Annotated in this window: 95 protein-coding genes and 1 pseudogene (2 of these 96 only partly in view); 54 read left to right on the top strand and 42 right to left on the bottom strand. The window is 60.7% G+C overall.

The window, feature by feature from the left end:
- The 5 genes in view from HWX91_RS14175 to HWX91_RS14155 are tightly spaced (at most 39 nt apart) and all read left to right on the top strand, a layout consistent with a single transcriptional unit that may run on beyond the window.
- On the top strand, positions 1-2,324 hold the 3' portion of the coding sequence (locus HWX91_RS14175; protein WP_028194325.1) for an efflux RND transporter permease subunit. Its footprint begins 37 nt before the window's first position; the window shows 2,324 of its 2,361 coding nt (coding positions 38-2,361); its start codon lies off the left edge, out of view; it ends in the stop codon at positions 2,322-2,324.
- 30 nt (positions 2,325-2,354) lie between these two features.
- Positions 2,355-3,320: a WD40/YVTN/BNR-like repeat-containing protein gene (locus HWX91_RS14170; RefSeq protein WP_028194324.1), complete on the top strand. Its 966-nt coding sequence runs from the start codon at positions 2,355-2,357 to the stop codon at positions 3,318-3,320.
- A 39-nt stretch (positions 3,321-3,359) separates the two neighbouring features.
- Positions 3,360-4,805 carry an NAD(P)/FAD-dependent oxidoreductase gene (locus HWX91_RS14165; RefSeq protein WP_375792406.1) on the top strand — a complete coding sequence of 482 codons (1,446 nt, stop codon included), beginning with the start codon at positions 3,360-3,362 and terminating at the stop codon, positions 4,803-4,805.
- 11 nt (positions 4,806-4,816) lie between these two features.
- The gene (locus HWX91_RS14160) at positions 4,817-5,581 is read left to right on the top strand and encodes an SDR family oxidoreductase (RefSeq protein ID WP_028194322.1); all 765 of its coding nucleotides are present in this window, start codon (positions 4,817-4,819) and stop codon (positions 5,579-5,581) included.
- Between the two features lie 27 nt (positions 5,582-5,608).
- Positions 5,609-6,538 carry an MBL fold metallo-hydrolase gene (locus tag HWX91_RS14155; protein ID WP_042273748.1) on the top strand — a complete coding sequence of 310 codons (930 nt, stop codon included), beginning with the start codon at positions 5,609-5,611 and terminating at the stop codon, positions 6,536-6,538.
- A 99-nt stretch (positions 6,539-6,637) separates the two neighbouring features.
- Here the strand turns inward: HWX91_RS14155 and HWX91_RS14150 are convergent, their stop codons facing one another.
- Positions 6,638-7,534 carry a phytanoyl-CoA dioxygenase family protein gene (locus tag HWX91_RS14150; RefSeq protein ID WP_042273746.1) on the bottom strand — a complete coding sequence of 299 codons (897 nt, stop codon included), beginning with the start codon at positions 7,532-7,534 and terminating at the stop codon, positions 6,638-6,640.
- Between the two features lie 66 nt (positions 7,535-7,600).
- Entirely contained in the window at positions 7,601-9,403 is a 1,803-nt protein-coding gene (locus HWX91_RS14145; RefSeq protein WP_028194320.1) for an acyl-CoA dehydrogenase, read from the bottom strand.
- 323 nt (positions 9,404-9,726) lie between these two features.
- Between HWX91_RS14145 and HWX91_RS14140 the strand changes: the two genes are divergently transcribed.
- From HWX91_RS14140 to HWX91_RS40500, 7 genes are all read left to right on the top strand, one after another.
- The gene (locus tag HWX91_RS14140; protein WP_042273743.1) at positions 9,727-11,823 is read left to right on the top strand and encodes a 3-hydroxyacyl-CoA dehydrogenase NAD-binding domain-containing protein; all 2,097 of its coding nucleotides are present in this window, start codon (positions 9,727-9,729) and stop codon (positions 11,821-11,823) included.
- A gap of 10 nt (positions 11,824-11,833) precedes the next feature.
- Positions 11,834-13,012, top strand: a complete 1,179-nt coding sequence (locus HWX91_RS14135; RefSeq protein ID WP_028194318.1) for an acetyl-CoA C-acyltransferase — start codon at positions 11,834-11,836, stop codon at positions 13,010-13,012.
- A 12-nt stretch (positions 13,013-13,024) separates the two neighbouring features.
- A complete protein-coding gene (locus tag HWX91_RS14130) occupies positions 13,025-13,801 on the top strand; it encodes an SDR family oxidoreductase (protein ID WP_208459037.1) in 777 nt (258 codons plus the stop codon).
- Complete coding sequence (locus HWX91_RS14125) at positions 13,798-14,886, top strand: phosphotransferase (protein WP_028194316.1); 1,089 nt, start codon at positions 13,798-13,800, stop codon at positions 14,884-14,886. Before HWX91_RS14130 ends, HWX91_RS14125 begins: the two co-directional genes overlap by 4 nt.
- A 71-nt stretch (positions 14,887-14,957) precedes the next feature.
- Positions 14,958-16,175, top strand: a complete 1,218-nt coding sequence (locus tag HWX91_RS14120; protein ID WP_028194315.1) for an acyl-CoA dehydrogenase family protein — start codon at positions 14,958-14,960, stop codon at positions 16,173-16,175.
- A 33-nt stretch (positions 16,176-16,208) separates the two neighbouring features.
- A complete protein-coding gene (locus tag HWX91_RS14115) occupies positions 16,209-17,900 on the top strand; it encodes a long-chain fatty acid--CoA ligase (RefSeq protein ID WP_028194314.1) in 1,692 nt (563 codons plus the stop codon).
- Positions 17,897-18,886, top strand: a complete 990-nt coding sequence (locus HWX91_RS40500; protein ID WP_208459036.1) for a DUF3732 domain-containing protein — start codon at positions 17,897-17,899, stop codon at positions 18,884-18,886. Before HWX91_RS14115 ends, HWX91_RS40500 begins: the two co-directional genes overlap by 4 nt.
- A gap of 361 nt (positions 18,887-19,247) precedes the next feature.
- On the opposite strand, the gene HWX91_RS14105 is transcribed toward HWX91_RS40500, so the two are convergent.
- On the bottom strand, positions 19,248-20,210 hold the full coding sequence (locus HWX91_RS14105) for a phospholipase D-like domain-containing protein (RefSeq protein ID WP_052660615.1): 963 nt from the start codon (positions 20,208-20,210) through the stop codon (positions 19,248-19,250).
- 394 nt (positions 20,211-20,604) lie between these two features.
- Here HWX91_RS14105 and HWX91_RS14100 point away from each other — a divergent pair, with 394 nt between their 5' ends.
- Positions 20,605-21,624, top strand: coding sequence for a PH domain-containing protein (locus HWX91_RS14100; protein ID WP_052660614.1), 1,020 nt, complete (start codon positions 20,605-20,607; stop codon positions 21,622-21,624).
- A gap of 1,062 nt (positions 21,625-22,686) precedes the next feature.
- Positions 22,687-23,037: pseudogene (locus HWX91_RS14090) on the top strand (sensor histidine kinase); the annotation flags it as partial.
- 247 nt (positions 23,038-23,284) lie between these two features.
- Here HWX91_RS14090 and HWX91_RS14085 read toward each other — a convergent pair.
- The 5 genes from HWX91_RS14085 to HWX91_RS14065 form a co-directional block, all read right to left on the bottom strand.
- Positions 23,285-24,085 carry a FadR/GntR family transcriptional regulator gene (locus tag HWX91_RS14085; RefSeq protein ID WP_028194312.1) on the bottom strand — a complete coding sequence of 267 codons (801 nt, stop codon included), beginning with the start codon at positions 24,083-24,085 and terminating at the stop codon, positions 23,285-23,287.
- A gap of 33 nt (positions 24,086-24,118) precedes the next feature.
- The gene (locus HWX91_RS14080; RefSeq protein ID WP_025496333.1) at positions 24,119-25,051 is read right to left on the bottom strand and encodes a LysR family transcriptional regulator; all 933 of its coding nucleotides are present in this window, start codon (positions 25,049-25,051) and stop codon (positions 24,119-24,121) included.
- A gap of 2,081 nt (positions 25,052-27,132) precedes the next feature.
- Positions 27,133-29,442 (bottom strand): outer membrane protein assembly factor BamA, encoded by a 2,310-nt coding sequence (gene bamA, locus HWX91_RS14075; RefSeq protein ID WP_028194310.1) that lies wholly within the window; start codon positions 29,440-29,442, stop codon positions 27,133-27,135.
- 86 nt (positions 29,443-29,528) lie between these two features.
- Positions 29,529-29,927 (bottom strand): hypothetical protein, encoded by a 399-nt coding sequence (locus HWX91_RS14070; RefSeq protein WP_028194309.1) that lies wholly within the window; start codon positions 29,925-29,927, stop codon positions 29,529-29,531.
- Positions 29,928-30,100: 173 nt separating this feature from the next.
- Positions 30,101-30,475: a hypothetical protein gene (locus HWX91_RS14065; RefSeq protein WP_042273735.1), complete on the bottom strand. Its 375-nt coding sequence runs from the start codon at positions 30,473-30,475 to the stop codon at positions 30,101-30,103.
- Between the two features lie 671 nt (positions 30,476-31,146).
- Here HWX91_RS14065 and HWX91_RS14060 point away from each other — a divergent pair.
- Both HWX91_RS14060 and HWX91_RS14055 read left to right on the top strand, forming a co-directional pair.
- The gene (locus HWX91_RS14060) at positions 31,147-32,301 is read left to right on the top strand and encodes a porin (protein WP_025496540.1); all 1,155 of its coding nucleotides are present in this window, start codon (positions 31,147-31,149) and stop codon (positions 32,299-32,301) included.
- Between the two features lie 242 nt (positions 32,302-32,543).
- The gene (locus HWX91_RS14055) at positions 32,544-32,930 is read left to right on the top strand and encodes a hypothetical protein (RefSeq protein WP_127837974.1); all 387 of its coding nucleotides are present in this window, start codon (positions 32,544-32,546) and stop codon (positions 32,928-32,930) included.
- On the opposite strand, the gene HWX91_RS14050 is transcribed toward HWX91_RS14055, so the two are convergent.
- The gene (locus HWX91_RS14050; protein WP_042273732.1) at positions 32,931-34,262 is read right to left on the bottom strand and encodes an ATP-binding protein; all 1,332 of its coding nucleotides are present in this window, start codon (positions 34,260-34,262) and stop codon (positions 32,931-32,933) included.
- 912 nt (positions 34,263-35,174) lie between these two features.
- Here HWX91_RS14050 and HWX91_RS14045 point away from each other — a divergent pair.
- A complete protein-coding gene (locus tag HWX91_RS14045) occupies positions 35,175-35,543 on the top strand; it encodes a hypothetical protein (RefSeq protein WP_025647917.1) in 369 nt (122 codons plus the stop codon).
- 65 nt (positions 35,544-35,608) lie between these two features.
- Here HWX91_RS14045 and HWX91_RS14040 read toward each other — a convergent pair whose 3' ends face one another.
- Positions 35,609-35,773, bottom strand: coding sequence for a hypothetical protein (locus HWX91_RS14040; RefSeq protein ID WP_156034497.1), 165 nt, complete (start codon positions 35,771-35,773; stop codon positions 35,609-35,611).
- A 47-nt stretch (positions 35,774-35,820) separates the two neighbouring features.
- On the opposite strand from HWX91_RS14040, the gene HWX91_RS14035 reads away from it, so the two are divergent.
- From HWX91_RS14035 to HWX91_RS14020, 4 genes are all read left to right on the top strand, one after another.
- Positions 35,821-36,171 carry a hypothetical protein gene (locus tag HWX91_RS14035; protein WP_127837973.1) on the top strand — a complete coding sequence of 117 codons (351 nt, stop codon included), beginning with the start codon at positions 35,821-35,823 and terminating at the stop codon, positions 36,169-36,171.
- Positions 36,171-36,422 (top strand): hypothetical protein, encoded by a 252-nt coding sequence (locus HWX91_RS14030; RefSeq protein ID WP_025647919.1) that lies wholly within the window; start codon positions 36,171-36,173, stop codon positions 36,420-36,422. The genes HWX91_RS14035 and HWX91_RS14030 overlap by 1 nt, the downstream gene beginning before the upstream one ends.
- A gap of 161 nt (positions 36,423-36,583) precedes the next feature.
- Positions 36,584-38,836 (top strand): LPS-assembly protein LptD, encoded by a 2,253-nt coding sequence (locus HWX91_RS14025; RefSeq protein WP_042273728.1) that lies wholly within the window; start codon positions 36,584-36,586, stop codon positions 38,834-38,836.
- Between the two features lie 422 nt (positions 38,837-39,258).
- Positions 39,259-40,401, top strand: coding sequence for a porin (locus HWX91_RS14020; RefSeq protein ID WP_025647921.1), 1,143 nt, complete (start codon positions 39,259-39,261; stop codon positions 40,399-40,401).
- A 639-nt stretch (positions 40,402-41,040) separates the two neighbouring features.
- Here the strand turns inward: HWX91_RS14020 and HWX91_RS14015 are convergent.
- From HWX91_RS14015 to HWX91_RS13965, 11 genes are all read right to left on the bottom strand, one after another.
- Complete coding sequence (locus HWX91_RS14015) at positions 41,041-42,330, bottom strand: hypothetical protein (protein WP_052660613.1); 1,290 nt, start codon at positions 42,328-42,330, stop codon at positions 41,041-41,043.
- Positions 42,331-42,502: 172 nt separating this feature from the next.
- Complete coding sequence (locus tag HWX91_RS14010; protein ID WP_244144069.1) at positions 42,503-43,393, bottom strand: glycosyltransferase family 9 protein; 891 nt, start codon at positions 43,391-43,393, stop codon at positions 42,503-42,505.
- Between the two features lie 56 nt (positions 43,394-43,449).
- The gene (locus HWX91_RS14005) at positions 43,450-44,406 is read right to left on the bottom strand and encodes a glycosyltransferase family 9 protein (RefSeq protein ID WP_244144068.1); all 957 of its coding nucleotides are present in this window, start codon (positions 44,404-44,406) and stop codon (positions 43,450-43,452) included.
- A 691-nt stretch (positions 44,407-45,097) separates the two neighbouring features.
- Positions 45,098-45,469, bottom strand: coding sequence for a BON domain-containing protein (locus HWX91_RS14000; protein ID WP_028194303.1), 372 nt, complete (start codon positions 45,467-45,469; stop codon positions 45,098-45,100).
- Between the two features lie 281 nt (positions 45,470-45,750).
- A complete protein-coding gene (locus HWX91_RS13995) occupies positions 45,751-47,049 on the bottom strand; it encodes an MFS transporter (protein ID WP_042273724.1) in 1,299 nt (432 codons plus the stop codon).
- An 11-nt stretch (positions 47,050-47,060) separates the two neighbouring features.
- Positions 47,061-47,465 carry a nuclear transport factor 2 family protein gene (locus HWX91_RS13990; RefSeq protein ID WP_030099285.1) on the bottom strand — a complete coding sequence of 135 codons (405 nt, stop codon included), beginning with the start codon at positions 47,463-47,465 and terminating at the stop codon, positions 47,061-47,063.
- Positions 47,466-47,535: 70 nt separating this feature from the next.
- Positions 47,536-48,612 carry a porin gene (locus tag HWX91_RS13985; RefSeq protein WP_028194302.1) on the bottom strand — a complete coding sequence of 359 codons (1,077 nt, stop codon included), beginning with the start codon at positions 48,610-48,612 and terminating at the stop codon, positions 47,536-47,538.
- A gap of 113 nt (positions 48,613-48,725) precedes the next feature.
- Positions 48,726-49,157, bottom strand: coding sequence for a GlcG/HbpS family heme-binding protein (locus HWX91_RS13980; protein ID WP_028194301.1), 432 nt, complete (start codon positions 49,155-49,157; stop codon positions 48,726-48,728).
- A 58-nt stretch (positions 49,158-49,215) separates the two neighbouring features.
- Positions 49,216-50,121 (bottom strand): hypothetical protein, encoded by a 906-nt coding sequence (locus HWX91_RS13975; RefSeq protein WP_102857529.1) that lies wholly within the window; start codon positions 50,119-50,121, stop codon positions 49,216-49,218.
- Positions 50,122-50,158: 37 nt separating this feature from the next.
- Positions 50,159-51,523, bottom strand: coding sequence for an MFS transporter (locus HWX91_RS13970; protein WP_052660611.1), 1,365 nt, complete (start codon positions 51,521-51,523; stop codon positions 50,159-50,161).
- 831 nt (positions 51,524-52,354) lie between these two features.
- The gene (locus tag HWX91_RS13965) at positions 52,355-53,263 is read right to left on the bottom strand and encodes a LysR family transcriptional regulator (protein ID WP_028194300.1); all 909 of its coding nucleotides are present in this window, start codon (positions 53,261-53,263) and stop codon (positions 52,355-52,357) included.
- Between the two features lie 102 nt (positions 53,264-53,365).
- Here HWX91_RS13965 and mdlC point away from each other — a divergent pair, with 102 nt between their 5' ends.
- The 3 genes from mdlC to HWX91_RS13950 all read left to right on the top strand — a co-directional run bounded on the left by mdlC (position 53,366) and on the right by HWX91_RS13950 (position 58,127).
- Positions 53,366-54,985 carry a benzoylformate decarboxylase gene (gene mdlC, locus HWX91_RS13960; protein WP_028194299.1) on the top strand — a complete coding sequence of 540 codons (1,620 nt, stop codon included), beginning with the start codon at positions 53,366-53,368 and terminating at the stop codon, positions 54,983-54,985.
- Between the two features lie 54 nt (positions 54,986-55,039).
- Positions 55,040-56,491, top strand: a complete 1,452-nt coding sequence (locus tag HWX91_RS13955; RefSeq protein WP_028194298.1) for an aldehyde dehydrogenase — start codon at positions 55,040-55,042, stop codon at positions 56,489-56,491.
- A 364-nt stretch (positions 56,492-56,855) separates the two neighbouring features.
- Positions 56,856-58,127, top strand: a complete 1,272-nt coding sequence (locus HWX91_RS13950) for an MFS transporter (RefSeq protein ID WP_244144075.1) — start codon at positions 56,856-56,858, stop codon at positions 58,125-58,127.
- Between the two features lie 385 nt (positions 58,128-58,512).
- Here HWX91_RS13950 and HWX91_RS13945 read toward each other — a convergent pair whose 3' ends face one another.
- Positions 58,513-59,268, bottom strand: a complete 756-nt coding sequence (locus HWX91_RS13945; protein WP_028194296.1) for an SDR family NAD(P)-dependent oxidoreductase — start codon at positions 59,266-59,268, stop codon at positions 58,513-58,515.
- A gap of 143 nt (positions 59,269-59,411) precedes the next feature.
- On the opposite strand from HWX91_RS13945, the gene HWX91_RS13940 reads away from it, so the two are divergent.
- The 12 genes from HWX91_RS13940 (at position 59,412) to HWX91_RS13885 (ending at position 70,068) form a co-directional block, all read left to right on the top strand.
- Positions 59,412-60,365 (top strand): LysR family transcriptional regulator, encoded by a 954-nt coding sequence (locus HWX91_RS13940; protein WP_042273722.1) that lies wholly within the window; start codon positions 59,412-59,414, stop codon positions 60,363-60,365.
- A gap of 555 nt (positions 60,366-60,920) precedes the next feature.
- Positions 60,921-61,799, top strand: coding sequence for a substrate-binding periplasmic protein (locus HWX91_RS13935; protein WP_235430105.1), 879 nt, complete (start codon positions 60,921-60,923; stop codon positions 61,797-61,799).
- A gap of 33 nt (positions 61,800-61,832) precedes the next feature.
- Positions 61,833-62,696 (top strand): amino acid ABC transporter ATP-binding protein, encoded by an 864-nt coding sequence (locus tag HWX91_RS13930; RefSeq protein WP_244144067.1) that lies wholly within the window; start codon positions 61,833-61,835, stop codon positions 62,694-62,696.
- Positions 62,697-62,706: 10 nt separating this feature from the next.
- The gene (locus tag HWX91_RS13925; protein ID WP_028194293.1) at positions 62,707-63,378 is read left to right on the top strand and encodes an amino acid ABC transporter permease; all 672 of its coding nucleotides are present in this window, start codon (positions 62,707-62,709) and stop codon (positions 63,376-63,378) included.
- Positions 63,379-63,382: 4 nt separating this feature from the next.
- Complete coding sequence (locus HWX91_RS13920; RefSeq protein ID WP_028194292.1) at positions 63,383-64,042, top strand: amino acid ABC transporter permease; 660 nt, start codon at positions 63,383-63,385, stop codon at positions 64,040-64,042.
- A 91-nt stretch (positions 64,043-64,133) separates the two neighbouring features.
- Positions 64,134-65,162: a proline racemase family protein gene (locus HWX91_RS13915; protein WP_028194291.1), complete on the top strand. Its 1,029-nt coding sequence runs from the start codon at positions 64,134-64,136 to the stop codon at positions 65,160-65,162.
- 158 nt (positions 65,163-65,320) lie between these two features.
- Positions 65,321-65,869, top strand: coding sequence for a cupin domain-containing protein (locus tag HWX91_RS13910; RefSeq protein WP_081832914.1), 549 nt, complete (start codon positions 65,321-65,323; stop codon positions 65,867-65,869).
- Positions 65,870-65,872: 3 nt separating this feature from the next.
- On the top strand, positions 65,873-66,652 hold the full coding sequence (locus tag HWX91_RS13905) for an alpha/beta fold hydrolase (protein ID WP_042273719.1): 780 nt from the start codon (positions 65,873-65,875) through the stop codon (positions 66,650-66,652).
- A complete protein-coding gene (locus tag HWX91_RS13900) occupies positions 66,649-67,503 on the top strand; it encodes an aspartate dehydrogenase (RefSeq protein WP_042273717.1) in 855 nt (284 codons plus the stop codon). The genes HWX91_RS13905 and HWX91_RS13900 overlap by 4 nt, the downstream gene beginning before the upstream one ends.
- A gap of 8 nt (positions 67,504-67,511) precedes the next feature.
- Positions 67,512-68,264 carry an SDR family oxidoreductase gene (locus HWX91_RS13895; protein ID WP_028194288.1) on the top strand — a complete coding sequence of 251 codons (753 nt, stop codon included), beginning with the start codon at positions 67,512-67,514 and terminating at the stop codon, positions 68,262-68,264.
- A gap of 20 nt (positions 68,265-68,284) precedes the next feature.
- Positions 68,285-68,857, top strand: coding sequence for an NIPSNAP family protein (locus HWX91_RS13890; protein ID WP_052660610.1), 573 nt, complete (start codon positions 68,285-68,287; stop codon positions 68,855-68,857).
- 155 nt (positions 68,858-69,012) lie between these two features.
- Positions 69,013-70,068 (top strand): LacI family DNA-binding transcriptional regulator, encoded by a 1,056-nt coding sequence (locus HWX91_RS13885; protein ID WP_025496651.1) that lies wholly within the window; start codon positions 69,013-69,015, stop codon positions 70,066-70,068.
- Positions 70,069-70,270: 202 nt separating this feature from the next.
- Here HWX91_RS13885 and HWX91_RS41310 read toward each other — a convergent pair whose 3' ends face one another.
- The 4 genes from HWX91_RS41310 to HWX91_RS13865 form a co-directional block, all read right to left on the bottom strand.
- Positions 70,271-70,507 carry a ferredoxin gene (locus HWX91_RS41310; RefSeq protein ID WP_035519185.1) on the bottom strand — a complete coding sequence of 79 codons (237 nt, stop codon included), beginning with the start codon at positions 70,505-70,507 and terminating at the stop codon, positions 70,271-70,273.
- A gap of 81 nt (positions 70,508-70,588) precedes the next feature.
- Positions 70,589-72,004, bottom strand: coding sequence for an aldehyde dehydrogenase family protein (locus HWX91_RS13875; RefSeq protein WP_028194287.1), 1,416 nt, complete (start codon positions 72,002-72,004; stop codon positions 70,589-70,591).
- A gap of 38 nt (positions 72,005-72,042) precedes the next feature.
- Positions 72,043-73,146: a Zn-dependent alcohol dehydrogenase gene (locus HWX91_RS13870; RefSeq protein WP_028194286.1), complete on the bottom strand. Its 1,104-nt coding sequence runs from the start codon at positions 73,144-73,146 to the stop codon at positions 72,043-72,045.
- Between the two features lie 55 nt (positions 73,147-73,201).
- Complete coding sequence (locus tag HWX91_RS13865) at positions 73,202-74,404, bottom strand: cytochrome P450 (protein WP_028194285.1); 1,203 nt, start codon at positions 74,402-74,404, stop codon at positions 73,202-73,204.
- A gap of 349 nt (positions 74,405-74,753) precedes the next feature.
- On the opposite strand from HWX91_RS13865, the gene HWX91_RS13860 reads away from it, so the two are divergent.
- Entirely contained in the window at positions 74,754-76,433 is a 1,680-nt protein-coding gene (locus HWX91_RS13860; protein ID WP_028194284.1) for an AMP-binding protein, read from the top strand.
- Between the two features lie 85 nt (positions 76,434-76,518).
- On the top strand, positions 76,519-77,331 hold the full coding sequence (locus HWX91_RS13855; RefSeq protein WP_052660609.1) for a PaaX family transcriptional regulator: 813 nt from the start codon (positions 76,519-76,521) through the stop codon (positions 77,329-77,331).
- 24 nt (positions 77,332-77,355) lie between these two features.
- Here HWX91_RS13855 and HWX91_RS13850 read toward each other — a convergent pair whose 3' ends face one another.
- Together HWX91_RS13850 and HWX91_RS13845 are read right to left on the bottom strand one after the other, a co-directional pair.
- Entirely contained in the window at positions 77,356-78,663 is a 1,308-nt protein-coding gene (locus tag HWX91_RS13850; protein WP_042273712.1) for an MFS transporter, read from the bottom strand.
- A gap of 63 nt (positions 78,664-78,726) precedes the next feature.
- Positions 78,727-79,827: a porin gene (locus tag HWX91_RS13845; RefSeq protein WP_028194282.1), complete on the bottom strand. Its 1,101-nt coding sequence runs from the start codon at positions 79,825-79,827 to the stop codon at positions 78,727-78,729.
- Positions 79,828-80,079: 252 nt separating this feature from the next.
- On the opposite strand from HWX91_RS13845, the gene HWX91_RS13840 reads away from it, so the two are divergent.
- A complete protein-coding gene (locus HWX91_RS13840; protein ID WP_028194281.1) occupies positions 80,080-80,466 on the top strand; it encodes a PaaI family thioesterase in 387 nt (128 codons plus the stop codon).
- A gap of 123 nt (positions 80,467-80,589) precedes the next feature.
- Entirely contained in the window at positions 80,590-81,459 is an 870-nt protein-coding gene (locus tag HWX91_RS13835) for a PaaX family transcriptional regulator (protein WP_028194280.1), read from the top strand.
- Positions 81,460-81,464: 5 nt separating this feature from the next.
- On the opposite strand, the gene HWX91_RS13830 is transcribed toward HWX91_RS13835, so the two are convergent.
- Together HWX91_RS13830 and HWX91_RS13825 are read right to left on the bottom strand one after the other, a co-directional pair.
- Positions 81,465-83,123, bottom strand: a complete 1,659-nt coding sequence (locus HWX91_RS13830; RefSeq protein ID WP_052660608.1) for a class I adenylate-forming enzyme family protein — start codon at positions 83,121-83,123, stop codon at positions 81,465-81,467.
- Between the two features lie 70 nt (positions 83,124-83,193).
- On the bottom strand, positions 83,194-84,411 hold the full coding sequence (locus HWX91_RS13825; protein ID WP_042273710.1) for a CaiB/BaiF CoA transferase family protein: 1,218 nt from the start codon (positions 84,409-84,411) through the stop codon (positions 83,194-83,196).
- A gap of 219 nt (positions 84,412-84,630) precedes the next feature.
- Here HWX91_RS13825 and HWX91_RS13820 point away from each other — a divergent pair, with 219 nt between their 5' ends.
- From HWX91_RS13820 to HWX91_RS13800, 5 genes are all read left to right on the top strand, one after another.
- Positions 84,631-85,482 carry an enoyl-CoA hydratase/isomerase family protein gene (locus HWX91_RS13820; protein ID WP_028194278.1) on the top strand — a complete coding sequence of 284 codons (852 nt, stop codon included), beginning with the start codon at positions 84,631-84,633 and terminating at the stop codon, positions 85,480-85,482.
- A 73-nt stretch (positions 85,483-85,555) separates the two neighbouring features.
- Positions 85,556-86,395: an enoyl-CoA hydratase-related protein gene (locus HWX91_RS13815; protein ID WP_028194277.1), complete on the top strand. Its 840-nt coding sequence runs from the start codon at positions 85,556-85,558 to the stop codon at positions 86,393-86,395.
- 87 nt (positions 86,396-86,482) lie between these two features.
- A complete protein-coding gene (locus tag HWX91_RS13810; RefSeq protein WP_174459529.1) occupies positions 86,483-88,156 on the top strand; it encodes an AMP-binding protein in 1,674 nt (557 codons plus the stop codon).
- A 72-nt stretch (positions 88,157-88,228) separates the two neighbouring features.
- On the top strand, positions 88,229-89,719 hold the full coding sequence (locus HWX91_RS13805) for an aldehyde dehydrogenase family protein (RefSeq protein ID WP_162181278.1): 1,491 nt from the start codon (positions 88,229-88,231) through the stop codon (positions 89,717-89,719).
- 107 nt (positions 89,720-89,826) lie between these two features.
- On the top strand, positions 89,827-91,581 hold the full coding sequence (locus HWX91_RS13800) for a GMC family oxidoreductase (RefSeq protein WP_028194274.1): 1,755 nt from the start codon (positions 89,827-89,829) through the stop codon (positions 91,579-91,581).
- Positions 91,582-91,789: 208 nt separating this feature from the next.
- On the opposite strand, the gene HWX91_RS13795 is transcribed toward HWX91_RS13800, so the two are convergent.
- From HWX91_RS13795 to HWX91_RS13785, 3 genes are all read right to left on the bottom strand, one after another.
- Positions 91,790-92,833, bottom strand: a complete 1,044-nt coding sequence (locus tag HWX91_RS13795; RefSeq protein WP_028194273.1) for an SDR family oxidoreductase — start codon at positions 92,831-92,833, stop codon at positions 91,790-91,792.
- A 130-nt stretch (positions 92,834-92,963) separates the two neighbouring features.
- Positions 92,964-93,932, bottom strand: coding sequence for an LLM class oxidoreductase (locus HWX91_RS13790; RefSeq protein WP_028194272.1), 969 nt, complete (start codon positions 93,930-93,932; stop codon positions 92,964-92,966).
- A gap of 17 nt (positions 93,933-93,949) precedes the next feature.
- Positions 93,950-94,177, bottom strand: a complete 228-nt coding sequence (locus HWX91_RS13785) for a hypothetical protein (RefSeq protein WP_028194271.1) — start codon at positions 94,175-94,177, stop codon at positions 93,950-93,952.
- A gap of 1,238 nt (positions 94,178-95,415) precedes the next feature.
- Between HWX91_RS13785 and HWX91_RS41305 the strand changes: the two genes are divergently transcribed.
- The 3 genes from HWX91_RS41305 to HWX91_RS13770 all read left to right on the top strand — a co-directional run bounded on the left by HWX91_RS41305 (position 95,416) and on the right by HWX91_RS13770 (position 96,890).
- Complete coding sequence (locus HWX91_RS41305) at positions 95,416-95,946, top strand: DUF3331 domain-containing protein (protein WP_081832911.1); 531 nt, start codon at positions 95,416-95,418, stop codon at positions 95,944-95,946.
- A gap of 51 nt (positions 95,947-95,997) precedes the next feature.
- The gene (locus tag HWX91_RS40685) at positions 95,998-96,507 is read left to right on the top strand and encodes a hypothetical protein (protein WP_244144066.1); all 510 of its coding nucleotides are present in this window, start codon (positions 95,998-96,000) and stop codon (positions 96,505-96,507) included.
- Between the two features lie 95 nt (positions 96,508-96,602).
- Entirely contained in the window at positions 96,603-96,890 is a 288-nt protein-coding gene (locus tag HWX91_RS13770; protein WP_028194269.1) for a DUF1330 domain-containing protein, read from the top strand.
- Positions 96,891-97,071: 181 nt separating this feature from the next.
- On the opposite strand, the gene HWX91_RS13765 is transcribed toward HWX91_RS13770, so the two are convergent.
- On the bottom strand, positions 97,072-98,247 hold the full coding sequence (locus HWX91_RS13765) for a porin (protein ID WP_028194268.1): 1,176 nt from the start codon (positions 98,245-98,247) through the stop codon (positions 97,072-97,074).
- Between the two features lie 333 nt (positions 98,248-98,580).
- On the opposite strand from HWX91_RS13765, the gene HWX91_RS13760 reads away from it, so the two are divergent.
- On the top strand, positions 98,581-98,892 hold the full coding sequence (locus tag HWX91_RS13760; RefSeq protein WP_028194267.1) for a DUF4148 domain-containing protein: 312 nt from the start codon (positions 98,581-98,583) through the stop codon (positions 98,890-98,892).
- A gap of 493 nt (positions 98,893-99,385) precedes the next feature.
- On the opposite strand, the gene HWX91_RS13755 is transcribed toward HWX91_RS13760, so the two are convergent.
- The gene (locus HWX91_RS13755) at positions 99,386-100,315 is read right to left on the bottom strand and encodes a LysR family transcriptional regulator (protein WP_042273707.1); all 930 of its coding nucleotides are present in this window, start codon (positions 100,313-100,315) and stop codon (positions 99,386-99,388) included.
- Between the two features lie 310 nt (positions 100,316-100,625).
- Here HWX91_RS13755 and HWX91_RS13750 point away from each other — a divergent pair, with 310 nt between their 5' ends.
- The gene (locus HWX91_RS13750; protein ID WP_221306720.1) at positions 100,626-103,571 is read left to right on the top strand and encodes an ATP-binding protein; all 2,946 of its coding nucleotides are present in this window, start codon (positions 100,626-100,628) and stop codon (positions 103,569-103,571) included.
- A 53-nt stretch (positions 103,572-103,624) separates the two neighbouring features.
- Here the strand turns inward: HWX91_RS13750 and HWX91_RS13745 are convergent, their stop codons facing one another.
- From HWX91_RS13745 to HWX91_RS13730, 4 genes are all read right to left on the bottom strand, one after another.
- Positions 103,625-104,029 (bottom strand): winged helix-turn-helix domain-containing protein, encoded by a 405-nt coding sequence (locus HWX91_RS13745; protein ID WP_052660607.1) that lies wholly within the window; start codon positions 104,027-104,029, stop codon positions 103,625-103,627.
- 37 nt (positions 104,030-104,066) lie between these two features.
- Complete coding sequence (locus HWX91_RS13740; RefSeq protein WP_081832910.1) at positions 104,067-105,095, bottom strand: winged helix-turn-helix domain-containing protein; 1,029 nt, start codon at positions 105,093-105,095, stop codon at positions 104,067-104,069.
- 93 nt (positions 105,096-105,188) lie between these two features.
- A complete protein-coding gene (locus tag HWX91_RS13735) occupies positions 105,189-106,229 on the bottom strand; it encodes an alpha/beta hydrolase (protein WP_028194266.1) in 1,041 nt (346 codons plus the stop codon).
- A 225-nt stretch (positions 106,230-106,454) separates the two neighbouring features.
- Positions 106,455-108,998, bottom strand: a complete 2,544-nt coding sequence (locus HWX91_RS13730) for an ATP-binding protein (protein ID WP_042273705.1) — start codon at positions 108,996-108,998, stop codon at positions 106,455-106,457.
- A gap of 278 nt (positions 108,999-109,276) precedes the next feature.
- On the opposite strand from HWX91_RS13730, the gene HWX91_RS13725 reads away from it, so the two are divergent.
- The 4 genes from HWX91_RS13725 (at position 109,277) to HWX91_RS13710 (ending at position 111,819) form a co-directional block, all read left to right on the top strand.
- On the top strand, positions 109,277-110,266 hold the full coding sequence (locus HWX91_RS13725) for a LysR family transcriptional regulator (RefSeq protein WP_052660605.1): 990 nt from the start codon (positions 109,277-109,279) through the stop codon (positions 110,264-110,266).
- A 28-nt stretch (positions 110,267-110,294) separates the two neighbouring features.
- Positions 110,295-110,510, top strand: a complete 216-nt coding sequence (locus tag HWX91_RS13720; protein WP_028194265.1) for a hypothetical protein — start codon at positions 110,295-110,297, stop codon at positions 110,508-110,510.
- Between the two features lie 272 nt (positions 110,511-110,782).
- Positions 110,783-111,295 carry a redoxin domain-containing protein gene (locus HWX91_RS13715; RefSeq protein ID WP_028194264.1) on the top strand — a complete coding sequence of 171 codons (513 nt, stop codon included), beginning with the start codon at positions 110,783-110,785 and terminating at the stop codon, positions 111,293-111,295.
- Positions 111,292-111,819, top strand: a complete 528-nt coding sequence (locus HWX91_RS13710; protein ID WP_028194263.1) for a DsbA family protein — start codon at positions 111,292-111,294, stop codon at positions 111,817-111,819. The genes HWX91_RS13715 and HWX91_RS13710 overlap by 4 nt, the downstream gene beginning before the upstream one ends.
- 9 nt (positions 111,820-111,828) lie before the next feature.
- Here the strand turns inward: HWX91_RS13710 and HWX91_RS13705 are convergent, their stop codons facing one another.
- The 3 genes from HWX91_RS13705 to HWX91_RS13695 form a co-directional block, all read right to left on the bottom strand.
- Positions 111,829-112,623, bottom strand: a complete 795-nt coding sequence (locus HWX91_RS13705) for an SDR family NAD(P)-dependent oxidoreductase (RefSeq protein ID WP_028194262.1) — start codon at positions 112,621-112,623, stop codon at positions 111,829-111,831.
- A 111-nt stretch (positions 112,624-112,734) separates the two neighbouring features.
- Positions 112,735-114,999, bottom strand: coding sequence for a xanthine dehydrogenase family protein molybdopterin-binding subunit (locus HWX91_RS13700; protein ID WP_028194261.1), 2,265 nt, complete (start codon positions 114,997-114,999; stop codon positions 112,735-112,737).
- On the bottom strand, positions 114,996-115,343 hold the 3' portion of the coding sequence (locus tag HWX91_RS13695) for a (2Fe-2S)-binding protein (protein ID WP_028194260.1). The gene runs 165 nt beyond the window's last position; only the last 348 of its 513 coding nucleotides appear in the window; its start codon lies beyond the right edge, outside the window; the stop codon is at positions 114,996-114,998. Before HWX91_RS13695 ends, HWX91_RS13700 begins: the two co-directional genes overlap by 4 nt.

Raw genomic sequence — 115,343 nt, 5'->3', positions numbered from 1 at the left:
TCTTCGGCCATCGCGCGATGGTGCTTGGTGCGATTGGCTTGTTTACTGTCGTGATGGCTGTGTTTGCGGTGCAGTTGCGTATGGACGCCGGTTTCGAGAAGCAGATGCCGATCGGCCACGAATACATCCAGACGTTCCAGAAGTATCGGAACGACCTGCTCGGTGCTAACCGTATCACGGTCGTTGTGAAGGCGCGACGAGGGGCGATCTGGACGAAAGAGGGCCTGACGCGGCTGTATAACGTGACTCAGGCGGTCACGTATCTTCCGAACGTGGACCGGGGCGGCGTCCGGTCGCTGTGGACGCCGAACGCGTTCGTCAACGAAATTACTGACGAAGGGTTTCGCGCGGAGCCGATCATCGCCGGCAATGTCACGCCCGATCAGCTGACACCCGAAATCGTCAAAGGGATTCGCCGCGCGACGACCCTCGGTGGTTATGTCGGCACGCTCGTCTCGCACAACGAAGACAGCGCGATGATCACGGCCGAATTGAATGAGCGTGATCGCAGCGGGCAGGTGCTCGATTACGTGACGTTCAATCGTCTGCTCGAAGCGAAGATTCGCAAGCCGTTCGAGGATGCCGGCTACGAAGTGCAGATCATCGGCTTCGCCAAGCAGATCGGCGACATTGCCGACGGTGCGACCGCGGTGCTCGGCTTCTGCGGCATCGCGCTTCTGCTCACCGCAGTCGCGGTCTACTGGTACAGTCATTCGATCCGCTTCACAGTGCTGCTGATTGCGTGCTCGCTGACATCGCTAGTCTGGCAGTTCGGCACGTTGAAACTGTTGGGCTTCGGTCTCGATCCGCTTGCGGTGCTTGTGCCGTTCCTGGTGTTCGCGATCGGTGTGTCGCATGGCGTGCAGCAGGTCAACTTCATCGTACGCGAGATTGCGCATGGACATAGTTCGTTTGTCGCGGCTCGTCATAGCTTTAGCGGTTTGCTGGTGCCCGGTGTGCTGGCGCTCGTAACGGCACTCGTATCGTTCATCACACTGTTGCTGATCCCAATTCCAATGGTGCGCGAGCTGGCGATCACGGCGTCGCTGGGTGTTGCCTTCAAGATCGTGACGAACCTGATCCTTTTGCCGGTTGCTGCGTCGTGCTTCCATTTCTCGAAGGCGTACGCGGACAACTCGTTGAAGCGCGCCCAGCGGCGGGCCAAGCCGCTGCGCGTGCTGGCGCGGGTGGCCGAACCGAAGTATGCCGGTCTCACGCTTGTCTTGACCGTTCTGATTTTCGGGCTCGCCGCCTGGCAAAGCCGCGACCGGGTAATCGGCACGTTGCAGCCGGGCGCGCCGGAACTGCGCGCCGATGCGCGCTTCAACCGCGACGCGACGTCGATCGCGCACAACTACGACATGGGCCTCGACTGGCTCACGGTTGCGATCGAGTCGAGCGGCAAGGCGTGCGACAACCCGGCAGTCGGGTTGTACGAAGACGACTTTTCGGCCGCAATGCGAACCGAACCCGGCGTCGCGTCGGTGCAGTCGTATTCGTCGATGCTGCGCGCGTATAACCAAGGCTACAACGAAGACTATCCGAAGATGAATGTCATCCCCATCGATCCGGAAAACTATGGGGCGGTTTCGGTCGACGTGGGGCGCGTGAAGGGATTCATGAAAGACGACTGCAGCATGACCGCGGTGCACCTGTTTCTGACCGATCACAAGGCGACAACGATCAACCGGATTCTCGACGACGTGAAGCAATACCGCGCGTCGCACGCGTTCCCTGGCATCGCGGTGTGCCTCGCGGCAGGTAATGCGGGCGTACTCGCCGCGACCAACGACGAAGTGGCAAAAAGCGAATTGCCGATGATGCTGTATGTGTACGCCGCAATCATGATCCTCGTGTTCCTCGCTTACCGCGACTGGCGCGCGATGCTGGCGTGCTGCGTGCCGCTTTCGGTAGCGACGTTCATTGGCTACTGGTTCATGAAGGAATTGCAGATTGGGCTGACGGTCGCGACCCTGCCGGTGATGGTGCTTGCTGTGGGGATCGGCGTCGACTACGCGTTTTATATCTACAACCGCCTGCAGGTGCATCTCGCTAGTGGCCAGCACATCGTGAAAGCGGTGCAACACGCGATGCTCGAAGTCGGCGTGGCGACGATCTTCACCGCGATCACGCTGGCGATCGGCGTCGCGACGTGGAGTTTCTCGGCGCTGAAGTTCCAGGCTGACATGGGCAAGCTGCTGGCGTTCATGTTCCTCGTCAATCTGCTGATGGCGATGACGGCACTGCCTGCATTGGCGTCAGCGCTTGAACGCTGGTTCCCGCGCAGCAAGCCGGCGCGCGCGCCGGGTCTGTTCAGTCACTGAAATCCGCGAGCACTTTTCGGAGACTCCGCCATGATCAAGACACTTGTTGCCTGCGCCGCGCTTTGTGCCGCTGCGGCTGCTTTTGCAGAAGCCCCTGGGACCGTCGGCGAATGGAGCGCAATGCCGGCGCACGCCTGGGCTGACCCCACGCACAAGATGCTGATGGACGCCACGCGCGCAGGTAACCGTATTGTCGCCGTGGGTGAGCACGGCGTCATTCTTCTGTCGGACGACGACGGGCATACATATCGCCAGGCCCGGCATGTGCCGGTATCGGCGACGCTGTCGGCCGTCACATTCACAGACGCTCAGCACGGCTGGGCAGTCGGCCAATGGGGCGTGATTCTCGCAACGAGCGATGGCGGGGAAACCTGGAGCAGGCAGCGGATGGATGCCGTGGTCGATCAACCGCTCTTCTCGGTGATCTTTACAAGTCCGCGGAATGGCATAGCCGTGGGTTTGTGGTCGCTGATGCTGTCGACGCACGACGGTGGCAAGACGTGGACCAAGGTGGCGCTGCCAAAGCCACCGGGAGGCGGCAAGGCGGACCGCAACCTTTACCACATCTTTTCCGATCGCCAGGGCGCGCTTTATATCGTCTCCGAGCAGGGAGCGGTACTGAAGTCGACCGACGGCGGCTCGAACTGGGCCTATACGGCGACCGGGGGCAAGGGCTCATTGTGGTCGGGCGTTGTGTTGCCGGACGGCCGCATTGTTGTGGCCGGCTTACTCGGCTGCATGTTCGAAAGCCGCAATGGAGGGGTGACGTGGTCTTCGGTGAATTCGGGAACGAAAAGCTCGATAACTGACCTCGCCTCAGACGGTGATCGACTGATAGGCGTTGGACTGGACGGATTGATGCTCAGGCAGAGCGCGACTGGAGGATCGCCTGAAGTCTCTCAGCGCACCGATCGGGCGACGTTGACCGCAGTCCTGACCAACACTTCCGGGCAGCCGATCTTGTTCTCGCAAGACGGTGTCCTGCTGGCGCGATGAGACGGTTTCAACTTCAGACTTAACATGAGTGCGTAAACCATGGTTAAAGAACCGAACGTTGGCCATGTCGCAATGGCCAACCCCAACTTCGTCAACAGCCCGCGTGCTGAATCCACTTCGAGAACCCAGATCGATTCGGCTCTCGAAAAATATCGCACGCTCGGCGGCTGGGTGGAAAGGCCATCGGACATGCAACAGGAACTCGATGGCGGCGTGCGTGCGGATGTGATCGTCGTCGGCGCGGGTTTTGCCGGCCTGAATACGGCACTGGAGCTTGCAAAACATGGCGCGAACGTTGTCGTTATTGAACGCGAGTTCGCGGGTTTTGGTGCAAGTGGGCGCAACGCGGGCTACCTCGCTGGTGGATCGGGAGCCAAGTTTGATCTCTTTCTCAGGCGCATTGGTCATGAACAGACGCAGAAGATAGTCGACTATCTGGAGTCGGGCGTTGACCACGTCGAACGAATGCTGGGCGAACATGACATCGACTGCGACTACGTCCAGTCAGGGATAATCCGCGCGGGCATTCATCCATCTCATGAAGCGAATATTCGAGAGAACATTCGGATTGCAGAGAAATTCGGGATCGAGTCGGAATTTCTGGATCAGTCCGGGATGCGCGCACGGGGAGTTCCGCCCGCGTTTCTATTCGGTAGCTACATCAACCGTGGCGGTACGCTGGATCCGGGCAAGTACGTCATGGGGTTGCGGAGTGCGGCGCTCCAGGCCGGCGTAAGGCTATACGAAAACACGGAAGTGCTGTCCTGGACCACGGGCCGCCTCGTTGAGGTACAGACCGCGCGTGGCAAGGCGACCGCGCCGATCATGGTGCTTGCCACCAACGCCTATACCCCGCGACTCGGCCTGCTTGCAGACAAGGTGATACCGATGCGCGTTTCCGCAATCGAGACCGAGCCGCTTTCGGCGAAACAACTGGTGGCTCTGGGCTGGCCCAACCGGGAAGGCATTGTCACTGCACACCGCAAGATGGAAAGCCATCGTTTGACAGCGCGTAACACGCTGGTTACCACGACCAAGCGCGTTCGCTATGCATTTGGCTCACGCACGCCAAACGTGCCGGACAACGCGGCATATCGTGCGCTACTGACGGCATTGCACGAACGTTTCCCCACGCTGAGGGATCTTGCCATCCGCGCGTGCTGGAGTGGCTACATAAGCGTCGCTGGCGACGCGTTGCCGGTCGTCGGCGCAACCGGTGAAAGGCAGAACGTTTTCTACACGGCTGGATGTTCGGGGCATGGCGTGGGTGCGCAGTCTTTCATTGGCCGTTTGCTTGCTGAGCGGATTCGCGGTACCGAGCATCCATTGCTGGTCGGACTGCGCCACGAACCCCCATCCACGCTGCCGGAACCGCTGCGGTGGTGTGCGGTCAACGGCGTGATGTCCATGCTGGGACGGATGGACGAGAAAGTTAACCGCGCGGCACGTGCTGCCGCCGCCCCGGAAAGACTAACCGACAAATAGAGGCATGGTAGATGAAATCTGATTTGTTCGACCTGACTGGCAGGATTGCATTGGTGACCGGCGCGAGCCGTGGGATCGGGGAAGAAATTGCCCGCTTGCTCGCGGCGCAGGGCGCGCACGTCATAGTGTCGAGTCGCAAGATCGAAGATTGCAAGACAGTCGCCGACGAAATCGCCAGGTCGGGAGGCAGCGCCGAGGCGTTTGCCTGTCACGTCGGAAAGATGGACGATATTGCATCAGCGTTCGAACATATCCAGGGAAAATTCGGGCGTTTGGATATTCTGGTCAACAATGCGGCCGCTAACCCCTATTTCGGGCATATTCTCGATACGGACCTCGGTGCGTTCAACAAGACCGTCGAAGTCAATATACGCGGATACTTCTTCATGTCGATCGAGGCCGGGAAGATGATGAAAGCGCAGGGCGGTGGCACGATCGTCAATACCGCGTCGGTCAATGCCCTACAACCGGGTGACAGGCAGGGAATCTACTCGATAACCAAGGCAGCGGTCGTAAACATGACGAAGGCCTTCGCGAAGGAGTGCGGCCCGTTCGGCATTCGCGTGAATGCATTGCTGCCCGGCTTCACCAGGACGAAATTCGCCGGGGCGCTGTTCGAAGACCCGGAGCGCGTCGAGCGCCTGGTAAGCGGAATCCCGTTGCGCCGACATGCCGAGCCGAAGGAGATGGCGGGTGCTGTTTTGTATCTGGTATCGGACGCGTCCAGCTACACGAACGGCGAGTGCATCGTGGTCGACGGCGGCCTGACCGTCTAGAGATACCGAGTAAAGGAACCGATCGACATGAGCAACATTTCGGACCAGCCGGCTGCCAATCTACCCATCGCGCGCGTCGACTTTGGCTGCGTGTCGGTTCTGTTCGGCGAGAAGAGCGGGAAATACCCTGACGGAAATCAGGTACTTATCCGCGGATCGGACATTCGCGCGGCCTTCGATACGCCCATTGTTTCAAACTACATCGGCCCTGAATTCGACACGACTGAACTGGTGGTCATGGGACACGTGCACGAAGACCATATGGCCGGCCTGCATCGCATTCCTTGCGCGTCTGTCCACGTGCACGAGGCCGATCTGGCGACGATCCGCAGTTGGGACGGCATGGTTACCGCGTATGGCAATCCGACGAGGGATATGTCGGCAATGCTGACCATGCTTGAGCGTAACTTCTTCTATGCGCCGCGGCCGGACGCGGTGGGCTATGTGGATGGCGCAACGTGGGAATTGGGCAAGGCGAAGATTCGCACGTTCCACATGCCCGGTCACACTGCGGGCCACTGTGTTCTGCTAGTTGAACCGGAAGGCGTGGCGTTTATCGGTGACATCGATTTGACCGGTTTTGGTCCGTACTATGGCGATGCCTGTTCAAGCTTGCACGATTTTCGCCGCAGCCTCGCGCGGTTGCCGGATATTCCAGCGAAGATATGGGTGACGTCGCATCACCGCGGCGTCTATATGGATCGAGCGCACTTCTTGAGCGATCTTGCGGCCTTTACGGCGAAACTCGATAAGCGCGAGCAGCGCCTGCTGGCGTACCTGAGCGAGTCGCCCAAAACTTTGGATCAGTTGGTCGAGCTCCGGGTGTTGTACCCGCGAGGCTACGAGAGCCCTTGGGCAGTGTCTGCCGAAACGCGTACGATTCTGCAGCACCTTGCTGAGATGGTGGCGGACGGGCGGGTCAAGGTTGATGAGCGTGGTGTCTACAGCCCCGGATGACGTATCGCGACAGGCGGCGACCCAGAAGGCGCCGCGATCCGATGAAGGCGACTTCACGATGCGGGCATCGTGAAGTCGAGCAAGCCATCGCGCCGCCCTTCAATGACGGTTGGCGCCAACACCCTTGATCGCCGCACGATCCAGATTTCCCAACAACTGGATCGGATCGATCATCTGCCCGTCGACCTCGACCCATCCCATGTGGTTATCTCCCGCGGACCAGCCGAGGAGCCGTTGGATCTGCTCAGGGTAGCTCGCGACCTCTTCGGGGGTTAGCGAGAGGTACATGTTTTCTTCCTGACGGACATTGGCGGCGTCGAGCGCCATGCCCACCGCAGTCCGATATTCCGACTGCGTGCGATTTGCACCGCCTGCGTGATAGGTCGATCCAAGGAAGATCAGCGCCGAGCCAGCCTTCATGACTGTCGGACAAGCCTCGGACAGGTCCGGTTTGCGATCGTCGTCCCAGACATGGCTGCCCGGAATGACGAGGGTGCCGCCATTCTCGGCGCTGAAGTCGGTGGCCGCGCACATGATCTGCACACGACCTTCCCGGCCTCCTGTTGGATGGCGCCACATGAAAGCAGTGTCGTCGCGGTGTAGCGGTTGGGCGGCCTGACCGGGCCCGATCTGGATGGCTTGCGTTACGCCGATACGAACTCCGGCCGTAAGCGAGAGGCGATTATCGCCAACCCAGACGTCGCGCGGCCTGCAAAGGAAGTGCTCAGCCACGGGCAGGTACAGCGGATGGGTAGCCATTTTCGCCAGACGACGTGTGTGGGCGAAGAGGCGCGACAGTCGTCGCGTGTGGCTGCCGGAAAAGTTGTCCCTGCCAGCCGCTTGCTGTTCGATGAGCGGAAACAGGTCTGCTTTGATGCCGGCGAGGTCCTCGCTCGAGAGGAAGTCCTCGATGATGACACCGCCGTCGCGCTCCAGGACGGCGATGACGTCTTCCTGGGTGGCCGTGAGGCCAGAAAGTCTCGATAGCTCTACCATTGGATTACCTATTTAAGAATACTTACGATTAATTCGAAGTTCGAGCGAAACTAAAATTCGGGGCAGCTAGAACCACTCGGACTCCATGTTCAGCGTCGTGTCGTCGAGGCGTCGCAGCAACGCATGATGCGGCTGCATCTTCGGCAACTCGTAACGGAAGAAATACCGGCACGCTTTCAGCTTGCCGCGATAGAACTTGACGTCGTCGTTTGTCGCGTCTTCAAGCGCGCTTGCTGCCGCAAGACCCTGGCGCAGCCACAGCCAGGCAACGACGGTGTGTCCGAATACCTCGAGGAACGCGTTCGCTTGAGCGAGTACCAGGGTCGCTCGTTCGGCAAGCGCCGGTCGCAATACTGCCAACGTGTCGCGCATTTCCCACCAGGCGTGAGCAAGCGCGTCCGCGTCCTCCGAGAGATGGGGGGTCTCGTCAGCCTGCAGAACGGTCAAGTTGATTTCCCGTTCGAGTAGCGCGATCGCGCGGCCGTCGTGCATAGTAATCTTGCGGCCCAGGAGGTCGAGCGCCTGGACGCCGTGCGTACCTTCGTGGATCAGGTTCAGGCGGTTGTCGCGATAGAGCTGCTCGACCGGATACTCACGCGTATAGCCGTAGCCGCCATGAATCTGAATCGCGAGGCTGTTCGCCTCGAGACACCATTGGGACGGCCACGATTTCACGATCGGCGTCAGTAGATCAAGCAGTAACCCGGCTTCTGCGCGTGCCGTCTCCTTGTCGGCCGTGTGCTGTTCGTCGACGAGCCGCGCCGCGTAAAGGCACAAGGAGTAGCCGCCCTCGACGTACGCCTTCTGGGCAAGCAGCATCCGGCGCACGTCCGCGTGCTCGATCAGCGGCACTTGAGGGATATCCGCCCGCTTCTCTTCAGGCGGCCGGCCCTGGCTGCGCTCGCGCGCGTATTGAAGCGACGCCAGGTAACCGCGATAGCCCAGCATCGTGGCGCCCATCCCGACGCCGATGCGTGCCTCATTCATCATCTGAAACATGCACGCAAGGCCGCGGTGCGGTTCGCCGACAATCTCGCCGATGCAAACGCCGCGCTCGCCGAACGATAGCATCGTCGATGTGGTGCCTCGCCAGCCCATCTTGTGGATCAGCCCCGCAAGCGCGACGTCGTTGCGCTCGCCAAGGGTGCCGTCATCGTCGACATGATATTTCGGCACCGTGAACAGCGAGATGCCCTTCACGCCGGGAGGCGCACCTGGAATACGTGCGAGTACCAGATGAACAATGTTCTCTGACAGTTCGTGATCTCCACCCGAGATAAAGATCTTGTTGCCGGTGATCGAGTAGGTACCGTCTGGGTTCGGTACTGCGCGCGTAGTCAAATCGGCGAGGCTCGATCCTGCTTGTGGCTCGGTCAGCGCCATAGTGCCGAAAAACCGGCCTTCGAGCAGCGCCTGTAGATACTTGCGCTTTTGCACCGGTGAGCCGAAGCGCTCAATCACGTTCGCGTTGGCGATCGTAAGCCCGACGTAGGAACTCGTCGCGATGTTCGCGCTTTTGAACAAAGAATGGCAAGCGTGGGAAACGAGTGCCGGCAATTGCATCCCACCCAGCTCATAGTCCTTCCCTGCGGCGATCAAACCGGCGTCGCAGTAAGCGCGCACGGCTTCGTGCACTTCCCGAATCATCGAGACCCGTTCACCGTCGAATTGCGGCTCGTGCTCGTCGCTGTACCGGCTGTGCGGCGCGAACTTTTCCTCGGCAATTACCTGCGCAATGTCAAGCGCCGCAACGAAGGTTTCGCGATTGTGTTCGCCGAAGCGTGGCCGTTGTGTCAGCGCCTCGGCTTCGAAAAGCTCGAAGAGCTGAAATTCCAGATCGCGCCGGCGAATGATTGTCGAGTTTGACATGGGCTACCAGAAAGGTTGAATGGTTGAATTCGAGCGTCTGCGTTGCAGAATGTTCAGACGCCGAACTTGATTATAAATAACGAGTGTAATCATATATAGGTGTTCGATTGTCCGCAAATACAACGGGTCATAGATCTGTAGGTGTTTACGCTAGCCAAATTGGGCTATGCACGGCCACACGTACGGGGTAGCATTTTTACATAACGAATGTAATGTTATATTTGTTGGATCCTGGGTTCACGATGACTGGCTGTGGCTGCAGGGGGCCAGCAAGGCCCGGCGTCACAGCGCACATCGCTAATCGCTTTCCTCAAGAGGTTTTCATGTCGACGAATAGCCCCGTTGGATCGATCAAACTCAGTTCAATAGCTATCCTTACAATGGATCAACCTCCGGTCAACGGACTAGGACTCGTATTGCGCACGGCAATTGCTGTGCAGCTTGACCGCGCACTCGCCGATCCGGAAATTGACGCGATCGTGCTGACAGGTGGCGAGCAGATTTTCAGCGCCGGCGCAGACGTGCGTGAGTTCGGCACAGCGAAATCATCGAGCGCGCCAACACTTTCCGACCTGATTAGTGCAATTGAGGCCTCGCCGAAGCCGATCGTGGCTGCAATTGCGGGCAATTGTCTCGGCGGTGGTCTCGAACTCGCGATGGGCTGTCATTTCCGTGTTGCGCAGCGTGACGCATCGATTGGCTTGCCTGAAGTCAAGCTCGGGCTGCTGCCCGGCGCGGGTGGCACGCAGCGTCTGCCGCGGCTGGTTGGCGTCGAGTCGGCGCTGAACATAATCGTGTCCGGACAGCCGGTGCCAGCGCAGAAGTTTGCTGGCACGGCGTTGCTCGACGAAGTCGTCGAAAGCGGCGTTGTGGATGCGGCCGTAGCGTTCGCGTGTCGGGTCGTTGCCGAAAAACGCGCAGGCAAGCGCGCACGCGATATCAAGATCGTCGATCCACTCGCGGAGCCGTTCCTGCAGTTCGCGCGCACGAACGTGGAGGCCACGTCGCGTCCGTTCCCGGCGCCACTGCGATGCGTCGAAGCGGTCGCGAATGCAGTCAGCAAGCCGTTCGACGAAGGACTGAAGCTCGAACGTGAAATCTTTATGTCGCTGATGGCATCGCCGGAATCGCGTGCGCTGCGCCACATCTTCACTGCGGAGCGCGCAGCGTCGAAGCTGGCGGACGTGCCCGCCGACACGCCGCTGCGCGACATTCGTCGCGTCGGTGTGATCGGCGCGGGCACGATGGGCGGCGGAATAGCGATGGCCTTCGTCGACGCCGGAATCGCGGTCGTACTGCTCGAAACGAGCCAGGAAGCACTCGATCGCGGCCTCGGCACAATCCGCCGCAACTACGAAACGTCGTTGAAGAAGGGCAAGCTCACGCAGGTGCAACTCGACGAACGCATGGCGCGTATCGCACCGACGCTCGACTTTATGGCATTCGCCGAGGCTGATCTCGTGATCGAAGCGGTATTTGAAGAAATGAGCGTGAAGCATGACGTGTTCAAGCGTCTGGACGAGATTGCGAAGCCAGGTGCGATCCTGGCGTCGAACACGTCCGCGCTTGATCTGAACCGGATCGCGTCGTTCACGAAGCGACCGCAGGACGTGATCGGCCTGCACTTCTTCAGCCCCGCCAACGTGATGCGCCTGCTCGAAATCGTGCGCGGCGCGCAGACCGCTCCGGATGTACTCGCCACCTGCATGAACCTTGCAAAGCGGATCCGGAAGGTCGCGGTGGTGGCGGGCGTATGCGACGGTTTCATCGGTAACCGGATGGTCGCGCGCTACGGCGCGGCTGCGGGTCAATTGCTGATGCAGGGCGCGTCGCCGCAACAGATCGACGGTGCGCTGCAGCGCTTCGGCCTCGCGATGGGGCCGTTCCGGATGGCCGACATGGCGGGGCTCGACATCGGTTGGGCAGCGCGCAAGCGTCGCGCGGCCGAAGATCCCGGTGCTCAGCCGCGTACGGCCGCCGACGCGATCTGCGAGGCAGGCCGATTCGGCCAGAAGACCGGCGCCGGCTGGTATCGCTACGAGCCCGGCAAGCGCGATCCGATTCCCGATCCGGCCGTTGACGAGATCATCGAGCAGTTCCGTCGCGAAAGCGGGATTACACCGCGCAAGATCAGCGATCAGGAGATCGTAGAGCGCTGCATCTACGCGCTCGTCAACGAAGGCGCGCGAATTCTCGAAGACGAAATTGCCGCGCGTGCATCGGACGTCGACGTCGTGTACCTGTCGGGCTACGGCTTCCCACGTCACCGAGGTGGCCCGATGCTGTACGCGGACACCATGGGCCTTGCAACTGTCGTGCGCGCGTTGAAGCGCTTCGCCTCCGAGCCCGGCGCCGAAGCTTGGTGGCAGCCCGCGTCGGTGCTCGTGAAGCTTACGCAAGAAGGCCGTACATTCAATTAAGGATATCGACATGATCGACGCAGTGATTGTTTCCACCGCGCGCACTGGGCTTGCAAAGAGCTGGAAGGGCGCATTCAACATGACCTATGGCGCGACGCTTGGCGCGCATGCCGTGCAGCACGCGGTTGCGCGCGCTGGCATCGATCCGGCGGAGATCGAGGACGTGATCATGGGCGGGACGTTCGGTGAAGGCACAACGGGCGGCAATATAGCGCGTGCGATTGCGCTGCGCGCCGGCCTGCCCGTCACAACCGGCGGTGTCACCGTGAACCGCTTCTGCTCATCCGGTCTGCAGGCGATCTCGATGGCGGCACAGCGTGTGATGCTCGAAGGCGCACCGGCAATCGTCGCGGGTGGCGTCGAAAGTATCTCGTGCGTGCAGAACGAATCGAACAGGCACATGCTGCTTGATCCATGGCTCGTCGAGCACAAGCCGGAGGTGTACTGGAGCATGCTGCAGACGGCCGAGACAGTTGCGAAGCGCTACGGGATTCCCAGGGAGGAGCAAGACGAATACGGCGCGCGCAGCCAACAGCGCGCGGCGGCTGCTCAAGCGGCGGGCAAATTCGATGACGAGATCGTCCCGATGACGACAATCATGGCCGTCGTCGACAAGGCAACCGGCCAGTTGACAACGAAGGAGGTGACGATCTCTTCAGATGAGGGGATTCGCGCGGACACGACGCTCGAAGCAGTGTCGAAGATCCGTCCGGCATTGCCGGGAGGCGTAATCACCGCGGGCAATGCGAGTCAATTCTCGGACGGCGCATCCGCATGCGTTGTGATGAACAGCAAGCTGGCTGAGCAGCGTGGGCTTCAGCCGCTTGGAATTTTTCGCGGCTTTGCAATTGCGGGTTGTGAACCGGACGAGATAGGGATCGGGCCCGTATTCGCGGTGCCGCGTGTGCTTGAACGTGCCGGCTTGAAGATCGACGACGTCGGACTGTGGGAGCTTAATGAGGCGTTCGCCATACAGGTTCTGTACTGTCGAGACAAACTTTGCATTCCTGATGACAGGTTGAACGTGAATGGGGGCGCCATCGCCGTCGGGCATCCGTACGGTGTGTCGGGTTCGCGGCTTGTCGGCCATGCGCTGATCGAGGGCAAGCGGCGCGGCGTGAAGTACGTGATGGTCACGATGTGCATCGGCGGCGGCCAGGGCGCCGCCGGTTTGTTCGAAGTCTGCTGATCGAAGGAGACCGTGGTGTCGGTGAAGGAACTGTTTCAGCTCAACGGGCGCATCGCGCTCGTGACGGGGGGCTCGCGCGGTCTCGGCCTGCAAATGGCCGAAGCGCTCGGCGAATTGGGCTGCAAGGTCGTCATCTCGGCGCGCAAGGCTGACGAACTGGCCGTCGCACAAGCGCATCTGCGCGCGATGGGGATCGAAGCGAGGGCAGTTGTCAGCGATCTGCAGAAGTTCGACCGAATTCCAGCTCTCGTCGACGAGGTATTGTCTGCGCACGGGCGCGTCGACATTCTCGTGAACAATGCGGGCGCGACCTGGGGCGCACCCACCGAGGATTACCCGGATGAAGCGTGGCACAAGGTAATGAACCTGAACGTGAGCGCACCTTTCTTTCTGACGCGGGAGGTTGGCCGCCGCAGCATGATTCCGCGCAAGAACGGCAAGATCGTCAACATCGCCTCGATTGCGGGGCTCAAAGGGATGGCGCGCGGGGTGAACACGATCGCGTACAACACGTCGAAGGCTGCGATGATCCACTTTACACGCGCGCTTGCGACGGCGTGGGGGCATTACGGCATCCACGTGAACGCGATTTGCCCGGGCTTCTTTCCGTCGAAGATGACGGCGGACGTGCTCGATGCAGTTGGCGAGCAGGTGATCGCCCGCACGCCGCTGCAGCGGCTCGGCGGCGACGAGGACCTGAAGGGCGCGCTCGCATACTTCGCGAGCGACGCTTCGCAGCACGTGACCGGCCAGTACCTGGCCATCGACGGCGGGATGTCGGCAACATGACAGGCGACGCGCAAAGTAGCTTCAGTGGCACACGTCCGGTCGAAGAGGCGCACGCGTTCGACGCCGGGCGACTGCTTGATTACATGCGCAAGCATGTCGATGGCTTCTCGGGTGCGCTACACGTCGAGCAATTCAAAGGCGGGCAGTCGAATCCGACCTTCCTGCTCGAAGCTGGCAGCAGTCGCTACGTGATGCGCAGCAAGCCACCGGGTACGCTGCTGCCCTCGGCACACGCAGTCGATCGCGAGTTTCGCGTGATCCGTGCGCTCGCCGACACCGCTGTGCCGGTCGCGCAGGCGTTCGCGCTGTGCGAGGACGCGGACGTAATCGGCACGGCGTTCTACATCATGGAGTACGTCGAAGGGCGCATCTACTGGGACAGCTCGCTGCCGGGGCTGTCGAAGGCCGAGCGCGAGGCGCTGTACGACGAGATGAACCGCGTGATCGCGGCGCTGCATTCGGTGGATCCAGTCGTGGTTGGCCTCGCCGATTATGGGAAACCTGGCAACTACATCGAACGTCAGGTCGCGCGTTGGACGAAGCAGTATCGTGCGGCGGAGGCCGAGCGGATCGAAGCAGCCGATAGTTTGATCGATTGGCTGCCGAAGCACATCCCGGCTGGTGACGAAAGCCGGATCGTGCATGGCGACTATCGTCTCGACAACGTGATCTTCCATCCGCAGGAGCCACGAATTCTCGCGGTGCTCGACTGGGAACTCTCTACGCTGGGTCATCCGCTCGTTGATTTCGCGTACCACTGCATGACGTGGCGTATGCCCATGCATCAGGGACGCGGTCTCGCGGGCGTCGATATCGCGGCACTCGGTATTCCGGACGAGGCATCGTATCTGCGGCGCTATCTCAAACGCGTGCCGCGGGCGTCGAACGACGCGGTATCGGATGCGGACTGGGGCTATTACCTCGTGTTCAACCTGTTCCGACTCGTCGGAATCCTGCAGGGCGTGTATGCCCGTGCGCTGCAAGGCAACGCGTCAAGCGCGCAGGCGCTCGAAGTCGGCAAGCGCACGCGGCCGCTTGCTGAGCTGGCCTGGTCGCTCGCCCGGCAAATCGACACGATGCGCTGAGTGGGGCGTAACGCAATGACAGGCTGGCGTTAGACGCGTACGGCCTTCACAGTGAAGAAAGGGAACCAGAAATGAATTTTGAAAACACAAGCAAAGTGAAGGATCTCCAGAGGCGTCTGACCGTGTTCATGGACGAGCATGTCCATGCGGCGGAGAGTCAGTTCGAAGCCGAGATGGATGCGGCGCGCAGGGCAGGCAACCCTTGGCATCCGGCGCCGGTGATGGAAGCACTGAAGGAGAAGGCCCAAAGCGCGGACCTGTGGAATCTGTTCCTGCCTGAGTCACAATACGGCGCGGGGCTGACGAATCTCGAGTACGCGCCGCTGTGCGAAATCATGGGCCGATCGTCGATCGGCTCGGAGCCGTTCAACTGCTCGGCGCCGGACACCGGCAATATGGAAACGCTCGTGCGCTATGGCAGCGATGAACAGCGGGAAACGTGGCTCAAGCCTCTGCTCGACGGTTCGATCCGCTCGGGATTCGCCATGACGGAACCGAGCGTTGCGTCGTCGGACGCGACGAACATCGCCGCGCACATCGAGCGTGATGGCGATCACTACGTTATCAACGCGCGCAAATGGTGGACCTCGGGCGCGAACGATCCACGCTGCAAGATCCTCATCTTCATGGGTAAGACCGCACCGGACCATCCGGACCCGCACCGCCGCCAGTCGATGATTCTCGTGCCCATGGATACGCCAGGCGTCAAGGTGCTGCGCCATCTGCCCGTATTCGGCTACGACGACGCGCCGCACGGCCACGCAGAAGTGCTGTTCGAGAACGTGCGCGTGCCGGTCGGCAATGCCTTGTTAGGCGAGGGGCACGGCTTCGAGATCGCGCAGGGGCGTCTCGGTCCGGGGCGGATTCATCACTGCATGCGGTTGATTGGCCGTGCTGAGCGCGCACTCGAAGCAATGTGCCGGCGCGCCACGTCACGCGTCGCGTTCGGCCGCAAGATTGCCGATCACGGCGTCACGCGCGAACGGATTGCCGAAGCGCGGATCCTAATCGACCAGGCGCGCTTTCTCGTGCTGCACGCCGCGTGGAAGATGGACCTGCTAGGCAACAAGGCGGCGCGCAAGGAAATCGCGATGATTAAAGTCGCAGCGCCTGCGATGGCGTGTCAGGTGATCGACTGGGCAATCCAGGTGCACGGCGCGGGTGGCGTTAGCGAGGATTTTGGCCTCGCTCGCGCTTATGCAGGGGCGCGTACGCTGCGTCTTGCCGACGGCCCGGACGAAGTGCATCGCAACGCGATCGCGAAGATGGAACTCGGCGCCTACCTGTGACGCGTGATATCAGTTGAAGAACGGAGTCAAACCATGCCTGCTACTCGGTCGCCTTTCTGGCCAGCGCATTTGCCGACGCATCTGACATTGCCGGCTACGAACCTGTTCCACAACGCTGAGGTCACAGCAGCGCGCTACCCGGACAAGCCATTTATCGTGTTCTACGACACGCCGGTTACGTTCGCGCAGTTCAAAAACGAGGCCGAGCGCGTGGCCGGATTTCTGCAGCAGCGGTGCGGCGTGAAAGCCGGTGACCGGGTGATGCTGTATATGCAGAACAGTCCGCAGTGGATGATCGCTTACTACGGAATCCTGCGCGCGAACGCGGTTGTCGTGCCAGTTAATCCTATGAACATGACGGACGAGTTGCGCCATTACGTCGAGGACAGTGGCGCGCGTACTGTGTTCGTTGCCCAGGATCTGTATCCGCGCATTGCGCCACTGGTTGGTGATGCAGACGGCCAGCTTGCTCATGTCGTTGTCGCTACCTACAGCGACTATCTGAAGCAGCAACCGGAGATTGTGCCACCCGATTTCGTGACCGCTCCACGCCATGCGGATGGCCCACGGATGGTTCACTGGTCGAAGGCGCTTGACCTGTCTTTGGTGCCGGGACCGTTGACGGCCGGCCCCGACGACCTTTGCGTCATGCCGTACACGTCGGGCACTACCGGCAAGCCGAAGGGCTGTATGCACACCCATCGCAGCGTAATGTGCACAGCGGTTGGCGGATTTCACTGGCTCGGCAGCACGCCGGATACGGTCGCACTGTCGACGCTGCCGATGTTCCACGTCACAGGTATGCAAGGAGGACTGAACAGTTCGATCTACAGTGGCGCAACAGTTATCTTGCTGCCGCGCTGGGATCGCGATGTGGCCGCGCGGATGATCGCCCGTCACCGCGTGACTCACTGGCAGTCTATTTCGCCGATGGTAGTGGACTTCGTGTCGAATCCAAAACTTGGCGGGTACGATTTGTCGACCCTGCGCTGGATGGGCGGCGGTGGCGCTGCCATGCCGGAGGCCGTGGCGAGAAAACTGAAGGAGATCACGGGCGTTGATTATGTCGAAGGGTACGGACTGTCGGAGACGATCGCTTCGACACATATCAATCCGCTGCTGCGTCCCAAGCTTCAATGCCTTGGCATACCCGTTTTCGACGTCGATGCGCGGATTGTCGATCCGACGACACTGGAACTGAAGCCACAAGGCGAGACTGGTGAGATTATCGTGTGCGGGCCGCAGGTGATGCAGGGTTACTGGCGTAATCCGGACGCGTCACGAGTGGTGTTTGTCGAGATTGACGGCAAGCGTTTCTTGCGTACAGGCGACCTGGGATGGATGGACGAGGACGGTTATTTCTTCATGGCTGACCGCTTGAAGCGGATGATCAACGCATCAGGCTATAAGGTGTGGCCGGCCGAAGTCGAGGCGATGATGTACCATCATCCGGCGATTCAGGAGGTGTGCGTGATCGGCTCGCGGGATGCTCATCGCGGCGAGACGGTTAAAGCCTTGGTGGTATTGAAGTCCGAGCTGGCGGTTAGCGTCACGCCTGACGATATCATTGCTTGGGCACGCGAACGCATGGCGTCCTATAAGGCCCCGCGCATTGCCGAATTCGTCGACATGCTGCCGAAGTCCGGCAGCGGTAAGGTCATGTGGCGCGAACTGCAGGAACGGGAGGCGGCGAGGGTCCCTACGCAAAGCGACGCGAGTGCATGAATGCAAGACGGGTGTTTATGGTTCCGGTGCGATTTCACGCCGTAACAATAACGTTTCGGGACGGCCTCCACGTCCAGCGTGATCGGTTGGAATTGTCGAGATGGATTCGCGAACTGGCCACTGAACGTCCAGCGTCGGTATTTGAACCGAGCGATGCCGGACGAGCGCGGATATATCAGCTCTGCGAGGCGCTTGACGGTATAGAACTTCGGTTGCGATCGCATCCGGGAGTTACGGAATCTTTGGGAAGAGAAACGCTTCGTCAGCGTGAAGCTGTGGATGCGACCCTTGCGAATCTCGCGGCAGTTCGCCAAGAAATAAGGACGCTGGAAGGCCAATCGGAAAACGCGCGCAAGGTGACAACTCGTGGCGAGGAAATCTCGCGCTTCCTCGGCCGCCTAGAGGAAGCCCTGAGGTTGTACGAAACGCTCGACACGTCTTCAGCGCTTAACGAAGAGATTGCATCGCTGAAGACGCAGGTTGAGGACCTGAACAAGCTGATATCTGAACACGAGATAGGTCGGAAAACGGAAAACGCGCTTGATACGATCCAGTCGATTTCATCGCGACTAGTCCCACAGCTTGACGGGGAGTGGCCAGATGCCCCTATTCGACTCAATATCCAAGATCTCACGATAAAGGTTATTCGTGGTACGCGCGATGATTTCCTTTGGGAGATTGGCAGCGGTGCAAATTGGCTTGCATACCATGTGGCGCTTACCCTTGCCCTGCAAGGCTACTTTCTGAGCAAGCTGAATCATCCAGTGCCGGGATTGCTAATCTATGATCAGCCAAGCCAAGTCTACTTTCCTAATCTACGAGCGGGAAAGGCATCAGAAGCGAACTTAGACCCAGAATGGGACAACGAGGACGTAGCTGCTGTACGAAAAGTATTTACGCTTTTCGATGGCATCATCACAAGAACCTCAGGCCGCTTGCAGATCATCGTACTTGACCACGCTGACGAAGAAGTCTGGGGGGGCTGACCAATGTCCATCGCGTCGAAGAGTGGCGTGGAGAAGCCCTCGTGCCGACTGAATGGATCTAGGTCGCGACAAGCCATGCGAAAGACCGCAACGGGACCTGAAAAGCCATTCGATGGCGGTGAGTGTTGATATTTGTCGATGTCGGTTTGCGAACGGCCGCAATGTAATGGGCGGCCGCCCACGACACCCGATCTCCGACCGTCCGCTCTGGCCGAACTGCGCGCGTCCCGCGTAAGGCAAGGGGCGCACATGGACCGTCGTTCGACAGCGCTGACGAAATGACCGTTTGCCGTCGTCTAAGAGTCAGCGCGCCAGGGCAGATCGCACGTGGAACAACTGTCGTCTTACCCGTCTTACCCGATTACGTCGGCCAAATCTCGAACAGCGCACCCGACTGCTTTTCGGTGAGTCTGATGTTGCTCGCATAGGTGAGTTTGCGCGTAATGCCGGCCCGCTTGGCGAGGCGCGCGAAGTCCACCCATTTCACGGCGGTTTGCTCCCAGTCAAGGGGGCGCACGCAGTGAAACGTTTTTACGGTTTGCCCCGGCTCTTGAAATATGCTTTCGATCCGTCCGTGTCGATGCACTAGGACACCCCGCGATGAAGACATCTTATTTCTCGGACGGGAACACTGGATAACGATATCACCCACTCGAGCAGTGGAAGGAAACGGTGCATTCCCGCCCCACCAGAACCAACTAACTATGCCGGCGTCCGGCCCAATGCGCTCTTGCACTTCCTCCATCGTGTTTTCCACCACCTCGATATCGCCGGGATAACGCGCGTCTTCACGCGTACTGATGAGCCAGTATTTCGGCGCTCGCGTCTGGACCTTGGTGTGCGAACTTGCACGGTTTGACGGGGGATCGGGAGAGATGAGGACAGGAATCTGCCGAATCCGCGCAATAAATTCGCTATCGATAACGCCCCCGGATGCCGCAAGCGAACCAATCAACTGCTCAGCCTGCCCAATGAGTTCTGGCCGGTCAGAGATAACGGACGCCTCCACGTAGTAATTGTTGGACCGCTGCGAAGCATTGGCCGAGCCGATGACGGCCCAGTCGTCGAGTACCAGCACCTTGGCATGCAAGTTCGGAACATTGAACAGAGAGGCCCCTGCTGTGAGGTACCCCGCGAGTACTTCGGCGCTCGTGCGCCCTCCCGCGATGGAGGCATCGGAAGCATCGACCACGAGCACGTCTCCGGCGCCAAGGGGGAGGAGTCGTGACTCCGTCACGTAGGCAATGGCAGCCCGGCGCCGCTTGGCCTTGACCGCTTTCTCCCCGACGGTATCCCACAGGTCTGCACTTAAAAGTTTCAGCATGTGATTATTTTGAATTGGTTTATCAGCGCGTTATGGCGAGGTCGCACTTCCACCGCGCGGCTCAACATCATAGACGAATACCGCCGATTCCATCCTCGCCAAGCTACAAAGACTAAGTACGTGGATCAGCGGAACGGGACACTAGTTTCGGTCATTCGACATGAGGATGCAATTCGTTGACAATTTGACCTCCCCCACGCTCAAACGACGGAGCCCTGAACTCATGCGACTCGAATTCGTTGACGTTCAAAGCCTACGTCTCTTTGAAGCGGAACCCACGCGTGTCGTCTCGGAGCCTTCGCGGTGGAAAGGTTCGGCCGTTGCCGTTTCAAAAGGGGCGACGCACTTAACCTCGCGTCGCATTCGAAATTAATACGACCAACCCAGCTTAAAAATGATCAGTAAAACTGTTGAACAATTCTATTCGGATATCTCGGACATCTCGATGCGCCTCGTGAGAGCGTATGGCTTGGCCCATCGCGCACCGGACGATCAACCTGATCTAGCATTGGAACGCTGGATGGACTACCGGCTCCGGCACATCAGCCCGCAACCGCGGGAGGTACAGAAGTCCAACCGGTTCCCAATTGGCGGGTTGCCGAGCGACGTCCGGGAGGCGCTATGCCTCATTGAGGCGCGTTTCTCAAATGGTGACGAAGTGAATCCCTACCTCAGTAAGGGGATTCTCAACAACGACGTCGCCAATCTGAAGCAACAGAATCGTACTGACGGGCTTTGGGCAGACTGGGGTATCCATCATTTCCATCTGACCACAGAGCCACTTGCGGTGGGACAACGTTTCTCGAAGCGGTCCGGCTGGCTGCTGTTTGCGAAGGTGTACGACGACGCGGTCGCCTTCATCGATGTACGAGATCACAATGAAGATTTTTTATGGACGCAGGCTGACCTGCTGAGGACTTTCATTTCGTCATGGCCTGAACAGGCCGAGCCTTTTCGTATTTCAACGATGAAGGTCGAGCCTCGCGAGCAAACGCCGGAGACATTGCAGACGCTCCGAAGCGCCGGCGTTTTTGTACCGATCGAGCACGAGGGGAACTTCTATTTCGGACCGGGAGGTGGCGTTACTACGTCAGCAACGTCCACGAAGGTGAGCGTTGCATGCATGAGTGTCCGGACGGATGCGCGGCGGATTGCGACTTGGCTTGAGATGCCCGACAACGTGCTGCGCGCTGAGTTGCGCAGCCGTGGGGTCGAAGATCCGCAATTTGCCATTGGATGCAACGACGTTGGATTGATTCTGGGCGAGATGACCGCCCCCGACTGCTACTGGCAGCTCGCAAGAAGCGGCGGCGAGGATGCGAGCAACCCGATGCAGGCGCTGCACGATCTATTCTTGCCGGAATGGGCCGCCGTCGCGTTGATCACCGATCTTGAGTCCAAGCAGAGCGCCTGAGTTCACGGCCTATGCGGCCGGCGCTGGTACCGTCGGCCGTGCAAGAGTCCCGAGCGTGCGGGGGACAGACTATATTCCTATGTGTGGCCGACGCAAAATTGCGCGTCACCCTATTGGCAATGCGCCCGCGAACAAAAACCGCGTATCAGCCAAAATTGTCGCTACGCGTCTCACCGCGCATGGCCAGCGCGACCTGATTGCCAACGGCCACTAAATTCTCAAGTGTCGCTGCAGGATAGAAGACGGCTCCGTCCGCAGTCCGCAGTATCGCAACGGTGTTTCGCTGCTGGCTGGCGGCACTGAAGGAACAGCTTATACATCTCGGCGTCTTCGGCGGCATTCGCAAGCCGATCGTCGGCGTGATGTCGGACGCTTACGAACGGCAACTCTGGAGATTTCCGCTGTCGCTTGTAGCTCGAGAGTGTGAGTTCGCTAATGCAGGAAGCCGCCATCGAGTGGCTCGCTACCGCCATCGTCAGCAGTCCGCCGCATTGCTGACGTAGAACACGGTCCGTCCCAATGGCAGCTCAGGCCGAATTCGTGACGCTCGCCCGGACGCTGTTGATCGGGACTGTTCGAAGCCGTCTTGAAGCTGCTGGCTTGTCACGCCCCTGTGACGGCGGAAGTTTTATGGTTAATAACTGGCAATCGCGGAAGTTTTTTGGGTAACAGACCTGGTGAAAGAATACAGATTTGGTCTCTTAATTAACCAGGACGGAAGCTATTTGGTTAATTTTCCGGAAGCCAATCGAGTTCTTCTACAATCTTCCGCAGACATCCTCCAGTCTAGAGCTTGCAGTTTTTTGCGGCGGGAACGTTTCTGTCACACGCGCTGCGTTCATATCTGTTTTCGTGGGCTGCGATGTTGCCTGTCGTCGTCGCGGCACCCTTCATCCGTCGGCTCGCCGATCGAATCACACGCTGAATGCTGGCAGTGTTGATCTCGCAATCTGGACCGAAAGGCGCGCGCACGGACTGCGCAGACGGGTGATAGGGGCAGCGCCGCCATCAGGCTTTCACGGCTCGGGTTGAAGAGGCGAGGCGCGACGGCATTGACGCGGCGATCTGCTTGCAGGCGGCCAGTTCAGATTGCCATTGGTCGACCTCGATCGTATTCTCGCTAATCTGCTGGAAAACGCGATGACGTATGGTGAACCACCCGTCGAAATCGCGACTGGCATGCAGCATGGAAAATGGACGATGACGCTGCGTGACCATGGCCCTGGCATTCCTGACGATCAGCTTGACCACGCCTTGCAACCGTTCATGCGTCTTGACGCCGCTCGCGGCGGCGATGCGCACTGCGGGCTGGGACTCGCGATAGTCCGAAGACTGGCGCGCCGCAATGGCGGCACGCTGTCCGTCGCCAATGCGGTGGGTGGTGGCCTGCTGGTCTCTTTAGTGTTTTCGTGAGCGGATGAGGTAATTAGGAATTCATACCAAATCCTTTGGCCTGAGGCATTTACCTGTTGAGTCACTTTCTGTGCAAGTCGACGGGAGCGCGGTGACCTGTAAGGAATATGCAGTGCCTGAAAAACGGGGGCCGCGAAGTAGCCAGGGCCACGTTCGTCGGCACGGCCGTGACCGGCGAACGCTCAAGCCGTGAATTGATATATCGGCCTGTCCCCGGCGTACCCGCACAATGTCGGCGATTAGGTCGTCATGGGGTCATCTGCTGCAAGAGCTTTGAGAAAAACGATGACACTGCCAGATCGGAGACGATGGGACCGTCGGCGTTCGGCAATGTCGTAATCACCTTGATCGAGCGTTCGTGGAAGGCGCGCGCGGCGACGCGCGCGCCTTCCACGTCGCCGATCCGGATCGCATCGACGATCCGCTGGCGCTCCTTTGACAGGCGCGCGGCCGTCTTGCGCCACGCTTCAAACCGTTTGCCCTGGATCTCCCTCGCAAGTCCGATCTGAACGCTCGCGAGGAACTGGCAAAGTGCAATGAGTAGTGGATTGCCGGACGCTCGTACCAGTGCGTTGAGAAACCGTGTTAGCCCGGCAGCGATGTCTTCGGGCGTGACCGCATGATCGATGGCTGCGAGCGCCTGCTGCATCGCGTCGACCTCCTGCGTTGTCGCACGCGCCGCGGCGAGTTCGGACGCGTAGGTATTGAGCGCGCCGTGCACGCCAAGCACCTGCACCATTCCGACCTTCTCGAGCTGGATCATCGAGAACAGTGAGTTCGCGACCAGTTCTTCGGCTCGTGCGGTCACATAGACGCCTTTGCCATGCTTGATCTCCACGAGTCCTGCGCTGGCGAGTCCGCGTATCGCCTCCCGCACAGTCGTGACGCTCACATTGTACGTTTCGAGCAACTGTCTTTCGGTCGGCAGCTTGTCGCCGAGGGCGAACTGTCTGCCGAGAATCCGCTGGCGGAGATCGTCGAAAACCTGCTGCGTGACGTTGCCGCGCTCCGTGCGTCGCGGTGATGGATCGACTGGGGTGGACGGCATACTGTTCGATGTGTCGAGTGTAGACGGATATGGTTACGAGATCTTGCGCGCTTGCGCGCCGCGCTGCGGTGAGGGACGCTTGAACAGCTCGACGATCAGATCACGCAGCCATATGTTGCCCGGGTCAGTCGAATAGCGTCTGAACCAGTACAGGTTGATTTTCATCTCGTGGCGCGCTCCCGGAAGAACGATCTCCTGATACGGATCGTTTCCTGTCCATTGCTTGAAGAACCCGCCGACCCGGCGCGGCAGGACTGCAGCGAGCCCGGTTTGCGCGAAGATCGCCGGCAGCACCATGAAGTGCGGCACGGACAGCCGAACGCGATCCTGCAGCCCGTGCTCGACGAGGATCTTCGTCGTTTCGGGGTGCGACGTGATCGACACGAATTCGAGCTCCTCGAGTGGACGCGCTATCGATGCGCCCGCCTTGTTCCGCGTTGGAGCAAGGATCGTGTATTCCTCGCCGAACAGCGCTTCTGACTGGAACAGCTCGTCGAGCACAGGCAGGTAGCCGATCGCGAAGTCGATTTGCCCGCTTTCGAGCGCCTGTGTCAATTCGAGTCCCGCCAGCTGACACGTCTCGACACGTACGCCTGGCGCACGCGCCTGCAACTCGCGCACGAGCAGCGGCAGGAATACCACTTCACCGAAGTCGCTCATGTGGATCAGGAATGTGCGTCGGCCGTTCGCGGGATCGAAGCGCGAGCCCTCGTCGAGCATCGTCTGCAGGTTGCGTATTGCCTGCTGGATCGCCGGCGCGATCCGCATCGCCGCGATGGTCGGTTCTACGCCGCCGTGCAGACGGACGAACAGTGGATCGCCGAACAAGGTACGCAGGCGCGTCAACCCGTGGCTGACCGAAGGCTGGGTGAGGTCAAGCCGTACAGCCGCGCGGCTCACGCTGCGTTCGACGTAGATGGCGTCGAACACCTTCAGGAGATTGAGGTCGACCGATAGGATATTCATGTGATCGATATTAGAAATGTATTTCCCTGCATGGACGACGGCAATTCAACTCCTCTAGACTAGCTGTTCTGGTCGCGTGTGTGTATACGGAATACTCGCTAAACAAGGGGGTTTTTCAACAAACGCTTCCAGGCTGACGTGAACAATCATGCATATCTGGCTGACATGAAACCAGTGAACAGTTAACTGGTATTGTCTGTATCGACAACCGCGAAGTACGATGTCCAGGCAACGCCTGCGCCCGGCGGCGCGCTACGGAGGAAACATATGAATGTCATCGAGAACGTCAGCCTGGAGACACTGATTGATTCGAAGCCGGTCGGGCCCGGATACGGGTAATCCGTTGAGGATATTGAACACACCCCGTGCAGAGGTTCAAACGTTTTACCTCGACCTTCCACGCCTTGCCTCATCTAACTTCAGGCTGGCGCTTCCGGGGGCTTTTCGTCAAGCCAGGAGTCTGTCCGGTCCTTTAATAGCAGGGAACCTGGCGAAGCCAGGCACTGCATTCACGATCCGGTCATTGTTTCAGAGGATGCGGCCCGAAACAATTCGTAAAGCTGGTAGTGCCATGGGCCAACATTCGTTTCCGTCTGATCGGTTCTAATCGCTGTGCGACTGGAACTCTATCTTCAATGCCGTCGCACCATGGCATAAGACGCATGCTGACATGTGTGAATGTTTACCTTCGCCTGTCTGCACGCGTAATTTCTTTCCTGCATCATGGAGAATCAGATGAAAAGATCGTTGATGGCGCTGGGTGCAGCCGGCGCGCTCACTCCGCAGCTACCGCTCACGCCCAAAGCAGTGTCACCCAGATGCTGGCCTCACCTACACGAAAAATCAGGGTGGCAGCAGCAATTTTCAGGAAACTAGGGCGGCGAGGCAGCACACCCGTTTGACAACGATAACCTTGACAACTCTTTCCGTATCAACAATTCGATCAAGTACTCGAGTGTCAACGATGGTGGCCTGAAGTTTGGCGGACTGTACGGCTTTTCCAGGAGATCAGGAGACTTCGCCACGAACCGGCATTGGTGCGTCCGCATCGGGTACTTCAAATCGTCTTTCGCTGGCAGCGAATAGCGCACGCTTCACGAACTACGAGTTGAATGGACGATACCAGTTTACCTCTGCGGTCTCGATCTCTGGTGCGTACACATTTGCCGACAGCCGTATTGATAGTGTCGGCCGAAATGGAACCAGTTCACGTTGCAGACCGCCTACGCGTTATCCAGGCGCACAGACCTTTATCTGCGGGGCGTCTATCGGCACGTGAGTGACACAGGAAGCAGCGGCATACATGCGGTAATTAACGAGTTCTCAACGTCGAATTCGAACGAGCAGATTGCCGTGACGGCGGGTCTGCGTGTGCGGTTCTCACTGAAAGCGTCTGACTCCTGCGTCTCCTCCGAACGCGTCCGCCGAAGAGGCGGGCGCGTTGCCGAAGCGGGAGCAACAGGCGGATACATTCCCGGCGACCATCATCCTGAACTTTGTAGTTCCATGATATGGCATCCGATGCCGGGCGTTCGCATGGTCGATGCCATGTGAATGCGTGGTGACGGCGCCCGCGCAGAAACCTCTCGCTATAGCGGCCTGGCAAACGAGTCTTGGGTGACCGTGTCCCCTGGAGACGTTGCTTATGCTGAAATGTATGGCACCTTCACTTTATGACAAACCGGAAGTGATCGTCGGAATGTGTGATCGCAGCTCGCCTATCGCGCGAAAGTGGTTCGGGGAAAGCCGCGCCGCGAGGGCAGGGATCTGCGGATCGGCATACGTGAAGCACGCGCTCGTCAAAGCAGCCGAGTGGGTGAACTAATGCACCGGGAAAAGTCATCTGTCCTTGCGCGGGCACAAACGTCAGTTGCGAGGTTTCTGCATCGACTCCGGCCGCGGGAAACGATCCCACTCGATGGACTATACGCCGAGCGCGCAATGAACTCCAATGGTCTGTTGTCTAAAGATGCGAAGAAGGCCAGGCTCTCGAAATTTCCGGGCAACCTGATCGAGCAGGGTCCTCGCCATGTCGAGAATCGACTTATCTATTTGTTCCAGTAACGGTACTAAATACGTGGTTAGAACGCGGTACCAATTTGAAACTGGAATTTCTGGTAGTTGTCGCCAGCATGCTTAACGATCGGGAAGCCGACGTCGAGTTTGAGCGGCCCGATGGGTGAAATCCATTCCAGTCCGGCTCCGTAGCTGTACCGCAGGCCGTTCGCACCCGCGCTGTTGCCCGCGTCTCCCCATACGTTGCCGCCGTCGACGAAGGTAAACACCCGCAAGGTACGGTCGAAGCCTGTACCGGGCAAAGGCAGCGTCATTTCTACATTGCCTACGACCATTCTTGAGCCGCCGATCGGGTTATTGGTAGTCACGTCGCGCGGACCGAGCGAGCCGGCCTCGTAACCGCGGACTGAGCCAATGCCACCGGCAAAGTAATTCTTGAAGATCGGATATGCGTCGCCAGCCAGCCCTTGCCCGTAACCTGCCTGGAAATTCAGTCCCAGGACGAAACCGCGCGCGAACGAATAGTAGTACTGCGCCTGAGTATCAGTCTTGTAATATTCGGTCCCACCGGCCGGCGTGCCCAACTCTGCATTGGCCTGGAGGTAATATCCTTTGCTGGGCACGAGAGCGCTGTCGCGCGCATCCTGCGACCAGCCGACTGTCAGCGGTACGTTGTTCTCCACGCGGCCCATTTTCTGCACGTATTGCAGGTAGGTCTCGGGGGTTGACGAGTCGGTATTGAATCGGTCCTGTTCGAGCCCCAGACCAAAATAAACCATATCCGACTCCGAGAACGGGATGCCGAGCTTCAGATCCGCGCCCACGGAGACGATCCGAAAACTGGTGTCGTTAAAATTGTAGAGTGGATAGGAAGTGCGCCAGTAGACATCGGTGATACGTTTGATCCCATCGACCGTGAAATACGGGTCGGTCTGCGTGACGCTGAGCGTGCGGCCTGTCGACGAGGTGTTCACGTTCAGTGCCAGACTGGTTCCTGAGCCAAATACATTGTCCTGCGACACCCCGGCCGAAATGATCGGACCTTCGCCGGAGCCGTAACCAAGACCCAGCGAAATCGAACCGGTCGGCTTTTCTGTGACCTTGACGTCGATGTCGACCTCATCGGAGGTGCCCGCGACCGGCACCGTTGTCACGTCGACGTCGGTAAAGTAGCCCAGACGGTTGATCCGGTCCTTCGACAGCGCCAGCCGGTTCGAATCGAACCACGAGCTTTCCATCTGGCGCATTTCACGGCGTACCACTTCGTCGCGGGTGCGTGTGTTGCCCACAATGTTGATGTTTCGCACGTACACTCGGCGGCTCGGGTCGACCTGCAGCGTCAGGTCGACCTTATGGTGTGCCTGATCGATCTGCGGTTGTGCGTTCACTGTGGCGAACGCGTAGCCATACTCGCCGAGCTTGTCGACGATCGCCTTGGTGGATGCCTTCAGCTTCTCCGCGGAAAAGCGGTCGCCGGATTTGATCTTGATGAGCTTGTTGAGTTCGGCCTCGCGGTCCAGCAGATTACCCACCAGATGGACGCCCGAAATCGTGTACGGCTCACCCTCGTGCAGACTGAGCGTGAGATACATGTCCTTCCTGTCGGGCGACAGTGACACCTGGGTCGACTCGATCGCAAACTCGAGGTAGCCGCGATTCAGATAGTACGAGCGCAGGTTCTCGAGGTCGGTGGTGAGCTTGTCCTTTGCGTACAGGTCGTTCTTCGTGTACCACGAGAACCAGTTCGGCGTGGATTCCTGCATTTCGTCGTGCAGCACGCTGTCGCTAAACACGGCGTTGCCGATGAAGTTGATCTGGCGGATCTTTGCGCTCGGACCTTCGATCACCGAGAACAATAGGCCCACGCGATCACGGTCGATTGGCGTGACCGTGGTCGTGACCTCGGCGGCATAGTAGCCGCGCATCAGGTATTGGCGCTTGAGTTCCTGCTGGGCGCGGTCGACGACCGACTTGTCGTAGTACCGACCCAGCGACAACCCGACGGCGTTTAGCGCCTTGGTCAGGTTGTCCTTGTCGAATTCGTGGATACCTGCGAAATCAATCGTGCCGATCGCGGGACGCTCCTGCACCTGCACGACAACGACGCTGCCTTCCGTCGAAATTTTCACGTCGTTGAAGAAGCCGGTCGTGTACAGCGCGCGTATCGCCTCAGACGCTTTGTCGTCGGTAAAAGTGTTGCCCTGTTTGATGGGCAGATACGAGAAGACTGTGTTCGGTTCGATGCGTTGCAGGCCTTCGAGTCGGATGTCGCTTACCACAAACGAGTCGGTCGCAAAGGCCGAGGCCGCGCTCGCACTCAGGCCGATCAATGTCAGCAGCCGGGTGCAGCGGGCCGATAGTAATTTAAGGTTCATGCAGGTTCACAGGAGAGACACACAATAGGTGGATCGTCGATGCATCTTGGGTCGATATCCGGTTGCGACGGATTTGGGGACAAGACCTATTGCAACGTGACGCCCGAAGCGCAATTCACTTTCGCGAGCCCCGTCACTTGCAACAGCACTTCGGTCATTTGGCGTGCGTCGGCGCGGTGCATCCGGAACGACAGTTCGGCACCGCCGGGCAAGCGAAACGTAAGCACCAGGTGGGTCGCCTCGCCCTTGTCTTTGCCGATTGCCCATGCCTCGCACGGCATGGCGAACCTCATGTCATTCTCGTTTTGCCGAATTCGCCGCGACCAGCCGATGGCGTTCGAGACCGCTGCCAACAGTTGATGCATGACCGAATGATGCAAGGCGATGCTGTCCAGTTGGTCACCGTTTAGCATCAGGTACTGGCCGTCGTCAGTCAGTTCGAATGTATGCAGAGAGTGAATCACCAAGGCGACTGGCGGCAACATGAAAGTCCTCCTCGAGAATGTGAGGACAAAGTCTAGGCTATCGAATGTGGTCCGTTGTTACGGGGGGGCTTACTAATTCTTCCCTGGAACGATGTGAAGCATATGAACGGACTTTCCCGGCCGGGCCCAGAGAACCCGAAGGTGTCGGATCTCTCGCCAGGCCGAAGAGAAGTTCAGTTTGCCACCTCGTTCATCGCAAGCTGCATGGGAGGCTGTGCCGTTAGCGCAATGTCCAGTTTGGAGACGCTCGGCGGGGGCAGTGAAAACGCGATCCAACCATATCCTGTATGTCTTAGCAGAAGGACGACGCCGTCAAACAGGGGGCTTCTGTCGACATGCCAGCACGGGTCGGCTTCGAGCGGGTAAAGCCTGGAACGGTCCGGTTGCGGCGGCGGCGCCGGCAGCATGTGCGCGCGGACTTGGCCCAGGTGGGCAATGAGGTCATCAACCTCGTTGACATCGAGCAGAGCCGCATTGTTTCCGATGACAAGGCGGAGCGCGGGTGTTCCGGATTCTTGAAGTGGTTCGACCGACAGACGTTTGTACATAAGGATACCTCTGGATACGGGAAGCTAGCTGCTGACGTGAGGTCTGGCCTGGTTGAACCGGGGGAATCCTCCGCTTCTCCTTGTCCTGCCCCTTGTGCATGCATCGACTAGCAAGACATATAGCTTTCGCATTTATGTTTGAGAGACCAGCATAGGTCGAGCCGCCACGAAATGTGTTTCGATATGTTTACGCGTTATTGGAATTGAGGAAACTGCTCGGTGCCTCAGGCGGATAGTTATTGATTGTTTATCCGGCAGTCAGGATGCCTGCACGGGTCCGTCAAGTCTGCGCCTACGCTGGTGCTGACAAAAACTGGACCAGGATGCAGGCAAAGCGCTGCCTGCCGTCATTGAGGTCGTCAAGGCGATCCGGACCATCGTGCAGTCGGCGATCGCACCAGGTATCAGTCGATCGTGTTTTGTACTTTCTATCGTGACGCTATCCGGATTACTAATTTCGGATCACGAAAGGAAGGGTAAGTTCGTTGTGGCGCGTTGCCAACGCTTCGCGAAAATCGTTGTGAGCTAATAACGACATCCGGTGAGTGTTGGTCAACGAGTCGGATATTAAAGGCAACGTTTTATGTGCGCGTAAGCGGATCCTGATGTTCTGGTTGATCCGATTGCGGCGTGCATTGCGCTATTCAACGTTTATCCTCGGAGAATCAAAAATGAAAAAATCCATTGTGACTTTGGCGCTGCTAGTTGCCGCCGTCAACGTCGCTTACGCTCAGAACAGCGTCACCCTGTACGGGGTAATCGATGAATCTATCCAGTACACCCATAACGCTACGCCGACCGGCAGCAGTCAGGTGGGACTCTATTCCGGCAACCTGTCTGGCAGTCGTTGGGGCCTGAAGGGTTCGGAGGATCTGGGCGATGGTCTGAAGGCTATTTTCCAGTTGGAAGACGGCTTCAATGTAAACAACGGCAAAATGGGCAGCTACAACGGCACGACTTCGGAGTTTGGCCGCCAAGCCTACGTCGGCCTGCAAAGCGACCGCTACGGCACCTTTACGGCAGGGCGCCAGTACGATCCGTTAGTCGATATGGTCCAGGGCATTACGGAGGACAACTACTTCGGCAGCACGTTCGCGACCGCTGGCGACGTGGACAACTACGACAATAGTTCCCGCACCAACAATGCGTTGAAGTACGTCTCACCGGTCTTCGGTGGGCTGCAGGTCGAGGGCCTCTACGCACTGGGTGGTGTCGCGGGAAAGACCGGTTCCGGGCAGACCTGGTCGTTGGCGGCCGCGTATAACAACGGTCCGCTCTCGCTGTCCGCCGGTTATTTTGTTGCCGACAACGCTAGCGCCACCACGACGCGTACCGGCTGGTCGTCGACCTCGGACGGCACGTTCGATGGTCCAGTCAACTCCGGCTACGACACGGCTAAGTCGATCAATATTGCACGCGTCGCGGCCCAGTATGTTGCCGGTCCGTATACGTTCGGTTTGAGCTACAGCAACTCGCAATACAAGGCTGACGCCCAGTCCGCGTTTGTCGATACGGAAAAATACAACAGCGGGCAGGCTTTCCTGAATTACCAGGCGACGCCGGCGTTGCTATTGGGGTTGGGTTACAGCTACACGAGGGCGAGCGGCGACACGGGAGCATCGTATAACCAGATTTCCTTGGGCGCAGATTACAACTTGTCGAAGCGCACGGACGTGTACCTCGTCGGGGCATGGCAACACGCAAGTGGGAATCAGCTGAACAGCGACGGCACCGTGAGCAGCGCAGAGGCTTCCATTGGTTCATATGGTGTTGCGGGGACGAGTTCGCAGGAAATGGTCAGCTTTGGGATCCGTCACAAGTTCTAACGGGACGGTTGGGTAATCCGACCGAATGTCGCGAAGTTCCGGTCACCCTGCGTAAGACAAGGTGACTGGCTTCTCGTGTTGGCGGCCGCGATGCAGTGGCAAAGGTGCGGCAAGGGAAAAGTATATGCTGCGACACAAAGAGGAGGTTTTCTTCGGAAAGATGCGTCGAGAACGATAGTTGCCATGCCATTGGGAGCAATGTAATTGTGCTAACCAGAACTTTAAGATTATTGCTCGCGAGCATGCTAACGATCGGTATGCCTGGAGTTTCAGCGGCTGGCGGCGATGCGGACCAGGCGCGGGAATGGGGTTCCGGTGAGTTCCACCGATCAATGGATGTCGACTCAGAACTGGCGCACCTGACGAAGGAGCTGGATCTTACCGAGGAGCAGCGCGAACGGATTTTGCCGATACTGGTGGAACACCAACGAAAAGAGCAGGCGCTTCATCAGAATACGTCGCTTTCGTCCGATGATCGTCGCGCACAAGCACACGCTATCAGCGACGAAACACACAAGGAGATTGCCCCGCTGCTTACGGACCGGCAGCGGCAGGTAGTCGAGGCAATTCAGCAGCGTGCGCACCACGGTACGATGCGCGGCGCGTCGGCCACCTCCGGCGGGGGCTAGTCATGCGCCATCGCATGGGTCATGAGCGACGTCTCCAGTAAGGGTGTGGACAGCAGCAGTCTGGAAGCACATTAGTACTCGCATGCCGCGCCCGCTGTGATTGTCGATTTCCCATTCTCCACCCGCGCGCCGCACCAACCGTTCAACGATCGCCAGCCCCAGCCCGCTATTGCCGTTGCCGCCGCGTGCCGGGTCGAGGCGCCCGAACGGTCGGCGCGCGTTGATCAGATTCTGCGCCGCGATCCCGCTGCCATTGTCTTGGACGGACAAGCTGTAGCCCGTCGGAGTACGGGCGGTTGCCACCACGACAGGCGGTGCACCGTAGGCATGCGCGTTGTCGAGCAGGTTTGCAAGAATGCGGTCGAGCGTGGCGGTCGGCAGCAGGAAGCCGGGGCCTGCCTTCAGGTCGGTCAGCACACCTGGCGTACCATCTGCGACTATCTGGTAACTGCGCACCACCCGCTCGCATTGAGCATCGACCTCTACAGCTTCGCTGCTATCGGCGTCGTCGTGTGCAAACACAAGAAACTGCTCGACGATATGCGTCATCGAAGCGATGTCACGCAGTACCCCGTCGCGCACCCTGGCTTCGCCCATCATCTCAGCGCGCAATCGCAGCCGCGTCAGCGGCGTCTTTATGTCATGCGCGACACCCCCGAGCATCACCCCGCGATCGTTTTCCGTGCGCGCCGCCTCCTGGACCATCTGGTTAAAGCCATGGATCAACTGACGCAATTCTTGCGGCCCACGTTCCTGCACCGGCGACACTGGCTGGCCAAGGCCAAAGCGGGCGACCGCGTCGGCGAGCGCGCGCAAGGGCTGCTGCAATTGCCACGCTGCAAAGAGTGCCGCGATCACCGCAGACGTGAAGATGGCAATTAGCCATAGCACCATCCTTTCAAGCGCGTGAGGCAACCCCAACGGCGATGCCGGCACCATGATCCAGTTGCGATCGGTCGGCTCGAGCACCCATAACCACAACCCTGGCGGCTTGCCGGCCCGCACCCGGGTGCCCGGCGGCATCCGGGTGCGTACGTCATCGAGAAAGCGGGCCAACGGCATATCCGAATATCTATCGCTCTGCATCGACGGCACGGCGCTGCTGGACGGGTCGATGAGGAATACCCACGATGGCAGCGGCAGATTGGGCGTGTTAGCGATGTGCTGGCGCACGGCGCTAACGAGGAACACAGCCTCTTCAACGGCATAGTGGGTTTGCATCCGATTATCCTCGAGGCGATACAGCGCGTACCAGGCGAAATGGGAAAGCAACAGGACCGCGACGACCAGCAACGCGAGCCGTCCAAACAATGAATCAATCAGTTGGCGCATGTTGTTTGTCGTCCGGCGCAAGTACGTAGTTGTGTCCACGCACGGTTTGGGTGAAGCGCGGGGTGGAGGGTTGGTCTCAGGAGTGCAGCCTGTCTGTGTCGACGTCAGCAGTTCGCGAAGGTCGACGTCGTTGTCAACGACAAGCATCTGAGTAACCATGACATGAAGACTCTCCGGCAGGAATGAATTTATAACTCAAGTAATCCTTAGAGAAATTGCGATTTTTTACGACAACGCGGGTATGTAAGTCTGGGTAATGCTTTAACGGGGAAATTTCGTTTGGGCGAAAGACCGTGCAAGTACCCCTATACGTTGGTTTGCGGAATTGTCGATCGTGGCGATCCCTGCGCCTCTGCGCCTCGGTGCCGGTTAATCCGGCGTAACCTGGCGTAATCCGCGCGTAACACAATGGCGTATTGCGCCAGCTATTGTCCGTAGTAACGATGAGTTCATCGTGCTTCTGGAGCAAATATTATGGATAAGTATTTCTCGCCGACCGTAGCGGTTGTGTTGTTGCGTGTGAGTTCTACACTCCTCTTCGCTAGGGAACTTTCGTTGGCGTCGATGCATGGGTCGAAAGGGTATTCGGCACGCGGACCGTACGGTGTGAAGATGGCGTTCGTTGTTTGGCGTATTGACGTCGGCACGAAGACTGCCGGACGTGAAACAGGTGGTGGATACACACGCGATACACGACGGCGAACCGAGCTATCCGTTTAGGGGCGAAAAGTCCGTCATGATTTGCTTCGTGAGCGTCTTCCCGGTTGCCGACATATTTTTTAGTCGCATAGGCACATGTCGGCGAAATGCCACTCCAGTTCAATGCGACGAACTGCATCTACATGCGCTCTCCTTGTCCGTTCGAATAGCCTCACGCAGTGCAGAGTAGGTTCATTGAATAAGGGAAATACCGTGTACGAATCGATGACATTGGATCTTTTCGACCATGCTGACGTACCAGCGCTCCGTTTCACCATTGCAGATAAGTCTTGTCTGCTGCAGACATCCGCTGTTGATGAGCTGATTCAACAGTTAATTGCCTTGCGCGGCCGTCTTGATCCCCCGCAGCCTCGGGAACCCGTCAGATCGTCAAACTATCCTCTCGAGATGGACCCCTGCTGGTATGTCGAACATTCGCCGCTATTGGGGCTCGTCATTCTCCTGCGGCACCCCGGAGTGGGTTGGATGGCTTATTCGTTGCCAACGGAGAGTGTCAAGCGGCTTTGCACGGCGCTAACAGTAAAACCGGCCAGTTTCGTCCCTGGCTCCATGATCAACTGATCGTTTTGCCATTCCGAATTTCAGATACTCCTATGGGCGTGTACTCAACTTGTACAGTCGCGCCGTCAAATCGCGTCGCTATCTTTCGGATACTCTCCGCGCGCAATGACTTGCTGGAACAGCGCGCTATGAGTGGGCACGTCGTTTGAGGCCTTGAACCAGGCCTTATCAGCAATCGCGGGCGCTTGAGTAAAACCGGGTAAACAACCGGTAACCAATAAAGTCTCCATGTCGTCTATCTTGCTTCTCATCTTCGGTTGAGTAGCAGGACCACATCATGATGAAAGTCGTCTTTCCAGGATTCTACGCGGCATTGACTCGAGCAGATTCTTTCATCTCAGTTGTTGAAAGGAACGGTTTGCGTAACGAAAAGTACGGTTCAGAGAATGTGTTTCATCATGTCGCCCTGTGCGAGCCAGGCGATTGGGCGGGCTGCGAATGGCATATGCATGGATTGCCGCCTCAAGGCGCCTACTCGCCTCTCGCGACGCCGAAACCGCCCGCATTCACTGGCTACGCCGAGGTTCATCAAACGGTGGACTACGCTGCGAGTGCCGTGTCCAGACTCGTGTCGAAGATGCGAGGCGCCGGCGCTGTGCAGAACGACGTTCATCAGGAGCGGAGTTGATGACGATCGTAAGGCGGCTCCTTAAGCTCGCGTTGAAGAGTTTGACTCCCATCATGGTGAATACGCTCGTCACGCGTCTTTCGCATGCGGCTGCGCCATTCATCGTACAGGTGGCGGAGCGGCTAGCAATCGCCACGATTGATTTTGCCGGTATGCATGAATTCGACAAAGACAATCTGACCAAGGCGCTCAAGAATGCCGGCGACCGGTATCAGAAGTTCCAGTTTCCTATCGGAGTGTCCTTCTGGTAACGCTGGAAGCTGTGCGCTCCAGATCCGGAAAGGCAGTCGTTTCCGCGCTCAGGCCCATTTTCTGTGCCGTATCGCTCGCTCGTTGTGCGCCCGTGGGGCGTCGCGCGCGCTCGTGGTTACTCAGACGGTCGCTCGATATCCTGTTTGTGCTGCCCGTATGCATGAGTCATGTGTATGCGCAGTCCAGCAGCATGCCCGCGCAGCCGGAGCTGACGAACGACCCATGGAGCCTGTTGCTCGCACCGCGGCTCGAGGAGCATCCGCTCGCGCCAGGCATGTCTGCCGTGACTTTTGGTCTCGGTAGCGAAGCGACAGGCACATACGATGCGGATCTGTCACTGAAGGGCAGCGCCGAGTTGCGTCGTGCCACCTCTGTCGTGCAGGCTGACGCGATCCATTACGACGTAGATCAGGACGTTGCGGATGCATTCGGGCACGTGGTGCTGACTCGCGACGGAAATCAGTTTATCGGGCCCTACGCGCATCTTCATGTCGATTCGAACGAGGGCATGATGACGACGCCGCGATACCATTTCATCCTGAGCGACGGCAAAGGCAGTGGTTCCCGCGTCGAACTGCACGACGATCAGCAAGAAACGCTTTACGACGGCACGTATACGACGTGCCAGTGTGTCGACGATCCGGCTTGGTATGTGCGTGCGTCGCGGCTCGACCTCGACAACGCGCAAAACAACGGCGTAGCGCATAACGGCGTTCTGTTCTTCCTCGGTGTACCGATCTTCGCCTCACCGTGGTTGTCGTTCCCGCTCGACGGGACGCGCCGAAGCGGCATTCTGCCGCCTACGTTTTCGATTAGCTCGACGAACGGCTACGATGTCGCGGTGCCCGTCTACTTCAATCTCGCGCCGAACTATGACCTGACGCTCACACCACGCCTGATGTCGAAACGCGGCGTGATGTTGACGACGGACTTTCGCTATCTGACACCGTCGTATTCGGGGACGCTGTCATTTGCTTATCTTCCGAACGATGCATTGACGAACACAAACCGTTACTCGATTTCCTTTCAGCATCAACAAACACTTGGCGGCGGTTTTTCCGCCTATGTGAACTACCAGCGCGTTTCAGATGCGAACGTGACGACTGACCTCGCGAATTCAAGTTCAGTGGTGGTCGGCGGCCAAAGCCTGTTCCAGCAGGAAGCGGGCGTTGCTTTTAACCACGGACCGTGGTCCGTGCTGACGCGCGTGCAGTACTGGCAGTCGTTTTCCGATGCGACTCCGCCGTATAACCGCGAGCCGGAACTAAACGTCAAGTACGCGCGCTACGATGTCGGCGGCTTTGACTTCGGCGCGACATGGGACGCAACGCGCTTTACGATCCCGGTTGGAAATTCGACGCAAGGCGAGCGGCTTCTGTTCGACCCGTATGTCAGCTATGAGTTCGGGCAACCCGGCTGGTATGCGACACCCAAACTGCAGTGGCACTTTGCTTCATACAACCTGAGCTCTATCGGCACGGGTGCACCGGCGGGCCAACCGACGACGTTTAGCTTCAACGTGCCGACGCTATCGTTTGATTCCGGCATGACATTCGAGCGCAGTGTGAATCTCTTCGGTGTCGGTCTGATCCAGACGCTCGAACCTCGGCTATATTACGTTTACACACCGTATCGAAACCAGAACTACGCGCCAATCTTCGACACCGCGCCGCTCGACTTTGGCCTCGCTGAGGTTTTCACAAGCAATCGCTTCGTCGGTGGCGACCGCGTATCCGACATGAACCGCATCACAGCGGGGATCACCACGCGCTTCGTCGATGCCGCGAACGGCAATGAGCTGGCGCGCTTTGTACTCGCGCAGGAATACTACTTCCGGAACACGCAGGTGACGATGCCGGGCGATTCGCCGCCGACTGTCGGCCCGTCGAATCTTATCGCTGGCGACTCACTGAACATCGGCGCTGTCTCGGTTCAGCAAGGGATTGAATACAACCAGTCCAGCGGGGAGTTTACGCAGGCCACGATCGGCCTTGGGTGGAAGCGCGCCGCGGGGAGTGTCTTCAATGCGGCGTACCTGTACGCGAGAGCCAATGCGACCCTCGACGATGAGACGGAGAATCAGGTACTGCTCTCGGGGCAGTTTCCATTGACACGGCGCCTGTCTGGTGTCGGCCAGATCGACTACGACATTGTCAGTCATCGAGTGTTCGCCGGGTTGATTGGTCTGAAATACCTGGCTGATTGTTGGAGCGTTAGCTTTGCCTTTCAGAAGTACACGAACGTCAGTTCGACAACGACACCCACTACAGGCACTCGCTTCCTGATGCAACTGCAACTCAATGGTTTGAGTCACATCGACAATGGATTGCAGCAGCAGTTCCGTGCAAGCATCCCGGGCTATTCTGCCGCGCCGTCCGCATTGCCCGAATCGCGCTTTTCGAGCTATCCATAACCATTGCAGACATCGTGGATAGCATCGCGGCGCAAGCATTGATTGCTCTCTGATTAACGACTACGTTTGCATGGCTTTCAGTAACTGACAGCCCTTCCTGGACCTTACCCTGAGTTTCGAGGCGTGACGATGTCATTGACGACTACCCGGGGTATTTCGCATCGCTGGATGATATCAGCCCGTATCGCAAAGGATTCCGGTCGACGTGATCGAACAGTCGGCAGCGAACCCTTGTTACAGGTATCGATTTATGAAACGACCGGTAAACGCAGGCGTTGTCACCGCCCCACAGTGCTTGTTCTCCATTCAGTTCTAATCGCTGATCAACGGGTGCAGGGTCATTAGCTCGTTGTCTTGCTGTGTATTCGCCGCGTCGAAATGACTTTTCCATGCGCGGTAAACTTTCTTTGAAGGATATGTTGATGAAAAGAATTCTCATGGTGCTCGGAGCCTCGAGCGCATTTACTTTCGCAGCCACTGCGCATGCGCAAAACAGCGTGACACTCTACGGCCTTATCGATGCCGGCCTGACGTACACGAATAACCAGGGCGGTAGCAAAAATTTTCAGGAAACGAGCGGGTCGGTCAATGGGAGTCGATTTGGCCTGCGCGGAAGCGAAGATCTGGGCGGAGGGCTTAAGGCTGTTTTCGTACTTGAAAACGGCTTCAATATCGCGAATGGGAAGCTGGGTCAGAATGGTCTCGAATTTGGACGTCAGGCGTTCGTAGGTCTCTCGAGCGATCAGTATGGTGCTGTTACACTGGGTCGTCAGTACGATTCAGTCGTTGACTACCTTGCACCTCTTTCGCTAACGGGCACGGGATTCGGCGGCACACAAGCCGCTCATCCGTTTGATAACGACAACCTTGATAACTCTTTCCGCATCAATAATTCGATCAAGTACGCAAGCGTCAACTATGGCGGTTTGAAATTCGGCGGCCTGTACGGTTTCTCGAATAGCGCCGGCAACTTCTCAACAAACCGGGCGTACAGTGTGGGCGCTACGTATAACTATGGCCCGGTCAATTTTGCCGCTGGGTATTTACAGCTGAACAATAGTGGGACAGACCTGAACTCCGGTGGAGCGGTGACTAACGACGCGACCTTTACGTCTAGCTTGCAGAGGACGTGGGGCGCAGGCGCCAACTATGCGTTTGCTAACGCGACGGTGGGCCTCGTATTCACGCAAACGATCGTCGGTAATCTGGCGGGAATCGGAGCTTCAGCGTCCGGCACGTCGAACGGACTTTCCTTTGCCAGCAATAGTGCGCGCTTTAGCAACTATGAACTGAATGGACACTACTACTTCACTCCGGCGGTCTCGGTGTCAGCGGCTTATACCTTCACCGATAGTCGTATCGATGGTGTAGCGCCGAAGTGGAACCAGTTCACGCTGCAGACGGACTATGCGCTGTCCAAGCGCACGGACGTCTATCTTCAAGGTGTGTACCAGCACGTCAGCGATACTGGCAACAGCGGCATCCATGCGGTGATCAATGGGCTGTCTATGTCGAGCTCGAATGAGCAGCTGGCCGTCACTGCGGGCATACGCGTTCGATTCTGATCGAGTTCATTTTCTGCCTGAAAGTCGACGCGCGCGCCGGGGGCGGGCGCGTCCTGAATGGGACGGCCGTCGGGAGCGCGTAAAACGCAGGCGAGTTTTGCGCTCTGGAGGAATGTCGCAGCAGCATTTCACGGAAAATGTGACGAGCCCTGTCTTGTGTTGCGAGGAGGACGAATCTCAGCACGCTCGAAAGTTGATCTGAGGACCGGCTTCGATTATTCCAGATCGAAGCTCATTGTCCTTCGTTGGCGTAATAAATTTGGATAACAAAAAAAATGCGCTGCCAAAGATATAACGATCGATTGCAGAAAAATCGTTTGTTATAGAACGAGATTCGCGTTACATGCTTTAGTCGAGGGCGTCATGGAATTCGCTAGAGTCGAACTATAGAACATTCGATCACTGCGCAATGTCATGGCCGCAAACCTATCGTCTACATTGTTATGCATCAATTGAACGAAGTCAGTCAGCCCGTCTCGACACCAGTCAGGCATCCGCGCCGCTGGCGCGCGGCTACGTGCAGGAAGACGATATCTGGAATGTCTTGCGGCGTGACATAAGGAGGGAGGTGGCCTGATTCAGGCGCTCATCGTTGCGTGTTTTTCTCAATTTCCGTATGGACTGGTGGGCTTGCTCCCCTCATCGGTCGTTGACAGAACTGGTGGAACGTTTCGGCGAGCACAGCTGGCGTACCAACTCCGTCAGGCGCCAGAACGGCGAACCCTGCAGTCTGGCAAGTTGCTGCCTCACTTCTCCTAAAGCCGTCCGCGTTGCGGCGAGTTCACCTGCCAACACTGTGTCAAACCCCGCACCGTCGATCAACGCGATATCCACGATACGTGTAGCCCGATGAAGAGGAACCTGCATCTGCGGCCAGTTTGCCTGTGCACCGAAAGCCAATACCTGCGTCGCCTGAGCGAGTTTGCTGGCCCAGAGCGAAAAGGTATCGGGATGCACGGCGCCGCTACGCACCATTTCCTTGCCGAAATGCATGGCTTCGAGATGGATCTTCAATCCTTCCGACGCGTCGAACCCACAGTCGCGATTGTCCCCGATCGCTTGACGCACGGTTCCGAACGATGGCGCAAGTCCCGTTAGATCGGCCACCCAGCGTTCCGCGGCCTGCGTATAAGCGGGCGACCGCGCTGCAAGATCGCAATCGAAGATCGCATGTGCGTGGGTTGCCGCATGCTGTAATGTAAGGAGCCAATGTCCAAGAAAGGCCCGATACGCAGCGGCGGGTGCAACGCTCACGGCATGTTGCCTGCAAAAATCGAGGAATGTTCCAAACGATTCTTCTCCAGGCTCGTGCGATACATCTGGCAGATCGATGTGTAGCGCGTCGAGCACCCTGCCGACCATCGGTGCATGTCTGTTCAATGCCAGAACGGCAAACGGCACGGCCACAAAATGCGGGTTTTCGTGAGCGGCGAGCAGATCCCAGCAGGACAGCCATTGAGAAATCGGGTTTTTCTCGACCACGATGTGCACGGCCTCCGGGAAGGTGCTGCGGAACCACGGAAGTCGACCTGACGACCGGCAGAACTTGAAGACAGGCACGCCGCCTTGCTCATGAGCCGCGGCAATCAGCTTGCGTAGATAGGTCTCAAGCCGGTCAGCCCCGTCGGGAGTTTGTCCCGTGAAGCAATCGATTGAAAAGCGCTCTTCGTAGCCGGGGATACCTCGTCCATCAGGTCCAAGCAGATGAGCGAATTCGGCGAAATACGGTTTCTCTAGTCTCGGATGGCCCGAATGCCAACTGTCGGCCGTACTCGTCGCCAGATTTGTCGAGTCGATCGTCGACAACATCTCGTGCAACGGTTCATAGTAGGCGGTGACTTCGTTGAGGCGGCGAAAACACGACCATAGCCATGTGCCCGCCGTTCTGTATCCGGCATGCAAGAACACTGCTTTGGTTTCTGACATCATCGAGCGTAGCGCAAGTTGAATTCCGATAAGTGGTTGTGAACCATCGCGCCGGGGAAGCCTTCCTCCATGCGCGAACCCGGGAGAGCCGCAGTCAACAGGGCGCCAGTGGTGTCCGTACACCGTGGCTCAGGCAACAGCACAACGTACTGGCATTTCGGAACCAGCAATCGCTTTATCGCTGACCTGAACCAGGTTTCGCTGTGTCGCCGTCATCTCGAACCATGCGCTGAAACGCCGACAACACGCGTGCGCACGTGAGTGTTTGGCGCCAGAGTTTCTCTTTGAGCCGTGCGGTAGGAACCCATTGCCAGGGTAAAACAACGTTGACGGTTCCCCACGCTGGGCGCCAGCGCTCAGATACGCGGCGCCGTCGGAACAGGCTGATGGTCGGAATATTAAGACTTGAAGCAAGATGCCCGACACCTGAGTCGTTTCCGATAAACCAGCCAGATTCGTATAACCAGCATGCCAGCTCATGAGGGCTGCTAAATTCCGGCGCGGGGATGCCCCATCTTTCCAGTTCGAACCAGCGCTCGCGTTCGTGTGGTGCAATCACGAAGTTGACGTCATATCCACGCCGACGCAAATTGTGGGCCAATTTCACGAAACGTCGCGATAGCCAGCGCTTGTCCTCCGTGCTGGCCTCGGGATGAATTGCGATCCGGCGAATGTATTGGCGGTGTCGTAGCGCGGGCGGGGGCCTCATCCCGTTGTTTAAATCGACATTCGATAGTGCGAGTTCGTCGCGGCAGAAGTCGGCGAAGCGTTCCGCCATACACCCTGTGCGGTCCCCGAATACGACCCCGTCCAGATCGAGGACACAAGGGTGGATTTCCGTCAGGCGAGGAATCGGCTGATTCCGATGCATTTGCAGGACAGCGTGGTAGGGCGCCAGCATTGCCCTGGCATCCGCCTCGCATGGCAATGGTTGAATTGTCACATCGGGGAACCAGTGTCGCAATGCGTGAGCTGGGCGCCCGAATACCGTGACATCCATGCCGTTTCTCAAGAGATTTTGCACGATGACCATCAACACCAGCGTGTCGCCAATTGCGTTGGACATGACTACTGCGATGCGGCTGGGTCCGTCTGCCGCCAGGCCAGGGAAAGGTAGCGGATTCATGAGAAATTGGCGCGTAGCTGCTCGAATGCCTGAATCACCTTGCCGACGGACAACAGGTATTTCCAGTAGCGTTCCTTCAGACGTCCCGTGGGCAAGTAGGCGCCTCCAATCAGCACTCGTCCGGTCCCCCAGTCGGGGCGCCACGTGCGCGCGATACCGCGGCGCATGAACAATGAGAGGGTGGGAATCTGCAGGTTCGATGCAAGATGGCCAATTCCTGAATCGTTACCGATGAACCACCCGCACTCGAAAAGCCATGCGGCGACGTGATCAAGCGAAGAGAGATCAGGCAGCGCCATGCCTAAACGCTCGACGTGTTTCCAGTCCGCGCGTTCGTGCGGTGCAACCACAAATTGCGGGCTGAAACCCTGGTCGCGTAATTCCACCCCCAGTTGAACGAAGCGGGACGCCAGCCAGCGTTTGTCCACGGTGCTCGCCGTTGGATGGATGGCGACGCGAAGCGGGTAGTTCCGATGCTGAAGTCCTGGCGGCGGCGTGATGCCGTTACTTTTCGCGGCATCCAGCAAACCGAACTCGTCACGACAGAATAGAGCCAGCCTGTCGGCCATCGATTCTGACGAGCGGGCGCGACAGATGTGATCGAGCAGGATTACCCGGGGATGCATGCGATCCAGCCCCGCAAACGGTCTATTGCTGTGCATCTGGATGACCGTATCAAAGCGGTGCAGTTTATGTGCAAGATGATCATCGCCTAACTCTGCCTGGATATCGACGCCGGGAAACCAATCGCGCAAAGCATGCGCATGCTGGCCAAACACGGTGACTGCAATACTGTGTTTCTGAAGGTTACGCGCAACCGTCATCATCAGCAGTGAGTCGCCCACTGCCGGTGAAAGAATCAATGCCACACGGGTTACTGTTTGGATTGCCTGCCGCATAGATACATTCCATTGGCGCACTCTCAACAGTTGGCGAAGCGCTTGCCAGGTCATGAATGGAGGCCGTTCAGTGAATTGGCCACAGTCTAGATTCAGCGCACGTTACTTGAGTTACAACGGTCATTACCGAGGTTTACGTTCGCTGAGTCAGCTTGTCGGCCAGTCCACGCGCTGTTCTTTGAAAATGATGCTGGAGAAAAGCGCGACGGCGCAGCCCCCGACGATCACTGCGGTGAAGTGCGTAGGCCCGGCATATCTACCTTATCTGGCCTTGGGAGTATTGCGCTCCAGGGCAAGCTGCGCTTTTCCCGTCGGCGAGACCAGGACGGAGGATTTGCGGCTCATTTTTGGCGAAACTTTCTCAGTGATGTCTTGAATCCGGATTTCGTGATCCGGTGCGCCAGCAGGCATTCCTTGGTAGCCTGGGTCCGCATTCTGCCTTGCGACGACGCCGCAAGACGACTCGGTCCCATCATCGCGCGAAGCTGGGGCTCACCTGGTCGCACGGCATCGTTGGACAGTGACCGATATTGCACGCCACCTCAGTTGATAAGGAAACCGATTTGCCTGCCGGAACAGTCCGTCCGCCATCGTCAAGATGACAGAGCCTGCAGATGCATCAGGTTGCGACATAAACGTAGGAAACCAATCCAAAAAAAAGCCGTCCAGGCGATCCGGCAAGTGGACCGCCTGGTGGCTCATCTGTGTCTCAACGCGCTCGGCGGCTACCGGCACGTTGTGCGGGTCAGCTTCCGAGCGCCCGGATCGTCAATGCATTCTTGACGGACGTCACGCCAGCAACGCCCTTGGCGACCTGGGCTGCGCGGTCAATCTGCGACTGCTCCGGCACGATTCCTTGCAGCGTGACCGCGCCGTCCTTCACCCGTACGGTGATGCTGGCGCCGCTGAGGTCCCTGTCCTTCGCGAGCGCAGCGCGAACCTTGCGGGACAGCGCGCGGTCGGCCGCCCTTGCAGCCTTGGACTGTTGCCTGGCGGTCGAAGTCGCACCGCTCGTAGCCGTGGCGGGCGCAGATGCGTCCTGGGCATACGCTTGAAGCGAGGCGGCGGCGATCAACATTGCCCCAGCAACCAGGCTAAGTTTTTTAATCGGTTTCATGCTGTTGCTCCTGATGTCAGAGTTTTCTTGACTTCATAGCCCGCGACAGAACCATCTTCAGTACAGCATCACAAACTTTCGCTTGTATTCGTAGCAGACTCTCGCCCATGCTCCGGGTCCTGCTCGTTCGTCATTCTCACCCGAACGTGAATTTTAGCCGGGCGCATTCGCACGATAGAGCCCACGCGGCCAGCACATCGCTGATCGCAGCTTCGTCGAGATCACCAGAGACGCCGCGATACCGTCGGTTTGCCATCCGCGGGGCCAATGGTCTGCCGCAGTTATCGCGTGCCGCCGTCCACGATCTGTTCCGCGAGGCCGCTGCCCGTCGTCCCGAGCGCCCACATTGAGCCGCCGGCCGCGAGCGACACGCCCGCGGCGAACGCAAACAGGATAGGAGGATTCATGCTGACATTCACGAGCAAGCCGCCGAGCATAGGGCCTGCGATTGCGCCCAGACGGCCGATGCCCATCGCCCAGCCGACGCCCGTGCCGCGCAGTTGCGTGCTGTAGAGGGCAGCCGCGTAGGACACGGTGCACATCTGCGCGCCGATGCTCAGCATCCCCGCAACGAAGGTAGCGACGCATAGCAGTACGGGCGAATGCTGGCCGAGGCCGATGAAGAAGATCGGGACCGCCCCCGCGGCGAAGCCGGCTCGGATCACCCGCCAGGGGCTGTAGCGGTCGCCGAGCCGGCCGAGCGGAATCGAGCCGCACACCGCGCCGAGATTGAGCAACGACACGGCGATCACGCCGGCACGGACGTTTGCGCCGCTGGCACGAGCGATCAGTGGAATCCACGAGATCAGGAAGTACGTCAGCAGCAGGCTGAGAAACAGCGTCGTCCACAGCAGCAGCGTGCCGACGGCGCGGCCTTCGGTGAAGAGCAGGTGTACGGTAACGGCGCGCGAGGAAGGCGCCGTGCGCCCGGCGCTCGCGTTGCCCGGTGCCGACGACCCGCGACTCGCGAGAAAGCTGGCCGATTCAGGCACGAGCGGCACGAACAGCGCACCCAGCACGATCGGCAACAGGCCGCCGACGATGAACACGCTCTTCCATCCCCACAGCGCGACCATCGCTTCGGACGACAGGCCGCCCAGTACCGCGCCGAGCGGGAATCCGCAGAACATCAGCGAAACCAGCGATTCGCGCCGCTCGGCGGGTGCATGTTCGGACGCGAGCGTGATGGAGCAGGGCAGTGCGCCGCCGAGGCCAAGCCCAGTGACGAGCCGCATCGCGATCAGCGATGCGATCGAGTCGCTGAACGCCGTTCCGAGCGAGCCTGCTGCGAAGATTGCGAGCGAGATCACGAGGGCCGGCTTGCGTCCGACCCGGTCGCCCATCGGGCCCAACACGAGCGCGCCGATAAAGCTGGCCAGCAAACCGGCCGCGAAAACCGGCGCGAACAGGACCGGGCTGACTCGCCAGACATCGACGATATGCGGCGCGACGAACGCGATCGACTGCGTGTCGAAACCGTCGACCAGCGTGACGGCCGCGCACAGCAAGATGATGCGCAACTGCTGGCCGGAAAGCCGCACGCGGGCGGCTCCGGCCGTACTCCGTTGGTCCAGGTACATGGCTTTCCCCGCTAGAACGCGATTTCGCGCTGGATGACGCGCTTCTCGATCAGCCACCCACCGTTTTCGGCGCGGCGCAGCTGGTCGAAGACGTCGTTGACCCGCACCTGCAGCGAGCCGTCCGATGCGCGGTGCTCGAACGTAATCTGCACCGCGGTCGACTGTGAGCGGTTCGCGTCGATCGCGTCGACGCGCAGGTTCGACCAGAGGTGGCGGGTCTTGCGGCCTGGCTCGGCATGGCGCCGCTCGCAGTCGCGCGCAATCGCGTCGCGTCCGCTCAGGATGGCACCGCCCACGTGCAGCACGCCATCCGGCACGAACAGCCGGCCTATCGATTCGCCGTCTCCGCGATCCGCGCACCACGCGAAATCGCTCAGCAGGCGCTCGATGGCGCGGACGTCTTCGTTACTTATCACAAACAATCTCCTGGTTATCCGAAACAGTGATGACCCTTCGCGCGCGACGCATCGCGGCAAGCGCCGCGGTTCAAAAACGCACCGTCAAACCAACCCGCGCGAGCGTCTGGTTGCCGTTCGACGAACTCGCGGTCGACCCGATGATCGTCGCGAGCGCCTGTCCGTCGCCGCCTGCCCATTGATGGGCCAGGGTCACGTACACCAAAGTCCTCTTGGACAGGTCGTGCGCGTAGGTCAGATTGACCTGCTGCGCCTTGTTGTCGCTCAGCACCGCGTTACCCTGGTCGTACTGGTACTCGAGCGTGACTTCGTCCACACCGGTGAGCGAGTAGTAGCCGCCGATCTCGTACACGTTCACGCGTCCGCCGTTGTAGGTGTTCTCGGTGTTCGTGAACATCGCGTCGATGGCGGCGTTGTAAATGTTGACGCGACCGCCGATCCCCCAGTTGCGAATGCCGTTGTTGCCGTTGTTGATGCCGGGAAACCGCGTGTAGGTGTAGGCGGCGTCGAGCGTGACAAGCGCATTGGAGTAGCGCAGCCCGAAGCTCTGCGTGCTGTCCTGGGTGGTCGATCCAGCCTGTCCGCCGAGCCCGTACATCGCGCCGAACCCGAAACCATGGAAGATTGGGCTCTCATAGGAAACCGAGTTGTTGGTGGTGATGCTGCCCGCTGTGCGGTCGAAGTCAAACGCGCCGCCCGGCAGCCCGAGCTTCGAGAACGGACCCTGCTGCGTGTAGTACACCGGGTTGTACTTGAGCATGTAACCCCAGCGGTCGATCGTCATGTAGCGGAACATGTAATCGAACTGGTTGCCGAGCGTCAGCGTGCCGTACTTCTGGTCCTGAAGACCGACCCACGCTTCCTTGCCAAACAGCAGGCCGTTGACCATTGCGCCGGTGCCGTCGTTGAAGTTGTCGACCAGCTTGAAGATCGCTCGAAGTCCTCCTCCCAGGTCTTCGGTGCCGCGCAGGCCAACGATGGTCGGCACCATCGTGCCGCTCTGATAGAAAACGTTACTCTTGCCGTTCTGGTTGGACACGTAGGTGATGCCGGAATCGAGTATGCCGAACAACTGGACACTGCTTTGCGCAAAGACTGCCGAACTGAGGGAAAGGCCAACGACGAGAAGCAGCCAGCGAAGTTTCATATAGGTCTCCTGATTGAGTCGATCAATCTTTTAATTTATTTCAATGCGTTACCGAATATTTATTGATGCGGGAGGGCGCGGTGCGGAGCCGCCAGATCCGCAACCGGGCGCCGTCAGTCGCAGATAGCCTTAAAGCCGACGCTTTCGATCGCGAACACCGCGCAGCTTTCGTCGACGTCGGATGTGTCGCCGCTGATGCCGACCGCGCCCACCAGGTTGTCATGGCTGTCGCGCACCAGCACGCCACCGGGAACGGGCGCGATACGGCCGCCGGAGATGTCCCCCAATGACGCGAAGAACGCGGGCGCTAGCGCGGCGCGCTCCGCAAGCAGGCGGCCGCCGTGGCCCATGCCGAGCACGCCCCAGGCTTTCGCGTGGGCGATCTGCGGGCGCAGGATGCCGGAGTTGTCCTCCCGCTTGAGCACGATTAAATGGCCGCCGGGATCGAGCACAGCGACGGTCAACGGTTTGCAGTCGATCGCGCGTGCGCGGGTGAGCGCGGTATCGGCGATCTGTGAAGCGGCGCTAAGGGACAGGCTTGGCATCGGTTTTTCTCGATTCCTCAAATGGTTTCGGGTGGTTCCAGTTGGCTACGGATGGAGCTCATTGGTGCACGGTTGATTCGTCCGGCATCGGCTCCTCGTCGTAGCGGTCCGATTCCTTTCCGGGCAATTCGACCGGCGGCAGGCCGACGAGAAAGAGCTCCATCGCCTGCGTGGCCTCGATGGTGACGGTTTCATCGGATTCCACCTGCAGCGTGCCGAGATAGCCCACCGGTTGTCCCTTTACGGTGCCTTCGCCTTCAAGCACGGTCAGAATCCGGCGGCCGCGCGGATCAGTAGAGCGCCAGACGGCGCCGGACTCGAGCCGGATCATCTCAATCCACACGCCGCGCTCGGAGAACGCGCCCAGGAACTTGTGCGTGACCCCATTCGTGCCCGTCATCGCCAGCCAGTTGAACGACTCGGGGTTGATGAAGATCGGATGGCGGTAACGCGGGTGCGGGTAGCGCAACCGGCTTCCCATCGCGCGTTCCCAGATTGCACTGAGCGCCCAGTCCTTCCTGCCGTCGGGCCAGTGATAGAACGGCCCCTTGAATTCGCCGATCGCGGTTAGCTCTGCGCGGGCCTTGCGGCGCCGTTCGATGTCGAGAAACCCATAGCCGGACGCGCCGCCGAACTGCAGCACCAGCTGCATGCGCTCGCCGGGCGGCGTGTTGCCGAGCGGATCGTTCTGCGGTCCATACGCGAGCCCTTCCGGGAAATAGCCGATCTCGTTCTCGCGCAGCACGCCGGTGCGGCCGTGATCCATCGCGCCACGCAGAGGCAGGCGAATCTGTTCGAAGTTGTGGCGATGCGTCGGCATCGAGAAGTCGCCATCCTGGCGGCCCAGGACGTACATGAAGTTGTCGGGCGAGCCGGGTTCGCCACTCAACAGGTGCTTGAACAGAATCGTTCCGAGTGGATGGTCGCTGGCCCAGTCTGAATTGACGAAAGGGATGATTTTCATTCGCGGTGCTCCGGGTTGATGGTTCGTTATGTGTGGTTCAGGTCGCGCGCCGGATGACGGCCGGACTGTCGGCACCATGCGGGTCGCGCCGACGTCCTTTCAGCACGAAGATTCCCATGGTCAGGATCGCTACGCCGGCACCGAGCGAGGTCAGGCCGGTGAGCATGAAGAGTGACGGCGCTCCCAAGCCGGAACCGAGCAGCATGCCGCCGAAGATCGGCCCGGCGATCGCGCCGACCCGCCCCGCCGCCATGCAGCAGCCGATCCCGGTTGCACGCGAGAAGGTGTCGTAAAAGGCTGCGCTGAGCGCAACCGTGCAGAGCTGCGCGCCGTAGCTGAAGAAGCCGGCCAGCACCGCGATAGCCCACACGCCAGGACCCGAGTGCAGCGCGTAGCCGATCAATGCGATCACGAGCGCGCCGATAGAGAACGCGCTGCCGACCACGATCGCGGGCCGGCCGAGCGCGTCGGACACGCGCCCGAGCGTTGTGCTGCCGACGATGCCGCCGAGATTCAGCATCGCCACCGCGATCACCGCGTTTTCTATGCTTAGGCCGCTGCGCCGAGCCATCATCGGGATCCAGTTGATCAGCATGTACAGCATGCACATGCTGAGAAGGGTCGCGATCCACAGCAGCAGCGTGCCCCGCGCGCGTCCGTCGCTGAAGAGGCTGCGCACCGACACGCGGCCGCCCGTGGCGGCGCCGACTTCGCCGTTCCATGCGGCGGCGCAGCCCATCCGCTCGAGGATCGGCAGCACCTTGTCGCGCTTGCCGCGCAAAGCCAGCAGGCGCGCGGATTCGGGAATGAACGCGATGGCCACCACCAGCGCGAATAGCGAGAACGCGCCGCCCGTAAAGAAGACGCTTTGCCAGCCGAACAGCGGAATCAGCCGCGCCGAGATGAAGCCGCCGACTACGGCACCCAGCGGAAAGCCGCAGAACATCATCGCGACGAGCGAGGCCCTTCTGCGGCCGGGCGAGTATTCGGATGCCAGCGCGATGAAGTTAGGCATCGCGCCACCCAGCCCGAGGCCGGTGAACGCGAGCGCAGCGATCAAGCCGGGAATCGACGACGCAAACGGCGTGAGCAGCGAACCGATGCTCACGAGCAGCAGCGTGACCAGCAACGCGCCCTTGCGGCCCCGACTGTCGCCGATGCGGCCGAACAGCACGGCGCCTACCAGCCCGCCGAGCAGGCCGGCGCTAAAAATGAAGCCGAATACGCGCGGTGTGATGTGCCATGCGACGGCGATCTCGGGCCCGATGAACGCGATCGACTGCATGTCGAAGCCATCCATCATCGCGACGAGTCCGCACAACGCAATGACGAGGATCTGGAAGCGCCCGACTCGCTGCGAGTTGATGAGTGTTTCCAGATCGACCTGATTTGTCGTGTTCATGTCCCCTCCTGTGCATCGCAATACGGGCTGTGTGCGCGCTGCGAGCGATTTTTATGACCGGCTTTACCGGCTGACTGACGGACCGCTACCCTATCCGCGTGCCTTGCTACGCGATTTGCTTTGAGGCCTTTGTTGGGTAAAAAACGAAGCAACGCACGCAGTCTAAGGAAGCGATAGCGCCGGTGTCCATGCAGGGCGGTATATTTTTCATATAGACAGCATGAATATTTATTCGGTCGACTTGAGGTATGCGACGCGATCGACGTGGAGCGCAGCGTGAGCCCTGCCGCGGTCCTGCACTGCAGTTAACGTTCGACGAGGGTTTGAGTTTCGACCCGACCAGCTGACAAGCAGACGGCGGACCTTACTGATTCACGTGATCGATTTCGGTGAGACAGTCTTCCTGCCAGCGTCAGTAAGGGAACTTCGGGAGTGCGCGTTGGGCGTGCGCGTCGAAACCTGCCAGTTCGGCAGCACCGAGTTGGCCCAGGCGCTCGAAATCGGGCAGATCGACTTCGCGATAGGCTATCTGCCGCTGCTCGACGAGCTGTTCCTGTCGGTGAACGCTTCATCACATAGCATGGTTCGGCTGCCACTGCCGCATCTCATAAGCTATCTAATAAGGATACCTACTATTTTACCAGGAAGGCAGTCTGCAACCGTCATCTTGACAAGGCGCCGCAATCTGGTCGTCAGTTTCGGGAGTCCATTCCACTGCTCGCGCAGTGTATCGATTCACGCTGCGGGAAGGCGCCCGGCAAACGGAACTCGGAACTGTGCGTCTGAAAGCCGAGCGATTTTCCAGCACCGTCTTAGCGCGCGCACGTGCGGTCAATTCTGCGACGCGGTCAGCAGCCGAAGCTGCTCCAGTAACTTCACTGCCGGACTCGGCAAAATCCCCTGACGGCGGCGAAACGCCGTTAACGTGCGGCGTGCGACGAGGCCCGGAATCGGCAGCGTATCGAACACGCCGGCGGCGCTTTCGGTGTCGTACATCGGCATGGCCATCCAGCTCAGAAACCCCGCGCGCGTCACGAGGCTCTTCAACACCGTGATCGAACGCGTCTCGACAGCGATCGGCGGCATGCCGAAGCCGTGCTCGGCAAACACGCGCTGCATATGCTCGAACGGACCCGTCCCGCGCGGCGGGACGCACCACTGCTGATCGAGCGTGTCGGCAAGCGACAAATCCGCTGTGTTGCGCAGCGGATGATCGAGCGCGGCGACCACATAGCTTGTGTCTTCCCAACGGCAATCGGCAATCGCCGTGATCTCATCCGTGTCGGGCACCGCCATGCTGAGCGCGAGATCGATCTCGTGTTTCATCAGACTGTCCGCAAGACGGTCCCACACCCCTTCCATAATCTCCACACGCAGATTCGGCCAGCGCGCGAGCACGCCGCTCACCGCGAGCGGCAGCACGAGCGTCGCAATGCTTGCCACCGCGCCGACGCGAATCGTTCCTTTCGCGAGACCGCGCATCGCGTCGATTTCCTCGCGCGCGTGATCGGCTTCGCGTTGCAGCAGGGTGGCGTGCGGCAACAGCGCGCTGCCGATCGCAGTAAGCTGCATACCCTTCGAGTGCCGTTCGAACAGCGGCGCGCCGACCTCATCCTCGAGCCGTTTGATGGTGCGGCTCAGCGCGGGCTGCGTGACATGCAGCACTTCCGCGGCACGGCCGAGGCTGCCGCTCGCCACAATGGTGGCGAACGCATGCAATTGTTGAAGATTGAAAGTCATGCGCAAAAGTAATGCCTTTTCTCGAAAAAGGCAATTTTCAATTAACCTCCGGCTTCCGATAATGGGTCTTCAGGAAACGGCGCTCATCTACAGGAGACAGGCATGACCAGCAACGCGCCCCGTTCAGATGCATCGGGACTCGCTCAATCCAAGCCGTTCACCGTGCGCGACGCCGTCATCGATCTCATGCGCCGCCTCGGCATGACCTCGGTGTTCGCCAATCCGGGTTCGACGGAATTGCCGTTGTTCCGCGATTTCCCGCAGGATTTCCGTTACGTGCTGGGTTTGCAGGAAGCGGTCGTGGTCGGCATGGCCGACGGTTATGCGCAGGCCACCCGCAACGCTTCATTCGTCAATCTGCATTCGGCGGCGGGGGTGGGCAATGCGATGGGCAATATCTTCACCGCATTCCGCAACAGCACGCCGATCGTGATCACCGCCGGGCAGCAGGCCCGTTCGATTCTGCCGTTCGACCCGTTTCTCGCGTCGAACCAGGCCACCGAATTGCCGAAGCCGTACGTCAAATGGAGCATCGAGCCGGCGCGCGCCGAAGACGTGCCGTTGGCGATCGCGCGGGCCTATTACATGGCAATGCAGGAGCCGCGCGGGCCGGTGCTGGTGTCGATTCCCGTCGACGATTGGGACCGCGCGGCGCAGCCGGTGCCGGCACGCGTAGTCAGTAACGAGACGCGGCCCGAGCCGTTCGTGCTGGAGCAGATCGGCGCGGCGCTCGATACCTGTGAACGGCCGGCTTTCGTGGTGGGCGGCGCGGTCGACCGGGCCGGCGGCTGGGACGAAGTGGTGAGCCTCGCTGAGCGTCACAACGCCCGGGTGTTCGTCGCGCCGATGACCGGCCGTTGCGCGTTCCCTGAAGACCATCGCCTGTTCGCCGGTTTCCTGCCGGCCATGCGCGAGAAGATCGTCGAACTGCTCGGCGGCCACGATCTGATCTTCGTGATCGGCGCACCGGCCTTCACGTATCACGTCGAAGGTCACGGCCCGCATCTGCCGGCCGGCGCGACGCTGTGCCAGTTGATCGACGATCCGGCTATCGCGGCATGGGCGCCGACCGGAACAGCGGCGGTCGGCAATATTCGCTTGGGCGTGGCCGATCTGCTGTCGCGGCCCGCACCGAAACCGCGTCCGTTGCCCGCGCCGCGCGCCGCACGTCCGCGCGCGGAGCCGTCTGCGTTAATGTCAGTGGCTTTCGCATTGCAGACGCTCGCCGAGGTGCGCCGCGCGGACGATATCGTGGTCGAGGAGGCGCCGAGTTCGCGGCCGGTGATGCAGAACTATCTGCCGTTCACGCGCAGCGGCACTTTCTACACGATGGATAGCGGCGGCCTCGGTTATGGCATGCCGGCTGCTGTCGGCGTGGCGTTGGCGAAACCCGGCACGCGCGTGATCGGTCTGATCGGCGACGGTTCCAGCATGTATTCGATCCAGGCAATCTACAGCGCCGTACAGATGAAACTTCCGATCACATTCGTGATCCTGAACAATTCGCGCTACGCCGCGTTGCAGGACTTCGCGCCGGAATTCGGTTTTGGCCCGGACGATCCTGTACAAGGCACCGATCTGCCGGGACTCGACTTCGTAGCGCTGGCCGCGGGCATGGGTTGCCATGGCACGCGCGTGACCGATGCCGAACGCTTGCATGAAGTCTTGCGCGAGGCGTTGGCATCAACCGGACCGAGGCTCGTTGAAGTCGTCGTGGCTTGACCTTAAGCGAGCCCCGCGCCCGCATTCATACAATTTTCCGCAGGAGACAACACGATGCAGAGTATTTCCATGCTGATCGCCGGCGCAGCCGTGCAGGCGAGTAATGGCGCCACCTTCGAGCGTCGCAATCCGCTGGATGGCGAAGTCGCGACGCGCGCTCCCGCCGCCACGGTTGCCGATGCGGTAGCCGCGGCTGATGCGGCGGCAGCGGCATTTCCTGCATGGTCCGCGCTCGGGCCGGGCGAGCGCCGTGCGCTGCTGATGAAAGCAGCGCACGCCCTCGAGGCGCGCAGCGAGGCGTTCGCCAGCGTGATGGCCGCGGAGACGGGGGCGTCGGCGATGTGGGCGGGCTTCAATGTCCATCTCGCGGCTGGCGGATTGATGGAAGCCGCGGCGCTCACGACGCAGATTGGCGGCGAGTTGATCCCGTCCGATGTGCCCGGCAGTCTCGCGATGGGCGTGCGTCAGCCGGCTGGCGTCGTGCTCGGTATTGCGCCGTGGAATGCGCCGGTGATCCTCGCGGTGCGGGCGATTGCGCTGCCGCTTGCGTGTGGAAATACCGTCGTGCTGAAGGGTTCGGAGATCTGCCCCGGCACGCACGGCCTGATTATCGAAGTGCTGCAGGAAGCGGGTTTGCCCAAGGGCGTGGTGAACTTCGTCACCAACGCGCCGGCCGACGCCGGCGCTGTGGTCGAGGCGCTGATTGCCCATCCTAAAGTCCGGCGTGTCAATTTCACGGGCTCCACGCACGTGGGCAAGATTATCGCGGCCACCTGCGCACGCTATCTGAAGCCGTCGGTATTGGAGCTCGGCGGCAAGGCCCCGTTGATCGTGCTCGACGACGCGGATCTCGACGCAGCCGTCAATGCCGCGGCATTCGGCGCGTTCGCCAACTCCGGGCAGATCTGCATGTCGACGGAGCGGATCATCGTCGACGAACGGATCGCTGATCAGTTTGTTGCAAAGCTCGCGCAGAAGGCGCGCGGCCTGCCGCTCGGCGATCCTCGCAAAGGTCCAGTGGTGTTGGGATCGGTCGTCGATATGGCGACGGTGGAACGCTGCAACGCGCTGATCGACGACGCGCTGGCCAAAGGCGCCACGCTCGTCTGCGGCGGCAAGGTGGACAGCACCCTGATGCCCGCCACGCTGCTCGATCATGTCACGCCGGCGATGCGTATTTATGGCGAGGAATCGTTCGGGCCCGTGAAGGGCATCGTGCGCGTCAACGGCGAAGACGAAGCCGTGGCCTGTGCGAACGACAACGAGTATGGGCTTTCATCGGCGGTGTTCAGCCGCGACGTAGCACGCGCGATGAATGTTGCAAGGCGCATCGAATCGGGCATCTGTCATGTCAATGGACCGACCGTTCACGACGAAGCGCAAATGCCGTTCGGCGGCGTGAAGGGCAGCGGCTTTGGACGCTTCGGCGGGCAGGCGGGCGTTGCTGAATTCACGGATCTGCGCTGGATGACCGTGCAAACCACGCCACGTCATTATCCGTTCTGAAGGGACGAGCGCCGTTGCGGACGCTGCATGTTCTTGCGTGTCCCAACGTGTCCTTGTGCCGTTGAGCGCCGCAACGATACGCGCCGCGAAAGCCATGCATACATGTCATGGCTTTTGCTCGAAATGGCAATGTCAGAAGGCGGCCGCTCGCTCACATACTGAGCCCAAAGCGTGACCCCGAAGCATGACGGCAAAAGCGCGGCGCTCAGATCGCGCGCACATATCAGGAGACAGTTGCATGACCAGTTATGTACCACCGGCCGGCCCGGCCGATGCGTCGCTCGCCGGCAATCACGCGGGAATCGGAGAGGGGCGTCACGCGGTCGACATCGGCCGTGCGCTCGACGAAGGTCCTTACACCGCCATGCAAAAGATCGTGGTGCTGCTCGCGGCGTTGTCGATCGTGCTGGACGGGTTCGACAGTCAGTTGATCGGTTTTGCAATTCCCGTGCTGATCAAGGAATGGGGCGTTACACGCGCGGCTTTTGCGCCGGTGGTCGCGGCCGGTTTGATCGGCATGGGCATCGGCAGTGCGTGCGCCGGATTGCTGGCCGACCGCTTTGGCCGCCGCTGGGCGGTGATCGGCAGCGTGCTGGTGTTCGGTGCCGCCACTTGCGGTATCAGCTCTGCGCCCGGCATCGTGACGATTGCCGTGCTGCGTTTTATCGCCGGCCTCGGCATTGGCGGCGCGTTGCCGAGTTCGACCACCATGACCGCGGAGTTTACGCCGGCTCGCCGCCGCACCCTGGCCGTCACGGCGACGATTGTCTGCGTGCCGCTCGGCGGCATGGTGGCGGGATTGTTCGCACACGAAATTCTGCTGACGTATGGATGGCGCGCGCTGTTCATGATCGGCGGCGTGCTGCCGCTCGCGCTCGGCGTGTTGCTGATCTTCACGTTGCCCGAGTCGCCGCGCTTTCTCGCCCGGCACCCGCACCGCTGGCAGGAACTCAAACGCCTGCTTGGGCGGATGTCGCGTCCGGTCGCAAGCAACTGCGTATTTACCGACTCGCGCGAACAGGCCGTCGAGAAACACACGGGTTTTACCGCACTGTTCCGCGAAGGTCTGGCGCGCGATACGGTGGCGATCTGGTGCGCGTTCTGCTTATGCCTGCTGGCCGTCTATAGCGCGTTCAGCTGGTTGCCGACCATGCTGAGCACGCAGGGCCTGTCGGTATCGGTGGCGGGTGCGGGGCTCACCGCGTACAACCTGGGTGGCGTGCTGGGTGCGTTGCTGTGCGCCGCGGTGATTGCGCGCACCGGCTCGCGTTGGCCGTTGATTCTCTGTAGCGCGGGTGGCGCGGCGAGCGCGTTGCTGCTGCTCGGCGTGAATATTTCCGATCACACCGGCTTGCTGATCCTCGGTCTTGGCGTGCACGGACTGTTTGTCAACGCGGTTCAGTCGACGATGTTCGCGCTGTGTGCGTATGTTTATCCGACCCGTGTGCGTGCCACCGGCACCGCATCGGCGCTCGCGTTCGGCCGGCTCGGTGCGATTGCCAGCGCGTTTGCGGGTGCGGTGGTGATTACGGCCGGCGGGGCATCGTCGTACCTGTGGATGCTCGGAATCGCGATGTTGATCGTGATGGTCGCGCTGACGGTGGTCAAGCGCCATATTCCGAGGCCGGGGGTTTGAGGGGCGCAATGTCCTGACTTGCGGCGATCGGGCAGGAGGTGCGGATCGCCGCTATCTGAAGCAGTCAATCTTTAGCGTATCGGACGGCTTGAAGAGCGGTTGGTATCGTCACACATTTGTTGCGTTGTGCGAGCGTGCGACTGCACTCTCCAAAGGCGCGCGCCAGCCGCCGCAGCCTGCCTGAGGTCGACGTCCTTGCGATTCACGCCATTGTCATCAAAAGCAGAAGCGGGTGTTTCGAGTCATCATCGAGTTATTGCCCGGTGCGCGGAAAAGCGGAAACGCATGTCATCGCGGCGGCGGACAGCGCGCACACGGGCGGGTAGGCGCTCGCGGATTATCGTCTGCGCTGTCCGGCAGCAACCTCATACTTTAAGCATGCCGATCAGACTTGCGCCTGACCACCGTCAGCCGTAATCTCCGCGCCGTTGATGAAGCTCGAATCGTCCGATGCGAGGAACGTGACGACCCTGGCAATTTCCGACGGGTCAGCGAGGCGGCCAATCGGCACGAGCGAGGCCAGGTAGCCAAGCAGACCATCCTGACCGTCCTTGGTATCGCCACCGAGTTCGGCGAGGCCAATCGTGTGCGTCGAACCCGGGCTTACCACGTTCACCCGGATGCCGCGGTCCTTCAGATCGAGCACCCAGCTGCGGGCCAGAGCGCGCACCGCCGCTTTCGAGGCGCTGTAAATACTGAACGCCGCTGTACCGGTCGACCCCGCGATGGACCCCGTCAGGATGATCGAGCCACCCTTTTGGATCAGTGGAAGTGCCTTCTGCACTGTGAACACAACTGCGCGCACATTGCGGTTGAACGTGTCGTCGAAATGTTGCTCGGAGATATCGCCCAGCGGCGCCATCGTGCCGCCACCTGCGTTGGCGTAGAGAATGTCAAGACGACCGTCGTTCTTTCGAATCTCTGCAAAAAGTGCGTCGAGATCCTCGGGGCGGGTGACATCACCCCGCACGCCGAGAGCACCGTGCCCGACCGCTTCAACTGCAGCTTCCAGTTCGGCCTGCCGGCGCCCTGTGATGTACACCTTCGCACCTTCCGCAGCGAGGTCTTTTGCTGCCGCCAGGCCAATACCGCTGGTGCCGCCAGTGACGAGGGCTACCTTACCTTCCAGTTTTTTGCTCATGATTTTGCTCCGGGTTGTTAAGTGTTGATGGAAGTAACGATAGACGTCCATGAGACACGAATAAACCCCGCTAGAGCGAATTGATTTTCCACGTGCATGGATAATCGTTAAGCTAAAGGCTCATCTGCTATGAGGAAGAATCAATGGATCAGCTGCAAGCACTGCGCGTTTTCGTACGGATTGCCGAATCGGGGGGCTTCAGCAAGGCGGCCGACGCCTTGAACGTGCCGCGCGCCACGGTCTCCAAACTCATTCAGGAACTGGAAACCCATCTTCGGGTGAGGCTCTTCCAGCGTTCAACCCGTCGCGTAGTGGTGACAGAAGAAGGCCAGGTTTACTATCACAACGCGGTCAAGCTGCTCGCCGACATCGACGAGATGGATGGTCTGTTTGCGGACTCTCACGGCAATCCGCGCGGTCGGATCCGTGTCGATATCGGCTCCTCTCTCGCCAACCTGATCCTTCTTCCACACCTGCCCGCGTTCCGCAAGCGTTACCCGGAAATCCAGCTTGACGTTGGCGTGAGCGACCGTCAGGTCGACCTGATCGGCGAGGGCGTTGACTGTGTGATCCGTGGCGGTGAACTGACCGATATGTCGCTCGTCGCGCGACGCCTCGCGGGGCTCGAATGGGGCACGTATGCCGGCTCGAGCTACCTCGCCGAACGCGGCACGCCATCGCATCCCGACGATCTGCTCGCACGTCATGAAGTGGTGGGCTATTTTTCCTCGTTGAGCGGTCGAGTATTCCCCCTTCTTTTCGAGCAGGGCGACGAAACGATCACCGTCGATCCAAAAGGAGCGAGAGGCGTCTTCGTGAACGAAAGCACGGCTCATCTCACGTCGCTGGTAAGCGGACTTGGTGTCGGACAGACTTTTTCGTTCATGGCGCAGCCGTGGCTGAAAAACGGTGATCTCGTCCAGGTCCTGCCGCACTGGAAGCGGCCACTCCATCCGATGCATATCGTCTTCCCGCAATCGAAGTACAACAGCGCCCGTCTGAAGGTATTTGTCGACTGGGTCATCGAAGTCTTCAGACCGTACGACAGCACGCCCGCGCCGTCCCACGCATACGCACTGCGCGCAAGCGGATCGTGATTCTGGGTTTGCCGCCAGTGGACGCGTTCGACGTAATTGGTCCGGCGGGCGTAACGTGCGGCTTGCCTTTTGACGAGGCGAGTGTCGATCGTGCAGCGAGCCCGCGTGCCGCTTTGTGAGCGGGCCGCCGACATCGTGCGCAGCGCGCTGCCGTACAGCACGCCGAACCGCGCGGTGACCGCGAGCCCGGTACGCTGCGGCGCTTTGGCGCGAACAGTTCGAGTCCAAGCGGGAGGGAAGCGGCTTAACTTGGTATCAACCGTTGCCGGCGAATGCTCGTATCTACGGATGCGTGTAATCCTTTACACGCATTTTTTTTTCACCTAGCATGGTTTTACGCACTCCGGATGCGCCAAGAGCAGCAAGCGCTAGGTCACCAGCGCGGAGCACGCAGATCATCGTGTGTTTTTCAGTATTTTGTGTAATCGATTACCACGTCAGACGAATAGGCTGAAAAAACGTCGGGAGCGTCGCGCCGGGAAGGCGCGCCGCGACCCGGATACAGAGCCTTCGAACCCGTGCACCTGTGTTCATTCTTTGGAACCTACGACTATCATGAAGACCATGCATCCTGCTGAGGCGCAATCGATTTTCGAGCGGAAAACCCTGCGCTCAATCCTGAAGTCGATTGTGCTGAGTGTGTGTATTGCGAGCGGAATCGGCAGCGCGATGGCGCCCGCCAGTGCGGAAGAAACCACGTTTGCGTCGATCCGCAAAGCCGGCGAACTGCGCTGCGGCGCGGCGCTGGCGCCGCCGTTCGTCGTGCGCGATCCGAAAACCGGCGATTACTCCGGTGCCTTTAGCGATCTGTGCCGCAAGTTCGGCGAGAGCGTACTGAAGGTGAAAGTCCGCTTCGTCGATACGACGTGGGACAACATGGTCGCGGGGCTGCAAACGAACAAGTGGGACCTGGCGATGGCCATCAACCGTACGCCGGTTCGGGAACAGGTGATCAACTTCTCGACCGCGGTGGTTCGGAACGATACTGACTTCGTGTACAGCCGCACCGATTCGAAGTTGCCGACGCCGATCAAATCGGTGGCCGACATCGACAAGCCGGGCATCGTGATCGCGGTGGTGCAGGGAACCACCGACGACAAGGCCATCACGCCGGCCATCAAACAGGCGCAAATCCTCCGTCTGCCGGATGCAGACAGCACGCGTCTTGCAGTGATTTCCCATCGCGCCGATCTGCTGGCCGACCAATCCGACGCGAATCTGATTTTCCAGGCGGCGCATCCCGACTGGGCCGAGATTTTCCGCGCGACCCCTTCGTTCAATCTGCAGGACGTCGCGTTTGGCCTGAACAAAAGCTTCACTGCTGCCGACCTGAATCTGCTCAACCAGTTTATCGAGCAGCAGACCCGGATGGGTTTCGTGAAGACAAGCGTGGACGCCGCGGTCAAGCAGGCTGCGCAGTCGGTCAAGCAATAAGCTGATGACGCGCAGCCGTTGCGAGGAAAGCAAATGGAACAAGTGATGAAGGTGGGCCGGCAAACCATGGACGAGAGGGAAGCAGCACCGTCGCGCGACGGCTTCAACCCGGCAGATGCACCTGCATACGGCGGCGTACAACCGCTGGTCCGGATGCGAGGGCTGTGCAAGCAATACGGTCCCACTCTGCAGGTGTTGAAAGGGCTGGATTTCGACATGCAACCCGACGACCGGCTCGTCGTAATCGGCCCGAGCGGCGGCGGCAAAAGCACGTTGCTGCGCGTGTTGATGGGCCTTGAGACGATCGACGGCGGCAGCGTCGAATTCGACGGTCAGCGCTATCTGTCTTTCGATCCCAAATCCCGGCAAACCCGCATGGATCTGGCGATTCGCAAGCGGATCGGCATGGTGTTTCAGCACTACACGCTTTTCCCGCATCTGAATGTGCTGCGCAATCTCACATTGGCCCCATGCAAGACACAAGGGGAGTCGCGCAACTCGGCTGAACAGCGCGCGCTCCACCTTCTGGAACGGCTGGGTCTCGCAGCGAAGGCACGCGCCTATCCGGCCCAGCTTTCGGGCGGCCAGAAGCAGCGCGTGGCGATCGCGCGCGCGTTGATGCTCGACCCGAAGCTCATGCTGTTCGACGAGGTCACGTCGGCACTCGACCCGGAACTGGTCGCGGAAGTCGAACTGGTGATTCAGGAGCTGGCCGCGAACGCGATGCCGATGATCATGGTCACGCACGACATGTGGTTCGCGAAGAAGGTCGCCTCACGGATTCTCTTCTGCGCGGACGGCGTCGTCGTCGAGTCAGGTACGCCCGAGCAGTTGTTCAGGAACCCGCAGCATGAGCGGACCCGGGAATTTCTGAACAACGTCCTGCACATTGACTAGGAGTGCCAGCGTGACTTACTCCTTCGATTTTTCGTCGATCTCTTCGGGGCTCGACGCACTGCGTCAGGGTCTCGCGATCACTTTCCTGATCGCGCTGTGTGCGAACGCAATCGGCGTGGTGGCAGGGTTCGGGGTTGGGCTGCTGTCGCAGGCCCGCTCGCGGCTGATCCGTATGCTGGTTTCTGCATTCGTCGAATTTTTTCGTTGCACGCCCGCGCTGGTCCAGGTGGTGTGGTTCTTTTACTGCGTGCCGATCATCTTCAACGTATTTCTGACACCGGTGACGATGGGCGTCCTCGTCATCTCGCTCAATCTCACGGCCTTCAACGCGGAAGCCTACCGTGCCGGCATTCAGTCGGTGCCGCGGGAACAACATGACGCGGGTATCGCGCTCGGCTTGTCGCCGTTTCAGCGCGCCGTCCATATCGTCCTTCCGCATGCGTTCCGAAGCGCCTATCCGGTACTCGTGACGAACGGTATTTCAGCATTGCAGCAGACCTCGCTGCTTTCTGTCGTGGCGATTCAGGAACTGATGTATCGCGGCAAGGAACTGGCGTCCGACACCTACCGGCCGCTCGAGGTCTTTACGACAGTAGGGTTGCTGTACCTGGCCGTATCGGTGGCTGTTGCCCAGATTCTTCGGGGCGTCGAACGCCGACGTGCGCTGCGCTATTCGGTGTAACGGTATGAAATTCAATTTTCTGTTTCTTCTCGGATACATCGACCCTCTGCTCGCCGGGCTCGCGCTCACATTGAAGCTGACCGTCGGCGCGTCGATTGCTGGCATCGTGCTCGGGTTCATTGCGAGCCTGTTGCGCACTTACGGCAGCGCGCCCGTGCGTGCATTGGCGGCCGGCTATGTGGAGCTGTTCCGCGGCACACCGTTGCTCGTGCAACTGTTCTGGTTCTTCTTCTGCCTGCCGCTTCTGCTGCACGTCGACGTCGGCATCGTCGCCGCATCGCTGACGGCGCTGTCCTTGTACATGGGCGCGATTACGTGCGAAACGTTCCGCGGCTCCCTCGCGCTGATCCGCAAGGAAGAGCTCGACGCATGCGTGGCGCTGGGTCTTGGCCGGATGACGCGCATCGTCCATGTCATCTTGCCGCTGACTTTCGTGCGTGCGATGCCGCCGCTGCTGTCGAACATCGTCAGCCTGTTCAAGGAGAGTGCGCTGGTGTCCGCGCTCGGTATGGCGGACCTGATGTTCGTCGGCCAGAACATTGCCAATACGAGCGCGCGTCCAGTTGAAGTTCTCACGACAACGGCGCTCATCTACTTCGTCGTCGCGTTTCCGCTCACGCGCTGCGTCGGCAGGATCGAGCGAAAAGTGCTGAAGCGCTTCTAGGCGGGCAGGGACAAGGACAGGGGCGGCGACGCCGCTTCCGATCGAGAATCAGGCACGAACTCAGGCAGGAAATCAGGCAGGAAATCAGGCCATGGAAATGAAGCGAATGATTACGGTGGTCGGCGTTCACACAGCCGGCGAACGCAACGATGTGATTACCGGCGGCGTGCTCGACGTGCCAGGCAAGACGATGTTCGAGAAGATGCAATATCTCGAGCGCGAGGCAGACGATCTGCGCAAGTTACTGTTGCAGGAGCCGCGCGGCAGCGTCACGCAATGTATCAATCTGGTGCTGCCGCCCTGCGATCCCAAGGCGGACGCGGGGTTCGTCATCATGGAGTCGGAGTACTACGTACCCATGTCCGGCAGCAACACGATCTGCACCGTGACTGCGTTGCTCGAAACCGGCATGTTGCCGATGCAGGAACCTTATACGCGTCTGGTCCTCGAGGCGCCAGGCGGCCTCGTGGAGGTGCAGGCGGAGTGTCGGGACGGCAAGTGCCTGAATGTCCGGTTCGCCAATGTGCCGTGTTTCGTGTTCGGCCTGGATCTTCCCGTCGAAGTACCCGGCCTCGGAACGCTGACCGTGGACGTTGCGTACGGCGGGATGATCTATGTGCTGGTCGATGCGGCTTCCGCAGGATTTTCAGTTGAGCCATCCGAAGCGGCAGACATGGTGAAGATCGGTGAAGCGATCAAGGCCGCCGCAGCCGAACAGATTCCGGCAGTCCATCCGGAAACGCCGGAGATTCACACGATCAATCAGACGCTGTTTGCAGGTCCGCTCGAACGTACCCCGACGGGACTGGCGTCGAAAAACGGTGTGATCGTGTCGCCGGGCAGGCTGGATCGCTCGCCTTGCGGCACCGGCACCAGTGCGCGGCTTGCCGTGCTGCACGCACGCGGTCTAATCGAGCCGGGCGAGAAGTTCTTGAACCGGTCGATTATCGGCACGGAGTTCACAGGCGAGATCGTCGAGACGCTGACGGTGGGCGGCCGACCTGGCATTCGTCCCGCGATCACGGGGAGTGCGTGGATCACCGGGTTTCATCAGTACGTCCTCGATCGGTCCGACCCGTTCCCCACCGGCTATCGGTTAAACGACATCTGGAGAGACTAGGCCGGCGTGGAGTCGTAAGGCGTCACACTCGTCTCAAGGTGAAATCGATTACCAAAATACAAGGTAATTCAAGCGAATAGAGCGCTATAGCGTGATTCATTGAGCGGTAATCGATTTCGTATTTATAGGTCACATGTCATTCCGTACGGAGAGTGAGCATGAGCAGTAATGGTGATGAAACAGGTGGATTGAAGCAGCCGGCGCAACGCGCGGCAGGCGAGGGCGGCAAGTTTCTGCTCGTGCATCCACGCGACGAAGAGAGTTACTGGCAGCCGCAGCCGGCCAATGGCTATGCGTCGGTCCATGTGGCGCCGCATCTCGTCCCGATGGATCGGCCGTTCTCGGTGGGAACCCAGACGGTGCCGCCCGGCGGCGTCGTCAGGCTGCATTCGCATACCGACAATGAGGAAGTCCTGCATTTCATCGCGGGTCGCGGCAAGGCCGTTCTGGATGGCGCCGAGTACCGGCTCGAGCCGGGCATGACGCTGTTTCTCGGCAAGCTGCGTACCCACACCTTCATCAACGACGGCGATGTCGATCTGCACTGGGCCTGGTTCTTCCTGCCGTCGGGTCTCGAGACTTTCTTCCAGCAAATCGGCCGTCCACGCAAGCCGGGCGAAGCTGCTCCCGAACCGTTTGCGCGACCGGAGAACGTCGCGGAAATCGAGGCTCGCACGGTCTTTTCCACTCCACGGGCTGGGAGCTGAGCGATGGGCAGGCATACAAGCTCAGGTGTCTATTACGAGGCGCTCGGGAGCGGCGATGCGATTGTGTGCATCGCAGGTCTCGGTGGACACGCATCGTTCTGGCGGCCTGTGGCGGAACTTCTCGCAGACCGCTTCCGGGTGATCGCGTTCGATCATCCCGGTGTCGGCGGCAGTACGAAGGCCGCGGATCAGCGTATTGCACTGATTGCGCAGGCGGCGCTCGAGGTGCTCGACGCGGAGGACGTGCGTGTGGCTCATATGATCGGCCATTCGACAGGCAGCCTCGTCGCGCAAACGCTCGCAATCGATCACCGCTCGCGTTGCGCGAAGATCGTACTCAGCGGCGGGTGGGCGAAGCCGGATCGCCGCTTCAGGGATCTGTTCGATCTGCGTCACCTGATGCTCGAAAAGCTCGGCACGCGTGCTCATTCGGCGTTCGCGCGGCTCTTCGGTTACGACGCCTGCTGGTACGAGCAGCATCTCGCTGCGGACCGCCTGCGATTCGACGGCGACGACGAGTTCGATGTGCAGACGGTGTTGCGCCGGATCGAGATGCTGCTCGGCTATGAGCGCTCAGAAGAACTGGCCGCACTCGATATCGAGGCGCTGATTGTCGGCGCGCGAGACGATTTCATCGTCCCGTTTCACCATTCAGAAGATCTCGCGCGCCGCATCCGCAATGCGATGCTCGTCGGCGCCGTGGGGGGGCATTTTTTTCCGCAGGTTTATCCGGATGTGTTTGCGGACCACGTGGCCGCTTTTCTGGACCGGAGGGCGGCATGACGGTCCGCGAGTTAGCGCCGGCGCCTCTTGAGTCCGCGGAGGTTCGCGAACGTATTGTGATCATCGGCATGGGGGCGATGGGAAAGCGCGTCGCCACCGCGTTGCAGACCCTGGGCACCGCGAATGTCGATTGGTGCTGCCTTGTGCCGGACGCCGCAGGCGAGTCCGATCTGCTGAAGCAGACTTACGGCGTCGAGGTCTTTCATGATGCCGACGCGCTCGTGGCGTGGCGGCCGACTCTCGCAGTGGAGTGCGCCGGTCATGCCGCCGTGCACGAAACGGTGGTGCCGCTGCTCGAGCGTGGGGTTGACGCAATCGTCGTGTCGGTGGGCGCGCTCGCTTCGTCATCGCTGCGCGAGGAGATCGCTGCCGCAGCGAAGGCAGGCGGCGCGCGGGTCACGCTGGTGTCCGGCGCCATCGGCGGTATCGACGCATTGCGTGCGGCGCGCACAGGTGGCCTCGATTTCGTGCGCTACACGGGCAGAAAGCCGCCGCACGCGTGGCTCGGATCGCCTGCCGAGTCGCAATTCGATCTGCCGGCGATCGATCTGCCGACAGTCATTTTCGAGGGCAGCGCCGGCGAATCGGCGCGACTTTACCCGAAGAACGCCAACGTCACGGCCGCGGTCGCGCTCGCCGGCATCGGCTTCGACGACACGACGGTCGTCCTGACGGCCGATCCCGGCATCGACAGGAATATTCATGAAGTCGAGGCCCAGGGTGCCTTCGGGCATCTGTTCATCCGCCTCGAAAACAATCCTTTACCGGACAACCCGCGCACCTCGTGGCTCGCGGCAATGAGCATCGAAGAAGCGGTTTTCCGCCGCCTTGAACATTTAATCCAAAGATGAGAAACGATATGCGACTCGAAGGAAAAGTAGCCCTGGTGACGGGCGCGGCTTCAGGCATTGGAGCAGCAACCGCCGAACTTTTTGTGAAAGAAGGCGCGCGGGTCGTGTTAGCGGACCGCAATCTCGACCAGGCGCGGCGCGTGGCTGCGGCGCTGGGCGAGCGCGCACTCGCGGTGGGCGCCGATGTGGTCGTGTCGCAGCAGATTCGCGACGCGGTGGGCGCCACGATCAGTGCGTTCGGCGGTCTTGATATCCTGGTCAACAACGCGGGACTGGGGATTCGCGGGACCGTCGTGAACACGGAGGAAGACGACTGGGACCGCATTATGGAGGTCAATCTGAAAAGCGTTTTTCTCTGTTCGAAGTATGCAATTCCCGAGATTGCGCGGCGTGGCAAAGGGGCGATCGTCAATATTTCGTCCACGGCCGCCGTGTGCGGCATTCCGGACCGCGCGGCGTACGTCGCGGCGAAGGGTGGCGTGGCTGCGTTGACGCGTTCGATGGCGCTCGATCACGCGGAGCAGAACATCCGCATCAACAGCATCGCGCCAGGCGTGATCTGGTCGAGCTACTACGAAGAGATGTTGCGCTCCGTGCCCGATCCGGACGGCTTCGTCAGCGGACTGAAGGCGCGTGCGCCGGTCAACCGGATGGGACAGCCGCATGAGATTGCGACGATGGCTTTGTTCCTCGCGTCAGACGAGTCGTCGTTCGCCACGGGCGCAATGTTCACGGTGGATGGCGGCTATACCGCCCGATAGCAGAACAGGGGTGCTTCGACATGATTCACGAGTTGCGCGAGTACCGGATCGACGTACGGGCCGCGGATGCTTACTTCAGCCTGTTCAGGGATCTTGCGATGCCGATCCGGGGCAGCGCTTACGGTCGGCTGGTGGCCAACTGGCTGATTCCCGGCGAGGTGGTGACGTTTTATCACCTGTGGGAATACGACTCGTTGGGCGAGCGCACGGCAAAGCGTGCCGCGTTGGCGCAGGTCGAACGGTGGACGCACGATTTTTTGCCGGCGGCGGCCGCGCTGGTCAGCAGCCAGCGGCTCACGATCTTGACCCCTTACGCGATCGACGGGCTGCCCGGGTTTGCCATCGACGATTTCGGCGCCGCGCCGATTGTCTTCACGACCGTCCGGTGCAGAACCGGCAAGGCCGCAGCGGTGGCCTCTGCGATCGCGACCGCCCGACCGCTGGGGTTGCGCGGCGTATGGACCGAAGAGATGCCCGACCCGAACGCCGTGTGGTGCGTGTGCGACCCCGGTGAGGCGCTTGCGTCGGACTGGCTCGAGGCGCACGGTGCCGTTCACCGAACCACGAAAACCTGTGAAAGGGGTCCGTACTGATGGCTGCGCGAGCGCCCACGGGTTGCCGGATGATTACCCCGCCGCGGTACGGCGGGCATGCGTGTAATCGTTTTCCAACCGGCCTCGCGGTGATACACTTGGCTCGTCAAAACAGGAATAGCGGACCCTGTCCGCCGTTCCCATCTTGCTGAGCCATGAAAAGTCAGAAAGCAAAAGCGAACGTATTCGACGTTGCGAAGGCGGCGGGCGTCTCGGTCGCGACCGTCTCCCGTGCGTTCAACATTCCCGATCGCGTCGGCGCAGAGGCTCGCGAAAAGGTATTCAACGCGGCGATGCAATTGGGCTACAGCCCGAATCCAGCGGCCAAGGCACTGCGCCTGCAGAAGTCGTTCATCATCGGCGCAGTGATTCCGTCGCTCGATTACTCGATGTTTGCGCGCATGACGCACGCGTTCGAGGAACAACTCACGGCTGCGGGGTATAGCGTGTTCGTGGTGACGAACGGGTTCGACAACCGGAACATGCTCGATGCGGTCAAGAAGATCGTCGAGCGCGGCGCCGAGGCGCTGTTGCTGGTCGGCAAGATCGAAGATCCGCGACTCAGGAGCTACCTGGAAGAGACGCAGATTCCCTGTGTGACCACGTATTCGTATAACGAAGATCCGATCGTGCCGTCCATCGGCTTCGACAATTACGCGGCGACGAAGCAGGCCGTCGAGTTTCTGATCCGGCTTGGTCACAGGAATATGGCAATGGTCGCCGGTCCGCTGCAGGGCAACGACCGTCAACAGGCGCGCATGCGCGGCTTCGAGGAAACCATGCGGGCGCATGGTTTGAACGACGGCATTCACATTATCGAAAAGAGCTACGGTGCGGCGATGATGCAGGGCGCCGATGCGATGCGGCAGATCTACTACGAATTCCCCGGTGTGACCGCTGTGGTGTGCAACGCGGATGTGTTCGCGCTGAGCGCCATTGCGGAATGCCGGCGTCTCGGCCTGCGCGTGCCCGAGGATATTTCCGTGGTCGGTTTTGACGACGACGATTACACGACCATTTTTTCTCCCGCATTGACGACGATCGCGGTTCCGGCCGCGGAGATGGGGCGTCATGCGGCGCGCTCGCTGATCGGTGCGCTGACCGCGGGGCGGCGTGTCATGTCGGCGCGGCTCGATACGCAATTGGTGGTGCGTGAATCGACGAGCGTGCCGCGGATTGCCACTGCGAAGATATCGCCCGAGGTGGCTTGAATAGCGTGACGTCGAAGGCGCGAACCGAACGCGGAGATCGACCACGCAGCGTGTTCCTGGCGACGAATCTGCGACGGGCACTCACGCGCGTCGCGTCAACTTTGGTGGCAGTTTGACTGGTTGCAGCCAGATGTCGGCTTCGTCCGGTGTCCTGCGCTATACGGGCGTTCGTGGAGCTCGTTCGACGCGACCGCGTTGACGGCTACAACGTCCGCCCTTCGGTCGTAGGTTCGCCGACCTCGTCCTCTGTCTCCACATATATCGCACACTCGGGGCAATTCTCGGCCGCGAGTTCCGCCAACTCTTCCAATTCCTTTGGCAGTGTCGATTGAATTCGTACGATAGCGTAGCCACCGCTGTCGAGTCCAAACAGTTCCGGGGCAAGCCGGCTGCAATTGTTGTGGCCGTGACAGAGGCCCGGCGTAATGCTTAATTTCATGGTTGTCCCTGCAGTGTGCGATATGAGATCGTGAAGACCCGCGACTGTCGTCAGCGATAAACAGCCGCGGCTGGCGTACCGTCACGAGCGGCCGCGAGGGCAATAGCGGACCTGAAGCGAACAGAACGCGTCGAGTCCCCATGAGCCGTTCTCTATGCCGATGCCGCTCCATTTCCAGCCACCGAACGGTAAATGCGGCTGCACGACCAGGTGCGTATTGACGTAGGCGCTTCCGCAATCGAGCCGGGCGGCCACGCGTGCTGCACGCTCCTCGTTCGAGCTCCAGACCGATCCAGACAATCCGTACGGCGTTGCATTGGCCCGTGCGATCGCTTCGTCGAGATCGCCGTAGCGCAGAACGGGCAACGCCGGACCGAACTGCTCTTCATCGACGATGCGCATGCCCTCACGCGCCTCGTGCAAAATCGTCGGCTCGAAGAAGTAGCCCGGCCTGTCCATCGCGTGTCCGCCGGCGGCGGCCAGTGCGCCGTCAGCCAACGCATCAGCGACGAGGCTCGAGACCCGCTCGAACTGTGGCTTGTTGTTGATCGGACCGAGCTGCACGCCATCGTCCATGCCGTTGCCGACCCGTGCTCGACGGGCGCGCTCCGCGAGCGCTTCGACCACTGCATCATGCAGCCGGTCCGGCACATAAACGCGCTTGATTCCCGCGCAAATCTGTCCGTTGTTCGTGAACGCTCCCCAGAAAATGCCCGCCGCGACACGTGAGGGATCGGCATCATCCAGCACGATCGCGGCGTCGTTGCCGCCCAGTTCGAGAGTGATGCGCTTGAGGTCCGGAGATGCCGCAGCGGCGACCGCCTTGCCCGTTGCGACGGATCCTGTAAAGCTGATCTTGCGAACCGCCGGATGACCGGTCATCCACGCACCCAGCGCATCGCCGCCGCTGACCACGTTGAGTACGCCGGGCGGTAAATGCCCGGCGATGATTCGCCCCGCGGCGAGTGTCGACAATGGCGTAAACGGTGAAGGCTTCAACACGATCGTATTGCCTGCGAGCAGTGCGGGCGCGAGCTTCATTCCGAGTAGAAGCAACGGGAAATTCCACGGTGTGATCGCGGCGACGACGCCCAGCGGACGGCGCACGAGCACTGCCTGACCCCGTGCATCGTCCTGAAGCGCCTCCGGCCGCAGCGGCAGCTCCGCAAAATAGCTGAACCAGCGCGCGGTCTCGGTCACTTCGAAGGCGGCCGCCATGAGTGGCTTGCCTTGTTCTTTTGTCACCAGTTCCGCAAGCTCCAGTTGTGCCGCGATCAATGCATTGGCAATGCCTTGCAGCGCCGCGCGGCGCACGCTGTCGTCGCTTACGCCCCACGACACGAAAGCGCGCGCCGCACTGGCCATCGCGTCGTCGAGCTGATCCTGGGTGCATTGCGGGGCTTGCGCAAAGATATCGCCGGTGGCCGGATTGACGACGTCGAACCACGAGGCAGCGCTCGTCTCGCCGCCGTCGATCGTCATTTTGTAGAGGTTCATTAAAACTCCAGATTGGAAAACGGTGGCTTTGCGTTCGGTCAGAACCGCAGGACGGCGCGTGCGCCGCGTCCGGACGCGCAGTAGTCGAGTGCGTCGTTGACGGCGGGAAACTCGAACGTGCGGGTCACCAGCTCGTCGAGCTTCAACAGTTTCTGTTCGTAGAGACCAATCAGGCGTTGCACTTCGCGATGAACGTGCGCAGAACCATAAAGGGAACCGCGAATGGTTTTCTCGGTCATGACGATACCGGTGAACGACGGCACATTGACCACCACGTCGTCGGGGCCCGCGCCGACCAGCACGGCACGGCCGCCGCGCCGCGTCATGCGGACCGCGTCGCGCACAGTGTCCTGATGGCCGACCACCTCGATGGCGGCGTCCACGCCGCGTCCCTCTGTCGCCTTACGAATCTGGCGGATCAGTTCGGCGCCTGGCTGTAGCGTCAGCGTCGCGCCGAATTCACGGGCGAACGCGAGCCGTTCCTCGCTCGGATCGATCGCGATGATCTGGCGCGCGCCGCTGATACGCGCGCCTTGTATCGCGTTCAGTCCGACTCCGCCGCAACCGATCACTGCAACCGATTCGCCCACTGCGACGCGGGCCGTGTTGACCGCCGCGCCGAACCCGGTCAGCACGCCGCAACCGATCAATGAAGCCGGGGCGAGGTCCATCTCGGGCGGCAGTTTGACGGCGGCGCGCGCGGGCACGACGCAATGCCTCGAGAAGGTGCCGAGGCCGGCCATGTGATAAACCGGCTCGCCGTTCCATCGGTAGCGAGTCGTGCCGTCGGGCATCGTGCCGCGCGCCATCGCCGCCGTGCCCGAGTCGCACAGCGACGGCTGCTCGTGCTGGCAGTAAAAGCATCGGCCGCACTGGGTGAGCCAGCTCAACACGACGCGATCGCCCGCGGCGAGTTCGGTCACGTCTTCGCCGACTTCGACCACCGTGCCGGCGCCTTCGTGACCGAGAACGACAGGCAATGGATTGGGCAAGCGCCCGGTGAAGACGGACAGATCCGAATGGCAGACACCCGATGCGCCGATTGCGACGAGCACTTCGCCGGCGCGCGGCGGTTCGAGGTCCAGATCGATCATCCGGATCGGTTCGCCCGGACGGCTGAGGACGGCGGCTTGCGTTTTCATAAGCGAGGAAATTTCCGCGGAGAGGAGAGAGACGATGGGCGGGTATGCCGGCCAGTCAGCGATCGACAGCGATCAGAACCTGTTCCGGTCCGCGCGTTTGACCGGCCGTCCATTCGACCGCGTCCGGCGCGGTGAGATGAAAATCCGGCATCACACGCAACCATTCTTCGAGCGCCACGCGTAATTCGAGGCGCGCCACGTTCGAGCCGAGGCAACGATGCTCGCCGGAGGAAAACGTCAGATGCCGATTGCGTTTGCGATCGAGTTTGACGGTATCGGGCTCGTCGAACACGGCCGGATCGCGATTGGCGGCGGCCAGCGGCAGAATCACGCGCTCCTGCGCAGCGATGCAGCGGCCGTGCAGTTCGACCGGCTCCGAGGTCAGGCGCGCAATCGAAACCGGCGCATAAGCGCGCAACAATTCTTCGACCGCAGTGGTGCGCATCATGTCCGGCTGCGCCAACAGTTGCGCGCGATCGTCGGCGTGCGATGCGAGGTGCCACAGGCTTGCGCCCATCGCGCTCCACGTCGTGTCGGCACCGGCCAGAACTAGCAGGAAGAGGCTGCCCAGCTTGTGCTTGCGGCTAAGCGGTTCGCCGTTCAGCGTGGCATGGGCGAGATAGCTGATCAGATCGTCACCCGGCGCGCTCGCGCGTTCTTCGAGAAGCTTCTCCAGATACGCCAGCTTTTCTTGCACGACGGCGCTGCGCACCTTCTGGTCGAGCGGGCCAAGCCGCACCAGTCTGACGACCCAATCGACGAAACGGTTCTGTGCGTCGAGCGGGACCTTGAGAATGTGCGAAATCACCGAGAGCGCGAGGGGGCGCGCGTAATCGCCGACGGCATCGCCTTCGCCTCGCTCGGCGATGGCCGTGGCGAGCCGGCGTGCTTCGTCGCGCACGAACGGTTCCAGTTCGGCGATCTTCGCGGGCGTGAAGAAAGGCGCGAGCAGATCGCGATGTGCCTTGTGGTCGTCAGGACTCGACGTGAGCGGCGGCAAAAAGAGTTCATGGCCGATTTCCGGGATCGGTCCGGCCACTTCGACGGCGCGTGACGAAAAGCGCGCGCCGTCGTGAGCGATGTCGCGCACGTCGTCATAACGGGTGACGACCCATGAGCCGCCCCACTTGTCACTGTGCGCCACGGGGCAGCCGCCTTTGCGCATTGCAGCCCATAGTGCGTCCGGGTCGTTGGCGTAGTCGCCTGCGAAGATGTCGTAGCCGTCCTTTACGTTGCCTGCGTTCGTTGTGTCGCTCATGAGTGTCTCCAGTGTCGTTCCCTGTCACGTGCAGTTAACACTACATATAACAATCCAAAATGTCAAAGTGTGTAGAACGTTTTATGTGACATCCGAAGCGACAGGATGCCTTCCGGCTGTCGTCGGAGATTGCCTATAACCTGCTGGCAAAGGTCGCCGTGCCGATGCCGCGTTTACACCTATCGAGGTTGACGCAAGCGATGAACTAGACTTGTCTATGTTCTACATAAAAATAAACATAGGAATGAATTAGGTAGATAAAATTCTGTGTGCGTCGCGGTGTTCCGGCAGTCCGTAACAAACATGGCGCGCCACAGCCCGCATTCACTACAATCGATGGAGCGAAGCGATGGGCGTGGAGGTTGGATTGGCCGGGTCATACTGGGCGAAAGACACATCGTTGGAGGTGCTGGACTGCACGCTCGGCGACCTGTTGCGTAAAGCAGCAGCGGAGGTGCCCGAGCGCATCGCACTGGTTGAAGGAATCGACGGCTACGCGGCGCGGCGGCGCTGGAGTTATCGCGCGTTGCTCGAAGCGGCCGAGCAGGTGGCGCATGCGCTGCTTTCCCGTTTCGCGCCCGGCGAGCGGATTGCGGTGTGGGCGCCGAACTGTCCCGAGTGGATCCTGTTGCAACACGGCGCGGGGCTCGCGGGAATCGTTCTGGTGCCGGTCAACCCGGCTTTTCTCGCGGACGAACTCACGCACGTTCTGAAGACGTCGGAAGTCGCTGGCGTCTTCTACGCATCGCTCTACCGCAATAACGATCTGTCGGCGGTCCTCTCGTCGGTGCGCGCGCGCCTGCCGCATCTGCGCGAAACGGTGTGTCTGAGCGACTGGGAGGACTTCGTCGATTCGGCCAGCGCGAGAACGCCGCTGCCGGCAATCGCCCCCGGCGATATGGTGCAGATTCAGTACACGTCCGGCACCACTGGATTTCCCAAAGGTGCCTGTCTGCATCAACGCGGCATCGTCAACGCATCGCGCTTCGCCGCGTTGCGCGCGGGCTTCGGCGACGGCGGCGTGTGGGTCAACGCGATGCCGCTGTTTCATGTGGGCGGCTGCGGCGTGTCCGCGGTCGGTGCGCTGGCGCAACGCGGGACCTTCGTGCTGATGCCGGGTTTCGATGCCGCGAAGATGCTGGAAATGATCGAAAGCGAGCGAGGTACGGCCACGCTGGTCGTGCCCACAATGCTGGTTGCGATGCTCGATCATCCGGATCGGCCGCGCCGCGATCTGTCGTCGCTCAAGCTGATTCTCTCCGGCGCGTCGGCTGTTCCCTCCGCGCTCGTCAGGCGGACAACCACGACGTTCGGCTGCAAGTTTTCGATCCTCTTCGGTCAGACGGAACTGAACGGCGTCATTACGCAAACCAGTGGCGACGACTCGCCCGAGGATCAGGCCGAAACGGCAGGCCGTCCGTTACCGCAGATGGAACTGAAAATTGCCGACCCGATCTCGGGCGAAGTGCTGCCGCTCGATACGTCGGGCGAAATCTGCGCGCGTGGTTATCAGACCATGCAAGGCTATTTCAACGCGGCCGATGCAACCAGCGCCACGCTGCGCGAAGACGGCTGGCTTCACACGGGCGATCTCGGTGCCATGGATGAGCGCGGATATGTACGCGTCACAGGCCGACTCAAGGACATGATCATTCGCGGCGGCGAGAATATTTATCCGCGTGAGATCGAAGAGGTGTTGTTCGATCATCCCGACATTGCGCACGTGTGCGTGATAGGTTTGCCCGACGAGCGGTGGGGTGAAGTCGTGGCGGCAGTCATACGGCTCTCGGCTAACGACGGGGCGGCTCCTGATACAGCACCTCCTTGCGCGGCATTTGTCGACGGCTTGCATGCGTGGTGCCGCAGCCGTCTCGCCGCCTACAAGACGCCTGCTATCTGGTTCTTTATCGACGAATGGCCGCTCACCGCGAGCGGCAAAGTACGCAGGCATGTGCTGCGTGAGCAGATCCTCGGTGGCGGCCATCGCGGACTGGTTGCCACGAAGACGCCCGCGCGACCAGCCGGTTGAGCTGGCTAGCCGCATGACTGCACGCCTCGCCCTTGCGACAAGCGCCTCGATGCGGGCCGCTTCCACAGATTCCGCTGCGCGGCGCATGAGTTCCGGCAGCGCCCGTTCCTTGCTGCTCACTTTGCTCGGCGAATTCGTGCGACCCGGCGGACGCGCGGTCTGGACCGCCACACTCGTTCAAGCGATGGGCGGAATCGGGATCACGGAAAAGTCGGCGCGTCAGGCGATCGCGCGGGCGGGGGCGTCGGGATGGATCGAGGCGCACCGCATCGGTCGCGAGACCTGCTGGGTGCTGACCGCGCGCGGACGCCGCATCATCGACGAGGGCGCGCAGCGCGTGCAGTCGATGAGCCGCACTGCGCCGTGGGACGGCCGCTGGCTGGTGGTCGCGATTTCGCTGCCGGAATCGCACCGGCCCGAGCGCATCAAGCTGTATCGCGCGCTGTCGTGGGCGGGTTTCGGCAATCCCATGCCGGGGCTCTGGGTCAATCCGCACACGGAACGTGAAGACGAGACGCATCGCGTGGTCGAACAACTGGGTCTGTCCACCTTCACGTGCGCATTCGCCGGTTCCGGATTGCGTTTCGGTTTGACGGACCGGCAGTTGGTCGAAAAGTCATGGGACCTGGAGTCGGTCGCAGCACATTATGACTTGCTGCGCGAACAGTTCGGCAAGCTGCGGCCGCGCTCCGATGACTCGATCCTGTTCACGCACGTCAAACTGGTGAACGCGTGGCAGCGCGTGCCGTTCATCGATCCGGGTCTGCCGGCCGCCTTGCTGCCGTCGCGCTGGCGGGGCCGCGAGGTGGCCGCGAAGCTCGAGTCGCTGCGCGAGCAATGGAGCGGTGCGGCGCATGCTCGTTGGGATGAACTCGCGGGCGCCGCGCCGGTGCTCTGAGCGGCGTCGCGCCGGCTCGTTGCGCTAGCGGTTGGTGATCCTGGCCGGCAGCAGGAATGTGAGCAGGCAGCCCAGCATGGCCAGTCCGGCGAATACCACGAGCCCGGCGCTCACGCTATGCGTGGCATCCTTGATCCAGCCGATGAGGAAGGTCGCAAAGAACCCGCCGAGGTTGGCCACGGAGTTGATGAGCGCAATGCCCGCCGCCGCGGCGCGTCCTTTCAGCAGACTGCCGGGTATCGCCCAGAACACGGGAAAGGACGCAAAAATGCAGGCGTTGGCGACGGTGAGAAGGGCGAGCGTGATGAACGTATTGTCGAGAAAGCGTGCCGCGATGGCGATGCAGACACCTGCGGTGAACAGCGGAATGATCAGATGCCAACGCCGCTCGCGATGTTTATCCGAACGTGTCGCAAGCACCAGCATCAACAGGATCGCCGCGAGGCTCGGAATCGCGGTGAGGAGGCCGATTCGCAGACTGCCCTGGACGCCCGACTCGCGAATGATGGTCGGCAACCAGAAGCCGATCACATAGATGATCAGCGCCAGCGTCATGTTGATCAAAGACAATACCCACACATAGCCGTTACGCAACGCCGGGCCGGCGCCTTCGTGCTTCAGCATCGGCGGATGGCGTTCGAGATCGGCGCGTAACGCGTCTTTTTCGCTTGCGGTCAGCCAGGCCGCCGCCTGAGCGTTGCGCGGCAACAGAATCAGCACCAGCAGGCCGAGGGCGATCGATGGAATGCCTTCGAGAAAAAACAACCATTGCCAGCCGGTCCAGCCATGCACGCCGGCGGAGGCGCCCATGATCCAGCCTGACAGCGGGTTGCCGATCAGACTCGCGAGCGGCAGTCCCATCAGAAACAGCCCGACTGCGCGGCCGCGCAGGTCCGGCGGATACCACTGCGTCAGATAGAGCAGCACGCCGGGCAGAAAGCCGGCCTCGGCCGCGCCGAGCAGGAAGCGCACGACATAGAACTGCGTTGGTGTCGTCACGAGCAACGTGCACATGGACAATGCGCCCCACGTGATCATGATGCGGCTGATCCACAGCCGCGCGCCGAAGCGATGTAGCAAGAGATTGCTCGGCACTTCCAGCGCGACATAGCCGACGAAGAACAGGCCCGCGCCGAGCCCGTAAACCGTTTCGCTGAACTGCAGATCGACTGACATCTGTAATTTCGCCAGACCGATGTTGATGCGGTCGAGATACGCGGCGAGATAACAAAGGCACAGAAACGGGATGAGCCGCCAGGTGATCTTCCGGTATATCGACGCCGTCGTTGCAACGGGCAACGCGATGCCGGACGCTTCATAAGTCGGTTGCATTTGGTTTTCCTTTGAGCTTGCACGTGCGGTGGCGGGAGGGGAACAGGAGCGACGCCGCGTGACCTAGAATTTGTGCCGCAAACCGATGCGTACCGCGAGCTGATTGGTCGTGGAGGAAGCAGGCAGCGAGTACAGGTTGGCCACCTTGGCATCGCCACCCGCATGCTGGTAAGAGACCGACGTGTAGACGTCCGTGCGTTTGGAGAGGAAGTAATCCACGGTGCCGCTAACCTGCTGGTACTTCGGCTTCATGCCGGAATCCACCAGCTTGACGTTGCTCTGTGCGAGCGCGGTGGTCAGAAATAGTGCGGGACTCGCCGCGTAACTGCCGAAGACCTCGAAGTTGTCGACATTCACGGGCGAGGTGGTGACGTCGAAACGCACATGGCTGTAGGTCGCGCCGACGGTGAACTTGCCGATCTGGTAGTTGCCGGACACGACCGCGATCTGTTGTTTGAGCACGGTGCCGGTCTCGTAGAGCGCGGGGAGCGACGGATAATCGGAGCCGGAAGTTCCGGACATGCCCACCGCGCCCGTCGTGTTGCCGGCCGGCTGGCTTAACGCCTCGTATGCCGCGGCGATTGAAAACGCGCCGTGTTTATAGCTTGCCCCGACGTTCCATGCCCGGTTGGTCGCGAACGAGCCCGCCTCGTTGCCGAACGCGTAAATACCGCCGAACGAAAAACCGCCGTAGCTCGGACTGATGTATTTCACTGCGTTGCTAAGACGGAACGTGTGCTGGAGGTTGTCGTTGTCCTGAACGTGTCCGGAATAGACGCCGAGATACGGTACCGAACTGACAGGGATGACGAAATCCGCGACAAGGTCGTATTGCCGGCCGACCGACACCGTGCCGTACTGATTCGACAGGCCAAGATAAGCTTGCCTGCCAAATTCGCGGCCGCCTTGCATGAAAGTGCCGTCGAACAGGTTGAAGCCGCTTTCCACCACCGCGACGCTTGTCAATCCACCGCCCAGGTCTTCCGTGACACGCAGTCCCCAGGCGTCGCCCTGCATCACGCTGCTGGCGGTTTGCCAGTTCGATGATCCCTTCTGATTGTTGGTATAGGTGAGGCCCGCGTCGATCAGGCCATAGAGCGTCACCGTCGCGTGCGCGGCGCCTGTGAACGCAAGACAGGTTATGCCGAAAGCAATCTTTTTCATCAACGTCTCCGAATGTTCAAGATTCTTTTTGTTATACGTAGGACTAAGGATTTTGATCTGGCGTCGCGCTTTGCGTAGCTACGATTCGTTCGTCGCGGAACGTGGGTCGTTTGCGGAGCGCTTCTGATGTGCTACATTGTGCGATAACAATTTACATCGCATGTAGCATTTATGCAGCGACGTGTTTACCCTTAAACGCCGATTGGCGGCGGCGGGGAATGCGCTCGCCAGTCCACCATGGAGCAGGGACATATGAAGCTCAATCCGTTCATCGATCTGCTGGGTGCAAGGGTCGAAGTGTGGCGTGATGGCTATGCCGAGATCGTTTTACCGGTTACGCCGAACCTGCTGAATTCCGGCGGCATCCTTCACGGCGGTGTGACCGCCGCGCTGCTGGATTCGGTATGCGGCCTCGCGGGCCTGTTCAATCGTGAAGCGGGGAAGCAGCGCGTCGGTTCGACCCTCTCGCTGACGCTGTCGTATCTGGAAAAGGGCGTGGGCACACATATCGTCGGCAGGGGCTATGTTCAGCGCGAAGGCCGGTCAGTGTTCTTTGCCAACGGCGAGGCATGGACCGATAGCGGTGTGCTTATGGCCACCGCGCAAGGCGTGTTCAGCCACGCCACGTTTGCGGCGTGAGGCAGAGGGCCGCGGCTCATGTGGGCGCGCTTCGCGGCTTGACGTGTCCGTGGCAAACTGCCTACCATCGGACGTTTTTTACAGCGCCCTCAATTTTTACGCTCGTCAGATCAGGAACGCGGAATGGCAGATTCGTCTCACAACGCAATTGAATTCGGCGACGAAGCCGATACCGCAGAACGCGTCACGCCGGGCAGCGCTCGCTCGCTCCTGTTGACGCTGCTCGGCGAGTTCGTCGTGCGCGAGGATCGTCCCGTGTGGACGGCTACCCTGCTGCATGCATTAGAAGGTGTTGGCGTGGCCGAAAAAGCGGCTCGTCAGGCGATTGCGCGTGCGGCAACGGCGGGATGGATCGAGAATGCACGTGACGGCCGGCGCGCCAGCTGGTCGCTGACCGCGCGCGGCCGCGAGCTGATCGCAGCGGGTTCGCTGCGTGTGAAATCGCTGGCGGGCGAAGCGTGGAATGGTCATTGGCTGGTCCTGCATCTGTCCTTGCCCGAAACGCATCGCACGATGCGCGTTAAAGCCTATCGCGCACTGAGCTGGTTGGGCTTCGGCAATCCATCGCCAGCCCTGTGGGTCAACCCTCACGTGAACAGGCAGGGTGAAACGAAGGCGGTACTTGCGGAGCTAGGTCTGTCGGGGGTGGCGTTCGGGTTTGTCGGCAAATCGTTCGATCTCGGCGTGAGCGATGCCGAGCTCGCGCAGCGCGCATGGAATCTCGACGCCGTGTCGGAGCATTATCGCGAACTCGCCTCGACGTTCCAGAAAATGCGGCCGCGCTCGGACGACGCGATCCTGTTTGCGCACGTGCAACTGGTCAATCAGTTGCAACGCTTGCCCTATATCGATCCCGGTCTGCCGGACATTCTGTTGCCAGCCGGTTGGCAGGGGCGCCAGGACGCCGCGAAGCTGGGCGCGATTCGGGCGCGCTGGCAAGACGCCGCCCACGCGAGGTGGACGGAGCTAACCGGTACCGCGCCGGCGCGCTAACCGGCTCAGCAGTTGGGGGCGACACTCGAAGGCGCGGTGAGCGGCGTGTCCCGCGGGCTGCCCGGTGCATCGGCGGCGGGCCATTGCTCAACGAGTTCGCGCTTGAGAATCTTGCCTGATGCATTGGTCGGCAACGCGTCGTAGCGCAGCCACCAGCGGGACGGAATTTCGAAGCGACCGAGCGTCGCGCCGGCGTGCGCCGCGAGATCGTCCGCGCATAGCGTCGCGCCCGAGCGCAGCACCACAGCGGCCGCCACTTCCTCGCCGAGATCGTCATGCGGCAATGCGACGACGGCGACCTCGAGCACATCCGGATGCGTAGCCAGGCAGCGCTCTACATGAGCCGACGCGATATTCTCGCCGCCGCGAATGATGATGTCTTTCGAACGGCCCACTACATAGAGTCGATTCTCTTCGTCGAGACGGCCGAGGTCGCCCGTACGAATCCAACCGTCCTTGTCGGCGATCGACGCTTCTTCGCCCCAATAGCGGCTGGCCGCTGAAGGCGTGCGCGCGCAGATTTCGCCCACGCCGTGCGGATCCGCTTTATCGATCCTGATCTCGACCACCGGCAACGGCCGGCCGACGCAACCTGGCCGCCCCTGCAACTCCGCACCGGATGCCGCGGCTAGCACGCCGCCCGCTTCCGTCAACCCATACAAGCTATTGACGCGCTTCTTGATGAGCGGAAACGCCGCCTGAATTTTCGCGCGCAGTTCGGGCGAGACGGCGGCACCGCCCATCGGAATGGATTTGACGCTGGAGGTGTCGTAGTCGGCGAAGTGCTCGAACTCGACTACGCGCGACACCATCGTTGGAATGCCGCCCCAGACGCGTACGCGTTCCTGCTGGATCAGGCTCAATACCTTTTCGGGTGTGAAGCGGCCTTCCAGAAAAATCAGCGCGCCGCCGGACAGCAGCGTGGAGAAGCTGATCTGAATGCCCGACAAATGAAACAGCGGCACGCTCAGCAAGCTGGTGGTGCCGGCGTGGTCCGGGCCCAGTTCATTCGGCAGGCGGCCGGTCAGCACCAGCAGATTCTGGATGTTCGCGATCACGGCGCGATGCGACATCACTACGGCCTTGGCTGCGCCTGTCGTGCCCGAACTGAACATGAGAATGGCCGGATCATCTTCCGCAATAGTCGCGTCGGGCAGATGGAACATTGCGTCGGCGCCATGTTCCGCGTGCAACTGATCGAAGGCGAGCCGTGTATAGCCGGCTGGAAACGCTCGGTCGGCGGGGCGGTCGGTGACGATCAGCGCGGGCTTCACCAGATCCACTGCGTGAGCCGTTTCCGTGTCGCTCCACCAGGCATTGCCGAGTGCGGCGACGGCGCCCAGGCGCTGGGTCGCCCAGAACGCGAGCAGCCATTCGACGCTGTTGAAGCCGAGCAGCATCACACGGTCGCCAGTGCGCACGCCGGCTGCGCGAAGCTGTGTTGCCACCACGCCGACGGCGCGCGCATGCGTCTCGAAGCTGAGGCGCCGCTGTCCTTCGACGAGAAACGGTCGCTCGCCCCAGCGCAGGCTATCGGTCAGCAATTCGGCGAGCGAGCGTGGCCGGTTTCGATAGGCGCGGCAGGCATGCTGATCGACCGTGATCGATTCGACATCGCGGCCCCAACGTTGGGATTGACCGGCTTCGGTCATGACTTCCGCCATTTGTTACCTCTGTGATGGATAGAAAACGCGCCGTGCGCGAATTGCATTGCGTGGAACGGGAACCGGCGCGCTAACGCGTGGCGAAACCGAGCGCGCCGAGGACTTCTTCAGTGTGTTCGCCGACGGAGGGCGATGCGGCCACGTGCGAACGTCGCTTGCCGTCGAAACGGATCGGCGCTTCAACCGATTTCACCGATGCGGAACCGGCGCCGGTGTCCACTTCGATCCATGCGCCCGTGGCGGCGGCCTGCGCGTCGTCGATCAGATCCGCCGGCGTTTGCACCGGCGCCCACCACACGCCGTGTTCGTCGAAAACGTCGGCCCAATGCGCGAGCGGATGCGCGGCAAACGCGGCGTCGAGCATAGGAATGAATTCAGCGCGATGCTTCGCGATCGCCCGGGCGCTGTTGAAGCGCTCGTCGCCCAGCAAGTCGCTGCGGCCGATCGCGGCGAGCACCGAGGGCAGATGGCGTTGTGCCTCCACTCCCACCAGGAAGAACCAGCGGCCGTCCTGCGCGCGATAGGAGTTGTACAGGGGGGTACGCGATTCACCGCGCGGGTACGGCGGCTTCGGGTTGCCACCCATGGCTTGCACGCCGAGTTCGCCGCACAGCGCCCACATGCCGGTGCGTAGTAACGACGCCTCGACGAATTGGCCCCGGCCAGTGCGCTCGCGCTCCAGCAATGCCGCGAGCGTGCCGGTCGCCGCCGTCATCGCGGTGAAGCTGTCGCCGATGCCTTGCATCAGCGCAAGCGGCGCGCTGTCCTGCTGAGTGATCTCGTGCGAAATGCCGGTGCGCGCGAAAAAAGCCGCCACGTCGTAACCCGGGCGGTTCTGGTCGGGACCACCCCAGCCATAAGCGCTAACCGAGCAATAGACGAGCCGCGGATAGCGCTCGCGAATTGCTTCGGGTGTCAGTTCGAGACGCATCAGTGCGTCGGGGCGCAAGTTGGTGAGCAGCACGTCGGCGCTGCCCAGCAGGGCGTCGAATGCCTGCATGCCGGCCTCGGTTTTGATTTCGAGCGCCACCGACCGTTTGCCGCGATTAGCCGCCAGAAACGCACCATTGGGCGTGTCGCTGCGCGCGCCTAGCGACGAGAAGATTGCCCGCATCGGCTCGCCGCCCGGCGGCTCGATCTTGATCACATCCGCACCCCAATCGGCCAGCAGGCCGCCAGCGAGCGGGCCGGCCATCCAGTGCGCAAATTCGATCACCCGTATGCCAGCCAGCGGCTGTGCGCCTTGATCGTGCGGCGCTGCGTGTTCGCCGTGCGATGTCTCGCTCATATCTGTTCTCCAGGGTTTTCCAGAGGCATCCCGATCGATGAAGCCTGAAATGGCAATGCGGTTCTTGCGAGGGATCGGGTTGGCCTTGAAAAAATACTACATTCGTTGATACTATTAGTCAAACGATGTAGCATTTATTCAGGCGCTGGCGCAGTAGACCGGATTGAACGGTCGGCGGCCCCGTCCTCGCGGTCGGTAACCTTTTGCATGGAGCTATGTATGGAACCAGCGATCCTGGTCGAGAAAGACGGTCCGGTTGCGCGGTTGATCCTCAATCGTCCCGAAAAGCACAACGCGCTGAAATTCGACGACCTCGATACGCTGGTCGAAGCGCTGCACGAAGCGGAGGCCGACGACGACATCAAGGTGATCGTCCTGAAGGGGCGAGGGCAGTCGTTCTGCTCCGGGCACGATTACAACGACGCCGTGCGTTCGTACGGCCTCGAAGTGACCGAGCCGGGTGTGAAACCGCGCCGGCCGAGTCAGCGTTCGCGCTTGCTGCGCGACCGCAAGCTCGGCGAGAACTACATGGCCTTCCAGTATTCGCTAAAGCCGGTGATCGCGCAGGTGCAGGGTTGGTGCACGGGCGCCGGGCTCTATCTGGTGGAACTGGTGGACCTCGCGATTGCCGCGGACGACGCCCGCTTCAGCCATTCGGAACAACGCCTTGGACTCGCCGGCAATACGTGGCATCTGAATACGCAGATCATGACCTATGGTCCGAAGAAAGCGCGCGAGTTACTGCTGCTGGGCGACAACTTCGACGGCCGCGATGCCGAACGCCTTGGCCTCGTGAATCAAAGCGTGCCGCAGGAGCAACTCGAATCCACTGTCGAAGACTGGGCCCGCCGCGTCGCGCAACACCCACGCGACGCGCTCGTCACCGGCAAGGCAATGTTCCAGATGGCGCTCGACAGTCTGGGTGGTTCTCAGCAGTTCTATCGTGGCTATGTAGGCCACACGCTCGGCACCAATCTTCGGCTGGAAGAAGATGAATACAACTTTTTGCGCGAGCGGCGCGACAAGGGCACGACTGCTGCCTTCAAGGAGCGCAACAAGGTGTTCGACTGATTCGCCTGCGTTGCGCGGACATCGACGGCGCCGTGATTGAGCGCCTGTCGCATGCACATGAGAGGAGACGAGTATGAATCTGCATGTCACGGAAACGAGCAAGGAAGATGGCGTGGCGATTGTGCGTTTGAGCCGCCCCGGTCGCGGCAATTCCTGGACCAAACGCATGAACGAGGAGTATCGCTGGCTGATGGCGAGTCACGACGCGGATCCGGAGGTGCGGGTCATCGTCGTGACGGGCGCCGGGCGGCAGTTTTGCGTCGGCGCCGATTTCAAGGCGCTCGATCACTACGTCGACGCAAAACAGGATTATGTGGAAAGCACCAACGCACAGGCGTTGCCACAACCGGGACATGGTGTGCGTGAGGAATTCGATCACGAGATGGTCTGGCACTGGGGTTTGCAAAAGCCTGTGATCGCTGCGATCAACGGCGCCTGCGCGGGCATTGCCGTTGCACTCGCGTCGTTCTGCGACCTGCGCTATGCCGTGAGCGGCGCCAAGCTGACCACCTCGACGCCGCGCCTGGGCCTGCCGGCCGAATACGGGCTCGCGTGGATACTGCCGCGCATCGTCGGTCTGACGCATGCCATGGATATTCTGATCTCCGGCCGCGTGCTGGTTGCCGAGGAAGCGGACCGGATGGGCTGGCTGAACGGCGTGTTCGAGGCGGAAACATTTGAATCGCGGATCATGCAGATCGCCAAAGACCTTGCGAAGACCACCTCGCCGATCGCGGTCAAAACCGCCAAGCGGCAGGTCTATGCCGAGTTGCTGAGCGCCAACGTGGGCGCTGCTGTGGAAGATTCGAAGCGGCTGATCGGCGAACTGATGAAGGCGCCCGACTATCAGGAAGGCGTCAAGTCGATGCAGGAAAAACGCGCGCCGGCGTTCGCTGCGTTGGCGGCGCCGTGAACCGCGCAGTCGGCTGTACGCTGAAACGGGACACACGTGATGCGGACCGCCAGTCTGCATCGACGTCGGGCAGGAAGGAGAAACGGGATGCAAGCTGAGTTGAAACTTGAAGAGTCATATTGGCCAGCGGACCGCGCTCCGGATCTGTGGGAAACCACGCTCGGCGACGTGTTGCGTGACGCCGCACGGCAGGTGCCCGATCGAATTGCGTTCGTGGAAGGCAACGCCGCCACGAAGGCCACGCGCCGCTGGACCTACCGCGAACTGTTGAGTGCCGCCGAACGGGTGGCGTTTGCCTTGCTGAAACGCTTCGCTCCCGGCGACAGAGTGGCGGTGTGGTCGCCCAATTCCGCCGAATGGATTCTGTTGCAGCATGGCGCGAGTCTCGCGGGTCTGGTGCTCGTGACGGTCAACCCCGCCTATCTCGCCGATGAAGTCCGCCATGTTTTGCGCAGTGCCCGAGCAGCGGGGATATTTTTCACGGCGGCGTATCGCAACACCGATCAACGTGCGATCGTCGACGCGATTGCTCCGAGCTTGCCGCATCTGCGCGAGACGGTCTGCTTCGACGACTGGGCGCGATTCTGCGAGGCTGGCGACACGCCGGTTGAATTGCCGCGCGTGCAAGCCACCGATATGGTGCAGATTCAGTTCACGTCCGGTACCACCGGTTTTCCGAAGGGGGCGTGCCTGCACCATCGCGGCCTGGTCAACGCATCACGCTTCGCATCGTTGCGCGCGGACTTTCCGGAAGGCGGCGTGTGGATCAGCGCAATGCCGCTCTTTCACGTCGGCGGCTGCGCGGGGAGTCAGTTGGGCGCGTTCACGCGGCTGGGCACGTTCGTGATGCTCACGCAGTTCGACGCTGCCTTCATGCTCGACCTGATCGCCGCGGAGCGGGGCAATCACATTCATGCGGTGCCCACCATGGTGATCGCGTTGATGGAGCACCCGAGCCGGCCGCGACTGGATCTGACGAGTCTGAAGATGATCATGAGCGGCGGCACGCCCGTGCCCGCGCCGCTGGTGGTCAAAGTCATGCAGACTTTCGATTGCCGCTTCACGATCACGTTTGGGCAAACGGAACTGAACGGCGTCATCTGCCAGACCTTTCCGGACGACACACCGGAGCGCCAGGCCGAAACCATTGGACGTCCCGCGCCGCAGATGGAAGTGAAGATTGCCGACCCGCAAACCGGCGCCACTCTGCCGCTCGGCCAGACGGGCGAAATCTGGGCACGCGGTTATCAATCCATGCTCGGCTATTTCGACATGCACGAAGCGTCGAAAAGCACGCTTCGCGAGGACGGCTGGCTGCGCACCGGCGACCAGGCACGAATGGACGAGCACGGCTATCTGCGCATCACCGGGCGTTTGAAGGATTCGATCATCCGCGGCGGCGAGAACATCTACCCGAAAGAGATCGAAGACGTGCTGTGGACCCACGCGGCCGTTGCACAGGTCGCGGTGGTCGGAGCGCCGGATGCGAAGTGGGGCGAAATCGTGGCTGCGGTGGTTCGCTTCAAAGCCGACGCACCGAAGCCGGCCGCCGACGACCTGCACGCCTTCTGCCGCGCGCGGCTCGCAGCGTACAAGACGCCGGCGTTGTGGTTCTTCGTCGACGAGTTTCCCGCAACGTCGTCAGGGAAGATCCAGAAGTACAGGTTGCGTGAGCAGATCGCGGCGGGCGAGTTGAACAGCGAGCCACGCGTCGCCTCGCAAAGCGCAGTCCCGTCTGTCGCGAAGACCTCGATCGCATAGAGACTCAAAGCCGCGTGCGAAAGCTCGCGATACAAAACGGAGCGGTCACGCCGCCGCTCACAGGAGACAGGCATGATGTCATTCAATGACGCCTTGCGCGACAAGCAGACTTTCCTTCGCGAAGGCGAGAAGCGACTACTGATCGACGGTCAGCATGTGAGCGCAGCCTCCGGGCAGACGTTCACGTCGATCAATCCGGCTACGGGGCGCGTGATCGCGACCGTGTCCGATGGCGACGCGGTCGATATCGATCGCGCTGTCGCCTCGGCGCGCAAGGCTTTCGAAGGGCCGTGGAGCCGTTTCAAGCCGGCCGGGCGCCAGGCGCTGCTGCTGCGTCTCGCCGATGTCCTCGACGAACATTACGAAGAACTGGCGTCGCTGGATACGCTCGATATGGGCGCACCTTTGCTGCGCACGCGTGCTTCGCGCGAGCGCGCCGTCGGTCTGATTCGCTATTACGCAGGTCTTGCGATGAGCATTCATGGCGAGACAATTCCGAATTCGGTTCCAGGCGATATCTTTTCGTACACGGTGAAGGAGCCGGTCGGTGTGGTCGGCGCCATTACGCCCTGGAATGGACCACTGACCCTGGCGTTGTGGAAGATCGGCCCGGCGTTGGCCACCGGCTGCACGGTGGTGCTGAAACCCGCTGAGCAGTCACCGCTGTCGTCGTTGCGGTTAGGAGAACTCTGCCTCGAAGCGGGCTTGCCGGCGGGCGTGCTGAACGTGGTCACCGGACGTGGTAACGCGGGCGCGGCATTGGCCGCGCACCATGACGTCGACAAGATCGCCTTCACCGGATCCACCCACGTCGGGCAGAAGATCATCGAGGCGTCGGCCGGCAACATCAAGCGTCTATCGCTCGAATTGGGTGGTAAATCGCCTCACATCATTTTCGCCGACGCCGATCTCGACGCCGCGGTGCCGGCTGCCGCGATGGCGGTATTCGCCAACTCCGGGCAGATCTGCAGCGCCGGCACGCGGCTGTTCGTGCAGGAGGCGGTGTACGACGAGTTTGTCGAAAAGGTCGCGGCGTTCGGCAACGCATTGCGCGTTGGCGATCCCGCCGACCCCGGCACGCAGCTCGGGCCGCTCGTGTCCGAGCAACAATTGGCGCGCGTCGCCGGCTATTTGCGCGCTGGTCAGGATGAAGGCGCGACGCTGCTCGGCGGAGGCCTGCCGGCTGGCCAGTCCGAATTGAGCAACGGATTCTTCGTGCGCCCCACGGTGTTCGCCAACGTGCGCGACGAGATGCGCATCGCGAAAGAGGAAATCTTCGGTCCGGTGATTTCCGCGCTGCGGTTCAGCGACGCGGCCGATGTGATCGCGCGTGCCAACACCTCGGACTTCGGCCTCGGCGGCGGCGTGTGGACCCGCAGTCTCGCCACGGCGCAGCAGGTCACACGTGGCCTGCGCACGGGTTCCGTGTGGGTCAATTGCTATCAGGCGATGGATCCAGCGGTGCCGTTCGGCGGTTACAAGATGAGCGGTTACGGCCGCGAGTCTGGACGCGAACACGTCGAGGAGTTCCTCAATACCAAGGCGGTGTGGATCAATGCATAGCCATGGATGCCATGCGCTCGTGCACCTGCCCCGACCAGCCAACCGCTCGAACCCGAAGTGCGCGATTTCCGCAGCGTTACCGCGCGCGCATGTGAAAGGAGTGCCACATGCCTGCAACGTCTTTCTCTGAGCATTTCGACTACATCATCGTCGGCGGCGGATCGGCCGGCTGCGTACTGGCGAGCCGCCTGTCAGCGAAGGCCGCCAACCGCGTGCTTCTCTGCGAGGCGGGCGCCGACATTTCGCTCGACAACGTACCGCCCGCGATCCTCGACAGCTATCCGGGCACCGCTTATCTGAATCCCGACTACGTCTGGCCGGATTTGCAAGCGACGACTGTGCGGATTAACGGTGTAGCGGGGCGCGCACGCAAGTATGAACAGGCACGCATTCTCGGCGGCGGTTCGTCGATCAACGGCCAGTTCTTGAATCGTGGGGCGCCGTCCGATTACGACGCCTGGGAGGCGCACGGCGCGCGGGGCTGGAATTGGCAATCCGTGCTGCCATTCTTCAAGCGAATGGAAACGGATATTGACTTTCATGATGCGCTGCACGGCACGGATGGGCCGATACGTGTGCGGCGCATTTTCCCCGAGCAATGGTGCGGCCATGCGCGAGCTGTCGCCGCGGCACTCGAGGCGCAAGGTTATGACTATCTGCCGGATCAGAACGGCGACTTCCGCGACGGCTATTTCCCGATTGCGATTTCCAATTTCAACGAGCAGCGCGTGTCGGTCGCGACGACTTACCTGGACGCGGCGACGCGCAGTCGGCCGAACCTGACGATCAGAACCGGCACCGAAGTATCGAGCCTGATCTTCGATGGCACGCGTTGCACCGGCGTCGTGATTCAGGAAGGCGACAAGGGCAAACGCGTGGGCGGCGGCGAGATCATCGTCTCGTCGGGCGCAATCGGTTCGCCGGCGTTGCTGCTGCGCTCCGGGATCGGTCCGGTCGCGCATCTGCGCGATCTCGGCGTCGATATAGTGGCGGCGCTGCCGGGTGTCGGGCAGAACCTGATGGAACATCCGTCGATCGCACTGGCGTCGTTCATCGACGACGGCGCGCGCATCAACGATGTGACGCGCCACCATATCCGCATCGGAGCGCGCTATTCGTCGAAGATCGGCGGTGCGCCGCAAGGCGATATGCTGATTCTCGGCGTCACGAAAACATCGTGGCACGCGGTGGGCCGCCGCATCGGCACCTTGCTTAACTACGTCAACAACCCGTTCTCGAAGCGAGGCGAGGTTACGCTGCAGTCGCGCGACTGGCGTGTTCGACCCAACGTCGCATTGAATCTGCTGGACGACGAACGCGATCTGGACCGGCTCGTCGACGGTTTCCAGCGCATGGCCTTGTTGCAGGCGAGTGCGAGCATGCAAGCCGTGACCAAAGATCCTTTTCCCGCCAGTTACAGTGAGAAGGTGCGGCAGGTAGCGATGCTGAGCGCGAAGAACAGATTCATTACGGACGTACTGGCGAAACTGCTCGACGGTCCGGCACCCTTGCGCAGCTTCCTGATGCGGCGTGTCGTGGCCGGCGGTCCGACGCTGGACGAATTGCTCGGAGACGATACTGCATTGCGCGCTTTCATTCGGAGCGCGTGCGTTGGTGTATGGCATGCCTCGTGTACTTGCCGCATGGGTGGCACCGACGATCCACTGGCCGTGACGGACGAGTTTGCGCGGGTGCGTGGTGTGCAGGGATTGCGAGTTGTCGACGCGTCGATCTTTCCGGTCGTTCCGGGTGCCAACACGAACGCACCCACCATCATGGTGGCGGAGAAGATCGCCGACGGGTTGTTGTCGGCGCAGCGGGACGGCGGAGTGATCACGAATAGAACGATGGCGCCGTTGTGAGGCCTGTGGCTTCGCCCTGGTTTGTCCGGCCGATGCTCAATTGTCTGTCACGCAACCTGAGTGCACGTAAACGCCACCGCCGTTGGCGTAATGGCGCGGAGGGCGCCTCCTTTGTCGTGCTGCAGCCGTTCGCCCGTTACGGCCGTCGTGGTCATGTCAACGTCGGTGGCCGAATTTTTACATGACGGCTTTCGCGCGACGGAAGCTGTCAGGGAATGTAACGTTGCTCCCTGAGATCGGTCAGCATCTCGATGTACATTTCCTCTGAATCGATGCAAGCATGGAAGCCATGTTTGCGCGCCTTTATCGTGCTGGAGATGTTGTCAAAGGTCGTTTTGAAAATCATGTCGCCAAATTTCCACGATACGATTTGGTCATACGGGTAGTCTCGAAGGTTGTGCTTCTCGACCAGCCTGTTCCACAGTTCTGCCTTGTCGGCCATCATCTGCTGTAACGACATGGGGAACGGCTCACCGACCGGCGCATTGAAAAACCCCGCCAGACGCGGCCAGACGCGAGACCATCTGAAGTAATCGCCGTTCGTGATGTTGTAAATCTCGCCTCGGCATGCGTCGGTCTCGCCTGCCCAATCGACGGCGCTCGCGAGAATTCGAGTATCGGTGATCTGGTAGAGCGCGTCGTAAGCGGCGCGCGGGCCGGGAAAAGACATTGGAACGCCCAGAGCCTTCGCTAAGGTGCCATAGACGGCAATCACCATCAGCAGATTCATGGGATTGCCCACCGCCACCCCTGCGACGCCCTCGGGGCGAAATGCAGTCCAGGACCACGATTTGCCGACTGAACGTTCCCGAAGGAAATCCTCCTGGTCGTAGTAGAAGTTCGGTGGCATATGGCGCGGGTCGCTCTCCTTCGCGGGCGACGGAATCGGGCCAATATGCACGCCGTATGCCTTGCCTCCCTGCATCAGCGTGACGTGCTGCAGCTTCGGAGCGTACTTCTCCATGACCTCAACCGTGTTCTTCAGCATCCGCAGATTCACTGCGACCAGTTCCGCAGGCGTTGGCTTCTCCTGGTAGGCTGCGAACACGAGATGCGTCGCTTCCGGTACTTGTGCAAGTAGCGCTTCGCAGGACTCTCTGTCCAGCAAGTCGACGGCCAAATGCCTGGCGCGGGTCGGGAAATCAGGTGCGCGTCGGGAAACGGCGACCAGATCGACTCCCCTGGTTTCATAGTGTGCGAGTACTCCGCGTCCGATAACTCCAACCGCGCCTGCTACGACTACTGTTTTCATGTTCGTCTGCTCTCCAGAGTTTCGTAACGAGAATGTTCAGTCAATCGCGACTTTATGTCTGCTACTTCCCAGTCCCGCGAAGCGGCATCGATAGAAAGCGCCGTTCGTCGCTTTCCAGCACCATGCCGGCTTAGGTTGACATGACGAAGTCAGGTAGAACGAACTCACCGATCTCCTCAATGACCTCCCCTGCGGGGCGTTGGCCGTATTTCAAATTGACGATTACATGGTTAACGCCGACCTCCTGCAAGCTGTGCAGCAGCGCGATCAGGTGATGTCGTCCCAGTTGGTAGCCCAGGTGGATCGGCCGCGGTGGTGTCTGCGGGTTAGCTGTCAGGTCGATGTATAGCGACTGGGTGAAGGGTTTGAACAGTTCACCACATTCGGCACGAACCGCCGTGCGCCAGCGCTCGACAATCAACTGCTGAGCCTTCGGCGCACGCGGATAGGTGATCCAGCCATGACTGCAGCGGGCGATCCACTCCAGCGTCTGGCGGCTATGGCCGGTGACGAAGAAAGGAATTTCCGCCGTGGTCGGTTTGGGAATCAGATCTGCCCCCTCAAGTCTGCCGCCGGACCAGGTCAAAGGCACGAAACTGGTGAGCTGAACCTTGCGAAATACCTCGAGATATTCGCGGAACAGGCTGCCGCGCTGCTCCGGGTCCACACCGAATGCTGGAAACTCTACTGGCCGGTCGCCGGAAGCCACGCCGAGTAGCAGGCGGCCACCACTGAGCTGATCGACACTGGTTGCGGCCTTGGCGGTGTGTAGGGGATTACGGATTGGCAGGATGACCGACGCGGTACCCAGCGCAATCGAGCGAGTGTGTGCCGCCATAAAACCCAGGTAGACCCACGGATCGAAGACTTGGCCCGAATCACCGAAGCTGGGGTCGCGTAACGGCACGTCGCGAAACCAGAGAGCAGAGAAACCCAGCTTTTCGGCACGGTGGGCCAGGCTCACCTGGTCGAGCATACTCGGGGTGTCGCCGGTGAAGGCTTCGAGGGGAAAGAAAAGACCCAGGCTCAGGCGGCCTTGCCGGTAGGTGCGCTGAAAGCCAGGTTGTTGCTGATAGGGAATGGAATTTGGAGTAAACATGCTCTGGCCTGCATATTTCAACACATAGATTTCTGAGGGCTGAAAAAACGCCAGCGAGCACGTATCTGATCAGCGCTTTCAAAGGGGCTACCCGATGTTTCCAGGGCAGAACGTTCGGCATCGCACTTGTGCACTTCGTCGGTCACCGCGTCGGCTTCGAGTTCCGACGCCCGCAGAGTCAGCACGGCCTGACGGCCGAGCAGCAGGACGGACTCCAAGGTTTCCTCGCACCATGTAATCGGCATCGTGTTTGACCGACTCCAGCGCGTGTTCACGGTCAAAAGCGCGCACCAGCGATTTCACCTGCGGGAAGTAGCGCCGCGTACAAATAGACGATTTTGGCGAGCTAACGCCATCAGATCAGGATACCTTAATGGGCGGCGAGAACCACATTCCGGGCGGTAGGCATGGTGGTATTTTTGAGGTGCAGAGTGGCGGCTGGCGAACGGTCCGTCCAGACTCTTCAGCTTGCTCACCGCGAACTCTCAATTCGGTCAGTCCGACACGCTAACCGGTTCGTTGATCGCTATTTGCACTACAACCCTTCGGGCGACGGGATTAAGTTTAGAGCGAGGAGGGCGGCGTTTCTTTCTAGTTTCTGTCAAAACGTGTCGAAATCTTGCTTCATCTCGCGTTATCCGAATGACTGAATCGGCAAGAGGGACGGACTTCGCGGGAACGCTGCGCGATGTCGCTCACGACGTCGTACTCCCTTCATTGGCAAAAGCCTCCTCCACAGCATCCGGAGGGCTGACTCGATTATTCGCTAACTCTGTGGCACTGCCTGCGCTATAACATATTTGAAGGGGCGAACGCTACATGCCGAGCGGTCACAACGTCCGTTGACATTGCCAATTCGGACGCCGACTCGCACCTTGGACTCCCAACCAGGCGCGCTGCACTCAGCACCCTCCCAATCCCCTGGAAATATAGGCTCGGGCAATCTGGCCCGAAGATCCCAAGCAGGTTTCGCACGTTCGAAAATCTTGTTTGGATTTCGATCTCGAGATACGCGAGTAACGCCGCGGCTCACTTTTCGCGACGGTTCAGTCGTGCGTTCTCTTGTGGGGAGTCGCTCCCCAGCTAAGCCGGAGTTGCTGGTGCGACCCGTTGACTACGAAGAGGTGATGAAATGAAGGTGCAACCGTCCGCGGTCGTTGCGATATTTTTGCTCACGGCGGCTGGTGCTGCCGACGCTTAAGGAATGCAACCGTCGGGCAATGTCGATCAGTCATCCGGGCAGCAGCCAATGAATGCAACGCAGCCCGCGAGGCCGATGGACCGCGACAATGTCTGGGACTACGGCGCCCAGCCCGGCGGACGGAATGGTTATGGCAAAACCCGGGGAGCTCAACCGTGCGTGATCGGGCTGTCGTGCGATATTTATCAGGGTAGCTAACCTGCTTGGCTAACGGTAGGTCATCTCCTCGCCCAGGGCCGGTGTCCGTGAGACCGCGGCTTTCTGCGATGGAGCAGGGTTTTCATGCGGTGGTGTCGCTTCGATGATGCGGTTGAGAGGCTGGTGGCTCAGTACGGAGGACAACACGTCATGGTCACGAGGCGGCAGCAGCGCCGAATCTGGTCGGGCATTCTCGATCTGCTGCGATCGAAAACGCCAACCGATCACCCGTCTGTTCTGTCGCAGGGACTTCTACGCCGGACAGCGCCGACGCGCGACGCAGAGCGTCGGTCCGGGGTGCATCCTCACAGCCGAAACCAACTGGTGGTCGTTCTCGACCGGCCGGACCAGAACGCCATTACCGTTTCCTGGCGTGATCCGCAGGGGTGCTGTTACGCAGAGCAGATGTGGCGACTGAGGCATGCACCACATAAGGGGACGTGCGTGCTCAGCGGGCGCGCAATCGCCGCCGGGACACCCGTGTTCATGCCGTTTTCGCGTCCCCGCCCCGCCAACGCAGGCGAGATGATCCTTCCCGCCGCACTGTCTCGGGAAGACGCTGCACTCAGTGATCCCACACGTCCGACGTTTGCCATGCGTGGCGGAGATACTTGAAGCATCTACCGGTTCCCATGCGCTCGAATGCTATCGAAGTGCAGGTGAAAGATGACCTGGCCACTCGGGTTCCCGGACCACAAGCAGCATATTCAAGCTGACTACGATCCGATGCGATCGGCTGATGCCGAGACACTCCAGCCGTCGCATCCCGACGACGTCAACTGCAGCTTCGGAAAGTTGCTATTGATGGCTCGCCCAAAATGGGCATTGATATCGCCCCTTGTTTCGCCGACGACCGCGACCTTTTTCGGTATCGGTAGTGCCTCGGACGTGAACATTCTCCACGTCCAGGGTGCCAATCTCACCCATCCGTCGATCGAAAGCCTGCGCGACGTGCGCATCGCGCTCAATACACGCGACCTGCGCAGACTCTCAGGGAAGTTTCCCGGAGAGTCGCCAGTCGTGTTGAACCGCTCCTGCATGGCAGAACCTCGTATTGTCGAAGTGGGTCCGCCAGGCGTCCGACGCGAGGAGGGAGATCGCCTTGGGAAATTCCGGCGGCGATCGATTCGGGGAATGTCGGTCTGCAATGATCGGGCGGTTGTCTCGCCCAGGTAACGGGTCGGCATCCGCGCCGACGCTGCGTATGGAGGCGCAATGCGGTTTCATGGCATTATCCTGTGCACCTTCACACCACTGCGGGAGCGCACGTCATGGCGACTTATATTGTCTTCACAAGGGAAAGCACGCAGGATCAGGCTGAGCTCGACGTCTACCAAAGCAAGGTTGGCGAGACCTTCAAAGGTCATCCTGTCAAGATTCTCGCTGCCTACGGACCTCAGCAGGTCCTGGAGGGCGACGCGCCAGAGGGCGTCGTGATCGTGGAGTTTCCGTCGACAGCTGCCGCGCGTGCGTGGTACGACAGCCCGGCGTATCAGGAGGTTGTGCAGCACCGATTCAAGGGCGCGCGCTATCGCGCAGTTCTCGTCGAAGGCGTCTGACAAAATACGTTTGAGCGACGCACGCCCTGCCGCCGTTTAGCGCGTGCGTCGCAAGTCTCAGGGCCGGGATTCGTTCAAGTGAATAATGACCGCCCCTCTGTCACTTCCGGTTGCATGAAACCGCTGCGCGGGCGGCCCGCTGTCCTTTTCGCTGCCCGCGTCGGAGGGTACGAATGCGTCTTCAGAACATCGTGCGAAGTCCGATTGCCACGCCTACCTGATTGGTCCGGCCGATGGTGTTGGTCGGAACGCCCTCGCCGTTGACCCCGCCGGGGTAGTCGGCGGAGAAGGCGCCTGTGCCGCGCGCGAAGTCCGTGATCCCGTAGACTTCCGTGCGCTTCGTGAACGAGTATTCGGCGAGAACGGTGGCCGATTGGTTCACCCCCCTCCCGAGCGTGCCGTCGAGCAGCTCAGCATTGCGCGTCTGCCCGTAGTAGTAGGCGAACGTGAACAGCAGTGCAGGCATGGCGTGCCAGTTCGCACCGACGTAATAAGTGTCGTCGATACGGTTCGGACTGCCACCTTTCAGTGTTGGCGCGCCAGATTGCTGCATGTAGCTGTCGGTCAACCCCGTCTTGTCCTGTCCCCGCAGCCAACCGGCCAGGAGGCGGATGTCGTGGGTGATCTGAAACGCGCCGCTGATGTGCAGGAAATTGGTCTTGGCGCCATTGATTGAACTGCCGACACTGGTGCCAACCGAAGAGCCAGTCGCAGATGTCGGAACGGAGACCTGCTGGAAACCCGCGTTGAGCATGGCGGGGCCGTACGTGTACGTCAGTTCCACGGCATAGGTGGCGCCGAGACCGACCGCGCCGGCCTGGTTGCCAAAGCCGTAAAGGGCATTGACATCCAGGCCATCGAAGCTGCCCTTGTACTTGACCGAGTTGTTCACTTCGAGGTAAGGGCCGATGCCGTTATACATCCAGCTGTTTTGCCAATAGTTGCCAACGGTCAGCGGGTCGAAGATGTCGCCCAAGGTGTCATAGGCCGGTGCATATTGCCTGCCAAAAGTCAGCGAGCCCCACGTTTTGTTCGACAGACCCACGAAAGCTTGTCGACTGAACAGGGTGCCGGGGACGTGTAGTTGCCCATTAAAAGCTTCGAAGCCGTTTTCAAGGCGGAAGATTGCGGACCAGCCATCGCCCAGATCCTCGCTGCCCCTCAGGCCCCAGCGGCTGTGGGTTTCCGGCCCGGATGTCATGGCGACCTGGTCTTTGCCACCGGGGCCGGCATTCGTCTGATACCGGACGGCTTCATCGACAATGCCGTATAGCGTGACCGAGCTTTGCGCAAATACCGACGATGCCGCGGCAGCGAAAAGCGCGCCTGTAGCCGCGGAAATAAGTATCTTGTTCATTAGCAATCCACAGTAATTGGTAAGTGACCGGGAAAGTTTTTCAACGCTCGAACAATAGAACCGTGAACGAAGCGTAGTCTGTCATTTCGTGGAAGCACAGATACCAATTGCGGAGTGTTGTTTATTTGCTGTGTCGGCATGTGGGTTGCGCCCGCCTCTTGTGGCGGTATTTTTGGTGGCAACCCTCCGCGAGAATCAGGGTTTACCCTATATATTGCAACAATCCCTTCCTGACCTCGGGCTTAATCTTAAGCGTCCGCTTACCTAAAATATGCTCGTGGTTACGAACAAGGTGTTCGTAGCAGGACAAAACAAAGTCTCGAGGTAAGTACCATGAAGTCCCTTATTGAAGCTGTCGTCGTCGCCGCTGCCCTTGCAGCGCCGGTTGCCGTGTTCGCCCAATCGAGCCAGCCAGTGACCCGTGCGCAGGTGCGCGCTGAATTGATTCAACTCGAAAAGGCTGGCTATGACCCGTCAGCCCGTAACGATGCGACCTATCCGGCTGAAATTCAGGCTGCTGAAGCGAAGGTTGCTGCGCAGAACGGCGCGGCAAATAGTTACGGCGGAGTGGTGAGCGGTTCGTCGGAAGCAGGACGCCCGGCAGTGTCAAAGGGGGACTGGAACGCGATGTACAACCATCCTTAATGCCTTGATGCCTGATAGCCAACAAGATGCTGAACGCATCTAGTCATTGAGCACCGCCATCTGAGCGCACAGCACCCGTTGCGCGCACTCATTTCAATAACTGACTCGCTATCGCGGCAATGCCCGGCAGCGAGCCAGTTTCGTATCGAACCTCCTCCAGCGGGCGCCCCAGTTTGCTAGATTTTCCCGGACCTTGATGGTCTGGGTTTTTTTCGCATTCTCGACCGGCACCCCCCCGCGCGAGTATGTCGTGTGAGAAAACTCGGCGACGCATGTTCGCCGTTCAGAGCTTTGACATCGAAGTGCCAGCCTCCTGACAGCGGCGTTCATGGAGGCTTGTTTGGGGTGCCCGCAGGATCAGCCCATTCATCGATGGCACCGTCGCTCGCGCCTTCAGCCTCGCGGCGACCTTTCTTCGCAGGATCTCCGACAGTGGGGGCAGTCGAACCCAATTTGCCATCTTCGAGGCCGAGAGCCGCGCCGTGTAGCTCATCTATACTTGATGCGCCCACTTAGTCTGATGCGTCGTTGTCCCGGCGCCGGTAATTTCTTCGATCAGATAATCGACGAACGAAGCTATTCGCGAAGAGACCGCTGTATTGCGATAGTACACAGCATGGATCGGCTGTCGAACCTCTTTAGTCTGAGAAGCCAGGATCTGAGTAAGGCGTCCTGCTTCGCGGTCTCGGTGGGTCATAAAATCCGACAGGCAGACTATACCGACGCCTTCGAGCGCTAATTGACGAATCGTCTCCCCACTCGACGAACTAAGCGTGGGTTCTATACGGAAAGGTTCACCGTTGATCCCGAGCAATGGCCATACATTGAGCGACTCTGGTTGCGTGAAACCCAGTAGGGCGTGCTTGCGAAGATCAGAAACCTTGCGTGGACACCCGTGCGCCTCAAGGTATTCCCGACTTGCAAGAACACGCATGCGGCTGCTGCCAATGAGGCGGCTGTGCAGCGTCGAATCCTTCAGTTGGCCAATCCGGATCGCGACGTCGGTCCGACTTTCGAGCAAATCGATGATATCGTCGTTCGTGTTCAGTTCCAGGTGAACGTGCGGATAACGCTCGTGAAAGCCTTTCACGAGTGGGGCAATTACGTGCAGCATAAAAGGTGACGCGGCATTGACCCGCAAGAGTCCCGACGGATTCTCACGCCGTGCAACCATCTGCTCTTCTGCGTTCTCTACGGAGTCGATAATGGAGCGGGCGTGTTGAAGGAAAAGACGCCCCTCCTCGGTCAACGCCATCCTGCGCGTGTTTCGACGCATTAACGTCGTCCTCAGTTTTTCTTCGAGGCGCCCCAATGTTCGGCTTGTTGCCGACACCGTCTGCTCAAGCTGGCGGGCGGCCGCTGTCATCGAACCTGTATTGGCTACGGCGATGAAGGCTTCCAATTCGTCGAGGGTGACGTTCATTGTTGACTTTTGTTCAAAAGAGATTTGTTTATGGACCCGTATCTCGACGCGCGTAAAGCGGGCACACTCGCAGCGTGATGTTGCAAAAAACAATAACGTGGCAAGCGCGAGCCTCGTGCGACAGGCGCCGTCACGGTCAACAAAAAATTGCCATTAACGTCGGGCCTGAGTGCCCTCAGAATTCAGCGTTTGCCTGCTTTCGCTGCGACCGCTTGTGCTTTTTCACACCCGTGTGTTTTACTGTCTGCATGCGATAAGATTTTGGCGCAAACGGATATAAGGATCTGCCTCCTCAAATACGAGTAAGAAGATGACGGATTCCATTCGACCTGCGAACCCCGGTAGTGGCGTGATCGAGTTGGGCCGTTTTCAAATCGATCTGGGGATTCGAACGCTGTTCCAGGACGGCAAAATTGTACCCTTGGGATCGCGCGCCTTCGAGATTCTTGCCGTGCTCGCTTCCGCCGCCGGGCGGGTCGTAACGAAAAGCGAATTGATGGACGCCGTCTGGCCGGAGACCGTGGTCGACGAATGCAATATCCATGTGCAACTGTCCGCGTTGCGTAAAGCGCTTGGCGCGGATCGTAGCCTGATCGTCACCATTCCGGGCCGTGGCTATCATCTGAATCAACGACCACGGGCCGTTCGGGCGACCGTGACCGACTCCCGCGCCTCGCTTAAACGGGGCGCGATATTCCGCGACATCGAATTAACCGGTCGCGACACCTCGGTAGGTGAAATCCGCACGTTGCTCCAGACCGCGCATCTGCTGACGCTGGTGGGTGCCGGCGGAATAGGCAAGACGAGCCTCGCCAAAGAAATTGCCCGCCGTGCCTCGGATGGCCTCTACGGAACGGTCTGTTTCGTCGAATTGGCCACTGTAACCACGCACGATGCGGTTTTGCGCAAGATCGCAGAAGCATGCGGCCTGTGCAGTGCTGACGCGACGCTCGAGATATCGCAACTGGCTGCGGCGCTGTCCGGCACAAGAAGGCTGCTCGTGCTCGACAACGCCGAGCATGTGATCGACGCCGTCGCCTGGGTAGTCGACAGGCTCATCGCGGACTGCGAACACCTGCGGGTGCTTGTCACGAGCCGCGAACCGCTGCGTATCATGGGCGAGACGATCTACAAGGTTGAGCCACTCGATGTCCCCACGCCGGGTTCGACCGAGGCTGAGATTTTGGGGTGTTCAGCGATCCGGCTTTTCTTGTTGCGGGCGAATACGCTGCAACAAAGCAGGGATGCGGTCGGCGCGAATATTCATCTTGTCGGCGATATCTGCCGTCGGCTCGACGGCATTCCGTTAGCGCTAGAGTTGGCAGCGGCACGCGTGGAAGCGCTAGGCCTGGAGCAGGTTCATCGCTACCTGAACGACCGCTTTTCATTACTGACGGGCGGCTACCGAACCGCGCTGCCGCGTCATCAAACCTTGCGCGCGACCTTCGACTGGAGCTTTTCCCTGCTGAATCCGGCAAGCCAGCTACTCTTCGGGCGGCTCGCGGTATTCAGCGGCGGCTTTAATTTCGAGGCGATGTGCGGGGTGGTCTGCGACGAAAGTTATGCGGTAGCGGACGCGATCAGTTGCATTAACGAGCTGGTGGCGAAATCGCTGGTCAACGTTGAGTTCGACGGACCGGTAAGCCTCTATCGCCTGTCCGAATCGACGCGTGCCTATGCGCTTGAAAAGCTGCTCGCCGAGGGCGAGCAGAAGCGGATCGCCGCGCGCCATGCATCTTACCTTTCTCGCTGCTGGCACCCGCAATCGGGCGATAGCCCTTCCGAGCCATCCGGCCGGGAGACAGAACTCAATGAGTGGCTGGAGAACGCACGTAGTGCTTTCGATTGGGCGTTCTCTGAGCAAGGCGATGTCCAAATCGGCGTAGGACTGGCCGCCAGTCTCACGGAGGTGCTACTCGAGACGGGACTGATCGACGAATGTTGCATGCGCGCCGAGCAGGCCATTGAAGCGCTGAATGAATTGCGCCCGGCGTCGGTCGACACTCGCGCGGAAATGCGGTTGCTTGCTACGCTTGCCTCTGTGTTGCCTTATGCTGGCGGCCATGTCTCGAAGCCGGTGGAACTGTGGGGAAACGTGCTTGCGCTCGCAGAGGAAACCGGCGACGGGCCGTGCCACGCCCGCGCCCTCTGGGGGCTTTGGAACGCGATGCTGTCCGCCGGAAATATCCACGCGTCGGAGCATTACGCCAGGCGGTTTCAGCAATTCGTTAGCCAGAGCGGCATGGCTTGGCACGTTATCCTTGGGGATCAACTGCTCGCCATTTCCCAGCACTGCCTTGGCCGGCACGCCGAGGCACGGTGGGTTCTCGAGCAGGCAGTGGAGCGCTTCGAACGGCTGGAGAGCAGACCGCAAGGCGGTGGGAAGTTCGCCGTCGATCCAGCTGTGATGTGCAACGGCACGCTGGTCCGAATTGCCTGGCTGGAGGGCAAGACCGATGAGTCGCTATCGCGCCTTGACGCCCTCATCAACCAGGTGCGCTCGGAGACGCTTGAACCCTCGCTAACGCACGTATTGGGTGCGGCCGCGATACCGCTCGCGCTAATGTTCGGCGACGTGGAGCGTGCCTCGCGCTATGTCGACATCATGCGATCGCAAGCCGCGCTGCATGGTTTCGGAATCTGGCTGGATTACTGCGATTGTCTGGCGGCATGCCGCGACCTACTGGACGGACGAGGGGCGGCGGCGACCGCATTGCTCGAGCAAAAGCTTGAGGCATTACTTGCGCGCGGCTTCAGACGTCTGGTTACGCCATTGATCGTTACCTGTGCGGAAGCGCTGATTGCGGACGGCAACCTGAACCGGGCATCCGCCTGGCTGAGCGAGGCGCAGAATTTTTGCCAGGCGAATGGCGAGCTTTTCTTCCTGCCGGAGGTGTGGCGTGTGCGTGGCACACTGGCTCGAGCCGAATCGCGCGCTCACAACGCCGATAGCGAGGCCGCTATGGAAAAACTCAACACTGCGTTCGCTTGTTTCCAGACATCCATTGAACTGTCCCGCGAGCAGGGCGCAAAGATGTTGGCGTTACGGGCGTCGATTTTGCTGGGCCGCCTGCTTCACGAGCGGGGCAGAACGCCTGAGGCTATCGAACTGCTTGCTTTGCTTGCCGACGACTTCGATGAGAAGAGTACGGTTGCCGATATTCGCACGTTGTTCGCACTTCTTCTGGCTTTGCAAGAACATCAAGGCGCGACAGTCTCCGTGAACCCGTCTCCCCGTTCCCTCGTGACAGGGTGACGCCTCTGACCTGGTCTCACCAGATTTGCATTGCCGGAGAGTCGTCCACATGGTCATGCAGCCAGCAAATCCGCCGGCGCGTCAGCCATGGCGACCTCACGGTCAGAGCGTGCGTCGGCGTCCATCGAAAAATACTGCGCGTAGCGCGATGCAAGACGCGACATGTCGGCTTGCTCTCGCAGTTTGTCGGCGGCGTAAGCGCGGGTGGACTCGAACAGCCGATACTTCGCTTCCGATTCGTCGAGACTGACGTTGACCAGGGATTTTGCAATCAGCTCGCCGATTCCATCGGTCACGTCCTCTTCCGACAGTTCCGAATCGCACACAACGGCATGCATGGACTCGAAGGTAAACGGGGCGGTGAATAGGGAGAGCCGCTGGAACAGGCATTGAGCGGTTTCGCTCAATAGCGCGAAACTCGCATCAAAGGTAGCGCGCAACGTTCGGTGGCGCGGCATTGCGGTGCGGTAGCCGCCTGTCAGGATTGCCAGCCGGTCATCCAGTCGGCGACGCACGCCGTCGACACCCAGCGCTTCGACCCGGGCCGCGGCCAGCTCGATGGCCAGCGGAATGCCGTCCAGTCTGCGGCAAATCTCGCCGATCAGGCGGATTTCGCCGCGATCGGTGCGGACATTGGCCGGCAGCGAGTTCGCGCGCTGAATGAACAGGTCGACGGCGGGACTTTGCAGAATGTCTTCGTGGGTGGAACAGGTTTTCGGTAGTGCCAGCGGGGTCCACTCTGAAGAGCACTTCCGAACGGATACGCAAGGGCTCTCGACTTGTGACCAGCACGCGCAGCGCGTTGTTTCCCGCGAGCAAGCGCTCGATGAGTTCCGCCACGCTGCCGACAACATGTTCCGCGTTGTCGAGCACAAGCAGGCGCGGCGTTTCAGAGAGCGCCGCCGCGACTGCGTGGACGGTGATGCCGGCGCTGTCCACGGCGAGCGAGCCGCTTTCCGCTATCGCGCGCAGCACCGCTTCCTGGGTGGTCAGCGCAGTCAACTCCACGAACGACACGCGTTCATCAAACTGGGAGGCCTTCTGATGCGCCACGTCAATCGCGAGACTCGTCTTGCCGATGCCACCCGTGCCGGTGAGCGTCACTAGCTGCGAGCACGTCAGGGCCTCGCACAGTTGGCGGGTCGCGGTCTCGCGCCCGACTAACGCTGCGCGACGGGCCGGCAAGGAGGGTTTCAGCGCCGACATGCCCCGCGGCTGTTCAGGCGCCTCAGGCATCTGAGGCTGTGCCAATTGATAGCCGCGGCCGGGTACGGTCACGATGAGATCCCGATCTGCGCCGAGTGCCTTGCGCAAGGCGGACAAGTGCACGTCGATATTGCCTTCTTCAACGATGATGCCCGGCCAGACTGCCTTCATCAATTCGTCACGCGTCACGAGGCGCCCATTTGCGGAGACGAGCACGGCCAGAATGTCGAAGGCGCGGGACCCGAGGCGGACGGACTGCCCATCCAGCCGCAAGCGGCGCATTCCCAGGTCAATGTCGAAGCGTCCCAGTTTCATCATGATGCAATGCCCCAATTAAGAAAAATAACTACGTTCCCGGATCAAGCGGCAATCGCATCGAATTCTGATGACATGCCGATCGCGTGGGTAGCGTCAGGAAAGCACAGGGCTCGCCGCAAGTCGCAGCGACGTTTTCAACGTGTTGCACGCTTGCATCAGTGCGGCATCCGTGAGGAACGTGTCGGCGAGTCCTTCGAGGACGACGAAGTCATGGATCGTGCCGAGATAGCGGGTTGCATTGACCTGAACGCCGGCGCGCATCAGGTTGCGTGCGTAGGCCTCGGCATCGTCCCGTACCACGTCGTTTTCTGCCGTGATGATCAGGGTGGGCGGGAGGCCTTCAAGATCGGCGGTCGTGGCATGGAGGGGCATCGCCGTCGTGTCGGTCAGGCGTTCAACGGGGAACTGCGCGCGAATGAACGATTGCAACGCAAGCGCAGTCAATCCGGGGCCGTCGGCGTAGCGGCCGTAAGAGTCCGACGTCATGTTTGCCGACAGAATTGGGCAGAACAGAAGCTGCAGCGCGACCCGCGGGCCGCGCCGCACTTTGGCCAGAAGCGCGATGACGGCAGCCATATTGCCGCCCGCGCCGTCGCCGGCAACGGCGATCGCCCGGCTATCGATTCCCAGCACACCGGCATGCTCGACCACGTAGAGCAACGCCGCGTAGGCCTGCTCGTTCTGCGTGGGGTAACGTGCTTCCGGCGTGCGCGTGTACTCGACGAATACGACCGCCGCCTCGGCTTGCACTGCCAGCCGGCGGATCAGTCGATCATGGGTGAGACGATCGCCCATGCTCCATCCGCCGCCCGGAAAATACAGGACGGCGGGCAGCGCGGACGACGCGGCGAGCGGGCGCAGGATGCGAATATTGACCGAACCGGTCGGGCCGGTGGGCAGCGTCAGATCTTGGGTGGTCACAGGAAACCGGTCGGCGGACTGAGCTTGCCGCTGGTCCGACTCGCCGGACGAGACCGGCTGTTGAAGCAGCAAACGATCGGGATGTTGGCCGGCCTCTGCGACCAGATCGAGAAATTGCTGGATCTCGGGATCCAGGACCGGGTGTGCCGACGACGGCTTCACCAGAGTCGATGTCGAGCGCTGGGAGGTGGCGGTGGACGCGGGTTGATTCATGAGTCGGGTTCCGATGAGAAGGGCCGTTGTGGATGCTCGGAATCGACACCTTGCGCGGCTCTTCGTAGAGCGCGGGTCGTTCTGCCAATCACGAACATTCCGTCTGAAGCTATTCTCATGCGGACACCGGCGAGGGCGTCAGTTAAGCTTTGCTAAGAACTGTTATCAGCCCGCCAGGCGGGCCTCTCCGGCCAGGCGGCCGGGGCGCGCCAGACGGCTTTTAGCTCATGCCGCGGCGAACTCGTCGGGTTGTGCTCCGCCCGCGCGAGGCCGTTCGAGCAGGCGCTCGCGCATCCATGAGGGCTGGTCGAGACGACCTTGCGCGATCAGTACGTCGACGCAAGCCTCGGAGCCGGTGCTCGCAAACAGCTCCAGCTGCATGACGGTGGCGTCTCGCACGACGGTTTGCCGTCCTTCCAGCAGGTGTTCGAAGCCCTCCGCCCATTTATCCCAGTGTGACAGCCCGCGTTTGCGAGTCCGTTCGCGCAATTGGGCGGTGAGTTCGCGCGCCATCGCCGTATTGCCTTCCCATAGCGCGATCGGGATGGCGCCGATCGCGAGGCCATAGCAAATCGATAGATCGTGGTCAATCGCCAACGCGAGGTCGGCGCACTCCCGGGCGAGCGCCACGGCCTCGGCGGCTGAGCCCTGCAGCCAGAGGATGCGCATCTGGAGGGACATCGAGGCAATTCGGCCGTCGACCTGCGCATGGTTCGCATGATTCGCCCGAACCGGATCTTCGTCGCGAGCGATGACGTCCTCGATCAACGCGCGCGCCTTGACCTGATTGCCCAGAAAATGATGCGACAGGGCCAGCATGTGATCGGCGGTCTGTGCGGCAGAGAAATCACCGGTGCCGGACGCGAGGCCGCTGAACTGTTCGGCCCGCTGCAAGCTTTCCGAATAGCTTCCCGCCAGGATGCGCTGGGCCCAGATGCCCCATAACGTTCGCAACGCGAGGCCCACGTCGTTCAGACGCATGGCCGCTTCATAGGCGTGCTCGAAGGCGTGCGCCATCGCGGTTGTCGGCCCGCGCGTATGCCACAGGGCATGGCCGTAAGCCGCGAGCAATTCGATGTGCTGGGGCGTGCCCGCCAGATCGGAGCGCTCCGCGGCGGCGATGGCATGTTCTGCCATCGCCAGAAACTCATGGGGCAAGGACAGGTGAAACCAGAGCGGCGCAGTCACGATCACCAGCCGGATGGCGAGGGTAGGGTCGCCTTCCTGACGCGATGCCCAGTCGAACGCGGCCCGGATGTCGTCGATACGCCCGCTGTGGATGGCGAGCCATTCGCGGGGCGCCTTGCCTTCCCACGCCGCCACCGGATCCGCAAAGATCTGGCAACAATGTTCCGCGTGCCGGGCCCTCACCGCGTCGACCTCGTGGGCCTCCATGAGGCGCAGATGCGCATAGTGGCGAGTGGTGTCCAGCAGCCGGTAAGGTAAGGGCGACCCGTTGACGTCGCAGGAAACCAGCGATTTGGCGATCAGGCCCGTGGTGGCGTCGAACACGGCGAGATCGTCGAGTTCCGGGCAGCGCGCGACCGCGGCCGCCCCGCTCATGTCGAAGGACCCGCGCATGACGGACAGGCGCCGCAGAACCTGCTGCTCCTGAGGCTGCAGCAGTTCATAGCTCCAGTCCAGCGTCGCACGAAGCGTTTGCTGCCGGGGCAGGGCGGTGCGGCGGCCCTGGGTGAGCAACGCGAAGCGGTCGTCGAGGCGCGCTGAAATCGCGTGGACATCCATCAAGCCGACCCGGGCCGCGGCGAATTCGATCGCCAGCGGGATGCCGTCGAGTCTGCGACAGATGTCGCACACCGCCGTGACGTTCGATGCCGTCAACGCAAATGAATCGTTCGCGGCCTTGGCGCGGTCGTGAAACAGCGCGATCGCGGGATATGCCCGCGCTTCGTCCGTGCCAAGTTCCGTGCCCGATCCCGGCGACGGCAGTGCCGCGAGCCGGTGCACCGACTCGCCGTCTGCCCGCAGCGGCTCCCGGCTCGTGACGAGCAGATGGACCCCGGGCGAGCCCTGCAGCAACTGTTCGGCCAGTTCGGCGACGGCGTCGATCAGGTGCTCGCAGTTATCGAGCACCAGCAGCACAGGCGTGTTGCCCAGCGCCTTGATCAGGTCCGGCACCGGATCGCCGCTGAACACAGCGACGCCCACGGCGGAGGCCACCGTACTGGCCGCGCTGGAGGTCTCCGAGACCGGGGCGAAATTGACGAACAGGGCGCGGGTGCCGGTGCGCTCGGAAAATCGATGGGCGATGGCCAATGCGACGGTCGTCTTCCCCATTCCGCCGGGCCCGGTGATGGTCAGAAAGCGTCGCTCGGGGAGCTGATCCGTGAGGCCCGCAATGATGTCGTCGCGGCCGATCACCCGTGCCAGGCTGACCGGCAATGTTCGAGCGTCGCCGGAGGGCCGAACGGGAGGGGCTTGCGAAACGGATTTCGTCACCGGCACCGCGAACCGGTAGCCGCGCCCCGTCTCGTTGACGACGTAGCGGACGCCCTCGTTGCTATCGCCCAAAGCCTTGCGTAAAGCCGACATATGCACGCGGAGGGCGCCTTCGTCGACCACGCTGCCGGCCCACACGCGGTCGCACAGATCCCGTGTCGACATCAGCTGGCCGGCGCTTTCGACCAGCACCACCAGAATGTCGAGCGCGCGGCTGCCGAGCCGGACGGGTTCGCCGTCCTTTGTCAGCGCGCGCTGCGGAAAATGCAAGCTGAATGGGCCGAACGTCAGGCTGTACGGGGGAACCATCAAACCACCTTTATTTATGGAGTGTCGTCAACAGTAGCAACGCTTCCGGAGTGTGGCATCCGGAAAAAATATTGCATCATCGCGCACCCCCACACTGCCGCCAACTTAAAAGATCTGAAATCGAACGAGGCGGCAAGCGCGCCGGAACAGAGTCGCAACGCGCGGTTTTCCGCCCGCTATGCGCGGCTAGCAAAACTTAACACCACGTAACTCGCGTTCGAGGACCCGGCAGCTCACTATTCGGTCCATGCAATCTGTCCTTTGACGCGGAGATCATCATGGAACGTCTGAAAGCGCTGGAGATTTTCAAAGCCGTAGTGGACCACGGCAGCTTCACCAAGGCGGCCGACGCCGCCCATGTAGGCGTTCCCTCGGTGAGTCGGGCGGTGCAGGATCTGGAGGCGCTTCTCGGCGTTCAACTTTTCAATCGGACCACGCGGAAGGTGTCGTTGACAACGGTTGGGCTAACGGTGCTTGAGCACGCCACCGGAGTTCTGGACTGTTACGAAGACCTTGCGCGGATCAGTAGCGATATCGCGCTCGACGTTTCGGGGGATCTGCGTGTCGAAGTTTCCGTCCTGTTCGGCATGAACCGCCTTGCACCGGCTCTGTCCAGCTTCATGCGCGCGTATCCCAAGGTGCGAGTGGATACGCGCCTCGTGGATAACAGTGTCGAGACCTTGGGCGACCTGGCCGATCTTTCCATTGTTGTCGGCCGGTCCGTGCCACCCTCATATGTAGCGCGCTCGCTCGCCGCGACGCGCCTGGGGATCTACGCAAGCCCGAGCTTTCTGGACAGTGCCGGCCTGCCCGTCCATCCAGACGATGTGCGCCCGGATCTGTGCATGGCGGTCCTGGCCGGTTCGCATCAAGCTTCATGGCAGCTTAGCCATTCATCGACGGCCGAGCGCTCGGTGCTCGGCGCGCGTAGCCCATTTCGCACCAATTGCCCGAGCGCATTGATTTCCGCCGCCGTTGATGGCCTCGGGGTGGTGATCGCGCCGGAGCAGATCGCGCGTACTGCGCAATCGCGTGGCGAACTGGTTCGGATTCTGACCGATTGGCAAGCACCGTCGCTGGAGACCCAGTTGTTGTACCGCTCGCGACGTAACCAGCCAATGCGTGTGCGCAGACTGATTGATCATCTCGTGCGCTCCTTTAGCGAGAACGCCGATCCCGATTCCGAGCCGGCACCGTTCAGCCCGTTGTCACCCACCCACATGATCTCCGCAGAGGCCGGCGCGCACCGTGCGTTGCTGGCGGCGTGAATCTCTACTGATGTGTAGGAGCCACCTGATGGACCCTGAAGTCATCTCGCGAATACTTGGAATAACGGCACGTGCCTATGGCCTGTTGCAAGGCGCAGGCGATCCGGACGCTGCGCCGCGAGCGTCGCCGGTGCGATATGCGCCTGCGCTGGGCGATGCCATGCGAACGACGCAGGCGCGTCATGACCGAAATGCACAGGCCGCGAGCCAGGACTTGACGTACCGCTACCCGTTTTATGCATGAGCGGGCACTGCAACTGTCAAAGACATTAGTCATACGGAGAGAACTATACAAAGGTCCTGGATAGATACCTTTTCCGTTGAGCGGGTCATCTCAATGGATAGCTGTTTCGACGATCGCGTTCGGCCTATTCTGCTTAGGACCATTTGAAACAGAGTGGAACAGCGCTCGCACCATGACAGCACGTCTTTTGTCGAAGTGGTGCCCAGCGACGTGTCCTCGTTCGCGCGAGCGCATGCCTGACGAGGCGAAATTCTCCAGGAGAGTAATCGACCATGACCACGACTCAATTCCCATCCGCGGGCCCGGTTCTTCGCTCCGGCATGCGCGCGCCGGAATTCACCTTGGCCGCCACGCCTGACCAGAAAATATCGCTGTCCGAATTACGCGGTTCGCCGGTCATCCTGGTGTTCTATCCCGCTGACTGGAGCCCGGTCTGCAGCGACGAACTGGCATTGTTCAACGCGGCGTTGGGCTCATTTCGCCCGTTCGGTGCGCAACTCCTTGCGATCTCCGTCGACAGTGTCTGGTCGCACGCCGCCTATGCGTCGCAACGCAGTTTCCATTTCCCCCTGCTTGCCGATTTCGAACCTAAAGGGGCCGTGGCCCAGGCCTATGGCGCGTACCGCATAACCGAAGGCGTTTGCGAGCGCGCGCTGTTCGTTCTCGATGACGAGGGCATCGTTCGATGGGCCCACGTCTTCCCTATCGCAATCAACCCCGGCGTCGACGGCATACTCGGCGCACTTGAGCAGATCCACACGTCTATCCAACAGGAAGCGCTATGAGCCATCTTTACCCACCCGTCGAAAACTTCGATCACACGCAAGGTCCCGCCGATGCACCGGTGACGCTGGTCGAGTACGGTGATTTCGAGTGCCCGTATTGTGGGGCGATGTACGGAGTGCTCAAAGCGGTGCAGCAGGCGATGGGCGACCAGCTCCGCATCGTGTTCCGGCATTTTCCGCTGGCCGACATGCATCCGCATGCGCTGCACGCCGCCGAATTCGCGGAAGCGGCGGCCACGGTCGGCAAATTCTGGCAGGCGCATGACGTGCTGTACGAAAATCAGAACGCTTTGACGGACGCGGATCTGCGCCGCTATGGGGCGTATCTCGGGATGCGCGCACAGGACGTGGCGAGCGCATTTGAAGGGACTTACGACGAGGCCGTTCAGAAAGACTTCGACAGTGGTTTGCGAAGCGGCGTGAACGGCACGCCCACGTTGTTCATCAACGGTCATCGCTACGACGGGGACCGCGACGCCGAGAGTCTGGTCGCGGCCCTGCGTGCCGCCATCCGGCACGCGTAAGCCAGTCGGTCACGCAATCGAATCGACCACGCCGCCGTCCACTCGCAGTGCGGCGCCCGTGGTCGCTGAGGCCTGCGGCGAGCACGCATACACGACCATGTTCGCGATCTCCTCGGTGCTGGCGGGCCGCTGAATGAGCGACGTGCTGCGGTGTTCCCGCACGAACTCGATCCCGACCTGTTCGACGGTTTTACCCTGCGCCCGGGCGGTGTCTTCCACCATCGTGCGAAAGCCGTCCGACAGGGTCGGGCCGGGTAGCACGGCATTCACCGTCACACCGCTGCCCGCCGCCTCTTTGGCGATACCGCGCGCAATGCTCAGTTGCGCGGTTTTGGAAAAGCCGTAGGCCAGCATATCGGCCGGGATATTCAGGCCCGATTCCGACGAGATGAACACGACGCGTCCCCACTTACGTTCCATCATCCCTTTCAGATAGGCGCGCGTGAGCCGGACGCCCGACATCACGTTGACCTGAAAGTAGCGCTCCCAGTCGTCGTCGCCGGTGCTGAAAATATCGCCGGGGCCGAACACGCCCAGATTGTTCACGAGAATGTCAGTTTGCGGCACGGCTTGCGCCAGCGCGTCGCAGCCCGCGCGCGTGCCCAGGTCGCCGGCAAAGCCTTGCAGTTTCGCGTGCGGCACCGTCTTGAGAATGGATGCGATGGCACGGTCGACGGCTTCCTGCTTGCGTCCGTTAACAAGGGTGTGCGCGCCGGCTGCGGCGAGTCCGGTTGCAATGGCGTGACCGATGCCCGCGGTGGAGGCGCTGACAACGGCGGTTTTGCCGGATAGATCGATGATCACGGGTTCACTCCTGGTGGAAATGTCATGTGCCGCCAGTCGTTAGCACACGTCGTGCCGCCAATGCTGTCACTGGCGGTACCGAGCGGCACCGAGCGGCACTTCGGGGACTCACTATGCGTCTATTTGACGGCGCAAACCGTCGCCGCCCAACGGCATGTCGCGCAAGCGCTTGCCGGTCGCGTCGAATAATGCGTTGCCGAGCGCGCCGGCGGTCGGTCCCATGGATGCTTCCGCGGCGCCCAGAAACGGCGCGCCGGGGCGATCGATAAGATGCACGTTAATGCTACGCGGCACGGCGGAATAACGCAGAATCGGATAGCTGCTCCAGTCGAAGCTTCTGATCCGCTCCTGATCGAACTTCAACTCTTCGTAGAGCGTCCAGCTTGCCGATTGCACGATGCCGCCTTCGATCTGATTGCGGATGCCGTCGGGGTTGACGATCTGTCCGGCGTCCACCGCCACTTCGGCGCGTTCCAGGGTGACCTGGCCGGTTTCGGGCACGACAGAAATCTCGACTGCGATCGCCACGTAAGCCATCAGGTTCTTATACTTGCCGAACGCGAAGCCGACGCCATGATTGGCCTTGCGTGGCGGCCGCGGCCAACCGAATTTTTCGGCCACCAGTTTAATGACGTCGCGGGCGCGCGGGTCCTGCATATGCCTGAGCCGGAACGCGACCGGATCGACCCCGGCGGCGGCGCTCAATTCATCCATGAACGTTTCGATTGCGAAGACGTTCATGTGCGCGCCGAGTGAGCGCATGGCCGACGAGTGCAACGGCATGGTCGGCGAAAAATTGTTCATGATGTGCATGTTCGGCAGCGCATACAGCGGTATCGCGTTGCGGTCGCCGCCGCCTTCGGGTTGCAACATCGGCACCGAGGGCGCCGGCACGAACGGCTTCTCCAGCAACTGCGCCGGAATCAGGCGCCCGGCGTTCACGATCCGCTCGTTGTGCGAACTGCTCCACAGCGCGTAGTTCCAGTCGACGATCATGCCGCTCACGTCGAGCGAAGCGCTCACTTCGGTCACCATGGCGGGTGTGAAATGGTCCCAGGTGTGTTCCTGCTCGCGCATCCATTGCACGCGGACCGGCAGGCCGCCGGTTTCACGCGCGATCAACGCGGCGTGCGCGGCCACGTCGTCCGCGCCGTTGTGGCCGTAGCAACCCGACCCTTCGACGTGAATGCAGCGCACCTTGTCCTTGGGCAGCGACAACATTTCCGCGAGCCCGTCGCGCAGGGGATAGACACCTTGCGAGTGCGTCCAGACGGTCATGTTGCCGTCCTTGAACTGCGCCACCGAGCAGGATGGGCCGATCGAGCCGTGCATCATGTAGCGCTTGCTGTATTTTGCGCTGAGCGTTTTCACCGGTGCACCGGCTGCATTGTGGGTGTTCGCGATCTCGATGTGTTCGGTGGAGATCTGTTTCAGATCGCGGTGCACGGTGGCGGGATCGGGTAATACACGCCCGGCGCTCCAGTGGCTTCCCGCCGCCAATGCGCGCTGCGCCTGCACGGCTTGCCATTCGCCTTTGGCGACCACGGCCAGCATGCTGCCGTTCCTGATCACCTTGACGACGCCCGGCATCTTCAGAATCTCGGGCGTATTGGTGTCGAGCAGTTTGGCGTCGTAGACGGGCGGCATCACCACGCGGGCATGCAGCATGCCCGGCAGCACCATGTCCTGAACGTAGCTCGGGCCGCCGGTGACTTTGCCGGGAATATCCACACGAGGCAATGACGTGCCGATCGTATCGAACGTCGTGGGGCTTTTTAAGGGCGAAGTCGGCGACGCCATGCGATGCAGGTCGACGAGACTCACCGCTTCGCCGTAAGTCATGCTGCGGCCGTCCGGCGCCTTGATGATCGCGTTATGCGCGCTCAAGGTCTGGCTGTCGACGCCGAAATGCTTGGCGGCAGCGTCGATCAGCAGACCCCGCACTTGCGCGGACGCGTTCAGCAATGCGCTGCCGCTGTCCGCCATCGTATGGCTGCCGGCCGTGAGCCCTTCGTCGGGCGAGGCACCGGTGTCGGCAGTCAGGAAAGTGATGAGCGACGGCGCCATGTCCAGCTCTTCGGCGGCGACTTGTAGCAGCGCGGTACGCACGCCCGTGCCCAGTTCGACCTTACCGGTGTAGACGGTTACCTTACCTGCCGCATCGATCTTGATCCACGCGTCCAGATAGGGATTGGTCTTCAGACTGCCGGCGAGCGCCTGGGTCGCTTTGCCGATATGCACCGCGGCGCCTTCGTCGGCGATCACTTCCTGTGCCATGGCCGACACGCCGGGGAACAGACTGAAACTCACCACGAGCGCGCCGGACATCATGAAGCGGCGGCGTCCCTCGTTGATTTCTTCCTCTTTGACGCTCATTGCGCGCCTCCGTGACTGACCGCACCTTCGGATGAGCCGGATGCTGCGCCGGCGGCGGGCAGGTGCGCCACTGCGCGAATCGCCGCAAGGATGCGCGTGTGTGTGCCGCAACGGCAGAGGTTCGGTTCCATGTGGTCGCGGAGTTCGCCCTCGGTCGGCCGAGGATTGCGATCGAGCAACGCCTGAGCGCGCATGATCATGCCGGCGATGCAGTAGCCGCACTGCACAGCCTGATGGTCGATGAAGGACTTCTGCAGCGGACCGGGATGCTCGGCCGTGCCGAGACTCTCGATCGTGCGCACCGGCCGCTTGCCGACTGCCGATACGGGCATCAGGCACGAGAA

It is taken from the genome of Paraburkholderia fungorum (genome assembly GCF_902833645.1).
Lineage (GTDB): Bacteria > Pseudomonadota > Gammaproteobacteria > Burkholderiales > Burkholderiaceae > Paraburkholderia > Paraburkholderia fungorum.
Note: the sequence above shows the minus strand (reverse complement) of the source record. Positions and strands in the feature narration are given on the sequence as shown.

Coding starts and splice junctions, on each gene's coding strand:
- HWX91_RS14170 (WP_028194324.1), top strand. CDS start 2,355: ATGATCAAGACACTTGTTGCCTGCGCCGCGCTTTGTGCCGCTGCGGCT.
- HWX91_RS14165 (WP_375792406.1), top strand. CDS start 3,360: ATGGTTAAAGAACCGAACGTTGGCCATGTCGCAATGGCCAACCCCAAC.
- HWX91_RS14160 (WP_028194322.1), top strand. CDS start 4,817: ATGAAATCTGATTTGTTCGACCTGACTGGCAGGATTGCATTGGTGACC.
- HWX91_RS14155 (WP_042273748.1), top strand. CDS start 5,609: ATGAGCAACATTTCGGACCAGCCGGCTGCCAATCTACCCATCGCGCGC.
- HWX91_RS14150 (WP_042273746.1), bottom strand. CDS start 7,534: ATGGTAGAGCTATCGAGACTTTCTGGCCTCACGGCCACCCAGGAAGAC.
- HWX91_RS14145 (WP_028194320.1), bottom strand. CDS start 9,403: ATGTCAAACTCGACAATCATTCGCCGGCGCGATCTGGAATTTCAGCTC.
- HWX91_RS14140 (WP_042273743.1), top strand. CDS start 9,727: ATGTCGACGAATAGCCCCGTTGGATCGATCAAACTCAGTTCAATAGCT.
- HWX91_RS14135 (WP_028194318.1), top strand. CDS start 11,834: ATGATCGACGCAGTGATTGTTTCCACCGCGCGCACTGGGCTTGCAAAG.
- HWX91_RS14125 (WP_028194316.1), top strand. CDS start 13,798: ATGACAGGCGACGCGCAAAGTAGCTTCAGTGGCACACGTCCGGTCGAA.
- HWX91_RS14120 (WP_028194315.1), top strand. CDS start 14,958: ATGAATTTTGAAAACACAAGCAAAGTGAAGGATCTCCAGAGGCGTCTG.
- HWX91_RS14115 (WP_028194314.1), top strand. CDS start 16,209: ATGCCTGCTACTCGGTCGCCTTTCTGGCCAGCGCATTTGCCGACGCAT.
- HWX91_RS40500 (WP_208459036.1), top strand. CDS start 17,897: ATGAATGCAAGACGGGTGTTTATGGTTCCGGTGCGATTTCACGCCGTA.
- HWX91_RS14105 (WP_052660615.1), bottom strand. CDS start 20,210: ATGCTGAAACTTTTAAGTGCAGACCTGTGGGATACCGTCGGGGAGAAA.
- HWX91_RS14100 (WP_052660614.1), top strand. CDS start 20,605: ATGATCAGTAAAACTGTTGAACAATTCTATTCGGATATCTCGGACATC.
- HWX91_RS14085 (WP_028194312.1), bottom strand. CDS start 24,085: ATGCCGTCCACCCCAGTCGATCCATCACCGCGACGCACGGAGCGCGGC.
- HWX91_RS14080 (WP_025496333.1), bottom strand. CDS start 25,051: ATGAATATCCTATCGGTCGACCTCAATCTCCTGAAGGTGTTCGACGCC.
- bamA (WP_028194310.1), bottom strand. CDS start 29,442: ATGAACCTTAAATTACTATCGGCCCGCTGCACCCGGCTGCTGACATTG.
- HWX91_RS14070 (WP_028194309.1), bottom strand. CDS start 29,927: ATGTTGCCGCCAGTCGCCTTGGTGATTCACTCTCTGCATACATTCGAA.
- HWX91_RS14065 (WP_042273735.1), bottom strand. CDS start 30,475: ATGTACAAACGTCTGTCGGTCGAACCACTTCAAGAATCCGGAACACCC.
- HWX91_RS14060 (WP_025496540.1), top strand. CDS start 31,147: ATGAAAAAATCCATTGTGACTTTGGCGCTGCTAGTTGCCGCCGTCAAC.
- HWX91_RS14055 (WP_127837974.1), top strand. CDS start 32,544: ATGCTAACGATCGGTATGCCTGGAGTTTCAGCGGCTGGCGGCGATGCG.
- HWX91_RS14050 (WP_042273732.1), bottom strand. CDS start 34,262: ATGCGCCAACTGATTGATTCATTGTTTGGACGGCTCGCGTTGCTGGTC.
- HWX91_RS14040 (WP_156034497.1), bottom strand. CDS start 35,773: ATGGAGACTTTATTGGTTACCGGTTGTTTACCCGGTTTTACTCAAGCG.
- HWX91_RS14035 (WP_127837973.1), top strand. CDS start 35,821: ATGATGAAAGTCGTCTTTCCAGGATTCTACGCGGCATTGACTCGAGCA.
- HWX91_RS14030 (WP_025647919.1), top strand. CDS start 36,171: ATGACGATCGTAAGGCGGCTCCTTAAGCTCGCGTTGAAGAGTTTGACT.
- HWX91_RS14025 (WP_042273728.1), top strand. CDS start 36,584: ATGAGTCATGTGTATGCGCAGTCCAGCAGCATGCCCGCGCAGCCGGAG.
- HWX91_RS14020 (WP_025647921.1), top strand. CDS start 39,259: ATGAAAAGAATTCTCATGGTGCTCGGAGCCTCGAGCGCATTTACTTTC.
- HWX91_RS14015 (WP_052660613.1), bottom strand. CDS start 42,330: ATGATGTCAGAAACCAAAGCAGTGTTCTTGCATGCCGGATACAGAACG.
- HWX91_RS14010 (WP_244144069.1), bottom strand. CDS start 43,393: ATGTCCAACGCAATTGGCGACACGCTGGTGTTGATGGTCATCGTGCAA.
- HWX91_RS14005 (WP_244144068.1), bottom strand. CDS start 44,406: ATGACCTGGCAAGCGCTTCGCCAACTGTTGAGAGTGCGCCAATGGAAT.
- HWX91_RS14000 (WP_028194303.1), bottom strand. CDS start 45,469: ATGAAACCGATTAAAAAACTTAGCCTGGTTGCTGGGGCAATGTTGATC.
- HWX91_RS13995 (WP_042273724.1), bottom strand. CDS start 47,049: ATGTACCTGGACCAACGGAGTACGGCCGGAGCCGCCCGCGTGCGGCTT.
- HWX91_RS13985 (WP_028194302.1), bottom strand. CDS start 48,612: ATGAAACTTCGCTGGCTGCTTCTCGTCGTTGGCCTTTCCCTCAGTTCG.
- HWX91_RS13980 (WP_028194301.1), bottom strand. CDS start 49,157: ATGCCAAGCCTGTCCCTTAGCGCCGCTTCACAGATCGCCGATACCGCG.
- HWX91_RS13975 (WP_102857529.1), bottom strand. CDS start 50,121: ATGAAAATCATCCCTTTCGTCAATTCAGACTGGGCCAGCGACCATCCA.
- HWX91_RS13970 (WP_052660611.1), bottom strand. CDS start 51,523: ATGAACACGACAAATCAGGTCGATCTGGAAACACTCATCAACTCGCAG.
- HWX91_RS13965 (WP_028194300.1), bottom strand. CDS start 53,263: ATGACTTTCAATCTTCAACAATTGCATGCGTTCGCCACCATTGTGGCG.
- mdlC (WP_028194299.1), top strand. CDS start 53,366: ATGACCAGCAACGCGCCCCGTTCAGATGCATCGGGACTCGCTCAATCC.
- HWX91_RS13955 (WP_028194298.1), top strand. CDS start 55,040: ATGCAGAGTATTTCCATGCTGATCGCCGGCGCAGCCGTGCAGGCGAGT.
- HWX91_RS13950 (WP_244144075.1), top strand. CDS start 56,856: ATGCAAAAGATCGTGGTGCTGCTCGCGGCGTTGTCGATCGTGCTGGAC.
- HWX91_RS13945 (WP_028194296.1), bottom strand. CDS start 59,268: ATGAGCAAAAAACTGGAAGGTAAGGTAGCCCTCGTCACTGGCGGCACC.
- HWX91_RS13940 (WP_042273722.1), top strand. CDS start 59,412: ATGGATCAGCTGCAAGCACTGCGCGTTTTCGTACGGATTGCCGAATCG.
- HWX91_RS13935 (WP_235430105.1), top strand. CDS start 60,921: ATGAAGACCATGCATCCTGCTGAGGCGCAATCGATTTTCGAGCGGAAA.
- HWX91_RS13930 (WP_244144067.1), top strand. CDS start 61,833: ATGGAACAAGTGATGAAGGTGGGCCGGCAAACCATGGACGAGAGGGAA.
- HWX91_RS13920 (WP_028194292.1), top strand. CDS start 63,383: ATGAAATTCAATTTTCTGTTTCTTCTCGGATACATCGACCCTCTGCTC.
- HWX91_RS13915 (WP_028194291.1), top strand. CDS start 64,134: ATGGAAATGAAGCGAATGATTACGGTGGTCGGCGTTCACACAGCCGGC.
- HWX91_RS13910 (WP_081832914.1), top strand. CDS start 65,321: ATGAGCAGTAATGGTGATGAAACAGGTGGATTGAAGCAGCCGGCGCAA.
- HWX91_RS13905 (WP_042273719.1), top strand. CDS start 65,873: ATGGGCAGGCATACAAGCTCAGGTGTCTATTACGAGGCGCTCGGGAGC.
- HWX91_RS13900 (WP_042273717.1), top strand. CDS start 66,649: ATGACGGTCCGCGAGTTAGCGCCGGCGCCTCTTGAGTCCGCGGAGGTT.
- HWX91_RS13895 (WP_028194288.1), top strand. CDS start 67,512: ATGCGACTCGAAGGAAAAGTAGCCCTGGTGACGGGCGCGGCTTCAGGC.
- HWX91_RS13890 (WP_052660610.1), top strand. CDS start 68,285: ATGATTCACGAGTTGCGCGAGTACCGGATCGACGTACGGGCCGCGGAT.
- HWX91_RS13885 (WP_025496651.1), top strand. CDS start 69,013: ATGAAAAGTCAGAAAGCAAAAGCGAACGTATTCGACGTTGCGAAGGCG.
- HWX91_RS41310 (WP_035519185.1), bottom strand. CDS start 70,507: ATGAAATTAAGCATTACGCCGGGCCTCTGTCACGGCCACAACAATTGC.
- HWX91_RS13875 (WP_028194287.1), bottom strand. CDS start 72,004: ATGAACCTCTACAAAATGACGATCGACGGCGGCGAGACGAGCGCTGCC.
- HWX91_RS13870 (WP_028194286.1), bottom strand. CDS start 73,146: ATGAAAACGCAAGCCGCCGTCCTCAGCCGTCCGGGCGAACCGATCCGG.
- HWX91_RS13865 (WP_028194285.1), bottom strand. CDS start 74,404: ATGAGCGACACAACGAACGCAGGCAACGTAAAGGACGGCTACGACATC.
- HWX91_RS13860 (WP_028194284.1), top strand. CDS start 74,754: ATGGGCGTGGAGGTTGGATTGGCCGGGTCATACTGGGCGAAAGACACA.
- HWX91_RS13855 (WP_052660609.1), top strand. CDS start 76,519: ATGAGTTCCGGCAGCGCCCGTTCCTTGCTGCTCACTTTGCTCGGCGAA.
- HWX91_RS13850 (WP_042273712.1), bottom strand. CDS start 78,663: ATGCAACCGACTTATGAAGCGTCCGGCATCGCGTTGCCCGTTGCAACG.
- HWX91_RS13845 (WP_028194282.1), bottom strand. CDS start 79,827: ATGAAAAAGATTGCTTTCGGCATAACCTGTCTTGCGTTCACAGGCGCC.
- HWX91_RS13840 (WP_028194281.1), top strand. CDS start 80,080: ATGAAGCTCAATCCGTTCATCGATCTGCTGGGTGCAAGGGTCGAAGTG.
- HWX91_RS13835 (WP_028194280.1), top strand. CDS start 80,590: ATGGCAGATTCGTCTCACAACGCAATTGAATTCGGCGACGAAGCCGAT.
- HWX91_RS13830 (WP_052660608.1), bottom strand. CDS start 83,123: ATGGCGGAAGTCATGACCGAAGCCGGTCAATCCCAACGTTGGGGCCGC.
- HWX91_RS13825 (WP_042273710.1), bottom strand. CDS start 84,411: ATGAGCGAGACATCGCACGGCGAACACGCAGCGCCGCACGATCAAGGC.
- HWX91_RS13820 (WP_028194278.1), top strand. CDS start 84,631: ATGGAACCAGCGATCCTGGTCGAGAAAGACGGTCCGGTTGCGCGGTTG.
- HWX91_RS13815 (WP_028194277.1), top strand. CDS start 85,556: ATGAATCTGCATGTCACGGAAACGAGCAAGGAAGATGGCGTGGCGATT.
- HWX91_RS13810 (WP_174459529.1), top strand. CDS start 86,483: ATGCAAGCTGAGTTGAAACTTGAAGAGTCATATTGGCCAGCGGACCGC.
- HWX91_RS13805 (WP_162181278.1), top strand. CDS start 88,229: ATGATGTCATTCAATGACGCCTTGCGCGACAAGCAGACTTTCCTTCGC.
- HWX91_RS13800 (WP_028194274.1), top strand. CDS start 89,827: ATGCCTGCAACGTCTTTCTCTGAGCATTTCGACTACATCATCGTCGGC.
- HWX91_RS13795 (WP_028194273.1), bottom strand. CDS start 92,833: ATGAAAACAGTAGTCGTAGCAGGCGCGGTTGGAGTTATCGGACGCGGA.
- HWX91_RS13790 (WP_028194272.1), bottom strand. CDS start 93,932: ATGTTTACTCCAAATTCCATTCCCTATCAGCAACAACCTGGCTTTCAG.
- HWX91_RS13785 (WP_028194271.1), bottom strand. CDS start 94,177: ATGCCGATTACATGGTGCGAGGAAACCTTGGAGTCCGTCCTGCTGCTC.
- HWX91_RS41305 (WP_081832911.1), top strand. CDS start 95,416: ATGCGGTGGTGTCGCTTCGATGATGCGGTTGAGAGGCTGGTGGCTCAG.
- HWX91_RS40685 (WP_244144066.1), top strand. CDS start 95,998: ATGACCTGGCCACTCGGGTTCCCGGACCACAAGCAGCATATTCAAGCT.
- HWX91_RS13770 (WP_028194269.1), top strand. CDS start 96,603: ATGGCGACTTATATTGTCTTCACAAGGGAAAGCACGCAGGATCAGGCT.
- HWX91_RS13765 (WP_028194268.1), bottom strand. CDS start 98,247: ATGAACAAGATACTTATTTCCGCGGCTACAGGCGCGCTTTTCGCTGCC.
- HWX91_RS13760 (WP_028194267.1), top strand. CDS start 98,581: ATGAAGTCCCTTATTGAAGCTGTCGTCGTCGCCGCTGCCCTTGCAGCG.
- HWX91_RS13755 (WP_042273707.1), bottom strand. CDS start 100,315: ATGAACGTCACCCTCGACGAATTGGAAGCCTTCATCGCCGTAGCCAAT.
- HWX91_RS13750 (WP_221306720.1), top strand. CDS start 100,626: ATGACGGATTCCATTCGACCTGCGAACCCCGGTAGTGGCGTGATCGAG.
- HWX91_RS13745 (WP_052660607.1), bottom strand. CDS start 104,029: ATGCCGCGCCACCGAACGTTGCGCGCTACCTTTGATGCGAGTTTCGCG.
- HWX91_RS13740 (WP_081832910.1), bottom strand. CDS start 105,095: ATGATGAAACTGGGACGCTTCGACATTGACCTGGGAATGCGCCGCTTG.
- HWX91_RS13735 (WP_028194266.1), bottom strand. CDS start 106,229: ATGAATCAACCCGCGTCCACCGCCACCTCCCAGCGCTCGACATCGACT.
- HWX91_RS13730 (WP_042273705.1), bottom strand. CDS start 108,998: ATGGTTCCCCCGTACAGCCTGACGTTCGGCCCATTCAGCTTGCATTTT.
- HWX91_RS13725 (WP_052660605.1), top strand. CDS start 109,277: ATGGAACGTCTGAAAGCGCTGGAGATTTTCAAAGCCGTAGTGGACCAC.
- HWX91_RS13720 (WP_028194265.1), top strand. CDS start 110,295: ATGGACCCTGAAGTCATCTCGCGAATACTTGGAATAACGGCACGTGCC.
- HWX91_RS13715 (WP_028194264.1), top strand. CDS start 110,783: ATGACCACGACTCAATTCCCATCCGCGGGCCCGGTTCTTCGCTCCGGC.
- HWX91_RS13710 (WP_028194263.1), top strand. CDS start 111,292: ATGAGCCATCTTTACCCACCCGTCGAAAACTTCGATCACACGCAAGGT.
- HWX91_RS13700 (WP_028194261.1), bottom strand. CDS start 114,999: ATGAGCGTCAAAGAGGAAGAAATCAACGAGGGACGCCGCCGCTTCATG.